Origin of the sequence: Pseudoalteromonas sp. XI10 (assembly GCF_001469895.1) — a bacterium.
GTDB lineage: Bacteria > Pseudomonadota > Gammaproteobacteria > Enterobacterales > Alteromonadaceae > Pseudoalteromonas.
Genome location: NZ_LOPY01000021.1, coordinates 115343 through 214608, shown reverse-complemented (window position 1 = coordinate 214608; position 99266 = coordinate 115343). Strand labels below are relative to the sequence as shown.

General features: G+C 40.6%; 97 protein-coding genes and 2 pseudogenes (1 of these 99 cut by a window edge). 44 read left to right on the top strand and 55 right to left on the bottom strand.

What is annotated here, in order from left to right; all coding sequences use genetic code 11:
• The 4 genes from AUR67_RS06060 to AUR67_RS06045 all read right to left on the bottom strand — a co-directional run.
• A partial coding sequence (locus tag AUR67_RS06060) for a hypothetical protein (RefSeq protein ID WP_058584563.1) occupies positions 1 to 868 on the bottom strand: 868 nt, incomplete at its 3' end.
• A gap of 1 nt (position 869) precedes the next feature.
• Positions 870 to 1640 carry an LEM-3-like GIY-YIG domain-containing protein gene (locus AUR67_RS06055; protein ID WP_058584562.1) on the bottom strand — a complete coding sequence of 257 codons (771 nt, stop codon included), beginning with the start codon at positions 1638 to 1640 and terminating at the stop codon, positions 870 to 872.
• A 146-nt stretch (positions 1641 to 1786) separates the two neighbouring features.
• Positions 1787 to 3721 carry a DUF262 domain-containing protein gene (locus tag AUR67_RS06050; RefSeq protein WP_058584561.1) on the bottom strand — a complete coding sequence of 645 codons (1935 nt, stop codon included), beginning with the start codon at positions 3719 to 3721 and terminating at the stop codon, positions 1787 to 1789.
• The gene (locus AUR67_RS06045) at positions 3714 to 5060 is read right to left on the bottom strand and encodes a DUF262 domain-containing protein (RefSeq protein ID WP_058584560.1); all 1347 of its coding nucleotides are present in this window, start codon (positions 5058 to 5060) and stop codon (positions 3714 to 3716) included. Before AUR67_RS06045 ends, AUR67_RS06050 begins: the two co-directional genes overlap by 8 nt.
• 140 nt (positions 5061 to 5200) lie before the next feature.
• Between AUR67_RS06045 and AUR67_RS21145 the strand changes: the two genes are divergently transcribed.
• The gene (locus tag AUR67_RS21145) at positions 5201 to 5392 is read left to right on the top strand and encodes a hypothetical protein (protein ID WP_161936932.1); all 192 of its coding nucleotides are present in this window, start codon (positions 5201 to 5203) and stop codon (positions 5390 to 5392) included.
• Between the two features lie 283 nt (positions 5393 to 5675).
• Here the strand turns inward: AUR67_RS21145 and AUR67_RS06040 are convergent.
• From AUR67_RS06040 to AUR67_RS06005, 8 genes and pseudogenes are all read right to left on the bottom strand, one after another.
• A pseudogene (locus tag AUR67_RS06040) lies at positions 5676 to 6091 on the bottom strand (type I restriction endonuclease); the annotation flags it as partial.
• A gap of 199 nt (positions 6092 to 6290) precedes the next feature.
• Complete coding sequence (locus tag AUR67_RS06035; RefSeq protein ID WP_058584558.1) at positions 6291 to 7598, bottom strand: DUF4145 domain-containing protein; 1308 nt, start codon at positions 7596 to 7598, stop codon at positions 6291 to 6293.
• A 2-nt stretch (positions 7599 to 7600) separates the two neighbouring features.
• Positions 7601 to 8563: a viperin family antiviral radical SAM protein gene (locus tag AUR67_RS06030; protein ID WP_082665579.1), complete on the bottom strand. Its 963-nt coding sequence runs from the start codon at positions 8561 to 8563 to the stop codon at positions 7601 to 7603.
• A gap of 605 nt (positions 8564 to 9168) precedes the next feature.
• Entirely contained in the window at positions 9169 to 9774 is a 606-nt protein-coding gene (locus tag AUR67_RS06025) for a deoxynucleoside kinase (protein ID WP_058584557.1), read from the bottom strand.
• A 90-nt stretch (positions 9775 to 9864) separates the two neighbouring features.
• On the bottom strand, positions 9865 to 10536 hold the full coding sequence (locus AUR67_RS06020) for a hypothetical protein (protein WP_058584556.1): 672 nt from the start codon (positions 10534 to 10536) through the stop codon (positions 9865 to 9867).
• On the bottom strand, positions 10526 to 10954 hold the full coding sequence (locus AUR67_RS06015) for a hypothetical protein (RefSeq protein ID WP_058584555.1): 429 nt from the start codon (positions 10952 to 10954) through the stop codon (positions 10526 to 10528). The genes AUR67_RS06020 and AUR67_RS06015 overlap by 11 nt, the downstream gene beginning before the upstream one ends.
• The gene (locus AUR67_RS06010; RefSeq protein ID WP_058584554.1) at positions 10947 to 11801 is read right to left on the bottom strand and encodes a hypothetical protein; all 855 of its coding nucleotides are present in this window, start codon (positions 11799 to 11801) and stop codon (positions 10947 to 10949) included. The genes AUR67_RS06015 and AUR67_RS06010 overlap by 8 nt, the downstream gene beginning before the upstream one ends.
• Positions 11802 to 12177: 376 nt before the next feature.
• Positions 12178 to 12624, bottom strand: coding sequence for a hypothetical protein (locus AUR67_RS06005; protein WP_058584553.1), 447 nt, complete (start codon positions 12622 to 12624; stop codon positions 12178 to 12180).
• Positions 12625 to 13038: 414 nt separating this feature from the next.
• On the opposite strand from AUR67_RS06005, the gene AUR67_RS21500 reads away from it, so the two are divergent.
• Positions 13039 to 14523, top strand: a complete 1485-nt coding sequence (locus AUR67_RS21500) for a flagellin (protein WP_058584552.1) — start codon at positions 13039 to 13041, stop codon at positions 14521 to 14523.
• A gap of 323 nt (positions 14524 to 14846) precedes the next feature.
• Here AUR67_RS21500 and AUR67_RS05995 read toward each other — a convergent pair whose 3' ends face one another.
• The 3 genes from AUR67_RS05995 to AUR67_RS05985 form a co-directional block, all read right to left on the bottom strand.
• Positions 14847 to 15050, bottom strand: a complete 204-nt coding sequence (locus AUR67_RS05995) for a hypothetical protein (protein ID WP_058584551.1) — start codon at positions 15048 to 15050, stop codon at positions 14847 to 14849.
• A gap of 739 nt (positions 15051 to 15789) precedes the next feature.
• Entirely contained in the window at positions 15790 to 17088 is a 1299-nt protein-coding gene (locus AUR67_RS05990) for a PAS domain-containing methyl-accepting chemotaxis protein (RefSeq protein ID WP_058584550.1), read from the bottom strand.
• A gap of 462 nt (positions 17089 to 17550) precedes the next feature.
• Positions 17551 to 18102 (bottom strand): cytochrome b, encoded by a 552-nt coding sequence (locus tag AUR67_RS05985; RefSeq protein ID WP_058584549.1) that lies wholly within the window; start codon positions 18100 to 18102, stop codon positions 17551 to 17553.
• 471 nt (positions 18103 to 18573) lie between these two features.
• Between AUR67_RS05985 and AUR67_RS05980 the strand changes: the two genes are divergently transcribed.
• The 3 genes from AUR67_RS05980 to AUR67_RS05970 all read left to right on the top strand — a co-directional run bounded on the left by AUR67_RS05980 (position 18574) and on the right by AUR67_RS05970 (position 21300).
• A complete protein-coding gene (locus AUR67_RS05980) occupies positions 18574 to 18786 on the top strand; it encodes a DUF2061 domain-containing protein (RefSeq protein ID WP_058584548.1) in 213 nt (70 codons plus the stop codon).
• A gap of 412 nt (positions 18787 to 19198) precedes the next feature.
• Positions 19199 to 20242, top strand: a complete 1044-nt coding sequence (locus tag AUR67_RS05975) for a flavin reductase family protein (RefSeq protein WP_082665578.1) — start codon at positions 19199 to 19201, stop codon at positions 20240 to 20242.
• Positions 20239 to 21300, top strand: a complete 1062-nt coding sequence (locus tag AUR67_RS05970; protein WP_414858325.1) for a fatty acid desaturase family protein — start codon at positions 20239 to 20241, stop codon at positions 21298 to 21300. Before AUR67_RS05975 ends, AUR67_RS05970 begins: the two co-directional genes overlap by 4 nt.
• 44 nt (positions 21301 to 21344) lie before the next feature.
• On the opposite strand, the gene AUR67_RS05965 is transcribed toward AUR67_RS05970, so the two are convergent.
• A complete protein-coding gene (locus AUR67_RS05965) occupies positions 21345 to 21797 on the bottom strand; it encodes a hypothetical protein (protein ID WP_058584547.1) in 453 nt (150 codons plus the stop codon).
• A gap of 21 nt (positions 21798 to 21818) precedes the next feature.
• Positions 21819 to 22175, bottom strand: coding sequence for a winged helix-turn-helix transcriptional regulator (locus AUR67_RS05960; RefSeq protein WP_058584546.1), 357 nt, complete (start codon positions 22173 to 22175; stop codon positions 21819 to 21821).
• Positions 22176 to 22302: 127 nt separating this feature from the next.
• On the opposite strand from AUR67_RS05960, the gene AUR67_RS05955 reads away from it, so the two are divergent.
• The 6 genes and pseudogenes from AUR67_RS05955 (at position 22303) to AUR67_RS05930 (ending at position 27057) form a co-directional block, all read left to right on the top strand.
• Positions 22303 to 22884 (top strand): NAD(P)H-dependent oxidoreductase, encoded by a 582-nt coding sequence (locus AUR67_RS05955; RefSeq protein WP_058584545.1) that lies wholly within the window; start codon positions 22303 to 22305, stop codon positions 22882 to 22884.
• 9 nt (positions 22885 to 22893) lie between these two features.
• Positions 22894 to 23442 carry a redoxin domain-containing protein gene (locus AUR67_RS05950; RefSeq protein ID WP_058584544.1) on the top strand — a complete coding sequence of 183 codons (549 nt, stop codon included), beginning with the start codon at positions 22894 to 22896 and terminating at the stop codon, positions 23440 to 23442.
• A 9-nt stretch (positions 23443 to 23451) separates the two neighbouring features.
• Positions 23452 to 23817, top strand: coding sequence for a hypothetical protein (locus AUR67_RS05945; protein WP_058584543.1), 366 nt, complete (start codon positions 23452 to 23454; stop codon positions 23815 to 23817).
• A 12-nt stretch (positions 23818 to 23829) separates the two neighbouring features.
• On the top strand, positions 23830 to 25032 hold the full coding sequence (locus AUR67_RS05940) for a low temperature requirement protein A (RefSeq protein WP_058584542.1): 1203 nt from the start codon (positions 23830 to 23832) through the stop codon (positions 25030 to 25032).
• Positions 25033 to 25302: 270 nt separating this feature from the next.
• Positions 25303 to 26112: pseudogene (gene dkgB / locus AUR67_RS21330) on the top strand (2,5-didehydrogluconate reductase DkgB); the annotation flags it as partial.
• Positions 26113 to 26172: 60 nt separating this feature from the next.
• Positions 26173 to 27057 carry an alcohol dehydrogenase catalytic domain-containing protein gene (locus tag AUR67_RS05930; protein WP_058584572.1) on the top strand — a complete coding sequence of 295 codons (885 nt, stop codon included), beginning with the start codon at positions 26173 to 26175 and terminating at the stop codon, positions 27055 to 27057.
• 37 nt (positions 27058 to 27094) lie between these two features.
• On the opposite strand, the gene AUR67_RS05925 is transcribed toward AUR67_RS05930, so the two are convergent.
• The gene (locus tag AUR67_RS05925) at positions 27095 to 27949 is read right to left on the bottom strand and encodes a DUF417 family protein (RefSeq protein WP_058584541.1); all 855 of its coding nucleotides are present in this window, start codon (positions 27947 to 27949) and stop codon (positions 27095 to 27097) included.
• A 264-nt stretch (positions 27950 to 28213) separates the two neighbouring features.
• On the opposite strand from AUR67_RS05925, the gene AUR67_RS05920 reads away from it, so the two are divergent.
• The 5 genes from AUR67_RS05920 to AUR67_RS05900 all read left to right on the top strand — a co-directional run bounded on the left by AUR67_RS05920 (position 28214) and on the right by AUR67_RS05900 (position 31877).
• Positions 28214 to 29044 carry a helix-turn-helix transcriptional regulator gene (locus tag AUR67_RS05920; protein WP_058584540.1) on the top strand — a complete coding sequence of 277 codons (831 nt, stop codon included), beginning with the start codon at positions 28214 to 28216 and terminating at the stop codon, positions 29042 to 29044.
• Between the two features lie 26 nt (positions 29045 to 29070).
• Complete coding sequence (locus tag AUR67_RS05915) at positions 29071 to 29673, top strand: LysE family translocator (protein WP_058584539.1); 603 nt, start codon at positions 29071 to 29073, stop codon at positions 29671 to 29673.
• 62 nt (positions 29674 to 29735) lie between these two features.
• Positions 29736 to 30443: a helix-turn-helix domain-containing protein gene (locus AUR67_RS05910; RefSeq protein ID WP_058584538.1), complete on the top strand. Its 708-nt coding sequence runs from the start codon at positions 29736 to 29738 to the stop codon at positions 30441 to 30443.
• Between the two features lie 98 nt (positions 30444 to 30541).
• Positions 30542 to 31462 (top strand): DMT family transporter, encoded by a 921-nt coding sequence (locus tag AUR67_RS05905; RefSeq protein WP_058584537.1) that lies wholly within the window; start codon positions 30542 to 30544, stop codon positions 31460 to 31462.
• Position 31463: 1 nt separating this feature from the next.
• Complete coding sequence (locus AUR67_RS05900; RefSeq protein WP_054562624.1) at positions 31464 to 31877, top strand: Rrf2 family transcriptional regulator; 414 nt, start codon at positions 31464 to 31466, stop codon at positions 31875 to 31877.
• 2 nt (positions 31878 to 31879) lie between these two features.
• Here the strand turns inward: AUR67_RS05900 and AUR67_RS05895 are convergent, their stop codons facing one another.
• The 8 genes from AUR67_RS05895 to AUR67_RS05860 all read right to left on the bottom strand — a co-directional run bounded on the left by AUR67_RS05895 (position 31880) and on the right by AUR67_RS05860 (position 44331).
• The gene (locus AUR67_RS05895; RefSeq protein ID WP_058584536.1) at positions 31880 to 35188 is read right to left on the bottom strand and encodes an EAL domain-containing protein; all 3309 of its coding nucleotides are present in this window, start codon (positions 35186 to 35188) and stop codon (positions 31880 to 31882) included.
• Between the two features lie 126 nt (positions 35189 to 35314).
• Entirely contained in the window at positions 35315 to 36700 is a 1386-nt protein-coding gene (gene yegQ / locus AUR67_RS05890) for a tRNA 5-hydroxyuridine modification protein YegQ (protein ID WP_054562626.1), read from the bottom strand.
• A gap of 196 nt (positions 36701 to 36896) precedes the next feature.
• A complete protein-coding gene (locus tag AUR67_RS05885; RefSeq protein WP_058584535.1) occupies positions 36897 to 38444 on the bottom strand; it encodes a S8 family serine peptidase in 1548 nt (515 codons plus the stop codon).
• Between the two features lie 12 nt (positions 38445 to 38456).
• Complete coding sequence (locus tag AUR67_RS05880; RefSeq protein ID WP_058584534.1) at positions 38457 to 39038, bottom strand: hypothetical protein; 582 nt, start codon at positions 39036 to 39038, stop codon at positions 38457 to 38459.
• Between the two features lie 454 nt (positions 39039 to 39492).
• The gene (locus tag AUR67_RS05875) at positions 39493 to 39981 is read right to left on the bottom strand and encodes a hypothetical protein (protein WP_058584533.1); all 489 of its coding nucleotides are present in this window, start codon (positions 39979 to 39981) and stop codon (positions 39493 to 39495) included.
• A gap of 81 nt (positions 39982 to 40062) precedes the next feature.
• Complete coding sequence (locus AUR67_RS05870) at positions 40063 to 42684, bottom strand: hypothetical protein (protein ID WP_058584532.1); 2622 nt, start codon at positions 42682 to 42684, stop codon at positions 40063 to 40065.
• Positions 42684 to 43295, bottom strand: a complete 612-nt coding sequence (locus AUR67_RS05865) for a hypothetical protein (protein ID WP_058584531.1) — start codon at positions 43293 to 43295, stop codon at positions 42684 to 42686. The genes AUR67_RS05870 and AUR67_RS05865 overlap by 1 nt, the downstream gene beginning before the upstream one ends.
• A 445-nt stretch (positions 43296 to 43740) precedes the next feature.
• On the bottom strand, positions 43741 to 44331 hold the full coding sequence (locus tag AUR67_RS05860) for a hypothetical protein (RefSeq protein WP_058584530.1): 591 nt from the start codon (positions 44329 to 44331) through the stop codon (positions 43741 to 43743).
• Positions 44332 to 44572: 241 nt separating this feature from the next.
• On the opposite strand from AUR67_RS05860, the gene ndk reads away from it, so the two are divergent.
• From ndk to AUR67_RS05810, 10 genes are all read left to right on the top strand, one after another.
• Positions 44573 to 45004 (top strand): nucleoside-diphosphate kinase, encoded by a 432-nt coding sequence (ndk, locus tag AUR67_RS05855; RefSeq protein WP_036972405.1) that lies wholly within the window; start codon positions 44573 to 44575, stop codon positions 45002 to 45004.
• Between the two features lie 170 nt (positions 45005 to 45174).
• Entirely contained in the window at positions 45175 to 46305 is a 1131-nt protein-coding gene (locus tag AUR67_RS05850; protein ID WP_058584529.1) for a bifunctional tRNA (adenosine(37)-C2)-methyltransferase TrmG/ribosomal RNA large subunit methyltransferase RlmN, read from the top strand.
• A 114-nt stretch (positions 46306 to 46419) separates the two neighbouring features.
• Positions 46420 to 48243, top strand: coding sequence for a type IV pilus biogenesis/stability protein PilW (gene pilW, locus AUR67_RS05845; RefSeq protein WP_058584528.1), 1824 nt, complete (start codon positions 46420 to 46422; stop codon positions 48241 to 48243).
• Positions 48240 to 49127 (top strand): RodZ domain-containing protein, encoded by an 888-nt coding sequence (locus AUR67_RS05840; protein WP_058584527.1) that lies wholly within the window; start codon positions 48240 to 48242, stop codon positions 49125 to 49127. The genes pilW and AUR67_RS05840 overlap by 4 nt, the downstream gene beginning before the upstream one ends.
• 5 nt (positions 49128 to 49132) lie before the next feature.
• Complete coding sequence (gene ispG, locus AUR67_RS05835; protein ID WP_054553525.1) at positions 49133 to 50251, top strand: flavodoxin-dependent (E)-4-hydroxy-3-methylbut-2-enyl-diphosphate synthase; 1119 nt, start codon at positions 49133 to 49135, stop codon at positions 50249 to 50251.
• A 134-nt stretch (positions 50252 to 50385) separates the two neighbouring features.
• Positions 50386 to 51660 (top strand): histidine--tRNA ligase, encoded by a 1275-nt coding sequence (gene hisS, locus AUR67_RS05830; protein ID WP_058584526.1) that lies wholly within the window; start codon positions 50386 to 50388, stop codon positions 51658 to 51660.
• Positions 51661 to 51684: 24 nt separating this feature from the next.
• Positions 51685 to 52305: a YfgM family protein gene (locus tag AUR67_RS05825; protein WP_055022059.1), complete on the top strand. Its 621-nt coding sequence runs from the start codon at positions 51685 to 51687 to the stop codon at positions 52303 to 52305.
• Positions 52306 to 52314: 9 nt separating this feature from the next.
• A complete protein-coding gene (gene bamB / locus AUR67_RS05820) occupies positions 52315 to 53493 on the top strand; it encodes an outer membrane protein assembly factor BamB (RefSeq protein WP_055022060.1) in 1179 nt (392 codons plus the stop codon).
• A 75-nt stretch (positions 53494 to 53568) separates the two neighbouring features.
• Entirely contained in the window at positions 53569 to 55038 is a 1470-nt protein-coding gene (gene der / locus AUR67_RS05815; protein WP_058584525.1) for a ribosome biogenesis GTPase Der, read from the top strand.
• Between the two features lie 113 nt (positions 55039 to 55151).
• A complete protein-coding gene (locus AUR67_RS05810) occupies positions 55152 to 55532 on the top strand; it encodes a VOC family protein (protein WP_058584524.1) in 381 nt (126 codons plus the stop codon).
• Here the strand turns inward: AUR67_RS05810 and AUR67_RS05805 are convergent.
• Complete coding sequence (locus AUR67_RS05805; protein WP_058584523.1) at positions 55529 to 55969, bottom strand: MarR family winged helix-turn-helix transcriptional regulator; 441 nt, start codon at positions 55967 to 55969, stop codon at positions 55529 to 55531. The genes AUR67_RS05810 and AUR67_RS05805 overlap by 4 nt on opposite strands.
• A gap of 181 nt (positions 55970 to 56150) precedes the next feature.
• Here AUR67_RS05805 and AUR67_RS05800 point away from each other — a divergent pair, with 181 nt between their 5' ends.
• Positions 56151 to 57149, top strand: coding sequence for an NADP-dependent oxidoreductase (locus tag AUR67_RS05800; RefSeq protein ID WP_058584522.1), 999 nt, complete (start codon positions 56151 to 56153; stop codon positions 57147 to 57149).
• A 51-nt stretch (positions 57150 to 57200) separates the two neighbouring features.
• Here the strand turns inward: AUR67_RS05800 and AUR67_RS05795 are convergent, their stop codons facing one another.
• Together AUR67_RS05795 and AUR67_RS05790 are read right to left on the bottom strand one after the other, a co-directional pair.
• A complete protein-coding gene (locus tag AUR67_RS05795) occupies positions 57201 to 57716 on the bottom strand; it encodes a zf-TFIIB domain-containing protein (RefSeq protein WP_058584521.1) in 516 nt (171 codons plus the stop codon).
• 20 nt (positions 57717 to 57736) lie between these two features.
• On the bottom strand, positions 57737 to 58324 hold the full coding sequence (locus tag AUR67_RS05790; RefSeq protein ID WP_058584520.1) for a DUF4202 domain-containing protein: 588 nt from the start codon (positions 58322 to 58324) through the stop codon (positions 57737 to 57739).
• Between the two features lie 255 nt (positions 58325 to 58579).
• On the opposite strand from AUR67_RS05790, the gene AUR67_RS05785 reads away from it, so the two are divergent.
• The gene (locus AUR67_RS05785; protein WP_152996494.1) at positions 58580 to 61009 is read left to right on the top strand and encodes an EAL domain-containing protein; all 2430 of its coding nucleotides are present in this window, start codon (positions 58580 to 58582) and stop codon (positions 61007 to 61009) included.
• On the opposite strand, the gene AUR67_RS05780 is transcribed toward AUR67_RS05785, so the two are convergent.
• Complete coding sequence (locus tag AUR67_RS05780) at positions 60984 to 61448, bottom strand: TlpA family protein disulfide reductase (protein WP_058584518.1); 465 nt, start codon at positions 61446 to 61448, stop codon at positions 60984 to 60986. The two genes, AUR67_RS05785 and AUR67_RS05780, sit on opposite strands and share 26 nt — an antisense overlap.
• Positions 61449 to 61587: 139 nt before the next feature.
• Between AUR67_RS05780 and AUR67_RS05775 the strand changes: the two genes are divergently transcribed.
• The 3 genes from AUR67_RS05775 (at position 61588) to AUR67_RS05765 (ending at position 64648) form a co-directional block, all read left to right on the top strand.
• Positions 61588 to 62154 carry a DUF3365 domain-containing protein gene (locus AUR67_RS05775; RefSeq protein ID WP_058584517.1) on the top strand — a complete coding sequence of 189 codons (567 nt, stop codon included), beginning with the start codon at positions 61588 to 61590 and terminating at the stop codon, positions 62152 to 62154.
• A gap of 44 nt (positions 62155 to 62198) precedes the next feature.
• Entirely contained in the window at positions 62199 to 64220 is a 2022-nt protein-coding gene (locus AUR67_RS05770; RefSeq protein WP_058584516.1) for a diguanylate cyclase domain-containing protein, read from the top strand.
• A gap of 92 nt (positions 64221 to 64312) precedes the next feature.
• Complete coding sequence (locus tag AUR67_RS05765; RefSeq protein ID WP_058584515.1) at positions 64313 to 64648, top strand: zinc ribbon domain-containing protein YjdM; 336 nt, start codon at positions 64313 to 64315, stop codon at positions 64646 to 64648.
• A 66-nt stretch (positions 64649 to 64714) separates the two neighbouring features.
• On the opposite strand, the gene AUR67_RS05760 is transcribed toward AUR67_RS05765, so the two are convergent.
• From AUR67_RS05760 to AUR67_RS05750, 3 genes are all read right to left on the bottom strand, one after another.
• A complete protein-coding gene (locus AUR67_RS05760; protein WP_152996493.1) occupies positions 64715 to 65122 on the bottom strand; it encodes a hypothetical protein in 408 nt (135 codons plus the stop codon).
• Between the two features lie 21 nt (positions 65123 to 65143).
• Positions 65144 to 66046 (bottom strand): hypothetical protein, encoded by a 903-nt coding sequence (locus tag AUR67_RS05755; RefSeq protein ID WP_058584513.1) that lies wholly within the window; start codon positions 66044 to 66046, stop codon positions 65144 to 65146.
• A gap of 135 nt (positions 66047 to 66181) precedes the next feature.
• On the bottom strand, positions 66182 to 67081 hold the full coding sequence (locus AUR67_RS05750; RefSeq protein ID WP_058584512.1) for a hypothetical protein: 900 nt from the start codon (positions 67079 to 67081) through the stop codon (positions 66182 to 66184).
• 101 nt (positions 67082 to 67182) lie between these two features.
• Between AUR67_RS05750 and AUR67_RS05745 the strand changes: the two genes are divergently transcribed.
• Both AUR67_RS05745 and AUR67_RS05740 read left to right on the top strand, forming a co-directional pair.
• A complete protein-coding gene (locus AUR67_RS05745) occupies positions 67183 to 68082 on the top strand; it encodes a LysR family transcriptional regulator (RefSeq protein ID WP_058584511.1) in 900 nt (299 codons plus the stop codon).
• A 145-nt stretch (positions 68083 to 68227) separates the two neighbouring features.
• Positions 68228 to 68986: an AAA family ATPase gene (locus tag AUR67_RS05740; protein WP_058584510.1), complete on the top strand. Its 759-nt coding sequence runs from the start codon at positions 68228 to 68230 to the stop codon at positions 68984 to 68986.
• A 94-nt stretch (positions 68987 to 69080) separates the two neighbouring features.
• Here the strand turns inward: AUR67_RS05740 and AUR67_RS05735 are convergent, their stop codons facing one another.
• Positions 69081 to 69443: a MerR family transcriptional regulator gene (locus AUR67_RS05735; RefSeq protein WP_058584509.1), complete on the bottom strand. Its 363-nt coding sequence runs from the start codon at positions 69441 to 69443 to the stop codon at positions 69081 to 69083.
• 74 nt (positions 69444 to 69517) lie between these two features.
• Here AUR67_RS05735 and AUR67_RS05730 point away from each other — a divergent pair, with 74 nt between their 5' ends.
• Both AUR67_RS05730 and AUR67_RS05725 read left to right on the top strand, forming a co-directional pair.
• Positions 69518 to 70402, top strand: a complete 885-nt coding sequence (locus AUR67_RS05730) for an alpha/beta fold hydrolase (RefSeq protein WP_058584508.1) — start codon at positions 69518 to 69520, stop codon at positions 70400 to 70402.
• Positions 70377 to 70778 (top strand): hypothetical protein, encoded by a 402-nt coding sequence (locus tag AUR67_RS05725; RefSeq protein WP_058584507.1) that lies wholly within the window; start codon positions 70377 to 70379, stop codon positions 70776 to 70778. Before AUR67_RS05730 ends, AUR67_RS05725 begins: the two co-directional genes overlap by 26 nt.
• A 3-nt stretch (positions 70779 to 70781) precedes the next feature.
• Here AUR67_RS05725 and rsgA read toward each other — a convergent pair whose 3' ends face one another.
• The 14 genes from rsgA to AUR67_RS05660 form a co-directional block, all read right to left on the bottom strand.
• The gene (gene rsgA, locus AUR67_RS05720) at positions 70782 to 71792 is read right to left on the bottom strand and encodes a ribosome small subunit-dependent GTPase A (protein WP_235591796.1); all 1011 of its coding nucleotides are present in this window, start codon (positions 71790 to 71792) and stop codon (positions 70782 to 70784) included.
• 35 nt (positions 71793 to 71827) lie between these two features.
• Positions 71828 to 72133 carry a GNAT family N-acetyltransferase gene (locus AUR67_RS21265; protein WP_201024576.1) on the bottom strand — a complete coding sequence of 102 codons (306 nt, stop codon included), beginning with the start codon at positions 72131 to 72133 and terminating at the stop codon, positions 71828 to 71830.
• Positions 72134 to 72136: 3 nt separating this feature from the next.
• Positions 72137 to 72367: a hypothetical protein gene (locus AUR67_RS21260; protein ID WP_201024575.1), complete on the bottom strand. Its 231-nt coding sequence runs from the start codon at positions 72365 to 72367 to the stop codon at positions 72137 to 72139.
• Positions 72364 to 73545 carry a MerR family transcriptional regulator gene (locus AUR67_RS05710; protein WP_058584505.1) on the bottom strand — a complete coding sequence of 394 codons (1182 nt, stop codon included), beginning with the start codon at positions 73543 to 73545 and terminating at the stop codon, positions 72364 to 72366. Before AUR67_RS05710 ends, AUR67_RS21260 begins: the two co-directional genes overlap by 4 nt.
• A gap of 144 nt (positions 73546 to 73689) precedes the next feature.
• The gene (gene arsJ / locus AUR67_RS05705) at positions 73690 to 74898 is read right to left on the bottom strand and encodes an organoarsenical effux MFS transporter ArsJ (protein WP_058584504.1); all 1209 of its coding nucleotides are present in this window, start codon (positions 74896 to 74898) and stop codon (positions 73690 to 73692) included.
• Between the two features lie 5 nt (positions 74899 to 74903).
• Positions 74904 to 75914: an ArsJ-associated glyceraldehyde-3-phosphate dehydrogenase gene (locus tag AUR67_RS05700; RefSeq protein WP_058584503.1), complete on the bottom strand. Its 1011-nt coding sequence runs from the start codon at positions 75912 to 75914 to the stop codon at positions 74904 to 74906.
• A 2-nt stretch (positions 75915 to 75916) separates the two neighbouring features.
• On the bottom strand, positions 75917 to 76417 hold the full coding sequence (locus AUR67_RS05695; RefSeq protein WP_058584502.1) for a dual specificity protein phosphatase family protein: 501 nt from the start codon (positions 76415 to 76417) through the stop codon (positions 75917 to 75919).
• 13 nt (positions 76418 to 76430) lie between these two features.
• On the bottom strand, positions 76431 to 77453 hold the full coding sequence (arsB, locus tag AUR67_RS05690) for an ACR3 family arsenite efflux transporter (protein ID WP_058584501.1): 1023 nt from the start codon (positions 77451 to 77453) through the stop codon (positions 76431 to 76433).
• A 9-nt stretch (positions 77454 to 77462) separates the two neighbouring features.
• Entirely contained in the window at positions 77463 to 78182 is a 720-nt protein-coding gene (locus AUR67_RS05685) for a metalloregulator ArsR/SmtB family transcription factor (protein ID WP_235591797.1), read from the bottom strand.
• A 187-nt stretch (positions 78183 to 78369) separates the two neighbouring features.
• Positions 78370 to 79515: a serine hydrolase domain-containing protein gene (locus AUR67_RS05680; protein ID WP_058584499.1), complete on the bottom strand. Its 1146-nt coding sequence runs from the start codon at positions 79513 to 79515 to the stop codon at positions 78370 to 78372.
• A 185-nt stretch (positions 79516 to 79700) separates the two neighbouring features.
• Positions 79701 to 79946: a hypothetical protein gene (locus AUR67_RS05675; protein ID WP_058584498.1), complete on the bottom strand. Its 246-nt coding sequence runs from the start codon at positions 79944 to 79946 to the stop codon at positions 79701 to 79703.
• A complete protein-coding gene (locus AUR67_RS05670; RefSeq protein ID WP_152996492.1) occupies positions 79943 to 80890 on the bottom strand; it encodes a polysaccharide deacetylase family protein in 948 nt (315 codons plus the stop codon). Before AUR67_RS05670 ends, AUR67_RS05675 begins: the two co-directional genes overlap by 4 nt.
• Positions 80887 to 81990: an alkene reductase gene (locus AUR67_RS05665; protein ID WP_058584497.1), complete on the bottom strand. Its 1104-nt coding sequence runs from the start codon at positions 81988 to 81990 to the stop codon at positions 80887 to 80889. Before AUR67_RS05665 ends, AUR67_RS05670 begins: the two co-directional genes overlap by 4 nt.
• An 11-nt stretch (positions 81991 to 82001) precedes the next feature.
• On the bottom strand, positions 82002 to 82418 hold the full coding sequence (locus AUR67_RS05660) for a hypothetical protein (protein ID WP_058584496.1): 417 nt from the start codon (positions 82416 to 82418) through the stop codon (positions 82002 to 82004).
• A gap of 97 nt (positions 82419 to 82515) precedes the next feature.
• Here AUR67_RS05660 and AUR67_RS05655 point away from each other — a divergent pair, with 97 nt between their 5' ends.
• Positions 82516 to 83430, top strand: a complete 915-nt coding sequence (locus AUR67_RS05655) for a LysR family transcriptional regulator (RefSeq protein ID WP_201024574.1) — start codon at positions 82516 to 82518, stop codon at positions 83428 to 83430.
• 41 nt (positions 83431 to 83471) lie between these two features.
• Here AUR67_RS05655 and AUR67_RS05650 read toward each other — a convergent pair whose 3' ends face one another.
• Positions 83472 to 84281 carry a sulfite exporter TauE/SafE family protein gene (locus tag AUR67_RS05650; RefSeq protein WP_058584494.1) on the bottom strand — a complete coding sequence of 270 codons (810 nt, stop codon included), beginning with the start codon at positions 84279 to 84281 and terminating at the stop codon, positions 83472 to 83474.
• A gap of 379 nt (positions 84282 to 84660) precedes the next feature.
• Here AUR67_RS05650 and AUR67_RS05645 point away from each other — a divergent pair, with 379 nt between their 5' ends.
• Entirely contained in the window at positions 84661 to 85638 is a 978-nt protein-coding gene (locus AUR67_RS05645; RefSeq protein ID WP_058584493.1) for a DUF1852 domain-containing protein, read from the top strand.
• A gap of 11 nt (positions 85639 to 85649) precedes the next feature.
• Complete coding sequence (locus tag AUR67_RS05640) at positions 85650 to 86678, top strand: methionine synthase (RefSeq protein WP_058584492.1); 1029 nt, start codon at positions 85650 to 85652, stop codon at positions 86676 to 86678.
• 353 nt (positions 86679 to 87031) lie between these two features.
• Here AUR67_RS05640 and AUR67_RS05635 read toward each other — a convergent pair whose 3' ends face one another.
• From AUR67_RS05635 to AUR67_RS05625, 3 genes are read right to left on the bottom strand one after another with little or no spacing between them, the layout of a single operon-like run.
• Positions 87032 to 87265 (bottom strand): hypothetical protein, encoded by a 234-nt coding sequence (locus tag AUR67_RS05635; RefSeq protein WP_058584491.1) that lies wholly within the window; start codon positions 87263 to 87265, stop codon positions 87032 to 87034.
• A 7-nt stretch (positions 87266 to 87272) separates the two neighbouring features.
• On the bottom strand, positions 87273 to 87788 hold the full coding sequence (locus AUR67_RS05630) for a hypothetical protein (RefSeq protein WP_058584490.1): 516 nt from the start codon (positions 87786 to 87788) through the stop codon (positions 87273 to 87275).
• 29 nt (positions 87789 to 87817) lie between these two features.
• Positions 87818 to 88231 carry a VOC family protein gene (locus tag AUR67_RS05625; protein ID WP_058584570.1) on the bottom strand — a complete coding sequence of 138 codons (414 nt, stop codon included), beginning with the start codon at positions 88229 to 88231 and terminating at the stop codon, positions 87818 to 87820.
• A 577-nt stretch (positions 88232 to 88808) separates the two neighbouring features.
• On the opposite strand from AUR67_RS05625, the gene AUR67_RS05620 reads away from it, so the two are divergent.
• Positions 88809 to 89144: a hypothetical protein gene (locus AUR67_RS05620; protein ID WP_058584489.1), complete on the top strand. Its 336-nt coding sequence runs from the start codon at positions 88809 to 88811 to the stop codon at positions 89142 to 89144.
• 34 nt (positions 89145 to 89178) lie between these two features.
• Here AUR67_RS05620 and AUR67_RS21140 read toward each other — a convergent pair whose 3' ends face one another.
• Positions 89179 to 89319, bottom strand: a complete 141-nt coding sequence (locus AUR67_RS21140; protein ID WP_161936931.1) for a hypothetical protein — start codon at positions 89317 to 89319, stop codon at positions 89179 to 89181.
• Positions 89320 to 89891: 572 nt separating this feature from the next.
• Between AUR67_RS21140 and AUR67_RS05615 the strand changes: the two genes are divergently transcribed.
• From AUR67_RS05615 to AUR67_RS05605, 3 genes are read left to right on the top strand one after another with little or no spacing between them, the layout of a single operon-like run.
• Positions 89892 to 91724, top strand: coding sequence for a DUF3604 domain-containing protein (locus AUR67_RS05615; RefSeq protein ID WP_058584488.1), 1833 nt, complete (start codon positions 89892 to 89894; stop codon positions 91722 to 91724).
• Between the two features lie 3 nt (positions 91725 to 91727).
• Entirely contained in the window at positions 91728 to 92606 is an 879-nt protein-coding gene (locus tag AUR67_RS05610; RefSeq protein ID WP_058584487.1) for a peptidyl-prolyl cis-trans isomerase, read from the top strand.
• Complete coding sequence (locus AUR67_RS05605; RefSeq protein WP_082665577.1) at positions 92603 to 93592, top strand: HupE/UreJ family protein; 990 nt, start codon at positions 92603 to 92605, stop codon at positions 93590 to 93592. Before AUR67_RS05610 ends, AUR67_RS05605 begins: the two co-directional genes overlap by 4 nt.
• 410 nt (positions 93593 to 94002) lie before the next feature.
• On the opposite strand, the gene AUR67_RS05600 is transcribed toward AUR67_RS05605, so the two are convergent.
• Positions 94003 to 94377, bottom strand: a complete 375-nt coding sequence (locus AUR67_RS05600) for a hypothetical protein (RefSeq protein ID WP_058584486.1) — start codon at positions 94375 to 94377, stop codon at positions 94003 to 94005.
• Between the two features lie 654 nt (positions 94378 to 95031).
• Between AUR67_RS05600 and AUR67_RS05595 the strand changes: the two genes are divergently transcribed.
• Complete coding sequence (locus AUR67_RS05595; RefSeq protein WP_058584485.1) at positions 95032 to 95508, top strand: hypothetical protein; 477 nt, start codon at positions 95032 to 95034, stop codon at positions 95506 to 95508.
• On the opposite strand, the gene AUR67_RS05590 is transcribed toward AUR67_RS05595, so the two are convergent.
• A complete protein-coding gene (locus AUR67_RS05590) occupies positions 95505 to 96710 on the bottom strand; it encodes an anhydro-N-acetylmuramic acid kinase (protein WP_058584484.1) in 1206 nt (401 codons plus the stop codon). The genes AUR67_RS05595 and AUR67_RS05590 overlap by 4 nt on opposite strands.
• A gap of 259 nt (positions 96711 to 96969) precedes the next feature.
• Here AUR67_RS05590 and AUR67_RS05585 point away from each other — a divergent pair, with 259 nt between their 5' ends.
• Positions 96970 to 99266 carry the 5' portion of a TonB-dependent receptor domain-containing protein gene (locus AUR67_RS05585; protein WP_058584483.1) on the top strand. It continues 439 nt past the right edge of the window, so only the first 2297 of its 2736 coding nucleotides appear in the window; it begins with the start codon at positions 96970 to 96972; its stop codon lies beyond the right edge, outside the window.

Genomic DNA, 99266 nt, shown 5'->3' with positions numbered 1-99266 from the left:
TTGTTAATTGCTCTGTGTCCTTCACATTGAATGTAAGCAGTGATGTTTGAGCATCTAACTTTTTCTGCTCTATTAACTCACCAAATTGCACAAACCCTTGATTCAATGAAGACTGACACGGCACTTTGATAATCAAGTTAATACTGTCCTGACGCTTTCCTTTATTAATTGCAGATCTTAATGAGCTTAACTGCTCTAAATTTGGTTCACGCCGTGTCTTTTGTAATACTTTCACATTACGAATACGATAAACTGGCATCCGGTAGCACTTGTCATGCAACGCCCCTACCATAAACTGCGCCATAAGAATTCCGTTGGCTTCTTCAAGACCATAGAAGCTAAGTTCAGGAAAAGCTAACCAGTGTGCCTGATCATATAAAACACGATAAATCTCAGCACTAACTGAACGATTATGTTTTATTGCATGCTCGATTTGTTCAACAACCTTGCTGTCGAGATTCACCTTAATCGAGCTATTACTTTTTAGGTTTAACCATTCAGGTTTGATGCCATTTAGTCGCTGTAATGCAATATCAGCTTTAGAATGAATTGCTTGTTTAATATCTACAGGAATATTCTGTGGCATAAGCTGCTCAAGCAGTAAGTAATGCTGAGCAATCTCAATACTGAGTAACGGTGAGCTACCCCGCCAGCCCTTACTAATAGACCATGCATAAGGTTTTGTTCGCGTATCTTTTTCAAGGCCAAAACAGCCTTGATCGTATAAAGATTGAAGATCACGTTGCAGCATGCGTGTAGAAAGGTTCAAGCCACTATTAAAAAGTTTTTGTTTCAGTTGGATAATAGTGATAGAGCTTGGCTTTGAAGGCACAAGCTCTAGAATTGCTAAATGGCGCTGAGAAACCATATCATTTAGTTGGTAAATAACTATAACCTTTCTGCATGGACATTATTGGCTGATTGTTTGAATCAACTAAACGGCGTCCGTATAATTCATGTTTATTCAGACCTTGACCAACAAATTCCCATTTATCTGGTTTTCCACCAAAGTTTCTAGATGAAAGAGTAGATCCTGCTGGGAACCAAGCTTCTATTGAGTAAACCCTAACAACTACGCCATCAACGATAGCTAATGCAGTTTTATACTCCCCTGATTTCCTAGTTTCTTTAGAGACCATATGCCAAAATTGTCTGGTCATGTCATAAAGCTCAGTTTCACTTAAAGTTGGTGAGTAAGTTTTATGTATATAAAAAAGAATACATTTTTCTTCAATATCACCTATGTAAAGCGGCTCAGATGAAAATAACCTTTCTATCTCTTCAATAGTAGAACGCCCTTTTTTAATGCCGTGCCCTCTGACTTCATTTGTCAGATTTTCCAAACCAATAGTATCAATGATCGCTGCTTCCACCTCAAATGCTGTGCTTTCATCTAAGCCATATCTTAAAATTTCAACTCTAGGCTCTTCACCTGCAGCTCTTATATCTGAAATACGACCTGCTTTGGCTGTTTCCTTTCCTATTTCTTTTAAGTGATCAAATGCCCTATTATTTTTGGATGCCTTACCTATATAGAAAATTTCATCATCAATAGGGTCTATTAAGCAATATACATAACAACCTAAGCTTTCTTTTGCTAATTTTGAAAATCTCATCCTTAAATCCATTATATTTTTCATTAAATTCTTTATTAGTTATAAATAAGCTGGGTTTAACTTAAAATCAAATCGACTAATTACTGCTTTATCATGCTTTAAACTAAGTTAATTACAGCTAAGCCCACTCTATGGTTAACTTCCAATAAAAATAGATACAGCACCATGACTTATACTTTTATTACGGATAAAACCTTTAACATAGCCGATTCGTGTTTTTCTATATTTTTTCGCCCCAGTCCCTCCGGACCCCAGTCATCGTAATTCATCATAATCGCTTGCTTTAGGCTCTCGGCACGATTGTTTTCTTGATAGAACGTCTTCTTATCCTGCGGAGAGTAGTTACTAAGCCTTGAGTTACTGCTGGGCGAAATCAGGCACAGATTACCAAATCGGTCAACATCCTTCATTTTGCTTGCACCAGATGGATCCGTTTGTGGGAAGTAATGCTCAACTGAGGTTCTAAACGCAAATTGAAAACTTGTAAAGTGCTCCTTCAGAGTCTCTTTAGTGATATCGCAAATAGCCTTTCCATCGTACAAATTTCTCCAAAGTAGGTAATCCAAGCGGTTAAACACAAAGTTCTGAACACCTGTTCCTTGATGAAGTATTCCAGGATTCTCTTCACTAAACTTTAAACATTGATCGCCGGTGATTTGTTCAAAATAGCGATCGCTTAAGCGTTCAAGCTCAGTTAAGTAAACCTCTCCATCAATGCTTAAATCCGCATCATGTGTAACATTCCTATTCAAAATACTTAGTGCATCATTTAACCAGCGCTTATAAACTAAGGCTGGGTTTGATACATGAAACATTGCTAATATCATGCGCAACTTTTCATTTAGTGAGTCTTGGTTTTTACCAAAAGAGGTATTATAGCTAGAGCTTGTGCGAGTACCGCTCGAATTAGCTACTAGAGTTTGTAGGCTCCACTTACGCTTTTCATTATGTTGGTCTGGCTTGATGATGTAGCTATCAAATAGAACTCTGTACTTAAGCAACTCATATACAAAGGTTTTGGTCTCAACTCTCAAGCCATTATCTTTACTGATAAACGCATCAAGTAATTTTTTATCATCAAGCGATACCCCCTTAATCTCAGGCATCAACTTGAGTACATGAAGTAAGAAATTTGAAAAGTCGATAACCGTGCCAAAGCGCTCTTCTTTCTCGCGCTCTTCATCATCGGTATTTTCACTGGGTGTTTTGTTGTCGATAATTTCGCGTAGTGTCATTGCATCTTGTTTTTGCTGTTTACTCGTATGCTTTGCTTGAATCGCATCAAAGCTTTTTGGCATAGTTTGCCAATTGTCACCAAATACTTCTTTACGCAAATCAGATTGAAAACCCATCTGGGTATAGCGCGACATATTCGAGCAAGCATCCCAGATGGTTGAAAAACAATTTCTTTCATCATCATTGCTCAGTGTAGCCATGAATTTCGCTTTCAATACTTCGTGTTTTTCTAGTTGCTCACCACGGTTATTCATGATCTCAAAGTAGTGATTAAGATCGGTTTGCGGTGGCACAACGACTCTCAATATAGTGACGTTATCTAACAGGTATTCGCAAAACTGTTTAATTTTAGCCTCTGTATCTAGCCCTTTGGTTTTGAAGTAACGCTGAATAATGTTCAACGCAGCATGAATGTTAGGCTCTTCAGGCTCGCCACTTGACTTACCTATATAAATATCTTTTAACGCTCTAGAAGATTTTGGTCGACTATCAAAAGTTAGATTAATGTCTACCCCTGCTAGATCACTCTCACCCAATACTTTTCGATGTTTTAGATACGCCAATAAAATAGAGAGCGTGGTATGCCTTTGCTGTCCATCAATGGTTTCGTATATCACATTTGATTGCTGTGAGTGAGTTGTGCGCTGATAGACAACAAGGCTACCTAGGTAATAATTTGCTTGTTTTAAGCTAACAGTTTCACCTGGCTGAGTATTAAACCCTGCGGCATCACTAATATCTTGAATAAGCTGCTCGATCTCAGGCGCACCCCAAGCGTAATTCCGCTGATAAATAGGGATAATATATTCAGTTTTCTTATCGAAAAGCTCCCTAACGGATAACTCTTCTACTTGGTTCACATCACTCATTGATACTTCCCGATTTCATTGCTTTAATAGATGCCTGCACGTCCTTAGCATTATTAAACTTAGACTCTTTGATAAAAGGTGGTTGAAAGTTCAACACCTGTTGAGGGTGGACGGCTTTGCGAATTGCTCTAAATAACCCACTACGGCTTTTAGCGTGGTTATCAACTGATTCCATATCGATGCGTTGCAACTCAAGGCGTAAATAATATGCCCAGCGATAACAAATCTGCGCCGCTTTTTCTAACTCCACATCACCAAATTTGTCGAAGTAATACATCACGGTACACAAAAATAAATTACGCACATAGCTATCCCCTTTACGGTGACTGCCACTGTATCTAGTGTAATTTTTAACGAATGAAGCAAGTCTTGCCTCGTTGCCAACAAATAAGCTTGTGTGAATGGCCATATAATGCTGAATATACTCAAAAAATCGCTTACCGTTGATCATCACCTGTTCTACTTGAAATGGATAACTCTTGGTTTGCTTGTCCCATTTTCGCGCAGGATCGCCATTAAAGGTTTCAACCGCGTAATCGAGCGCCAGCATTGCATCCACATAAGCGTACTGGGTGTTATCTAGGTTGATCCCCTTGAATACATCAATGTTATGACGACTAAACGTAATGCCATAATCACCGTCAATCCATCGACGCATACGGAACAAGAACTCCCCCATGATGGTGTGCAAATTGGCTGAATCATCATCAGGGTTAACGCCTTGCTCCCAAAGGCTTACATGGTGCAAGCGTTCTGTTTGTGTCGTGGCGTCCATCATTTCACGCAGATGATACGCTTTGAGTAAATCGTGCGGCGCAAGGGCTTTACCACGGGCATTCTGAGAATCAAAAAACTGAAACGCTTCACTCAAATCATCTAATGTCACTTGAATAAGCTCGCACTTGTTAAGCACAAAATTAAGCAATTCCTGCTTTTCCGGGGCCGTAAAACTTGCTACTCGTTCAGAAATGATCTGAGCATTATTTTTGAGGTTATCGATACTGACTGATGATTCAAACTTATGTTCTAGCAAAGTGGATGAAATAGCTTTCTCAGCCCCATCAAGAATGGTGCAAAGCAGCGTTAAAGTAAGCAGTCGCTGCTGCCCATCAACGATGTTCAGTGTCTCTTTTTTATTCTCATTCACTGATTCTTTATCTTGATGCAATACCACAGTACCAAGGCGATAACACGGCTTAGTGCGGTGATTAAAAATATCATCAATTAACTGGTTAACGTGCTTAGGCTGCCATTTGTAAGGCCGTTGGTACTCAGGAATCGCGAGTTGTTGCGCTAACAACTGCGCAATAGTTTGTGGTTTGTTGAAGACAATTGCCATGATTATAAAGCTCCAATAACTATTTCAAGCTGTTGCTCACTGTCCAGCTGAATTTGTACTGGCGATCGTAGCTCAGCGTAAATCGTCCATATTCCTTGTTTAATAGTCATATTAATTCCTCTAGTACCACATATTTATCCATGAAAAACACCATTTATGCGCAGGCAATCTTGATTGCCATTATATCTCCCAACTTGCATAAAGACTCTTTGGCTACTGATGAAAATTCTGAACAAGGTGCTAATAACTCCTTTAATTTTTTAAGCTCTTCCTCTGCTTTGGTTCTTGCGGCCACACTGCCATTTTCATTAGCCGTTTTAAGTGCTCTTTGATAACTATAAAATAACGCCAGACTGGTTTCCCAAGTGTCTCTTTTTCTCGAGTTTAGAACCCTCTCATCAAGAAAATACTTGTCAATAGTAAAGTTAACTCGTTTAAATCTACTTCCCCAATGTCATCTTGAGCTAATGGAACACCATCATCATTAAAACTCAATAGCAATACAGCTGAATCTTAAAGAGGCTCAATAAATAAAAGTGTTTCACCTTGCCAAGCTTAGCTGGTTACAGGTAATTGCGATTCGATATAACCTTTGTAAGCACAAAACTAAGTCTAAAACCCTTGTGGTAATGGGAACTCAGCTAAGCATATTTCGGTTTCAAGGTTATATGCATCAGGCGTACCTAGTCTGGTTTTATCATGAAATACGAAGCCGTCACATTACTCGCAAAGATAAATGGCACATCTAATAGGTGGGGGTAATCTAAACCTTGCTGCATTCCTTTGCCAATCTCGTGTTTATTGGCTTTGGCTTCAATTATAGCTAAGGGGATAGAAGGTTTGTGATAAAGAACAATATCAGCACTTTTTACTGTTTTACGTGCAGCAGCCATACCACGAACGATGACTTTACCGTCTCGCAGTTTCACTTCTTGGCGTATTTGGGTAATATCGTCCCATCCTGCGGTTTTAACTGTTGGCAGAGTAAACTTACTGATTATATCTGTTTCGCTGAGCTTTCTTTTATCCATAACTTAACGCATCCCTAAATACTACGCTATTAGCCAACAAAGCTATACGTACAACTCATTGATTTAAAGTGTTTCATACTATTTAGTGATGCTATATAAAATATGGTGAATTAGCAAAAGTAAAAGGTAAAACTAAAAACGAGAGACACTGTCTCTCGCTTTAATTTAAGCTAAACCTTTTGAGGCATACCTCGATTATTTATTTTCCACAGCAATTTTTAAACTTTGCATTAGAGCCGCACGAACAAAGTTCATTTCGTCCTAATTTAGTAGTTTTAGTCCAACATTTTTGTGGCCCTATTTTTACTTTGGTACCTTTGATTTCATCTAGTAAACCAGAAAATAGCTCTCTTATTTTTAAGTACTTTTCATCAAGGTACAAAGCTGCATCAAAGTTTCCAGTAGCGATTGCTTGGCATAAATATTGTTGAGCTAGTTTGTCATCTTTTGGAACTAACTCTCCTTTGTAATAGATTTTACCTAATTCAAACATTGATTTATTACAGCCTCGCATTGCTGCTGTTTGAAAACTCTCAACAGCTTTATCACCGTTAACAAGGCAAGCTTTGCCTGAAGAATATAAAACACCTAACTTTTGAAAAAGAAAGACTGTGTCTTCAGCTTTTTTATGGGTAAGGTATTTATGTGCTTTTTTATAGTCTTCACTCAGGTAATGACACCACCCCAAATAAGCGTAAGCAGCGTAAAACCCCCTTTTTGCTAATGCGCTTAGTAATATTGTTATCTCAGTAATTTGAAGGTTATCTACTTTATGATTGAGACATAAAAGAGCATATTTAAATAGAATTTGATGGCTTTGCTGAGTAATACTGACTTGTTTATCATCAGAGCTAATAACATCGGTTATCGTTTTTTTTGAGCAAAGTTGAAAAGCACTTTTATAAGACTCAGCTGCAAAAGCATACATACTCTGTGCTCGCGCAGTGAAAGATTTATCATCAAAGTCTTCGCTTTCAAAAACTTCGCCCATTTTTTCGTAAAAATCACCTAAGCTTAAATACTCTTTATAGTCACAAGACATTAAACAGTTAAACCATAAATCTTTATGTTCTTGGCCTCCCACATTTATTAACTCGTATTTTGGTATACATTTACCAAGCCCAAAGCTCAAGTAAGCACTCTCCAGCAAGTTTAAAACTTGTCTTCTTGAAACTAACGCGTTACTAACCAATATCTCTTTACTTAACTCCTTATTATGTACTCCATCATTTGTTAACTCTCTAACACCATGAAATAGCTCTCTATCAGCTCCGTGAATTGCGTTGATATCTTTTAGCTCATTTATTTGCTCCCATAAGTTTTTACTAGTAAATTCATAGCTATGGCGTTGAGCATAAAGTAAGCATAAGGTCTCAAGTATCCTGCGAAATTTAAACAAACTAACATCAGGGCTTACATTCATCAGTAATAGTGCATTTTTGTAATCTGACGCAATGGACTCTTTGAACAATGCTGCGAATTGTTCATCTGTATTTATGAAGCTCATGTTTATACTCCCTGATTTAATGCAATTTTGTTTTGTTTATTCTTGAGCTGATACTCACTATTACTAATGAGGCTAATTGTATTATCCTTTTTATATCGGCTAGCAAACGTCTCCCAGTTTATCTGGCAAACCTCTAATGCTTTCTCTACCCCTACATCTAAAATTAAATCACCATAAATATATCCATTTTGAGTTGAACTATTTTGATAAAAACGCCCTTGAGGGTTAATCATCAAATAAGAAGTCGTCATCGCTTCATTATCTTCTGCCACCATGACTTCTTTTAATGAAGCGTGACGGTTTACAAAAACAGTAAACTGCTCATCAGAAATTAATAAGTTGTCATTTAATACAGGTAGTACTTGGAAAACTTTCCATTTTTCAGGTTTTATTTCTGCTATTAGCTGCTCGAATGACTCTTGGTAATTAAGGCTATTAACAACGGTGTTTATTTTTATTGTGATGGATGGGTTAACTTTACGAAGCTGTTTAACAGCTTTAATTAAATCGTGAGTACCAAAAGACTTATCTTTGCGATCTATTCGACCAATATCTTCACGTGTAGTCATATATTGGCTGTCAAAACTTATCCCGATCATTGAAAACATAGCGCCATAATTGTTTATGAAAGAGTTTGTTAGGTAATGGCCATTAGTAATTAAAGATAAATTAAAACCAAGTGACTTTGCCTTCATAATCAATTGTGCAAATCGCTTTTTGAGTATTAAAGGCTCCCCACCTGCAAAGTTAATACGCACTGTTTTATAAGGGAAAACCGCTTTTACTTGATTGCTATTAACATCAAAAAAGTAACTGGCTAACTTTTCAAGCATTAACTCTGCGCTATTTTCATTTGCATGTAATTCGTTGGGGCGGTCCCACTTTGCATAGCAAAATTTGCATGAATAATTACATACTTCTGTAACGTGATAATTAATTACCAACTCATCAATCGTCTTATTCATATGAACCTCCTAATACAAGGTTCAATAACGCTGTTTTCACAGCCGCATCTGCTGATGAAAGTTCATTGGTTTCACTGAATAATGAAAAAAGAATTAAATGATACATAATGTACTCCTAATATCACCGCGGACTGCGGTGACTTCAGGAGGAAGTATCGAACTGTGAAATTCACAAAAAAGGGAAACAACAAATTATTTAAAATTAAACCTGCAAAACCATTTCAATCATTAATATGATTGATTGTCACGCGACCATTTAGCTAGATAAGTTGTTAATACAATACACCCATCGAGCATTGAGAAACGATATCAGTTTTACTTATTGCCGAGTGGGATGAGGATACATTTAGTGGATGATTAACTTGAAAGAGGGCGGTCTAACTTCAATCACGATTAAAGGTCACGATAAAAGTGATAAGTGTTTAATCAAGTCTGGGCTGGTAAGCTTCACGAGTCATTTACAGCCGTTCAAAAGAACTTAATCGCTGTATAGTTGATTGAGAATACAATTTCTATTCTACTTGTTTGCTGCCGAAAATATGGCATTGCTGTCTAAAAGGGAATTGACTCAAGTGCTCACTTCCCTCTTAATTGATAAACTATTTTTAGATGCGGCTACTAGATAGGGCACGCTCAACTTGAGCTTTCATTAGTTGGTAGTTTTCTTCAATCGAGCGACTATTCTTTTCGGATGTATCAATCTCGACTACTGGAATATTAAACCATTGAAAGATCTTTTTATAGGCTGTTTCTACACAACTATTTTGTGTAATAGCATCTCCATACCACTGAATACTGCCACATCTAGCCCCTATCCTACTATTTATTGTTTCCGCATCAGCCTTAACAAATATAATGACTTCTGGAAGAAGAATGTTTTGAGAGATATTAAGTGTATCAAAGATATTCTTAACGAGTTTTTCTCCAAGCATGATCGTCTGATACGCTAAAGTTGAAAAAATATACCTGTCGACTACGACATCCTGTGACTTTATTGCTCCGGAGACAGTATGACTTCTCAGAAAGTTATTAAGTAAAAAAAACAAAAAAGCACTCTCTTTCGACTCAAAAGAATCAATGATCTTTCTCAACTCCAGCGCTTCTTCCACTATAGCTGAATGAACAACAACATTTTTTTCTTTTGCATATAAAGAACTTAGTGTAGTTTTTCCGCAGGCATCAAGCCCTTCAAAAACTATAAATCTATTCATTAGAATCTCCTAATGTCACCGCATTGTGTGGTGACTTCAAGAGCAAGTATCAAACTGTGAAAGTCACAAAAAAGAAAAAGATTAAATATTTTAATATTTATTGAGCAACATACTATATTCTTCGTACTCTGCTTTTTTAGTGTTGTATAAATTTACTAGCCACTGACCGTGTTCGCTGATAAAAGCACCAGGATTATTAGAAATCAATTTACCTAAAGCCCCAAACTCTCCGTCAATAACAGCTTTTAGCGCTAAATCATATGGGCTCGATTGGTTATCAAGTTCTATAGAATTAGCAATCAACTCCATTGAACTATATTTACCATCACTAAATGGGTATGGGATTTCATCTTGTGACCAATCTATATTTTTATTTATTAAAAAAAGCCTTAAATCTCCGATTCGCCTATCTAGTGCTTGAAAGAGTAATTTTTTAGCCTTCCATTCCTTAGCAAATTGCTCAAAATTTTCAGAATTGACTTTTTCACCGTTTAACCACTTTACGACTAACTTTTTATCTTCAAAAAGCGTGTCTAAAATTACAAGGTTTCGTATAAATATGTGATTACCTGCTTTAATAGGCTTAGGTACATAGTCGACTGACTCAGATTTTATATCGGCCTCATCCAGCAGTTTGGCATTGAGATTTTTATCTTTAACGTAATAATTTAAACGACTTCTTAACCGCTCTGGTAACAAATTACGGTCAATTCCTAATGCCTGACAAGCAACAGCCGCAATACTTGTATTTTTACCAGCCATAAGTATTTCCGTAGCAACCGAGGCGCTGCTCAACAATTTCTACTGTAATGCTTCCTCTAGCGATATCAGTGTAATTAATGTTGTAAGTATCTGCTTTACACTCTTTGGCTAATTTATAAATAGCGCCAACACACATACCTGCCAGATTAGCTTCTTTTAAAGAGGTACTTAAAGAGCTTAATAGCGATGCTTTTTGCTCTAAAAACTCAGAGCAAGCTTCTTTCAAATTAATCCTATATACAGATTTAAAACCAGTACATTGTCCAGCTAAATGAGCTTCAGTAAGAGAAGTTGATAGTCTTTCTAGTAGAGAATGTTGCTGTTCTTTCTTTTCTTTGCAGGCGAGGTCAATATCTATTTTTGCTAAGCATATAGTGCTAAAAGCCATAAGGGCAATAAAGATACTCCACTTAAACATTTGCACTCTCAACTCTTGTAATTTCCTGTTTATTTAACTCTTCAGTCGGCTCATCATCGAGTTTAAAGTTAATAACACAAGACAGAAATAAACCAATAATTATAAAATCATCAATCCAATATTTGTTGTAACTTACGATAAAAACAAAAGGTATAACCCATAAGGTAATTACTTTTAGTAAAATATTTACAGAGTGAATGCCTAACAAGCTAACGCTAAAGCGAAAGGGAGTACTAGCGACTTGTTTGTATTTACTTACTAAGTGTGCGGAGCTTTTAATACTTTCAATCCAAAACCACCCCAGCAATAATTTTACAAACAAATTACCCTGGGTCTGTTGTAAAATCAAAAGACTAACTCCTCCCAAAGTCAAAATAATAATTAACAACATTAAAAGGTGAAAAAGTGAATGTATCCAGCTACTTATTTTTAGCCGTTGCTCAAGTTGCTTAGTTCTTGAGAAAAAGTAGAATTTTGCAGATGATTTATTAGGATTAAATTTTTCTAGTCCAGACAAGTACTCAAAAGCAACATGATACCTGGCTTTATAAGCCTCAAATCCATCGTCTGTAAACTGAAAATCTTCATTTTCGTCTAGTAGAGTATTTTTCTTATCTAAATACTCTAACGCTTCAAGAGCAGCTAATAAACTTTCATTCGTATTATCAGGCTCTGAGGGGAGCTCAAAGCTAATATCATTCTTAATAGATTCCAGATTTAATCGCCATTGCTTAACTAGCTCATGATTAGATGAAAGCTTATCTTGGCCATTACTTTCTGCTTGGTGATCTTTTTCATCGAGGTGTGTAGGGTCATTGCTACTTTCCATATTACTTACAATATCCATATTCAAACAACTGAAATAGATTACTTTTTAAATGTAAAAACTGCAATGTAAATATGCGTAAGATATTGAATTTATAAATGCTCGAGCATTAGTCTGAAAAACCGAACTCCAAGTTTTCTTTCGTAATAAATTAAAAAAGGAGTAGCACGCTACTCCTTCATTGCCCTTAAGCCTCGCCTTACATTATCGTTGGCAATACGCTTTTGTATTACCACAATGGAAAAGTATATTTGCGTACAATTCCCTCACTAGTATTATCAGATGAACTCTGACTACCCAGACATTGAGTAGTGAGCCGGCAAATAACGGCTCGTGGCGTATTTCGTGAGTTATGGTTAGGCTGCTATTTTTAAATGCAAAAATAGCTTTATTTATCCTATGAATGCGTTTGTTTGATTTGCGATATGGCCTCTTTTATAGAATTTTGAGTACGCTCATTATTAAGCTCTGGCTCGAACTCACGCTCAATTTTTTCCTTAAAGTCATCATAGAAGTCATTCTCTAATTCCGTATCAAATAACTCATCGAAGCGCTCAGGATTTTCGTTGCAAGGTTCCTCATTGTAATCGGAATAATCAAAAGTGCCCTCCTGAATATCTTCGAGCAGAAAAACCATCATTTTATAAAACAACACTTTTACACCACGATAGTTCAGTTGCTTATTGGCATAAACATCTGGCTCGACAATTGACCAAAGCCCCTCAAAATCAGGGTTTTCTTTGTTTAACATTAAATGATTAATTTTATGGTCGTTTTTGAGAATGATACTGCGGATTGAGTCAACTAAAGTTAGAAGATCCTGCGTTGATATATATCTGAACATGATATGCTCCTTTATTTTTATATGAGTTTTAAACCGCTGTTACGGCTTTTAACTAAAAAGGAACGAGGAAGGGGAAATATTAAGAAAGCGAACCCGAAGGTTAGCCAGTTTTAACTTTTTTCGATGATTTCTAACCAGCTCTCTTCAGCGTGACTAAAGAAGATTGTTGGTTTAATTAAAAATATCGCTTCGAACTCCGCTGAAAATAAATGACAGAATTCTTTTATTTGCTCAATGTACAGATGGATAAATTTCTACACGGAAATATCTTAATTTGTGAAACTATTTTTTCTTTTGACCAAAGCTTTTAATAAATATTATAAAATTACCAATTTGGCTTACTTATTGCTTTGTACCTTTCCATTACAAAGGAGTGGCAAAAAATTGTCACAAGGACATATTTAAAGGGACTTTATGCTTTCAGTAGCTAATACTGCTGTGCTTTCTGCGCAAAATACTCTCTCAAAAGTTCAGAATAACGAAAGTACAAGCTTGGAGCGACTCGCTTCAGGCCTTCGTATCAATAGTGCAAAAGACGATGCTGCCGGCTTACAAATATCGTCAAGGTTGACGTCTAAGATTAATGGAAGCCAGCAAGCTATCAGAAATACGTTAGACGGTATATCGGTAACCCAATCGGTTGATGGCGCCCTTGAGAGTGTGATTGATAATCTTCAACGTATGCGAACATTAACAATCGCGGCAGGCAATGGGGCCAATACTGCTATTGATATTGAGGCAATATCGGAAGAGTTTTCGGCGTTACGCGATGAAATTGATAGGGTTGCTAACGACACGACCTTTGGAGGCTCAAATTTACTTAACGGTACCTATGTTGCGGATTTTCAGGTAGGCCAAGACGCGCTTGAAACAATCAGAGTTACTGACTTAAACACCAAAACAGAAAACTTAGGTTCGTATCAATGGGAGCCAAGAGGTATGGAGGTGATCAGTACTTACCCAAGTGGTTTGATCCGCTCTTCTGTTAGGGGTGTAAATTTAGAAACGGCTTTTAACAGTGGGCCACTTGAAGTGAATGGGCAATCGTTTAATGGCCCGTATACTGATATTGATGACTTGATTGATGACATCAACTCAGCCCCGCGTCTTCCTAATCAGTCGCCGTTGGTTGCGCAAAAGTCTGGCACTATCGGTGTTATGGGTCACTTTAACTATAATATGCTTCCCCATGTCTTCCAAGTAAACGGCATAGACGTGCGGTGTGATGATATTCCTGCTTATGATCCGACAATTACTTATCCACCAAACAGCTTAAGAAATAGTGAAAATGGGTATTATTATGCTGAAATAAGAGATCGTATTTCAACGGCTTTAGCCGGGCAAGGTGTAAGGCTCAGTGGCGTAATACCGACTACACAAGGTGATGGCAGTATTAGATTTTCTACAAGTGCAGATACATTGGAACTGCGCAATATGAGCCCGCTGTTCTCTGAAACGGAAGACGGGTTATATACACCGTTAATCGAGTTTAATTCCTTTGGTGACAAGTTCACAACGATGGAATCTGAGCTAGAAGATAACGCCGCATTTCATTTGTACTCAGAAGACAGGATCAAAGCAACGGTTGATACGCTATCACTCGATACAGAAGAGGATAGAGAGCGGTCTTTGGAGATAATCGATATTGCCATCCAGCAAGTCTCTAATCAGCGTAATACCATGGGTGCCACTCAGAATCGATTTGAATCGACTATTCGTAGACAGCAAACAGCAAATACGAATTTGTCTGCCGCAAAACAACGAATTCAAGACGCAGATTTTGCTAAAGAGACGGCAACTTTGACGCAAACTCAAATTATAAAACAAGCGTCTACTTCTATTTTGTCTCAAGCTAATTTAAGGGCTGAAAGTGTGCTTAGTCTGTTAGATAGTATGTAAAGATTTTACCAGTGAAGTATTAAAGGTCTAAAAATTATCGTCCAACATTCTAACGTTGTTGTCAATTGGGCTAGGCCTTGAATTTGTATCTATTTAAATAGTTTTACTATCATTATAAAATGTGAGTTAATTTTTGATCTCACTACCTATCTTTGGGAACAAACGAGCAAATAAAGCTCCTCAAAAAATGTGAGTTAGAGAAAATTACTTTATGCTATATAACATCTAACAGCTTAGCCTTCTTATTGTATTACCATGAAAAAACGTTCAGGAACTAGCTGTACTTATCTCAAAACGCAAACAGCAATATATTTGCTTTATTGTTAATTTCCCACATATTTCTTTCTTGACCAATACCAGCAAAAGACCCAACTTGCAGGAAAGAAAATAAAACTCAAGAGAAAAGTATAAAAACCCACTAAAGCCAAATTATCTGCTTTTCCTTTAGCAAATTTTAATGTTAGAAAAATCATAACTAAAAAATTGATAAAAATTATCTGACCTATACTTGTTAAATTAAAATCCATATTTATATCCTTAATTATCATTCTGTTACTTCGTAATCTAATCTAAATTTTGCTATAAGTTAGTTAGTTTAAAACACTAAACTTTTTACACCTTGTTCGGAATTATATATAGATGCCCACATTTTTTGTTACGTAAGATAGCGAGTTTTGTATACATGCACATTAACCAACGGCTCACGATTGTTGTTCAATTTTGACATCCCGGTATTTATAACACGGAATAATCTTCGGCTCTTTTAACCTAAGTAACTTTAAAATTAAGTGTTGTGATCTCTCTTTCTGCAGACGATATAGAAAACAATTCCTCAGTACCGACAAGCAGAGTAGCAGTGAAAATGATGAAAAACACAATAATAATTCATTTGACCGACAAACACCCAGTTCGTTTTTCATACAAAATTAATGTTGCATTTTTATGTTTTAATATCAGAGAAATAATATATAGATTTACCATGCATCAAAGTAGCTTCACCCTATGAACTCGATTCTTCGACTATTGTGGAGCTCCATTTCTACTCAGCATAGATTAATCGTGCTTTTTTGAAGCTGCTAAGGCAAAGAAGATCATAAAGTTAACTCTCCATTTGCCATAAGTAGCTTAAACCTCCTGTCAGATGCTTTTATCTCATTGATTTATAAGAAAATTAAAATTTTACTTTCAATAAAACCTAGCAAGGCTTTAATCACGCCAAATTCAATAAAGGAGTAGTACACTACTCCTTTATTCGATAACCCTTTACTAAAGATTCGTTTTAAATTGACTGACGGCCTCAACCACCTCTTTAGCACCTTTTTGAATATCATCGATTACACTACCTGCGCTATTAGATAACTCTAATGCATCTTTTGCTTCTACTAGGCTAGATTCAATTTGAGTTACCGCATCTTGTGTTAGTACTTTATTTTCAGTCACGACACCTATTATCTGCTCAGTAGCGGCACTCGTTCTTGAAGCAAGCTGCCTCACTTCATCAGCCACAACAGAGAACCCACGTCCTTGCTCTCCAGCTCTTGCAGCTTCTATTGCAGCATTGAGAGCAAGAAGATTAGTTTGGTCTGCAATACCTTTAATACTATCGACCAAGTCAGCTACTTTAGCTGACTGTACATCTAATTTATTGATACCTTCACTGGCTGTTTCGAGTTTCTTAGACAGGGCGTTCATCGTTATTATTGTTTGCTTTACAACTTCTAATCCGCTTTCTGCATCTGCGTCTGTTTGCTTTGAAATATCGTAAGCAATCTCTGCAGTCTGTGAGATTGCTTGCTCTCTTTTCATTTGTTCTGTAATAACAGTCGCGAACTTAGCAACTTTATATAAATCTCCATTGTCGTCATGAATTGGGTTATATGAGGCTTCAAGCCATACCTCATTACCGTGACTATCAATCCTTTTAAAACGGTCTGAAATAAAGCGCCCTTGCTTCAGCTCAGACCAAAACTGTTTATAAGCACTCGATTCAACTTCATGTGGGTCACAAAACATGCTGTGGTGCTTTCCTAGTATTTGATTTTGAGAGTACCCCATGGCTTTCAAAAAGTTATCGTTAGCATTAAGTATTATGCCATCCAGGCTAAATTCAATCACAGCAGAAGAGCGACTGAGAGCAGTAAGCATATCTTCTTTCTCTCTTGATTGAGATATAGTTCTGGTCAGTTCAGCTGAATACACGGCAAGTTCGCCATTTATTGGTTGTAAAATGCTCCTGAGCCACAGTTCACGACCTGTATTAGTTTGTAATTGTAAGGCGCCGTGCCAATGGTTTAACTTATTTATTGCCGAGAGTAATTTTTGTGTGTGGGGTTTATTAATTGATTTTTTTAGGAGCAAATCATTTAAGTTTTTACCAACTAGATCATTCGCTTGAAGGTCTAGCGCTGCTGCAAATCGCTCATTTACTTCAATGATGGTGCTATTTTTGTTCAGCAGAAAATACAACATCTCTTCTTTGAGATCATGCTTTATATTTTCGTATTCAGCAGCCTGCTCTTTTAAATAAATATTTTCGGATAACAGTTTGCGATTAGTAAACCACATTAGGTATGTTCCTTTGGATTATGAACTCAAGATTTGAGTAATTTTTATCATCATACAAATATAATTGGTTATTAATAGTACATTAAGATGAATGGGTACAAAGAGAGGTTAAAAACCAGGACGTTAACTCAGAACTCCAAACTTTGTTTTAAGCAACACTTTCACACAAGTATAGTTCCGTACCTTATTGACCTAGCGTGATTTACTCGCGCGTTGATAATCTCTGATGAATTGAGGTTTTGATGGATTCATGCGTTGCCAAGTTAGTGTTTGACCCAACACTAACTTGGCTTGCGTGATGGTAACGAATGGTTAGTAACACAGATAAGTTTCATTGCTGTGTTACGAAATACTTAAAGTGAAAATCGAGAAAAAAATGAGTAGCCTCGTTGCGTCATGAGCAAGCCCTGATAAATCCTAGTATGGGATTTCAAGGCTTATCTATGGTGACCTAACTAAACTTTACTTTTTTAAAGGCAACATACGTTTTAAGGTATTATCAGCCAAAATGTAATGATGGAATAATGCAGCTGCGGCGTGCAAGCCTATTAAGTAATAACCTACTTCACCCACAGTCTCGTGTATTTCTTTGATAGTTTTAGCAAGATCTTTATTTTCACTTGCTAATGGAGGTAGCTGTAAGCCAAAAAATGGCACGGGTTTACCAGCCATACTCAATATCAGCCAACCTGCTATTGGCATTGAAATCATGAAGACATAGAGCGCTAGGTGCACAAGTTTGGCTAATGTATTTTGCCACTTTGCAGGCTCAGGTTTTATTGCAGGAGTTGAGCCTGCCAGCACACGCACCACTAACCTTACAACTACTAGAGCTAAAACAGATAAACCCAACATAAAATGCCACATTTTAAAAGCATCGCGTGTTTCCGTGCCTTTATCAAATAACTCTCGCAATTCAATACTGCCAAAAACAGTGACGATTAGAATAAACATAAGCCAGTGCAATAATATCGAGAACGAACTGTAATGAGTCGTTGTATTTTTAATCTTCATAGTGCCCCTTTCGTAAAACGCGTTGAGATAAGTGCTAAATTTATACGTAATATAGACTCACAATTACGCTATCCTTTGAGCGCTCTTGCTATAATGATCTAAAACAAAAAATGAGCTATCTTAAATTATCTTGTTTACTTATTAGCGAAACTTTACTGTACTTGTTTAAACTTAAAATAAACTTAAGTAATTTGATTAAATAAGCTTTCTACTCCTTAATTGCCCTAAAGCCTCGCCATGCATTATCGGTGGCAATACGCAGTTTATTGCCCCAACTGAAATGCATATTTACGAAACTCTCACCATCTACTTCTATTTGAATTCGTAGACTTTGAAATAAAACTTTCTGAACATTACTGTGAAAACAACAATCCAGTTTTTCGATTACAAAAATCTTTTTACTCCATTTTAAAGATTGAAAATAATGAGCAATACTAAACTCATTAAATTTTAAGAGTTAGGGTATTCAAAATGATTAAGACAGTTACTTTTGCAATGATGCACTTCGCAATCGCTTTTACAGTGACTTACTTTTTAACAGGTAGTTTTTTAATTGGTGGCTTGGTTGCTATTGTTGAGCCAGCTGTGAACACTGTTGCGTTTTACTTCCACGAAAAAGTATGGCGTAAAGTTGAGAGTCAGAATCGCTTTAAACAAGACTCAGATGGGATAATGTTTGCTTAAATAACTCGATTGAATTGGCTCACAAACCAACGAATATCCCCATATTACATCTCGAACTTGTAAATTAAGCTTTGCCACTAGAGCCGGTGGCAGAGCTTCAGAGCAAAAAGGCTAAAGCTGTTTTTAATTACTAGCCGAAATTAACGAGCCCTTTTAATACTTCTTGTAAAAGAGCTCAAAATTCCCTTCCCTAGATGCATGGCAATTAAAACTAAACAAAATAAACATATAACCTTGAATTAAATAAAAAAAAGAAAATTAATCCCTTCTTTTTTCATTAAATATAACCCCCTAATAGCAAGGTTAAGCCCTTTCAATTTAGAGCTAATACTCAAATTAGGCTTGCAATTACCATCTTTCAACTTACACTTGTGCGCCAAGTGAGCGTACACTTGTAAGCTAAAGGCGAAAAATGAGAGCGTTATTAAATTCATTATCAAAACATTTATTGCATCATCAGTCATGGGCAGGATACTGGGAGCCGGTGGTTCAGTGCTTTAAACCAGGCTGGCGCGAAGGCTACTTTCGTGCACAAGTAAAACATGTACAGGTGTTTGCTGAACAAAGCATTGAGTTGATTATTGAGCCAGAAAAAGCATGGCCCATTCATCAAGCAGGCCAGCACATTGCGTTAACCATAGAAACGAAAGGACGACTGCTAACGCGCGTGTTTACCATCGCAAGCGAACCACAACTGGCAAGGCAGCAGCGACAAATTCGTTTGTTGATCCGCAGCCAAGAGATCGGCGCATTTACATCAAAGCTAATAAATTTGAGGCCAGGGCAATGGCTTAATATTTCTGAGCCTAAAGGCCAGTTTATTATGCCAAATACCGCGCGCTCTTTAATCATGCTTGCCGGTGGCTCAGGCATTACGCCATTTATAGCCATGCTTAAATCTTTACCTGCAGATAGCAAACACACTATAACCCTGCTTTATTATGCAAAGCCGAACAGCCACTGGCTTAAAGATGAACTTGAGCAACTAAAGCAATCGCTGTGCAATTTTGATTATCACTTACTTGAGCGCAACAAAGATGGTGATGCGACGACATGGCTGACAACAAATGCGCATAAACACTGGTTAGTGTGCGGCCCTGCAGCTTTGTATAAGCAAGCAGCCGCTTTAGCTAAGCAATTAAATACGCCTATAGACAGTGAGCATTTCAGTGCAGCCCCTGCTGTTTTAGCAACCTCTGATAAGCACGAACTAACACTCACTCATCAGGGCAAAACATTCACTATTGATAACCAACAAACCTTACTGTCCCACTTACAAGCGAATAAGCAACCTGTGTCAGTTGGCTGTGGTATGGGGATTTGCCATCAATGCCAATGCGTTAAAAAGCAAGGCATCGTGCGTGATATTCGTACTGGTGAGCTCTCTGATAGCTCAGAGCAGTTAATTCAACTTTGCATATCGCAACCTGTCAGTGACGTGGAGTTATCAGCATGAACACAATAAAAACAGTCAATTTTGAAAAATTAGCAGCTCAACTCGATAGCGTTAAAGCAGATGTAAAATCAAAACTCGGTGAGCAAGATGCAAAATACATTCGCCGCGTTATTGTTTGCCAGCGAGTGTTTGAATGGGGTGGCCGAGTTTTATTAATGCTAGGCTTTATTCAGCCTGTTTTATGGCTCGTGGGCGTGCTTAGTTTAGCCACAGCAAAAATCCTCGATAACATGGAAATTGGCCACAATGTGATGCATGGCCAATACGACTGGATGAATGATAAATATATAAATTCAAAGTCTTACGAGTGGGATATAGCGTGCGATGGGGCTAGCTGGAACCGTGTTCACAACTACGAGCACCACACCTATACCAATATTATTGGTAAAGATCGCGACTTCGGCTATGGATTACTACGCTTATCGAATGACTTTCGTTGGCGGGTGAAAAACCTGTGGCAATTTGTTACTTACCTATTACTCAGTGTGCTGTTCCAATGGGGAGTGTCGTACCATGAAATGGCAGCCGAGCGGGTGTTTTTTGGCAAGAAAAAAGATGACCGCGATTACACGGTGTCTCACAGCGAACTGAAAAAGCGCTTTTTTAGTAAGGGTGCACGCCAGCTAGTGAAAGACTACCTGCTCTTTCCACTGATTGCTGGGCCTTTATTCTTGTTGGTTTTAACGGGTAACCTTGCGGCTAATTTATTACGTAACCTATGGACCTCAACCATTATCTTTTGTGGGCACTTTACCGGTGAAGTTGAAACCTTTAACCAACAAGACTGCGAAAATGAATCACAAGGTCAGTGGTATTACCGCCAAGCGTTAGGCTCATCAAATATCAAAGGGGGTAACCTGTTTCATGTAATGACTGGGCACTTGAGCTATCAAATAGAACATCACTTATTCCCCGATTTACCCGCAAAACGCTACCGCGAAATTGCCCCTAAGGTGCAAGCTATCTTTAAAGAGCACGGTATCCACTACAATACCGGCGGCTTCTTTCGCCAGTACTTCTCTGTTGTAAAACGGATTGTGCGCTACTCTTTTCCGTAATTGATAAACGCCAGTGCATAGCGCTGGCTTTTTTATAAATAATTTTATGGCAAGGAGTTAGCTTCGAGAATCAGTTCGTTAATTTCTAACTGTAATTCATCATCTGCGGCTTGTTCCGCGAAAGTTAAAGCTGTATTGGCAAAGTTTAGCGCTTGGGCCTTATCAGCTTTCTCTAGGTAATTCTCTGCAATCGCAAAATTAATCGACGCTAAATAATCCTCTAGTTCGAGTAACATTGCTAGCTTTAGCGCTTTGAAATAATAGCTAAGTGCAACTTCTGGCTTTTGATAGGTAAAGTCAGCGAGCGTTTCCCATTGAAACGGATGATCAAGCGGTGTGCCTGCAAACTTGTCGCATATTTCTTTTATTTTATTGTACGCCGCCCACTCTTGTTGTTTATTTGGAGCATTAACAATATCAAGCGCAAGTTGATGAATCGCCTCATAATGAGGTGGCTTTTTAATTGATTCAACCTCTCCAAATTGTGCCTTATGCATTCCCTGCCCTCTCTAAGCTAATTAAACCTCATTCGATTCAGACCAAACCCGTAACTCATCGAGTATATGCAGTGCTGAGCGGCCAAAATCAGTAAGCTCATAGGTCACTGCTATCGGGCGCGTGCTAATAACATGACGGGTGATCATCGCTCTACTTTCTAGCTCTTTCAGACGTTGGTCTATCATCTTTTTGCTTGCACCACCCAGCATGCGCGTTAAATCATTAAAGCGCACAGGGCCATCTTTTAAATGATAGATAATAGAGCCCGTCCATTTACCGCCAATCAAACGCATGCCTTTTTCAATAGCACACGGTTCCATGCAAGCATTTAAAACTTTTTTTCTTCCCTTACTGTCTGTTTCTACTGAACTTTCCAAAACAACCTCGCATTTTTCAGCCTAGTTACAAAAAGGTGACTGGTTGATTAAATAACCTAGGTTACTATTATATACCACAGAATATATTTTGAACACGATAAAGTAATTAGCAAACGGATACTCAACTATGAAAAACGTATTAATTCTTAACGCGCATCACTATTACCCTTTTTCTGAAGGTAAGTTAAATGCTGCTTTAATCGAAAAAGCCGACGCTTTTTTTCAAGCAAAAGGCTATCAAACTCGTGTGGTTAACACACAAGACGAATTTGATGTAGAAACTGAACTTGAAAACCATCAATGGGCAGATATCGTCTTTTTACAATCACCAATTAATTGGATGGGCATGACTTGGTCATTCAAAAAATACATGGATGAAGTGTACACCGCGGGCATGGGTGGAGCGCTTTGCCATGGTGATGGTCGCCATCAAGACAATCCAAAAGCCAATTACGGTAAAGGCGGCACCTTAAATAACACTCAATACATGATGTCGCTGACCTTAAATGCACCTGCAGAATCATTTACAGATGCCACTGACTTTTTTGAAGGTAAAAGTGTTGATGACCTTGTTTTCCCAATGCATATGAACTTTAAGTTTTTCGGTATGCAAGGGTTACCTACTTTCGCCTGTTATGACGTGATGAAAAATGCAGACATCGACAGCGACTTTGCGCGCTTTGAAAAACACTTAAACGACAACTTTTAAGGAACACTCATGAGTAACGAATCTGTTTATAGCAATAAACTCCATCCGGGCAGTGCATTTCCTAGTATTAGTGCTGCACTTTTGAATGGTGAAGAGGCTGTTCTTGGTCAACCTCAACACGGTGCAAGCTGGCAGCTTGTGGTTGTTTATCGTGGTAAGCATTGCCCTTTATGTACTCGCTATTTAAACAGCCTCGAGCAGTACAAAGCTGCGCTATTAGAAACGGGTGTTGATGTAATTGCTGTTTCAGGCGATAGCAAAGAGCAGTTAGAAGCGCATTTAGAGCAGTTATCTGTGTCATTTCCACTTGCTTACGGTTTGACTACAGAGCAAATGCAAGCATTAGGTACTTACATATCTGATCCCCGTTCACCGCAAGAAACAGATCACCCTTTCGCAGAGCCTGCACTGTTTGTGGTTAACGAGCAGGGTAATGTACATGTGGTTGATTATTCCAATAACCCATTTGTAAGACCTGATTTAGCAACCTTGGTAAGTGGGCTTAACTGGATACGCGATCCAAAAAATAACTACCCAATTCGCGGTATGCATAAGTAGAGAGTAGCCATGAGCAAATTTACAACTTTGCTGATTGGCTTGGTGAGCATAATGATGTGCTCACCACATGCTTTTTCAGCACAACTCCCCCATGCACATATTGCTTCACCTAATCACTATGAAGTATTGCTAGATAACAGTGAAGTACTTGTTTTGCGTATGACTTTAGCACCAGGTGAGCAAGATAATTGGCACACGCATAATGCCGAAACTGTCTACTTTGAGACAGGTGGTAAGGCAACCATCAGTACAAAAGAGTCACAAACAACACTTGAGATCCCCAATGGCTATGTGATGTGGCATGACGCATGGACTCATCAAGTCAAAAATGAAGGTGAAACCACCATCACTGCAATTATTGTTGAGAGCAAATAGGTAGGAGCAATTATGGCATTAGAAAACCACCCAATGTGGCGCTTACCTAAGCATCACCTAGATTTAAAAAGTTCACATGACCATGTTCATTGGGTTGAATTATTTTATGACCTTATTCATGTGGTAATCATTTTTCTGCTAGGTAATTTTTTAAGCGACCACTTACATTTAAGTGGTTTTCTTACTTTTGCAGGTTTATTCATCACCGTATGGTTCGCCTGGGCTGACTCCAGCGTTTTTAACTCACTCTATGTCAGTACAGATGTAAAACATCGGCTGATCATGGCCTGCCAAATTGTCACCGCCATGATTATGGCAGCCTCTATTCCCCATGTACTTGACAAAGGCTGGACATATTTTGCATTGGCCTATGCAGCTAACCGACTTATTACAGCGTATTTATTTCATCGCACCAATCAATTGGGGGTCGAATCAACTAAATTAGCACGCAGTGTGAGCCGTAACTACTTTGCTCTTGCCATTATCTTTGCTACGACAGCTTTTATGCCTGCACCCTATAGTTATTGGGTATTTGGCACTGCGATTGCCGCTATCCAAGTTTTATATATGGCTCCAAAAATTGGTGTACTTGAAAATAAACGTTTTTTACCACGCCTTGGGCATATGTCTGAGCGCTTTGCCCTTTTACTGCTCATTGTCGTAGGCGAAGGTTTCTTTAAATTGGTGATTACTTTATCAGAAAAAGGAATTTATAAAGTCGACCCCTCTGTACTGGCTAACTTTATGTTTGGCGGTATTGCAGTATTTGTGCAATGCTGGATTTACTTTGACTTTGTTGGCAATGGTAAACCTAAAAACCAACACAAATGGACACTCGTAAGTTGGTGGTTAGCTCACCTATTTTTAATGTTATGTGCAGTTATGGTTGGCGTTGCGCTCGCCGGCGAAGTGAAAGCTGGGTTCTGGCAACCCTACCCTCTTAAATATGGTGTCATTGGCTGCGTAGGGTTAGCAGGCTACTTATTGAGTTTATTGTGGATCCAGCTAATGATCGAGCATCGTGTAGCGCACCGTTTTGCAACAGCCAAAGTAAGAATGTTTGGCGTTATACTCGCTTTAGTTACTATTCCTATTTTACCCCATGTACCTTCGCTCATTGGCAACATACTTTGGGGCACTGCACTGATTTCACAAATTGCCTACCCAGTCACTCGCGCATACTTTACCCTTTCAAAAGAAGAAGCTAATTCATAACAATTAAAACACCTTTGCAAAAACGACAAAGGTGTTTTGTTACCCCTGCTGTTTTTCGCAAAAACTTTCCTAGCAATAATATCGCTGTTCAATCGCCCCTCTTTAGGGGTTGAAACAAGCGTTAACGGACTCATCTCAGAACTAAAGGCAATGAAAAATGCCGGTGTGAATCACATTGGCCTGCACTTTAGACGTAACGAATTACCCATCGAATGGGCATTAAAGCACATCGGCGAACATGTTTTGCCCAAGTTCCATAATTAAGGAGTTATGATGCCACGATCAATTATGCCAAAACTGGGTTTTGGTACATTTAGATTACAAGACGAAGTTGCATATCAAAGTGTGCTAACAGCTATTGAAGAGGGCTTTAGACACATCGACACCGCGCAAATTTACGCTAACGAAGAAGCTGTTGGCCGAGCGATTAAAGACAGTGGTGTTGCACGTGGTGAGTTATTTATCACCACCAAAGTATGGAATGATAAGTTAAATAAAACGGACTTTATTAACAGCGTAAAAGAGAGCCTGACTAAACTACAACTAGATCACGTCGACCTACTGCTTATTCATTGGCCAAGCCCAGCCAATGGCGAAAGCATGGATGAGTATTTAACCGAGTTACAATCAGCAAAAGAGCTTGGTTTAACGAAAGAAATTGGTGTTTCAAACTTTACCATTGCACAAATGGAAGAAGCCTTAAGTATTTTGCCAAAAGGCGCGTTATTTACCAATCAAGTTGAAGTTCACCCCTACCTAACCAACCAAAAAATACGTGATTTTTGTGCGCAAAACGACATTCTCGTTACCGGCTATATGCCATTTGCGGTAGGTAAAGTACTTAAAGATCCAACCATTAAAGCAATTGCAGACAAACACCAAGTGAGCACCGCTGAAGTAGTCATTGCTTGGGAATTAGCTCATGACATGGTGACGATACCGTCATCGACCAAACGCAAAAATATGGCTACCAACTTAAAAGCCCTTTCGCTTAGCTTAAGCCAAGACGAGATTAATCAAATTGATGCCCTTAGTTGCGGCGACAGGCAAGCAAACCCGGATTTTGCTCCTGAATGGGATCATGATGAAGTAAAAACAACTCACGCTTGGCAATTTCAAGGTGCTGATAAAGCACTCGCTTTGGGATTAAAAGCTGTACCAGCACTTAAAGCAGGGCAAATTTTAGTCCGAAATCTAGCGGTTGGCATCAATCCAGTTGATTGGAAGTTTATTCAAGCTGATCCTATTAATTGGGCAGATACACACACACCTGGCGTAGACGGTGCTGGGGTTGTTGAGCAGGTAGGCGATGGTGTCGATAGCAAACTAATCGGTAAAACAGTCGCTTATCATCATAGCTTGACCGAAAACGGCAGTTTTGCTAAACACACGGTGCTTTATGCAGAACGTGTTATGCAGGTACCAAAAGAGTTAGCTGCTAATGTTGCTGCTGCATTGCCTTGCCCACTGCTTACTGCATGGCAAGCTTTTAGTAAAATACCATTACGCAAAGACGAAAAAGTATTAGTAACCGGCATGGGAGCTGTTAATAAACTGCTGACGCAAATGCTGAATCACAGTGGTTTTGAAGTACATGCTTTATCAAAAAGCCTAACGACAGAGCAAGCCGAAAAGCTTGGTGTTAAGTTAGTTTTGCGCGACGCACCATCTGAAGGTGGCTACTTTGCACTCTTTGATGCTAATGGTCCTGAAGAAGCTAAAAAGTTAGTGCCACTCCTACAAGCAAATGGCCATGTGATAAGTATTTTAGGACGTATTGAAACACCAGTCGATGAGCCATTCACGCGCACTATTTCTTATCACGAAATTGCCCTTGGTGCATTACACGATTATGGTGATACACAGCAATGGCAACGTCTTGTAAATGATGGCGAAAAGCTCCTTAATGACATTGCTTCGGGTACTTTAAATGTTGAAGAACCCACTGACTTTGAATTTAACAATCTCAATGATGCCCTTGAGTTTTCTAAAGTGCAAAAGCAAAAAGCCGTTGTAGTTGTTTAGTTATCATATAAAAGGCCTCTTTTGAGGCCTTTTTATTTTATTCTGCTGTTTCTTTAGGTGTATTGTTGAATACAGCTAGATGATAAATAATCACTAAATTCGCTATAAACCATAGATCTTTAATTACAAACTGACCTAATCGCTCAAACACTGTAACGCTGCTAAGCGCATTAGGTGCGGTAATTAAAAAAGTTTGGGTCATGATAAATACCGAGCAACAGGCTAGCCCTGCAAGTAAAATAAGTTTCGCATTTCTGATATACAAGCCAACACCTAACAGCGCCACACTCAAAATATCAAATACGCCAATCGCATTTGATGCCCCCTGCACACTAAAAACCTGATACAACCACGACATAAACGGCGATGTTTCTACAAGGCTAACAATCGCATTTGCTTCAAAAGCAAAAAACTTCATGGCGCCAATCCAAACCAACACTAATGCCACCGATGCATAATTTAAAGCAATATGCGCTTTATCACTTAAAGCCTCTTTGTAAAACACAAATAAAAACAGTGGAATAACAGCAAAATACTTAATGATCCCCTGCCCTGAACCAATCACAGGAAAGCCTCCTTCACTTGCAAGCCAACGATTAGCGCCAAACAGCGTAATCAAACAAAGCATTGATATAGCAAATGCAGTGATGGTCGGAAGCGCCCTATTAATAAACCCCAAATGTGAATGAAGGCTGGTAATGCCAACAAAGCAAAATGCAAAGCCTGCAATCATACTCATGATGTGAGCTGGCACCTGAGCGTCTAATTTATAGAACGAAAAAATACTGCCAATGGCATTGGGGTTTGCTCCTAAGATAAAAGACAAACCTAATAACGAAAAACTGATGGTGATAAGTGCAATCACTAAATTATTTGATGTACGTAAATTCATTTAAACCCCTCTCTACTGCTTGTTTAAAAGACCTTAGTTAGGGTTAAAAACATTCATAATTAAATAAAATATAAGAAAAGTCTGAGTATTACTTTATCTAGGCAACTGAAAAACAACTAAAATAATCGCTGCTATTTACCGTTAACTAGGCAAAAATAAATCTCTTTTATTCAATATCAGCAATTTTGTTCAAGTTTTTAGGTTGCCTGCTTCGCTATATTGGCGTAGGAATAATAACGAAGCGCACAACCTTCAGGAGCATCTGTGAGCAAAGACAATCACTTTAAGTACATTAACAACGAACAGCATCAGAGCATCTCAATGTTGACTGCGACTATGAGTGATTTTACCTATGCAAAGCATGCTCACGAAGAGTATTCAATTGGCATTACTCTACAGGGGCGGCAAGATTTCTTTTGTCGTAATGCGTTTTATAAAAGCGTACCTGGCAATGTTATTTTGTTTAACCCTGAAGATATTCACGATGGTCACTCTGGCACTGAGCAAAACCTAGAGTATCTAATGCTGTATATTCATCCCGATGAATTTCAGCCTTTGTTCAAAGCGCTAGGATATCAGCAAGATTGCACATTACGCATGGCAAACACCTTATATGCTGATCCATTACTGCGTAATCAAGTGATTCACTTATCAAGGCTTTTACAAACCAATAGCACGAGCAAAATAGAGCGAGATGCTGCACTACTGCAAATGGCGCAATCTTTAGTAAGGCTCAACGGTAGCCTTGATTTGCCGGCTTTAAGCACCCGAGTTGATAGCTTACTACTGCGCGCAAAAGACTACATTTTGGCAAATATCGACAATGACATTTCTATTGATGACATTGCCCATGCTGCCACTATGTCGAAGTATCATTTTATCCGCCGCTTTCGAGAGCACTTCGGTATTACTCCACATCAATATGTTTTGAACTGTCGTATTAATTATGCCCGTAGAGCGTTACAAGTTGGCCGCGATGCCACCAGCGTGGCGGTTGAATCTGGCTTTGCAGATGCCAGCCACCTCAATCGTAACTTCAAACGGGTATTCGGAATGACACCAAAACAATTTCAACTGCAATGGGCTCGAAGATAGAGCTAAGTTACTGATTTGGAGCTGTTATGGCAGATATTTTTGCATATGCTATTGGCATTATGTACACCCCTGGGCCAATCAATTTACTCGGCTTAAGTAGTGGCTTAAATAAACAAACTCGTTCACACCTTGGATTTTTTATTGGCGTGGGTAGCGCGATGTTTATCTTATTTGTACTGCTTGGCTACCTTGGCTTACAAGTGATCAACCCGCAGTTTTTACCTTATGTGAGCTTAATTGGTTGCGGCTATATTCTGTATATTGCTTGGAAGGTCGCCAAAGCAAAAGTACAGGTAAATGATGCATCAGCTGATGCATCATTAAGCTTTTTCGATGGCCTCTTTATGCAGCTATTAAATCCAAAAGCCTTGGTGGCCACTTTACCTATTGCTACGATTCAGTTCCCAAGCGTGAATATTACCGGCGCTGCAATCGTATTTTGGTCTCTTATTTTAGCAATCCTTGCCTTTGGTGCTCCTACAAGTTACTCGTTTGCGGGCTTAATGCTTGGCAAACAAGTATCACGGCCGGGTGTTTTTAATGTGTTTAATAAACTGATGGCTATTTTGTTGGTTTATGTCGCGCTAATGATTGCCTACGAACATGTGCTAACACCGTTATTGGCCTAAAATTGATCATCCCTCGCAAACAGGCATAATAGCCTTATTCAGCAAACGGTTATCGCAAAATTATGCAAGGCAATCTATCTATTCGTTCTTACAGTACTAAGCCTGTTAGTCATAGCCATGACTATCATCAACTTGTACTGCCCTTAAAAGGTGTGATAGCCATTAGTGTCGGTGATTTTCAAGGTAAAGTTGCCCCGGGTGAATGCGTGGTTGTTAAAACCTCGCAAACGCACCTTTTTACCGCAATGCCAGAGGCGCGATTTGTGGTGGCCGATATGCCAAAGCTACCTGATAATCTGGCCACTGCTGAGCGCTGCGTGTTTGCAATTAATCAATCACTTTGGGCATTTTTGCAGTTTGTGGCAAAGCAACTTGAACAAGCGGTTAATAATGAGTTAGAACTTGCCATGTTTAACACCTTCGATTTGCTGCTAGCTGAGCAAATTATGCAGCCTAAGGTCGACAGCCGAATTAGCGAGGCACTGCTTTATATTGACAGTCACTTAGGTACTCCTCTTCACATCAAACACCTTGCCAGCATTGCCTGTTTAAGCCCAACGCAATTTAAGCTGCTGTTTAAGCAACAAACCGGATTGACTGTCATGAACTATGTAACCAAACAGCGAATGGAAAAAGCCCAAGCCTTACTCAGTCATACCGACTATCCGTTACAACGTATTAGTGAGTTAGTTGGTTACAATGAGCTTTCATCTTTTAGCCGCAGTTTTTCAAAGTACTTTGGTTTATCACCAAGTAAATTCAAAAAATAACTTTAGTTTTTAACGCCAACAAAACCGTCCTTTTTGTCAAAAATTGCACATCAATTTTGATTATGCTTTTGATATCTTAAATTTAAAGCGAATCATCAATGAACCATACCATCGCGACCATTGCCGTTTTAGTTGCCAGTGTGTTTTGGGGCACAACTGGTACAGCCGCAAGTTTTGCACCAGACATTAGCCCTTTTGCAATAGGTGCGTTTGCGATCGGATTTGGCGGGGTATTACTTTGCCTAACCTCACTAACTCAGCTAATAAACAATGCCAGTACACTGCGTAAGCACTACCGCCTAACCCTACTAGGCTCAGCCTGTGTGGCTATTTATCCGCTGGCATTTTATACCTCTATGAATAGTGCTGGTGTGGCAATTGGCACTGTTGTTTCGATTGCCAGCGCCCCTTTATTTACCGTCTTATTGGAATACTTAATTGAGAAAAGGCCTGTTGCAACTCGCTGGCTAGTCAGCTTTTGCTTTGGTGCAGTAGGCATTGGCTTAATCGCGTTAGGCAAAGACTCACACTCTGCTGCTAAGGGGCTGTTTAGCCAAAACATCGGCATTTTACTTGGCTTAATTGCAGGGCTTACCTATGCGGGCTATTCATGGGTTGCCAAACGTTTAATTAGCAACGGCGTTCATTCAAGAGCGACTATGGCGAGCCTATTTGGCGGCGCTGCATGTGTACTCTTGCCTTCGTTATTGATCACTGGAGATACGCTTTTTGCCACAGTTACCAATACCAGCGTGGCGCTTTACATGGCCATAGTACCGATGTTTTTAGGTTATTGGCTATTTAGTATTGGCTTAAAAACCATAGCGGCTAGCCAAGCCGTGCTCATCACTTTACTTGAGCCTATTATCGCCACCGTACTGGCTATTGTGATTTTAAATGAGCAATTTCAGCAAATTGGCTGGCTTGGAATTGGTTTAGTGAGCGTTAGTTTGGCAATTCAAACGGTCAATATTAAGCAGTTCGTGATACACTGCAAAAAACGCATATTGACGATTTGAGATGAGAAAAGACAGCCGACTATCACGGGTTTTACATGTGCTGATCCATTTAAACAGTTACAGCCACCCTGTTACATCAGAGACATTAGCAAACATGTTAATGACCAACCCTGTGGTTGTGCGCCGTACTATGGCGTTACTGCGCCAAGCAGGTTATGTATCGGCAATCAAAGGTCACAATGGCGGCTGGCTACTGGCCACTCCCTTAACAGACATCACTTTATTTGATATTCACCAAGCGCTTGGCGAAAAGAACCTGTTTGTAATTGGTCTAACCGATGAGCACAGCAACTGCCCTATCGAGCATGCAGTGAACAGCGCCCTGCAAAATGCGATGGATGACGCAGAAGCACTGTTATTAAAACGTTTTGCTGAAGTGTCGCTTGCAGAGCTTGCCAGTCAATTTAAAAAGTAGGCTTACCTTGAAAAACTTGGTGACTCCACAAACTCATACAACACTGTAATTGGTAGTGGTTTACTGAAGTAATAGCCTTGTACTTGAGAACACTCAAGCTCTTTCAGTATGTTCAGCTGCTGCTCGCTTTCAACGCCTTCAGCAATTGACTCCATATTTAACGCGCTGGCTAAATCAATCATGGCTTTAACAATTGCCTTATCAGCCTCGCTGGGGTTTTCTAAGTCATCAATAAATGACTTGTCGATTTTTAGCTTATCAAGAGCAAAGTCTTTTAAGTAATTCATTGATGAGTAGCCTGTGCCAAAGTCATCAATCGACATTTTAAAACCGGCTTCGCGTAGTTTTGTAATCGTACTTAAAGCAAACTGAGGGTTACCAATGGCAATAGTTTCCGTTAATTCAAGTTCAATACATTCAGGCTCTATGGAGTAAGTTTGCAATACCGATATTAAATCGCCAAGCAGCTGCTTTTTAACAAACTTCGTGGCAGATAAATTTATTGCAAAGGTCATTGCTGGCATGTTGTCATCTTGCCACTGGCGAATTGTTTTAACGGTATTTTCGAATACCCAGTCATCAATTTCGCTAATGCGGCCACTGCTTTCAGCAATGGGAATAAACTCAGCAGGTGATACATTGCCTAATGTTTCGCTGTGCCAACGTATTAATACTTCAACAGCCACCACAGCGCCTGATGCAATATCTATTTGTGGTTGAAAGACTAAATAAAGCTCATTATTTTCAAGGGCATAATTAAGGGCATTGATGATTTGTAATTGCCTAAGCCCAGATTTATTCATTTCTTCGGCGTAGAATAACGCATTGTTTCTACCCTGCCGTTTAACCTCAAACATCGCTGACTCAGCCATCTGCAATAGCGGCTCAAACCCTTTACCATCAATTGGAAACAGAGAAACCCCGACCGATGCTGTAACAACAATGAGTTCATCATTAATCGTCAGCGGCTCACTGATCACTTTTAATAAATCGTGAGTACTTTTATTTATAGCACCGGTGGAAGTATAAGGTGTGATAAATGCAAAGCGGTCACCTTGTAGCCGTGCGACCATAATCTGCTCACCCATAAAGTTACAAATTCGAGCACTCAAGCTTTGTAATACAAGGTTGCAACTTGCCATACCCAATGCTTTATTGAGAATTTTAAAGTTGTCTAAACCAATTAAAATAAAGGCTGCCTTTGCATCAGCTTGAAGCTTAATGGTTTGTTCAAATTCCATCTGTAACTTGTCTTGGTTTGCAAGCCCCGTTAGCTGATCAAAATAAGAAAGTTGATGTATAAGGGTTTCACTTTCGACTTCTTTGGTCACATCATGCTGAAACGAAATGTAGTTACTCACCTTCCCTTGCCGATCCTTTAATGGGTAAATGGTAGTTTGCTCGACAATCACTTTACCGTGCTTGGTCATGTTAACCAAAGCACCCACCCAGGCTTTTCGATTTTTTAAGTGCTCCCACATTGTTTGATAAACAGCTGGTTCAGTTTGACCTGCACTGATTTTATGCGGGCTCTGACCTATTAGTTCATCATACTCGTACTGACACATATCGAGGTAAGCACGATTCATATACTCAATTCTTGCATCTGTATTGGTAAACATAATGGGGTGTGGATTTTGCTCAACCGCTTGAGACAATATGTGCATGCGTTTGTTTAGAGTAATTTTATGAAACCATTGCCACACTGACTCGGCCCAAACTGTTAGCATGTTTTTATCTTGCACACTAAACACCTTGATTTGATGCTGCAAAATAATGGCCATGTGGCACTGACTATGGCGTATCACGGGCACCACTAACAATGAGTTAGAGTCGCTAGGTAACCCGTATTCTTTTGCATGTTTCCGGTTAATAATGACAGCTTGCCCACCCGCAATTTTGCCTTGTAACTTTTCAGTACACACATCAAAAACATTACCTTTCTGGGCTCGATAATCATGTTGCTTTTGTTCGTTACAAATAAACAAAGCTGCGCCATCGCAATTGGTAATTTCGAGGGCTTGATTAACAGCATAATTCAACAACACATCTTGATCGTCTTGAAACGAAATTTCGGTTAGCTGTAATAACCCCCGATTAAATTTACTTTGCTGAGCAAGTGCCGCCATACGCCCAACTTTATCTGACACATCGCGGGCGTTCACTAAATACGTTGGCCCATCATTATCGTGCTCGAACAAGGTAACCGAAAATTCAAAATGAATAACCCAACCATTTACGCTAATGGGTAAGGTATTGACCAAACAAACACCTGATTTTTTTGCCTCCATTAGCGTACGCATAAAATCTTGCGCATCAGGTTTTTCAAACATACTACTAATATTTTGCCCAACCATCGCTTTAGTAAAGACATGGCTATCGGAGTTATCACTGAAGACTTCGCGAAAAGTACCGTCTTTTTCTAGCTCAAACACAGAGTCTGGCAGTGCAGTAAGTGTTGCTTTTAACTGATTAGAGGAGTTATCTAGTGCTGCATACGGTTTAGTGACGGTTTCAACAAAGAGGATTTTATACAGTAAAAAGTAGGTGAGCCCTTTATATACATGCCCAAAAAAATTAAAGGTGTTAGTGGTGTGCGACGCATCATTAAACACCACAAAACAGGCCTCACTTAAAATAGCTAACAGGCAAACTAATGTTTTACCTGCAATATTTAAATTTGTTCTGGGCTTACGAAGTTGTGTCGCAAACATCAAAACAGCGGCACTGTAAAGCGCTAAAACAAGTAGATCAATTAAAAACTTAATATGGCTATCACCGACTCCTTCTATGTATATGTCTGGCAGTAAACCTGGAAAATAAAAAAGAGAGCTTGCAATAAACAAACTAAAAAGCAGTAAAGAGGTAAGTAAGGCACGCGCATTTAACGGTTTATATTTAACCCAAATCCCTGCTGCAATAATTAAAAAAGCAGCTCCATTAAATAACCGAGCAATGAGCCAAAAACTTAACACCAAGTTCATGTCTGCATTGCCTTCATGCATGCTGTCATAAGCTAAAAAGTGCAATGAATCAAAAATGGCAACGCACAACATGGTGCAAGAAAGTAATAAAAGTTTGTAGTTATTCGAGAAGTGCCAGGTATTCCAACCAATTGCAAAAATTAAAAACGAGATCACAACTGAGAACAATTCGACGCTCGTATGCATTGCTACATAAAAAGGAATAGCAGCAATAAGCCCTAATCGCTCAAGTAATAAGACAACAGCCAGCAGCAATACCCCTACCGCAACATAAGGTACTGTGTGTAAAAGCTCTTTATGATGTGATGGATGAACAACGTATTTCACTATAGTTTTTGACTATGTTTAATTATTACCCTTAGAAAAAAGGATAGTAAAAATAACTAGTAACGACAGTGAAATACCAAAAAAAGATGAGTTCAATGCGCTAAGTATGACTTAGCGCACCTTTTATTAAGCTTTTTTGAATGGATTACGGGTATCTTGGTCGGCATCTAGATTACGCATTAAGATTGCGTGATCTAAATCGATATCTTCTGGCAGAGGAATTTTAACAATATGACCTGAGCCTTTAGCATCGCTAATGGCTTCGCCTTTTTTGTTTTCCATAAAATCCAACTTAAAGTTGATATTCCCTTTTGGTGTCATAAGCTCAAGTGAATGACCAGTACAGAACTTATTTTTCACATCAATTTCAACTAAACCATTATCGTTGCGACCTAATACTTCACCCACAAACTGCTGTTTATCAGACACCGAATGACCGTATTCATAGTTTTGATAGTCTTGATGCGCATGACGCTTTAAGAACCCTTCGGTATAGCCACGGTGCGCTAAGTTTTCAAGAGTTTTAAATAAGTTTGCGTCAAATGGACGACCAGCAACGGCATCATCAATAGCTTTACGATACACTTGTGCAGTACGAGCAACATAGTAGAAAGACTTGGTACGGCCTTCAATTTTTAAACTGTGCACGCCCATTTTCGTTAATTGATCAACATATTGAACTGCACGAAGGTCTTTTGAGTTCATAATGTAAGTACCATGCTCGTCTTCAAAAGCAGGCATGTACTCACCAGGACGACCCTGCTCTTCAAGCATAAACACTTCATTACTTGGTGCACCATCACCTAGGGTTGGGATCACCGCTTTAGGGTCGATTTTATGCACCATTTCGCCGGTTTCATTCTCGGTGCCCGGTTTCACATCGTAGTTCCAGCGACATGCATTAGTGCACGTTCCTTGGTTTGGATCGCGTTTATTAATGTAACCCGATAGCAAACAACGGCCAGAGTAAGCCATACAAAGTGCACCGTGAACAAACACTTCAAGTTCTGTATTTGGGCATAGTTCACGAATTTCAGCGATTTCTTCAAGCGATAATTCGCGCGATAAAATGACTCGTTCAATGCCCTGCTGAGCCCAAAAGTTCACTGTGGCATAGTTCACAGCATTGGCCTGCACAGATAAGTGAATAGGCATATCTGGCCACTTTTCACGCACTAACATAATAAGCCCAGGATCTGACATGATCAGCGCATCTGGCTGCATCTCAATGACAGGCTCAATATCGCGTAAATACGATTTTACCTTGGCATTGTGAGGAGCAATGTTTGACACCACATACAACTTTTTATTTTGCGCATGGGCTTCGTTGATACCAACTTGCAGATTATCTAGGTCAAACTCATTGTTACGAACACGAAGGCTATAACGAGGCTGGCCAGCGTATACGGCATCTGCACCATAGGCAAAGGCATAACGCATATTCTTTAAACTACCCGCAGGTGATAACAACTCAGGCGTAAAAGGACGAGGGGTCAAAATAGGTGACGACATGAAAGCTCCACACATCGAACCGAGTACAAGTCGGTTGCATGAATTAATACGATAATGAAGCGCGGCAGTATAATAACCTGCCCAGTAATTTTATTGATCTAGATCATGATTGATTCATAGAGCTTATTGTTGAGTAGGTGACAAACGAAAAAAGCGCCATAAGCGCTTTGGTCATAACAACAATATAGGGGAGTAGTTAATGGGCTGAGCCATCTCCGCCACGTAATACGTTATTAGATGCTTTACATCCATTTTCAGCGATATAATCAACAGCCTCTTTGGCTTGCACTATACCCCAGCCGTAAGCATGATCATAACCCATATCCCCCTGATCATCGGCAGATGCCCTCAGTGCTAAACGAATGCCATTTGCAGAACACTCAGGATAATTACTCCATACCAATGCAGCTACGCCGGAAACATGGGGAGTTGCCATCGAAGTACCTGATTTAAAGTCATGATCTGAAAACTCAGCGACTGTTATTGTGGTTTTCTTACCGAGGTTGTCCATTAAATTAAGACCCTCATTTCTTGTCACAGAGCCAGCAATCATAGAAGTAGGGTTAATAGTGCCGATTAGCTGGCTTTGGTTATTATTACGAATAATAACTCCCACACCGCCATCCGCTTCACACTGCTCTACTTTTTTATAAAACGGAATTTCCCCTCGTTCGATTAGACAGATTTTTCCTGTTACATCTCCACAGCTCTGAGTACCTAAACCACAATCAACGAGCTCCCCTGTCACAGTACCAAAACGCGAGCCATCCATACCATAATATTGGAAATTAACATTATCTTGCGTGACATTAAATTTTGAAAAGCGCGCGCGGTCAACAGGCACAGTTGAGAAAACATTAACGCCTGGCGCTGCTAGTTCAATTTGACTGCTTCGCTGAGAAAAGCTTGCATGATTTTTAGTGCTATCAACCGCTGCGACTGAAATCACACTATCATAAGACGCAGGGTAGCTATGTGAAGCTTCACCAGCATTTCCTGCTGCCGCAACCATTAATATATTTGCACGAGCAACTTTATCTAACGCTTTTTCTTCAATCGGGCTTGAGTATTTTCCCCCAAGGCTCATTGAAATAACCGTTGAACCAGCTTGCTGGCATTCATCAATCGCACCGGCTAAATCCGAAGCGTAAGCCCAGCTACCATTACCTGCAAAAACACGCACAATATGCATATCAAGGGAATGATCACCGACAATCCCTGTCGTACCAAATTCATTGTCGATTGCGACAATCGTGCCCGCAACATGAGTACCATGACCAAATGGATCTTGATACCACACACCAGCACCGCCATCGTCTGAGCCTGTAACACCAGCACTCGGCAAATCTGGGTGCTCTAAGGCATAACCGCTATCGATTACACACACTTTTTGTCCGCCTTGATATTGAACTTGATCAGCTTGAACCATCTCTAAACCATACGGAATATATTGCGAAGCGCCTTCAGACATTAACTTTCTTGGTACGTCAGGGTAAAAAGTCTTTACGTTTGTAAGCCCTGTAACATTGGCTAACTGAGTTTTATCAATCGAAATTGCAAAACTTTCTAGTGAACTAAGCTCTTTTTCTATTTTAATATTATTTGATAACAACTCCGATTTAAGCGCTGAGGCTTTATTACTATTTGCTTCTAGAACAATTCGCATTGATTGATCAGCTAAAGAAGGAAAACTATAAGCAAGAGCAATGCTTGCCGCTAAAACTGTTTTTTTATTTATCATCATTAAACTCCTTCTCTACTCTGCGTTGTCGTCATTTTTGCTACTTGGGCAATCTTTCACTTGTACATTGCCACTTATTGTTCCGGCATTGTTATAGCCTTGGTATGGACCAGACTCGAGTAACATCACATTCAATAACCCATTTGCACCAAATCCAGATTTAATACCTTCAGAAATATCCATCATGCATGCAAAGCCAACCCCCTCTCCAGGCAGGCTAGGATTGGTTGAGTTATAATTAAACTCAACTTGATACATCCCCTCAGTGCAAATATCTTGTTTGCAAAATAATCGCTCATCACCAGACTCAGCCCCATCAGGTGATACAGGATCTTCACTACATAAGCCTGCACCATAAACCTGTGCGTTAAATGATACTCCTCCAGATTGTTGCCAATCTAATGCAGTTACATCTTTGTAATTTACTTTTCCGCTTACTTCTCCATCACAACGAGCTGCATGTGCTGTAAACACAGCTTTTCCAGCCCCACCCTTTGAATTAAGAGTGCCGCCAGCGTTAACTTGAGCGTCTAACTTTGCACATCCGCCCATAATAGCGAATGATGTGATTAACAAACCTAACTGCGCTTTTTTCATATTAATTCCTTGTTGTTTGTTTTATTAAAAACAGCTAAAACCACTCAATAATAAAATATATTTAATTTATACAATTAGTTATGAGTGACAAAACAAGTAATAGTGGAAGTAAAATGAGAATTCAACACACTAAAAAGGGTAAAAACTATGGCAAGAAAAAGCATTAAATTGACGGTAAAAAAAACCTTAATTAACAACTTGTTAAAAATTCTTTTACATAAAATAAAAGTGTATCAATCTGTACCAAAATGTAATCAAGCACTTAACTATTAAAAACACAGACACAAACCAGCACTTTAATACTATAAAATTTAGACTGAGTAAGGACTTATAGAGAAAAGAAAAAGGTGACCAATCCTATGGCCACCTTTTTAGATCAAACTCAATTAACTATCCAGGGTAATTGGTTTGGATTTGCTAATGTTAACAGCAAAGCCCTTAACATTGATATTTTTTATACGCCAGTTAAGCGTTCTCGGCGTTTTTTCCACAATAAGAACTGATAACCAAGTAGGCCATCGGCCTGTATATTGATCCGCCCACCTGCGGCTTTTATCACTTGCAATTGCTTTGGCTTATCGTCGAATTCAAATTTGAATTTATATGACGTCAGTGTTTGCTTAAGCAAACTAATGGCAAGCTGGTGCTCTTTTGCAGCTTGAATAGTGACCATTTCATCCTGATTAAAGCGGTATTTAATTTGTTTATTTGTTGCGATTAGTTTCGGCATCAAATTAGCGATATGTTCATTCCAGTGCGCAGACTTTTTTGCGTATTCCATTGAAGCCGCTTCATCTAGCTCCCATGTGGTCAACAGCTCTTCAGGAACATTAAACCCTTTGTTGCTTGAGCTTGCAGCTTGATGGGTTTGCGCACTAACTTGATCAGGAATAAAGCTTAGAAGACATAACCATATTATTGTTATTAATGAACTTTTATACATTAGCAGGCCTTTGTTACAAAGATATTGAAATAAAGGTCCAGCCAACGAGCCGGACCTTTAAGCGCTTAACACAACATAGTATTAGTCATTAATATGCGCACAGCGGCCAAATTCAGCACCTGCTGACACCGCATCAACCACTTGCTTAGGGAAGCTAAGTTCACGGTCGCGGCCGTTATCACATACAAATGCCTTATTCGCATCGATTTCAATTGATAACACTGCACCAGCAATGCCTGCCATGATCTCAGAGCCATCAGCACTTAGACCAAACATATTATCAGTAAGTAAGCCTTTAGCTTCAGTAACACCTTGCTTAGCAAAGAACTCTTCTGATGACATCCAGCCAATACTTTTTAAATAAATAGCGCCAACAAAACCGCCAGATAGAGGGCTACCAGCACGTCCGGTGATCATCGATAAGTCCTCATTTGCATCAAGAACCATCACTGAAGGTAAGCCAAATCCTAGTTCAACTAATTCTTCATGGCTGTAGCCTAGGTCGCAATAGTTGGTCCAGAAACTTATCGCAGGAATGTTGTCACACCAACGTAAGCTACCAATTTTTTGAGTTGTATTGGTTACTGTATCCCATACTTTTACGCCAGCAGGGCGACGATTTTCGATGGCGCCAAAGGCGACATAACGACCATTTTCAGAGATAACTGAATTGTCGATTGCACCAAACTCCGTGTAGGTATCAACAAGCTCGCCATTCACCCAAGCAATTTGCGTAAAGCCATTCGTTGAACCTGTAATGGTTTCGCCATTACCAGAGATACGATCTGCTCGCGCCCATGCCGTACGACGAATTTGCTCATCGCCATTCATAATAGCGATTTCTTTACCGCTACCATAAGAACGGTCAACCATTTGTGTGCCAGGTAAAACGCTTGCTTTACCCGTGTTTGCATCCCAAACAGTAGGCATACCAACTGAACGCGCAGCTTCGCCATCAGCACAGCGATTTGAACCATCGTATGGGAAGCGTGTTGTACCAACAATCATCTTACCATCATCATCCATATCCCAGATGCTATGTGAGCTTTGCCCCTGCTGACTTGAAAGCGAGCAACTATTCCCCGTTAAATCTTCAAGCATTGATACTTTGCCTGAGTTTATATCCCAGACGCCGCCTTGCATCACGCCATTATCATTAAAGTGTGCGGTAATGGCAGCTTTAGTGGCTGTTTTGTTCATTGCTGTGCTTGTAGAGCTTAATAAAGCGTAGCCATCAGGGCTTACTAAAGTATCAAACGAATTAGTCGCACTGTCGTATAAGAAAGGAATACCCGAAGAGGTTGTTCCAAGTGCCTTTTTACCATTTTTAGCGTGATCCATTACAAACGCTGAAATCAGTGGCGTATATTGAATACCGTCTTGATAACCGTTGAAGAACATCTCAACCTGTTTAGTTTCACCCGCTGAAACAACTATCTCTGTCATCGCACAGGCATTATCTATTCCCGGGTTCGCACTTTCGTTGTCATTCCAATATTCAGCTTCAGAAAGAATATTCGTTTGCTGAGTTGGGTAGCCACCTGCATTAATCTCTTGGGTATAAAGAGCATAACGTGCACCTGGTGTTAAACCATTAATGGTAAATGAGCCATCTGGGCCGATACGGCCTTGTGTCATGTTACCTGACTGTTGACTGATCACATCTTCATAGGGGTTATCAAGATTTCGTGCTATTAAATTAATACCAGAATACTCAACGCCTTCTTTTGTAAAAAGCTTTCCTTGAATACTACCGAACTTTGCTTTGTATTCCTCGGTAGGATAGAGGTCAGAAATATTAACAATATCGTCTTTTACATTAATCGTATGCTGATTAGAGCCTGCTGTTGAACGAACATTAATAAACGGGAACATTGTTTCAATGGCAGAAAAGTCAAGCATACTTGAACTAGTAAACTCTGTAACCCCAGCACAGCCCGGTACACCGTCGTATTGTGGGCTGTAGCTAGCCGACATATACACTAAATGGCCATTTGCTTGCGAGTGAGACATATTGATCGCATGGCCAAACTCATGGGTGAATACCCCACCAACTTGCGTGCCATCGGTATCATTAATATCAACATACCAGCCGTTCATTAAAGCTGTCGCTTCAATAATCTCACCGGTTTCTTCATCAGCCCATTCAGGGAAAGCAATACCCAATACCGAGTTGCGAGGCACACCAAAATAGTTTTCTAAAATGCCACCATCAGTGTCGTAATTGACCCAAAAGCCATAACCGTTCTCAACACCATAAATTTGATCAACATTTTCTGCAGTCACATCCGCAATGCCTGTTTTCTCAAAAATCGTACCCTGCACTGACATCTCGAAGGTCGACGTTTCTACTTCAGACCACTCTTTCACAGCATTCGCCGTTACTTTGTTGGCTTGCTCAATAGTTAAAAATGTATAATCTCGGTCAAGTTCAGTGTATGCAGGGATCACTGTGCCATCAGCTAAGGTAACATCAACGTTAAATACAGTGCCTTTTTCAAGTACAGTAAAGGTTTCAACATCGTTACCGTCTTTATCTTTGATAAGTTGGCCGCCATCTGTCCACACTGGAATACTGCCTTTTGAGGTGTCCCATTTGTATGGTTGCATTGTCGGTTCATGAATATAAAGTGGGCCACCGGCTAACGCACCTGTTGAAATAGTTGCAAGGGTTAATGCTGCTGCGATTTTAGAAAATTTCATTATTGTTGTACTCCAGACAGTTCACCTACTAAATCCATAAAAACTCTCACATCGACTGCACCTGGTGTGGTTAAGAGATTTTGTTGCTCTGCTGATAAGCTGCTGGTATCTAACCCTTCAAAAACGCCTTTGTTAGCAAAAATGTTTTCTACTTTGCCATTGCGCACTACAAATTTACCTTGAGCTAAACCAACGGTCGTTTGAAACCCTGTGATTGATGCTGGCTTATACATAAAGGCAATCACTTGTTCGCCTTCACGCCATTTAGAAAAGCCTTCAGGCGTTGCACCTAAATACACTTTGCCATTGCCCATAGAGCGGGGCTTGGTCAAGCCAAACTGACGAAAAGTGTAATTTGAATCCTCTTTTAATTTGCCTTTAGCATCTGACGAAACCTGAATAGTCACTTCGGTATAGGGACGATTGTTATCAAAACCATCTGTTACGCTTACCACCTGACCGGCAATAATGCTCTGTGACTCAACGGCCATCTCTTGTAAGTTTTGTTGCTTTAGTTTCATTGCATTGGCTGCGGGGCTCAAAGTCAGCATTGTGCCAAGTGCAAAAGCTGACGCGCATGACAACTTAGAAAGTGCACTGCGTAGTTTCATTGTTCTCTCCTTTGATTATTCAAATTAAAATGAAAGTGAGATTTTTTGTTTAGAAAAAATCAATTCACTAATATTTTATGATTGAATAAGTTCAGGAATTCACGAAAAACCATGTAGCGTTTTGTACACTTAAATTTAACATCTCAGTTACAATTTTATTGTTGATATTTTTCTCTAAAAAGATAGGTTAAAGAGCCAAATAAAAACAACATACTATTTACTTTCAACCACTTAATGAAAGCCCATTTTATCATCAACAATTAGCTTACCCGCGCAAAAGTGAACGAAAGGTTAACAATTCAGATTGTTTTTTACAATTTTTAGGTGCATTATGGGAATGGTAAATTAATACCAATTAGCTTAGCTAAGTGAGTACGTTCTAAGCGAGTAGAGATTGGGTATGTCAGCAGAGAAGCCCCGCTGACAATAGCTGATTAATAGCAATTTAAAACAGCTGCACTTCTTCAGTTTCAAGCGCAAAGGTTTTGCCGTTTGCAAAACTAATATCGATATAAAAAATATGACTACTTTCAACTTCAGGTGCTTGGTTAGGCTTTAGTTCAATAAATATAGGTGCAGTCGTGGGGAATACGCTTGCGAAGTCTTCAACACTGGCATAGTTGCCATCACTGTAATAATCAAAATCACTATTATACATTTCTTTGATATCAAACAGGCTATTTAAACTCGTACCAGCTGTGAGCTCACTGTTGTAATCAGCGCTTGAGTAAATATTAATAACTGTAATGGTATTCGCGCTCCCTAATACCACTGCTGGGATAGGACAGTCTGCATATTCTTTATTAGGGTCAGGCTCATCTCCTTCACTATAAACACCTTTGCCAGCACCGCCTAATTTTATGATATAGGCATCATAAGCGAGTGCTGTGTTAGCCTCGTTTTGCCCTGGGGTGACAACATATTTATCAATATCGATTGCCATGGGGAAAGGAGAGCATGTTAGCTCATCATTTGAGTCTGAATTACAACCCGCTAAACAGCTTGCGAGTAAACTGACCAGTAAAAGTTTTTTCATAATTGTCCTTATTAGTTTTATCATTTCCTGAGTTAATAATTGCCTATAAAATAGCCCACAACAAGTACTTAACTGCTAAAATTCGCTCACACTTTATACCCGTGTTGCTATACATGGTTAGGGTTCATGAAAATGCCATCAAATGACTATTTAATTAAATTAGGAATTTTCACGTAAAGCGCGTATAATTCGCGCCCGTTAATATTTAACCTTTTAAATTTAAAATTATTGGAGCATAAAGATGGCTTTAGAGCGTACTTTTTCAATCGTAAAACCTGATGCAGTTGCTAAAAACCACATCGGTGCTATCTACAACCGTTTCGAAACTGCTGGTCTTAAAATCGTTGCAGCTAAAATGGTTCACCTTTCAAAAGAAAAAGCTGAAGGTTTCTACGCTGAGCACAGCGAGCGTCCTTTCTTCGGTGCTTTAGTTGAGTTCATGACATCTGGTCCAGTAATGGTTACTGTTCTTGAAGGTGAGAACGCAGTACTTAAAAACCGTGAAATCATGGGTGCTACTAACCCTGCTGAAGCACTAGCTGGTACTTTACGTGCTGACTACGCAGACAGCATCGACGAAAATGCTGTTCACGGTTCTGACGCTGTTGAATCAGCTGCACGTGAAATCGCATACTTCTTCGCTGACGAAGAAATCTGCCCACGTACTCGTTAATTTCGAGTTCACAGCTAAGTCTGTGATGCAGAAGAAAAAGGGCTTTCGGGCCCTTTTTTAGTCATTAGCTAAGCCTATTGTAAATCTGTTTAGCTAATGACTAAGTCGATTAAATAATGTACAATCGCGCACCCAAACTACTTACCACCGTCACTGATTGAGGTTGTTTCATGACCACTGAAAAAAAGATTAACTTATTAGATTTAAACCGAGATGCAATGCGTGAGCTTTTTGTATCATTCGGTGAAAAGCCATTCCGTGGCGATCAGGTGATGAAATGGATTTATCATTTTGGCGTAGACAATTTTGACGACATGACAAACGTCAACAAAAAGCTAAAAGAGAAACTAAAAGCTGAATGTGAAATTGTTGCTCCTGAAATCTCAGTTAGACAACAGGCGAGTGATGGCACCATCAAATACGCCCTGATGCTACAAGGTGGCCAAGAAGTAGAAGCTGTTTGGATCCCAGAAAAAGACCGTGCAACTTTATGTGTTTCATCACAAGTAGGTTGTGCCCTTGAATGTACTTTCTGCTCAACAGCACAACAAGGCTTTAACCGTAACTTATCAGTATCTGAGATCATCGGTCAGGTATGGCGTGTTGCAAAAGACATTGGTTTAGATGGCGATAGCACTAAGCGACCAGTTACTAACGTGGTAATGATGGGTATGGGTGAGCCATTACTAAACCTTAAAAATGTAGTACCAGCAATGGAACTTATGATGGACGACTGGGGTTTTGGTTTATCAAAGCGTCGCGTTACATTAAGTACCTCTGGTGTGGTACCTGCTCTTGATTTATTAAAAGAGAAAATTGACGTAGCGCTGGCTATTTCACTTCACGCGCCAAACAATGAACTACGTGATGTACTGGTACCAATTAATAAAAAGTACCCTATCGAAGAGTTCTTAGCGGCGTGTCGTCGTTATATTGATGGCTCTAAAGCAAACAAAGATGTGACTATCGAATACGTTATGCTACAAGGTGTAAACGACAGCACAGATCAAGCACACGAATTGGTTAAAACTCTTAAAGGTACACCTTCAAAAGTGAACCTAATTCCGTTTAACCCATTCCCGGGCAACGAATATGGCCGTTCGAGCAACAGCCGCATCGACCGCTTCTCTAAAGTATTACAAGCAGCGGGAATTACCTGTATTGTTCGCCGTACCCGTGGTGATGATATTGACGCAGCTTGTGGTCAATTAGTGGGTGATGTTGTAGACCGTACTAAACGTTTAGCGAAAAAGAAAATGCGCGAAGATAACGCTATTGCGGTAAATGTTCACCAAGCATAAGCGTAACTTTTAAAGATAAGCCTTTGTGACAAACTCGTTATTTTTAAAATAATAGATGCAACACAAAGGCTTTTCGGTAAGATAGGCATACGGAATCAAAGAAGAGATTAGGTAATGCGTTCTATACTTGCCATTACTGTTGGTGCATTCGCATTAACAGGGTGTGTTACAGAAAACAGCTACGAAGGTAGCGACAGACCCGTTGTTGAAAAACAGGTTAATAATACCGGTGCTGCCCGTACTCGTATCGCCCTTGCGTTACAGTACTTAAAAACAGGCAACAACTCGCAAGCAAAATATAACCTAGAACGCGCTGCAGATTTTGCTCCTGACCTTCCTGAAGTACACTATTCTTTAGCTTATTACTATCAACAGGTTGATGAACCTGAGCTAGCCGATAAAGCCTATCAACGCGCACTAAAAATCGCCCCTAATGATCCGAACACCTTAAATAACTATGGTGTCTTTTTGTGTGGCATTGGCGAATATGACCGCGCAGCAGAAGAGCTTCTTAAAGCGATTGCAGTTCCTAGCTATATCCGTGTAGCTGAAAGTTACGAAAACTTAGCCTTATGTGCAATAGAATTTGATGACTTTGAAAACGCAGAAAAATATCTAAAATCTGCGCTAAACCACAGCTCACAGCGTCCATCATCAATGATTAGTCTTGCTGGTTTGTATTACGCAAAAAGCGATCTTCACAAAGCTGAAGATATCATTGAAAGATACGAATCGTTAGGCCGCGTAACCCCCCGCGCACTCATGCTCAGCTACTTAATTCAGCAACGGATGGGCCATATTGAAAAAGCCGAAACAACGGCAGGTATAATTTTACAAACCTACCCAGGTTCGAGCGAAGCAAAAGCAATTACAGCAGGGCAAACTAAACGCTCAGAATTTGAAATTCTACGTGAAAAATACCGTCAAGCGCAGCTTGAAGAACTGAAAATCTCAAGCGATAACAGCACGGTTAGCAAAGATCAGCCAAAAATTCGCATCGTGAAAAGAAAAGCGCCAGCTAAACAAGCTGTTGTTGCACAGGCGTCAGTGGCTGCTACCGGGCAAAGCCTTGTAAAGACCACAAATGTTCCAACAACTAATGAACAAACTCCTCCAGTTGAGCAGCCAACTGTAAACAAAACTCAACCCGAGCCACAAACTGTAGCGCAAAGTAATAAGCAGGTGCCTACTGAGGTAAACTCAGACAGCGAAGAAAAGCCCGTAACAGAGACACTCGCCTCTTCTCAAACGAGCGATACAACGCCAGAGACGCTCACAAAGCAAACTGACGAAGGTTTCCAAACAGTTTCCTCTCGTAAAGTTGAACAAACTCCAGTTATTGCAAAGCAGCAAACAGACGCGCAAACACCAGCGCAAAGTAATGATGAAGTGACCATAGTGTCATTTGGTGCACCGCAAACGCCAAGCGTTCAACAACAAACGCCAGCAAACTCGCAAAATACCAAAAATGATGCCAGCACTGTGGTGTTTTACGAAGCTGAAAAAGACGAAAACGTATTTAGTGGCAGTCAAACAACGGCGTCAACCGCCAATAGCACTGACTTTAGCGTGACAAACGAGCCGCTTAACTTACCCATGCTGAACGCAAATGTACCGGCGCTGAATATCCCGTATCATATTATTGAAAATGGTGAAAACCTCTTTAGCATTTCGGTGCGATACAATGTTAAACTACAGAAGATTTTGCTGTGGAATGGCTTAAAAGAATCGGATCGTGTACAAAACGGTACTCGCATTTATTTGAACGATCCGAACATTTATCACGACATCAATGAAGGCGACACACTCTTTAGCATAGCCACACAGCATAGCGTATTGATCGATCAGTTAATGCGCTGGAACAAATTGAGCCCAGATGTCGCCCTAGAACCTGGGCATAGACTCTTATTGGTAGATCCAGACTCATACGCATTATGAATGAAGAAAACAATTTAGAACAACCACAAGAAACGCTCGGCCAAGCGCTAAAAAAGCGCCGCGAAGACGCAGGAATGAGCCTTGAGCAACTTGCTGGTGCATTAAAGTTATCAGTTTTACAGTTACAACGACTAGAAAACGACGAGCACGAACTACTAGGCCCTGCGACCTTCGTAAAAGGTTATATCAGAAGCTATTGCCGTGAGCTTAAAATCGATAGCCAAGCCATGCTTGAATTACTGCCTGAGCACGTTGAGCCTGAGAAAAAGTCAAAAATGCAGAGCTTTTCTCGCCGCACAGAAAAAGAAGCACATGACAGCCGTTTAATGCTGTTTAGCTACTTTATCTTAGCGGTGATCATTGGTTCGTCAGTGTTTTGGTGGTGGCAAAATAGCAACCAGAATATCGAAGAGCCGGTCACGACTGCGATGCCAAATCAGCTCGAAAGCAGTGATATTTCACCTGACTTAGCTGTAGAAGCACCAGCTGAAGAAACCATTCAACCACTCGCTGAAGGCGAGCAAGAAATCGTTCAGCCTGAAGCTGATGCGCCAACGACCAGCAACGAAGCACAAAATCAAGCTGCATCACAAAACCAACCTGCTGCTCAGCCACAAACTGAAAAGGCAGATCCTGAGCACAGCGAAGTGGTGATGCACTTCAATGAAGATAGCTGGGTAGAAATTCACGATGGCAACGGCGATCGTATTGCTTTTGGTGTTAAAAAAGCAGGTTACGTTATGACAGTAACCGGCCCACAGCCGTTTAGTGTGGTACTAGGCAAACACCAAGTAGTCGATATTACTTTTCAAGGTCAAGCTGTCGATACCTCACATTTTGCCAAAAATCGCTTAGCTAAATTTACTTTACCGTTATCAGAGTAACCGCAATGTTTTCAGAATCTCCTATTAAACGCAGAAAATCGACCCGTATTAACGTAGGTAACGTGCCAATTGGTGATGGTGCGCCAATTGCCGTTCAGTCGATGACTAACACCAACACCCTAGATATCGATGCAACGGTTGCACAAATTCAAGCCATTCAAGATGCCGGCGCCGATATTGTGCGTGTGTCTGTACCAACTATGGAAGCAGCTGAAGCATTTAAAAGCATTAAAGAACAAGTCACTATCCCGCTGGTAACAGATATTCACTTTGATTACCGTATTGCATTAAAAGTGGCTCAGTATGGTGCAGATTGTTTACGTATTAACCCGGGTAATATTGGTAGCGAAGAGCGTATTCGTGCCGTTGTAGACTCTGCACGTGAGCATAACATTCCGATTCGTATTGGTGTTAATGGCGGTTCATTAGAGCGCGATTTACAAGAAAAATACGGCGAACCAACACCAGAAGCACTGCTTGAATCAGCTATGCGCCACGTTGAGATCTTACAACGTTTAGACTTTGACCAGTTCAAAGTATCCGTTAAAGCGTCAGATGTATTTTTAGCGGTTGGTGCATATCGTTTACTTGCCAAAGAAATCGACCAGCCACTGCATTTAGGTATTACCGAAGCAGGCGGTATGCGCTCAGGTTCGGTTAAATCAGCTGTTGGCTTAGGTATGTTACTTGCTGAAGGCATTGGTGATACATTACGCGTATCACTTGCTGCCGATCCGGTACAAGAGATCAAAGTGGGTTTTGATATTTTAAAATCATTACGCATTCGCTCACGCGGCATTAACTTTATTGCTTGCCCGAGCTGCTCACGCCAAGAGTTTGATGTGGTAAGCACCATGAACCAACTTGAAGAGCGCCTTGAAGACGTGGTTGAGCCTATGTCAGTGTCGGTAATTGGTTGTGTGGTAAATGGTCCTGGCGAAGCGCTGGTTAGTGATATCGGCCTTGCTGGTGCCAACCGTCGCTCTGGCTTATACATCAATGGTGAGCGCCAAAAAGCACGTATCGATAACGATAACATTGTCGACCAACTTGAGGGCTATGTGCGTGACTTTATCGCTAAAAAAGAGAAAGAAACGCCAATCGACATCAAAATCGTTGAATAATTCGCATATACTCGGCAAACCCTTGGGTTTGCCGTTTACCTTTACCGCTTAGACGGTATAATGACGGGTCAATTTTTTAGTTTTTCTTGAGGCGCGATTTTTTTCAGCGCAAGTACAGTATTTAGGATTTATCAGTGGCAAAACAAATTCAGGCAGTTCGTGGTATGAACGATTGTCTGCCAGGCGATACGCAAATTTGGCAGAAAGTAGAAGACATTTTACGTGAAACAGTTTCATCGTTTGGTTATCAAGAAATTCGTTTTCCAATTGTTGAATCAACCGACCTATTCAAGCGCTCTATCGGTGAAGTAACCGATATCGTAGAAAAAGAAATGTACACCTTTGCAGACCGTAATGGCGATAACTTAACTCTTCGCCCTGAAGGTACGGCAGTGTGTGTGCGTGCAGGTAATCAAAACGGTTTACTGTATAACCAAGAACAACGTTTATGGTACATGGGCCCGATGTTCCGTCACGAGCGTCCGCAAAAAGGCCGTTACCGTCAATTCCACCAATTTGGTTTAGAAACATTCGGCATTGCCACTGCCGATATTGATGCTGAAGTTATTTTGCTGACAGCCCAATTATGGAAAGAGTTTGGTATCAGTGAACACGTTCGTCTTGAGCTTAACTCATTAGGTTCAAATGAAGCACGTGCAGATTACCGTGATGCACTTGTTGCTTACTTAGAGCAACACGTCGATGTACTTGATGAAGACTCTAAGCGTCGTATGCACACTAATCCTTTACGTGTGTTAGATAGCAAAAACCCTGATGTACAAGCTATTTTAACTGATGCGCCTAAACTATCTGAGCACTTAGACGCTGAATCAAAAGAACATTTTGAAAATTTATGTGAACGTTTAGACGCTGCAGGCGTCGAATACACGGTAAATGAAAAGCTTGTACGTGGCCTTGACTATTATAACCGCACCGTTTTTGAGTGGGTAACCGATAGCCTAGGCGCACAAGGAACCGTTTGTGCCGGTGGTCGTTACGATGGTCTAGTTGAACAACTAGGCGGTAAAGCAACACCAGCGGTAGGTTTTGCAATGGGTCTTGAGCGTTTAGTGTTATTACTTCAAGCACTAGAAAGTGTAGGTGACATCCGCCGTAGTGCTGATGTATATTTGGCAGCCATGGGCGATAAAGCCAGCATTCAAGCGCCTATCATTGCCGCTCAATTACGTAAAGATGTTGCAGGTCTACGTGTTATGGTGCACGCAGGCGGTGGCAACTTTAAAAAGCAATTAAAACGCGCAGATAAAAGCGATGCTCTAGTCGCGGTTATTATCGGCGAAGATGAATTAGAACAAGGCGTTGTGACTATTAAGTACTTACGTGAGCGTAAAGAACAAGTCACCTTAAAATTAGAAGAAGCGAAAACGCTATTAGCTGAGCTTATTTAAGCCCAGTTAGCAACAGAGGTAAGCATGGAAATTTATTCAACAGAAGAACAACAAGAAGAAGCGATCAAACGCTTTTTCCGTGAAAATGGTTTAGCACTTGCAATTGGTATTGTTGCAGGTTTAGGTGGTTTATATGGTTGGAAAGCTTATAACCAAAACCAAATCACCACAGCTGAGAAAGCATCTGACTCTTTCACACAACTTGTTGAAAGCGGTGCCGTGCTAGAAAAAGCGGATACGTTTATTAAAGACAATGGCGAGTCAAGCTACAGCACGCTAACAGCATTTGTAGCAGCGAAAGAAGCCGTTGAAAAGAATGACCTTGATGCAGCAAGCGAAAAGCTTAACTGGATCATCACCAACGAGCAAAACCCTGAGCTTAAAGCAACGGCAACAACGCGCCTTGCTCGTGTTCACCTTGCACAAAAGCAATATGAGCAAGCGTTAACAACGCTAAACGCCCAGCTTCCAGCATCATTTGCTGCTGCAGTCGCTGAATTAAAAGGCGATGTTTATGCTGCACAAGGCGACAAAGACCAAGCTCGCAGCCAATACCAAGCTGCTGCTGATAATGGCGGCCTTGAAAACAATCCGTTATTACAAATTAAACTTGATGACTTAGCACAAACTAGCCCAGCGGCGTAAGGGGTTAAGATGAAGAAGTTAACAGCGGCAACACTTGCTCTGTGTATCGCAACCCTGACTGGGTGTTCGTCAAGTGATGACGAAGAAGAACTGGTATTGCCTGAAATTGTTAATCAATTTGAGACAGAAGTGGTTTGGCAAGAATCAATCGGTGATGGTGTTCAGCACTATTTCTCGCGCTTAACACCGGCTATTCATAACGATGTTGTGTATGTAGCAAACCGCGAAGGTGAAGTTGAAGCCCTATCGCTTGAAAATGGCGATACGCTATGGCAAACCGATGTGCGTGAAAACCCAGCCTTCTGGCCTTGGGAAACCACAGAAAGTGCCAAGCTATCAGGCGGTATTTTACAAGCTTACGGCAAAATTTTCGTTGGTTCTGAGCATGGTTACTTAACTGCTCTTGACCGTGAAACAGGTGAAATCGTTTGGCGTAAAACGATGCCAGGCGAAGTACTTTCTAAACCAGCTGCAGGCGACGGCCTAATTTTTGTAAACCTAGGCTCAGGTAAATTATTAGCTGTACACCCAGATACAGGTGAAGAGCGTTGGAGCTTTGAACAAGAAGTGCCACCACTAACGTTACGTGGTCAAAGTTCACCTACTGTAGCCAACGGTGGTGTATTACTAGGTCTTGAAACAGGTAAATTAAGCGTATTAATTTCTGAAAATGGTTACTCTGCGTGGAGTGCTGAAATTGCTTCTCCAAAAGGTGCGTCTGAGTTTGAACGTTTGGTTGATGTAGATACACAAGCATTAATTAGCGGTCCATATGCTTATGCAATCGCCTATAATGGTAACTTAGCAGCCGTTGATATTCGTTCTGGTAATGTTGTTTGGAAACGTGAGTACAGCAGCTACCGTGATTTATCAATGGATAGCCAATCTATCTATGTTGTTGATAGCGATGGTGTTGTTTACGGTCTAGATAAAACATCAGGTATTGAGCGTTGGAGCCAACCGGCACTACGCGGCTGGTACTTAACAGGCCCAACTGTGGCTGGTAAATATTTAGCACTAGGTGACCAAGAAGGTAACCTACACTGGTTAGACAAAGAAACGGGCGAGCTTGTATCGCGCGAAGACTTTGACAGCTCAGGTTTCTTTATTGAGCCAGTTGTTGCCGGTGACAAGTTAATTTTATACACCCGAGATGGTGAAGTTAGCGCGGTTAAAATTCCAAACTAACTTACTAATAGTAAACGTTATTTTTCTAAGGCTTCGCTTGGCGAAGCCTTTTGTTGTTTTTTTAAGAGGTAGTTTATGCTTCCCGTGATCGCTCTTGTTGGGCGACCCAATGTGGGCAAATCCACATTATTTAACCGTTTAACACGTACTCGTGACGCCCTCGTAGCCGACTTTCCAGGCTTAACACGAGATAGAAAATATGGCCAAGCTGATTACGATGGCTATGAATTTATCGTGGTAGACACGGGTGGTATTGACGGTTCTGAGCATGGTATCGAAACCGAAATGGCTGAGCAATCGCTACTAGCGATTGAAGAAGCCGATATCGTGCTATTTTTAGTTGATGCCCGCGCAGGTATGACTGCCGCTGACCAAGCGATTGCTAACCACCTTCGTAAACAACAAAAGAAATGTTTTGTTGTGGCAAACAAAGTCGATGGTATTGATGCAGACTCATACTGTGCTGAGTTCTACCAGTTAAGCTTAGGCGACGTACATCACATTGCTGCGGCTCACGGCCGTGGTATCACGCAGCTACTTGAAACAACCTTACAGCCAGTTATTGCAGAAATTGCAGGCGAAGTTGAAGAGCTTGAAGAAAGTGATGACGAATTGATTGATCTTTACAGCGAAGATGAAGAAGGCGAAGACAACCAGCAAGCCTTTGCAGATAAGCCTGTAAAACTTGCTATTATCGGTCGCCCTAACGTTGGTAAGTCAACACTTACCAACCGTATCTTAGGTGAAGAACGTGTAATCGTTTACGATATGCCGGGTACAACCCGTGATTCTATCTATATTCCAATGACACGTAACGACAAAGAGTACATTCTTATTGATACCGCAGGTGTTCGTAAGCGTAAGAAAGTAAGCGATGTTGTAGAAAAATTCTCAGTGATCAAAACCCTTAAAGCAATTGAAGACGCTAACGTTGTATTGCTAGTAGTTGATGCTCGCGAAGGTATTTCTGATCAAGACTTAAGCTTACTTGGTTTTGCCTTAAACGCAGGTCGTTCATTGGTTGTTGCTGTTAACAAATGGGACGGCCTTGATGATTACGTTAAAGAACGTATTAAGTCAGAGCTTGACCGTCGTTTAGGTTTCATTGATTTCGCACGTTTACACTTTATCTCTGCTTTACATGGCACAGGTGTGGGTCACTTATTTGAGTCGGTAGACGAAGCATACGAGTCAGCAACTAAGCGTATTAGCACAGCGATGCTGCGTCGTATTATGGATATGGCACAAGCTGACCACCAACCGCCACTTGTTCGTGGTCGTCGTGTGAAACTTAAATATGCTCACGCAGGTGGTTATAACCCACCACGTATCGTGATCCACGGTAACCAAGTTCACGACTTACCAGATAGCTACAAACGCTACCTAATGAACTACTACCGTAAAGCATTAGGTATTATGGGTACGCCAATCAAAATTGAATTTAGAGAAGGCGATAACCCATACGCAGGTCGCACCAATAAGGTGACTTTATCGCAAAAACGTAAAATTCGTGCATTTGCGAAAGAGAACCGCAACAAGTCGTAATTTCTACGTAAGCATTAAGTATTAAAAAAACCTTGTAAGTATAACTTACAAGGTTTTTTTATTGCTAAAACTATGCTTTATTTAATAAATGAACAATAAATAGAGCAGCATAAATGGCATTTTTAAGTCAGGTTATTTACGTCGATAACGTAGAAGAAGTACTCGACTTTTACTATCAAGCATTTGGTTTAAATACCAACCATATCAGTGACGATGCCGAGTACGGTGAACTTGTTACTGGGTCTGTTAAGCTTGCTTTTGCAACCCACCCGCATGCGCAATCATACTTCAAGCAAGGCTATATTCGTGCCCATCCTAAGCAGCCTGCACTTGGTTTTGAGCTAAGATTCAGTTGCCATAATTTAGTCGAAAGTTACGATAAAGCTGTACTTGCTGGTGCTGAGCCATTGTGCCCGCCAACTAAAAAAGACGCCCAGCATTATGCGTATGTTCGCGCTATTGAAGGCACTTTAGTGTGTTTATTAGAAGATTAGCCTTTTGTAAGGTCCGTTTTTGTTAGGTCAGTATGCAGCTCAAGGGTTAACTCGCGTAATAACTCAATTCGCTCCGAACTCATATTTGAGCGCGCCATTAACTTAGCCGTTAATTCTTCAGCATCAATTTTAAGTTGCATGCCCTGCTCTGTTAACGAAATTACTTTTTTACGCTCATCTTCATTTGATACCTGACGAGTCAATAAACCTTTTGTTTCTAGGCGTTTAACTATCGGTGTTAAGGTGCCAGAGTCGAGATGCGTGTCATGAGAAAGCGCTTTTAAACTCACTTGGTTATTATACCAAAGCGAATGCATCACAATATATTGCGGATAGGTTAAGTCATAAGCTTCGAGGATTGGTCGAAACGCTCTGATCAACGCATTTGTTGCACTGTATAAAGTGAAACATACATTGTCTGATAAGTTGTTGCTCATGCTGCTACCCTAAACTGAGATACAGCCGTATTATTGCCTTAATTTAGTTTGCGCGCAAATTATTTTCCGACGATCTATTGCCTTTTATAGTAAAGATCATTAAATTGATCGCAAATAGTTTGCGCACAAATGTTTTGTGCAACTCATTAATTGATTCTAATCTAGCAGATCCGAGGTTTATATGGCGACAAGTCAACAAATTCATTTAGTTTCACGCCCAACGGGTGTACCAACACAGGCTAATTTTGCGCAGGTTGACGTAACACTTCCTGATTTGAACGACGGCGAAGTGTTAATTAAAAATACCTGGATGTCAGTTGACCCTTACATGCGCCCGCGCATGATTGATCGTAAATCATATATCGCGCCATTTAACTTAAACGAAGTGATGGAAGCCGGTGCTATCGGCGAAGTGATTGAATCACGCAATGATGATTTTCCTGTAGGGAGCAAAGTAAGCCATATTAGCGGCTGGCGTACCATGCACATTAGTGATGGCAGCGACTTAACGTTACTACCTAACGTGCCACTACCAGACCAACTATTTTTAAGTACTATGGGCATGACTGGGCTAACTGCATGGGCAGGTTTAACAAAGGTAATTAGCCTAAAAGAAACCGATACCGTGTTTGTTTCAGCTGCATCAGGCGCTGTAGGTAGCGTTGTTTGCCAAATTGCTAAGCTAAAAGGCTGTAAAGTGATTGCTTCGGTTGGCTCTGACGAAAAAGCACAAATGGTTAAAGAGTTGGGTGTTGATGCCGTAATTAACTACAAAACGGTAGCAAACCTAACAGAAGCTCTTGAACAAGCTGCACCACAAGGCATTGATGTGTACTTTGAAAACGTAGGTGGCGATCACCTTGAAGCAGCGCTCAATGTAATGAACGATTACGGCCGTATTCCTGTATGTGGCATGATCTCAGGTTACAATAACGACACTGCACAGCCAGGGCCAAGCAACCTCTTTTATATCAACTCGAAAAAGCTCACCATGCAAGGCTTTATCGTGATTGATTACTTTGATCAGTTCCCTAAGTTTATTGAACAAATGGGCGCGTGGATCGGCGAAGGTAAAATTAAATCTGAAGAAACGGTATACCATGGCATCGAAAATGCCGTAGATGCATTTCTTGGCCTGTTCGAAGGTAAAAATAAAGGAAAAATGCTGGTTAAGCTTTAACGCTTAATAACTAATAAAGCCTGTATCTTACTTGGTACAGGCTTCTTATTTTCAGTCATTCAAAATCGATAAATACGCAAGTTCTGCTAGTTTTTCTAATGATGACGTTGCATTAGACTCAGGCTTTTCAGCATGAACTGAGTAGCGCTTTTTTGGGATTTTAACTTGAATAAAACCATGATTATTGGCCATATCAATACGCAGCATTTCACGTTCTTTTGGCGTTAAATGATTTTCATGGATCTTTTCAAGCTCACCATGATCAAGCCAAATAGCAGCACAGTTTGGACATTCGTCTATTTCAACCACTTTTAGTGGCGTGAAAAAGCGTCGCATCATCACTACATCAGGGCAATTCGGGCAATTAATCCGCTTTGCTAAATCAACACATTCTGTTGGCAGAGTTTGTAAATGAGCCACCAGCACTTGTGCGGGTTTTAAATTCGGATCGCTAAAGTGAAAAATTTGTCGATTATCAAAAAATACGCCACCGCTTTTTGATAAATACACGTTAACGTCGCCAATGCTCACTGCTTCAAGGGCTGTTTTAGTACGCGGGCAAAACATAGACCATCCTTGTTTTATAATTAATTTAGCGCTTTTGTTATTAACGGTTTAAGCGGCTCAGGTAAGCTGATGTTACCAGCTAATACAAAGTCATGTGCTTCATTTGACATTTTTTGCCAGGTTTTACGAATAATACCCAACCATTTTTGTTCATCATAATCAGGCTTACTACTTGCAAAATCAAGCATGTAATGTTCAATAAAAACAAGGCTTGCAATGTCTTCAATCAATTGGCTATCGGGGTTTCGTTTTATGTTCTTTTTAGCAACGGCTGCGTATACACGCTCACATTCTTCCGGCGCGTAACCCGCCGTTTTCATAAGGGCTGTTACACGCTCGGCATGAAAATCATATAAAGCCGTACGCCATTGATAATAACCTTGTTTACCCATAGGAAAATCACTGCGAGGAGAGCGCCAACGCTCAATATGTTGGCCTCGCGCAGCAATGCGCATCAACTCATCGGCTTGTGGATTAAAGCGGTTTAGCATGTCGGTCATACGCATTGCGTATAGTGACTCTTTTGCTAGCTCTTGATCATCTTGTTTTACACGATTTGGATCGACAGCATTCGCTGCATCTATCGCTTTTATAACGGCTTGGTACATAGTGTTTAATCTTACTTGTGCTTGCAATTCATTGTATTTAGGTACAATTATTTTTTTAACTTGCTAAAAATTCAACTAAAATTCTAGCTCTTCGCTAGACAATCAGTTAACCCTAAACTAGTATTTTTAAAAACGAGCTTAGTACTTAAATACCCACTCAATTCAGGGACGCCATTGCGTAATATTACATATTTTTCGTTGTTATTTACTTCTTTTTTTCTCAGTTTCTGCTTGTTTTCGGCGATCGCACTAAAAGTGTTTTACGATAGACAAGAAATGCATGAGATTGAGCTAAGTGCAGCACTTAACAGTTACAGCAATAAACTTGAAAAAGCTCTCGATAACGCACTCCTTGGCCCCTACCTTGTTCGCGCCGCAATGCGTGACTTTGCATATACGCAAACTGAATTCGAAACCCTCGCCACTGAGATATTAACTCATAGTGATGGTAGCCAAACTATTCAACTCGCACCAAAAGGGGTAATTCAATACAGCTACCCGCTAACCAGTCACGAGAGTGTGATTGGTGTCGATTTATTCAAGATGCAAAGTATTCAAGAGTCTTTACAAACAGCCATTGATACTCAAAAAATGCGAATCGATGGACCTAAAGAGTTGGCTCAAGGTGGTCAAGGATTAGTCGCTCGATTACCAATTTTTGATCAAAATGAGTTTTGGGGGTTTGCAATCGCGGTGCTGCGCTTTCCAGAATTTATTGCAAATTTGAGCCCTGAGAGCACCTCCTCCTCTCACCTCTATGAGGTTTGGCAAAAAACAACGAATAACTACGTGCCGCTTTTAAATAACCACAGTTTTGAGCCAAGCCACTGGTCGACCTACAATCTCGATGTTGAAAATCAGCAATGGGTTGTGGGTATTAAAGACGAGTTTGCTTATCGGACGCATGTTGAATTTTTAGTATTACTACTCATAGCTCTGTTACTTTCATCGGTTAGCTGCTATTTGATTACGATTACTTGTCGGTTACGTGAGCATGAGCAAAACCTCGAAAAGCTTGTGCAAAAGCAAACCTTAGAGCTGTCTGAACAGGCACTTGAATTAAAACAAGCTCAGTCACTCAGTGGCGTAGGTAGTTGGCATCTGTCGCCTGATAAAAGCATTAGGCAATTATCATCACAAGCTAAATCGCTATTCAAAGAACAAAGCAAAGCGCAATCAATTACTGATGTCTGTAAAAAAATCGATAGCTTTTATAAAAATTCGTTTTTAAATTTTATTCATACTAAGCCTAGTAGCCCAACTGAAATTGAGTACACGATTAAACTCAACGGAGAAAAACGCTGGTTTCATGAGCACGCTGAATGGAACCCTAAAACCAACACCTTGGTTGGTACGATTAAAGACATAAGTGCTGAAAAACAACGCCAACATGAGCTTTACCAGCAAGCACATTTTGACTCGGTCACTGGCCTTGCCAATCGCCATTACAGCGAAAAATATATCGCTAGTTTATGCCCTGAAGACCAGTACAGTAGCGGCCTTACTTTGTTGTGTGCCGAGATCAAAGGCTATCGCCAATTAGAAGATATTTACGGTCAAGATTACTTAAATGAACTACAAACAACGATAGCTAACCGGCTAATTGAGTTTTCTGACTTACATCAAGCGTTTTGCGCTCATATAAAACCTGGCTGTTTTTTAATATTACTAAAAGAAGCCATTTTTGATGAAAAGCTTGCCGCTCTATTAGACAAATTACAGCATCAGGTCGGGGGTATTATTGAAACCGCTGGTAGCGCTCATTTTTACCATTTATACATTGGCGCGGGCTATCCACACTTACAAAACATCGATGCGGCTGAGCAAATCAACACAGCCCTCATTGCGATGAATGAATGCCCTCGCACACAAAAACCGTTCACAGTTTATAGCCAATCTTTAAAAGATAAGCTTATCGCACAAAGTAACCTCGAAAGTGATCTACGCCATGCGCTTGCCGCCAACGAGCAGCTAAGTATGGTGTATCAGCCAATTGTAAACACTCTAGATGGCACACTGATTGGCTGTGAAGCGCTTGTACGTTGGCAGCACCCTGTTCGAGGCTTTGTGTCACCTGTTGAGTTTATTGCCATCGCTGAGCAATCAGAGCTCATTAATTTATTATCTCGTTGGATTGTTGCTAAGGTTGCTGAAGATTGCCACCGCATGGTCGATAACAGCATTCGTATCAAAGTGTCGATAAACCTATCGCGTAAGCAGTTCTCTGATGTGCATTTAGTTAAACGACTTAGTAAAGAAAAAGCTAAGCTGTTTCCGGCTAATCAAAAAATTAATCTTGAGATCACCGAATCCGCCCTATTTCAAAATACCCAGTACGCCATAAACCTAATGCATGAACTTAAATTAGCAGGTTTTAATTTATCACTTGATGACTTTGGAACGGGGTATTCATCACTGTCGTCGATTCAGCAGTTTCCGCTAGATAACGTTAAGATTGACCGTGCCTTTATTTGTAACTGCGTTGATAACCCACGAGATGGTTTATTTTTACAAACGATGAGCGATTTAGCTCACCAACTAGATTTAACGATTACCGCAGAAGGGGTCGAAAGCTCAGAGCAATGGCAGTTGGTGAGTGATAAAGGCATTGATTATATTCAAGGTTACTTAATATCAATGCCCTTATCTATTGATGATTTTATAGCGTTTGACCCGGTTGCGTAAGATCCACTGCCAAGCTTTGTTTTGGCTTTTCGATCATACGGGAAAGCTCTTTTTCGCCATCAAGGACAATAATGGTTGGCGTATACATTAAGTCGTGCTGTTTTGCTAACCCTGCAGGGTCTAGCTTGTCGTAGCCAACGGCCACTAGTTTAAGTGAACCTAACTGCACCTTTGCAGTATCGAGAAGCTTTAAAAATCGAGGCACTTCACGTTTTGAGTCATGACACCAAGTGCCCAAGAACACCAAAACCTGCTTACCTTGCAGTGCTTTTATAGTGCTTAACTCTTCTTCGCTCGGTGAGTATTCATCGTATTCTTCATTAAACGCAGAGTAGTCTTTAAGTAAATCATCACGACTTATCTCTCCACTGTATGGAGCGGTGCCTGCAAATGTCAGGGCAGAGAATAACAAAGCGGCGATATAAATTAGTTTTTTCATTTTTTTGTTCTCAAGATATTTTCTTCACCTTAACCAATTTAGCAACAACACTCCAGCAGGCTTTGTGCAAAGAATCTAAATTGGCATGTAAAGTAAAAACAAACTACTATATTAGATATATCTAATGTAAGGTTTTACTATGCTTTCCTTCAGAACAATTTTGATTTTTACTGTGTTACTTTCACCTAGTATTTATGCTGAAACAAAATCAGCGACTCTAGAAACTCAAGCAGCGGAGCGAGCAACTGAATTTGCCACGACCCTCAAATCAGCTTTGGGCGCCGCAATAAAACAAGGCGGTTTAGTTGAAGGAATTAACGTGTGTAAAATGCAAGCTCCGGCCATTGCCGAGAGCTTATCAACTGATGGTTGGACGGTAGCGCGTAAAAGTACTAAAAACCGTAATCCAAATAATCAACCTGATGACTGGGAAGCTGAAAAAATCGCCCAGCTACTCGATATGATCAGAAATACAGAGAGCATCGACAATGTGACTTTTTCAACCAATAAAGATGGTCAATTTCGCTTTGCTAAAGCGATAAAAGTCGCGCCAGTTTGCCTCAATTGTCATGGCCAAACAATTGCGCCAGAAGTAAAGCAAGCGCTTAGCGAACATTACCCAAATGATTTAGCCACAGGCTATCGGCTTGGTGATCTAAGAGGAATATTCTCTATTACCAAAACGCTCGAAACCACTGAAAAGTAAAATAGTACTTCAAAACAATAAAAGACTAACAAAGCAATAAGCCAATGAAGTTAACCTTTAAAAGCAAAGTGTTTTTAGCATTAAGTGTTGCGATTTTAATCATCGATATTTGCTACATTTTGCTTAACTACACGCTAGAAAAAGAAACGCTCAACAAAAATCTAATAAACCAAGGCGAAAACCTCGAATCAAGTTATCAATTATTAATGTCGCAAGAACAAGAAACCATGCTTGCCATTGCGACCTTTGTAGCAAACGATCCTGAAGTCGCAGAACTCTTTTATCAAGGTAAGCAAGCTATTGAACAAGAGGGTGGAGGCAAAGGAAGAGAGCGTGCCGCCGCAATTCGCAAACAGCTATTCAATAAAGTCGCACCTGCTTGGCAAGAAGTACAAAATAGCTTTTCAGCCCGCCAGCTGCATTTTCATCTAGGGCCTGGCTCTACCAGCTTTTTACGAGTGCACAATGATAAAAAATATGGCGACACCATGCATGATATTCGACATATTATTGTTGATGCTAACCGCGATAAACACGCTCTTTCAGGATTAGAAACGGGTCGTATTTACTCCGGTATCCGCGGTGTAGTACCCGTCTACTTCACCGATAAAATTAATCAACAGCGTATTCATGTAGGCTCATTAGAAGTCGGCACCTCATTTGATTCACTGCTCGATACGCTCGACAATGAGTTTGATTTAGGTATTGCGGTATTATTTACAGCTGAACATATCGATAACTTACTTTGGGAAGATGCCAAAGCAAAACGTTTTGGCAGCAAACTGAATCAATGTAACTGCTATTTAGAAGCTATTTCCAGAGATAATGCAACCGACTTTATTACCTCAATAACCAACGAAACTGTATATAACCAAACAACTGTAAAGCAAAGTGAAATAGCCGGTAAGCATTATGCGATTACCTATATTCCTGTACGCGATTATCTTGGGCACAAAGATCCAAGTCAGCCTGATATTGGTAACATCGTGCTTTGGCGCAATATTGATGAGCAAATAAATGCCTTCAACGAATCCATGACGTACAACATTGCTTACGGAATTATTGGTTTTCTCTTGCTAGAAATACTTATTTATTTTGCTGTAAAACTCGCCGTGCGCTCACTAGAAGATGAAGTAAAGCATCAAGCAACCAAACTTTTAAAAAACAGCTGGGAGTTAAACCTTGCTGACAAGATAATCGAAAACCTGCGCGAAGGTATTATTATTACTGATGAAGATGCTGCCATCGTTCGAATTAACCAAGCCGTTGCTGATATCACAGGCTATAAAAAAGATGAGTTACTAGGTCAAAACCCAAATATATTAAGTTCTAACACCCAGCCAAATGAGTTTTATGAGTCTATGTGGCAACAACTAGATGATAAAGGCTATTGGCAAGGAGAAATTTGGAACCGCAGAAAAGACGGCGAGTTCTTCGCTGAGTCACTCACAATCACAGCCGTAAAAGACGAAAGTGCACAAGTTCGTAACTATGTTTCGGTATTTTCTGATGTAACACAGCAAGCCAAACAGCGCCAACATTTAGAAAAAGCAGCATTTTTCGATACCTTGACTGGGTTACCCAATCGTATGTTACTTGCCGATAGATTAGCCCAGGCAATTGAATTGGCAAAACGCAACAACAACTTAGTTGCTTGCGTATTCATAGACCTAGATAAATTTAAACCGGTTAACGACACTTATGGTCATCAAGCTGGCGATCACCTTTTAGTGACCTTAGCCGCTCGCATGAGCACAATACTTCGTAAACAAGACACCCTAGCACGAATTGGCGGTGATGAGTTTGTTGCTGTGATTGGCAATCTCACAGAGCAAGAAGCTTGTTTAACCTTAATTGAACGATTAAACACTGAAATTTTAAATCCAGTAAAATACCAAGACGACATGCTTTGCGTATCAGCAAGTATTGGTATTTCATTTTATGACCCGATGCATGATATATCAGCTGAAACTTTGCAAAAACAAGCCGACAAAGCGATGTATAAAGCAAAAGAGCTGGGTCGTAATGGCTATCAAATTTTTACTGATAGCATGATGGATAACTAAATAAACGATGCGATCTCTTGTTCAACTTGGGGCTCGCATAGTTTACTCTTAGCCATTAAAATACCCTTTTAAAATCAACCATGGTGCCATTTATGTCTTTTCCTCCTTGCCCACAATGTAACTCTGAATACGTGTATGAAGATCAACACAATTTAGTATGCCCAGAATGCGCTCATGAGTGGGATCCTAATGCGGTTGATACCGATGATGTGATCAATGTGAAAGATGCTAACGGCACTTTACTGGCTGATGGCGACAAAGTGACTGTTGCGAAAGATTTAAAAATTAAAGGCAGCTCACAAGTAATTAAAATTGGCACCAAAGCTGTGATCCGCCGCGTGTTAGATAAGAAAGACCACGAATTAGACTGTAAAGTTGATGGCGTTGGTGAAATGATGGTAACCGCTAAGTTTGTTAAAAAAGCCTGATAGCATTATAAAATTGTTATATATTGCTGTGAATAATTACGCAGCAATTTCAATAAGCTAACTTTTTTAATAGCCAAACTTTTCAACAACAATCCCTGTTACTTCACAATGTTCGCAGCTCAACTGCCAGCCAGCAGCCCATGTGGTTGCGCTAAGATTACCTTTGCAAAGTGGGCAAACTTCGCCAGCAAACGTACTGGGGGTAATATCTTTAGCTTGCTTAGAAAACGGTCTTAAAAACCAAAGAATATTATCGTCGATACTGATGGTTAGGTCGTCGCGTAACGTCTCACAATATGCATTAAAAACTGCTTGTTTGTACTGTTTTGCGTGCTCAGCAGATTGGCTGGCATAAACACTCAACGCATTTTCGATGTCTTTTAAGCGGTCAGGCCATGCTTGTGCGTCTATATTCGCTTTGCAATCTAACAACTCTTCAAGAGTGTAACTTGTATAGTTTGGTTCAAACATCATTGCCATCCTTGCTTTGGGTTATTAATTCTTTGGGTATAGCGTTCCATTTTGCTTTATTTGCAACAGCCATTGCTCAAATAAATTGTTCGCGATACTCAGCTCTTCATCTGAAAGTGTCGGGTATTGTCTTTGCTCAAACCACGCATAACGATTATACACATCGTTATTTTGCGTGATTTCCATAATGAGTCGATTTAAAGCGTAGGCTTTTGCTGCACTATGCTCACCAACTTGTTCGCTATAATACATGCTCGCTAAACTCATCAGCGCTTGTTCACTGCCCTGCTTCGCTGCTTGCTCTAAAAATGCGGTTTTACGCTCTTTAAAATTATCGCGACTTTTGATGAACTCTGCACGTGACAACTTATCAGGAAATTGTGACTTCATATAAAATTCGGGAGTTAGCCCAGCAAACGTTTGCTGCGCATAAGCCGAGCCATTTTCTGCAGCCTCTGCCAAATAGCTGTAAAAAGAACGCCGCGTTGCTAAATCTAATCCTTGGCAATACTCATGTTTATCTAAAACACGGCTTTGTATATCGCCAGCATCACTAAACTCATAGATTTCAGCCAATTTTTCTTCAAGGGCCTGTTCATCTAAAGGCGCATTAAAACAATACTTAAGGTTTTGCGCGATGAGGTAGTTAGCCTCAGCATCACCTTGCTCAGCGCGTTGCTTTAGCTCTGTAAAATGATCAATAAACACACCATCAAAATGCCAATTTGGCGTGTTTTTGATAATAAGTTCACGGCTGTCATTAACTTCACTCCCTTGCTCAGCTGATGCATCAGCAAACAAACTCGTGTCAGGCTTTGTGGCAGGTATGCTTACTTGTGCCACAACTTGCTGCGTAGTTTTTATATCATTTGAAGATTCTGAATTGGTTGCAAAGATCGCAGCTTCTCGTGGAGAAAATATATACATAACGAACAGCAAAACCAAAACCACAATTAGAAATGGCTTTATTCTTTGCCTAATAAAAGCATACCCAGACATAACAACCTACTTATCATTTTTGTTGCTAAGTAAGTTACAAGAAAACAAAGATGAAAGCGAAACTTAACTGCGGTTTCGCTTCGTTTGCATTAAGCAAGCAATAACAATAAAACTAATCCCTAACAATTGTTGCCCATTAACAGGGTTATCTAGAATGGTTAACTGTAGAAGGTATGAAAACACCACTGACGTATAAATGAGCGGCGCTAGTTCAGAGCCGGTAGCAACTAGTTTATATGCTGAGCTTCTAAAGTATTGCGTAGCACTACTAAATACCGCTAATAGCACTAATAAACCTAATAATAACCAAGCACTCTCAACCACCCAGCTGCCTGCTGCGAACTCAGCATTTAGCCCACCAAAGAACAGCGGCAGAATGAAAAATAGCGTACTGAATAGTGCTGCAATTAAAAAGCAAAAACCATTGGCAACCAGAACCGGGGTTTTCTCTTTACTAATTTGAAATAAACACAATTGCGAACAAGCATTAAAAAAGCCAGCCGCCAGACCAATTAATAGCTCCCAACGTAACGTAATCCCTTGGTCGGTCATACTTTGAATGATCAGCCCTATCATCATTAACAACAAAGTCGGTACGACAAACAAGTCGATTTCTCGCTTATACACCACACTTTCAAGCAATGGGATAAACAAAGGCCCAGTGCTAAACAATACAATCGCCTCAATTAACGTTAGTTTGTACAGCGCCAAAATAAAAAAACCTTGGCACAAGGTGATAAAAACAGCGCGTAGCATCACATTTTTTAATGCAGAAAAACTAACATAATGCCAAAACCGTGCTCGCGCTGTTGCTAACATTAAACAACCAGGTAAGAGCAACCTTAAAAATAACAGTAAAATAATTGGCAGCATGGGGGTTAACAGCTGGGTAACCAGTCCATTCAGTGCTAGAGTGAGGGTAGATAACAGCATTAAGGCACTAGAGCGGTGACTAATATTCATTTACATTGTTTATAAAGCGAGTAGATGACGCTCACGATACGCTCTGCTGAAATTATAAAAAAGCGAATAAAATCGCATTAATATGTAAGAAAAACTAACATATGAAACACAATATCCCGCTCAAATCCCTATACAGTTTCATTGCCGTTGCAGAGAATGGCAGCATGGTTAAAGCCGCAGATGCAATTCACGTTAGTCACTCTGCTATCAGCCAAGCTATCAAGTCTCTTGAACAACAGCTTGAGATAAAACTGTTCGATAGGGTTGGCAGACAAGTGTATTTAAATGATGCTGGGAAACTTTATTATCAGCGCGTTTCGCCCGCAGTTCAGGCCATCATTTCGGCAAGCGAAGAAGTTAAAAATAAAGACAAAGATCATCATTCAATTTCACTCAACATGGTGAATTCTTTGGCATTACATTGGTGGATACCACGGGTTGATAAGCTACAAAACTGCTATGCTGAGTTAGATATCCGCTTATCAAACTTTGTTGGTGATGTTGACCTCGAAAGGCGCAACATCGACATGGCTATTTTTCAGGGCAATCCGCAAAACTGGCAAAAGTACCACTGTGAGAAATTAGCAGATGATGAACTTGTTTTAGTTTGCAGCCCGTCATTATTAAATTCAGAATCTACATATAACATCAATGAACTATTAAACCGCTTTCCCGCCATCCAGGTACTCAATGCCCGCAGAAACAATAACTGGCAGATTTGGGCAGAGCATAACCACATTGCCTGCCCTAAAGCACAAAAAAACCGCTCTTTTGAAACCACAGCTCAAGCATTGCAAGCTGTCACAAGAGAGCTAGGCTTACTGGTTACCCATAAGCAATTTGTTTTAGAAAAGCTCCAACATGGCGAATTAGTGCAGCTAGGCAGTGCAGTAATCCATCCGCAGCAGTCATTTTTCTATGCCTGCAAAGCTGACAAATTAAAACATACCAGCATTCAACAATTGATCGCATGGCTAAAAAATGAGTTTGTAGCAAGTTAGTAAAGTTTACTAATATTGCTTTTAAAGTTTGGTTTTCATAGAGTTTTGATTGTATTTACCTAACTCCTATAAGTTAGGTTTTAAAATAAGCAGAGCATTTCTGTCAGTTTTTTACTAATTTTGGTCTTTATTAGGAATATTGTGTATGGAAGCATTACCGTATCTACAAAAGGTGACACTCAAACGAGAGCACGTTTTCTCTTTTGATACATATCCATTCTCTATTCCTGCTGTTAATCAGCTCTTTGAAATAGACTTTTCAAAACATGTCACAATATTTGTAGGTGAAAATGGTTCTGGGAAATCGACTCTTTTAGAAGCAATTGCCATCGCCTTAGGTTTTAACGCCGAAGGTGGTTCTAAAAACTTTAACTTTCAAACTCAGCACTCGCATTCAGAGCTTCATAAATTCTTGCTACTCTCAAAATCGTTTAAGAGATACAAAGATGGTTTTTTCTTGCGAGCTGAAAGCTTTTATAACGTTGCATCAAATATTGATGACTTAGATTCAGGATTTTCTGGAGAACCTAAGCTGATAGATGCCTATGGTGGTACATCCCTTCATCACCAATCACATGGCGAATCTTTTTTAGCGCTTATGGTAAACCGCTTTTCCGGTAATGGGCTTTACATTTTAGATGAGCCTGAGGCCGCACTCTCTCCTTCTAGGCAGTTGGCTGTTTTAAGTCGCATGTTTCAACTAATTGAACAGAACTCTCAGTTTATTATTGCCACACACTCACCGATTTTAATGGCATACCCAGGTGCGAGGATCTACCAAGTGGGAGTACAAGGTATTGAACAAATAAATTATGAGGATACTGAGCATTATCAAATTACAAAGGCGTTTCTAAACAACCCACAGCCAATGCTCGAAGAGCTTTTCAAGCCTGAAGATGACTGATTTTCTAGGCATACAAAAAAGAAACAACCTGATGAGCTGACATTGTCAGCCACAAGTTGCTCCTCTTAGCGTAAAACTTAAAGCCAAAACGTGTTTAGCTTAACTTATCTTTATACTCACACATGCCTTTTAAAGCATGGTCGATTAAGGCTTTTATGTTCGTCAGCTCAGTGATTTTGGCGTCTATTTCTTTACTTTTTTCAATCAATTTGGCGGCCATAGCTTGCTGAGTTAAGTTGTTTTTGCCAAGTAACTGCGTGAGATCTTTAATCTCTTTTAAAGTGAAACCTAGGTTTTTAGCCATTGTGATCATGTTGAGCTGCTCAACTGTTTTCTCACTATAAATACGATAGCCATTCACATCTCTTGAAGGTGGCGGGATCAACTGCTCTTTTTCATAAAAACGAATGGTGTCTTTGGTGAGGCCGGTTAATTGCGTGACTTGCTTGGTTTTCATAAAAATACGCTTGACTGTAGAGTAAGCTCCACAGTTTATGCTCAACGCATTCTTCTATCAATACTGATAAAAAAATGAATACATCGATTAGTGTTAAAACAGCCGATAACGTCACTTTAAATGGCACTCACTTTGCGGCCAACAACCCTAAAGCAACTGTGCTATTAAACCCAGGTACAGCAACAAAAACCACCTACTATTTACCGTTTGCAGAGTTTTTAGTCAGTCAAGGTTTCGATGTGGTTGTTTGGAATTACCGGGGCTTTTGCGAATCGAAAACAAGCCATTTAAAAGGTTGTAGTTATCAATATTCAGATATTGGCCGCTTTGATATGCCTGCCATGATTGATAAAGCTAAAAGCATCAATCCGACTCTGCCACTTTATTGCGTTGGTCATAGTGCTGGCGGTCAGCAAATAGGTTTAGCTGCCAATTACCAAAAGCTTGATGCCCTTGTTGCTGTTGCTGTTTCTGCCGGATACTTTGGTTATATGCCAACCGGTTACCGTATTAAAGCTAACTTCTTCTTTCGTTTATTTTCACCGATTACGGGGGCATTATTTAAATACGTGCCCGCTAAAAAAATGAATTTTATGGAAGACTTACCCGTTGGCTTTACGCGTGAATGGTCGGCGTGGTGTAGAGAAAAGCAGTTGTTTTTCTCGAATAAGTTTTACGGTAAATCGATTGCCGAAGGTACCTATAAAAACTTTGATATTCCTACCTATGTCTTTACCGCTGACGACGATGAAATCTGTACCGAGCAAAACGTGCATAACTTTTGGCGCAATGTAACCAGCAAACACCCAATTGCTTTTAAGCGTTATCAATCTGCACAATTACCCGCTAAAAAAGTAGGCCACTTTGGCTATTTCAGAAAACATAATCAAGCAATTTGGCATGACATATTAACCGCGTTAAATGAGACTCATAATGCAAAACAAAGCAGTGCTATTTAAACAACACGCTCGTTTACTCTTTATTGTACTCGCGAACTTTATCGCCAGTATTTTGCATTATGTGCACAATATTATGTATTTTGAGCACTATCCTGAACCTGATTGGCTTGCAGCAAACGTGGTCGACTACTTTTGGTTTATCATGACTTTTGTTGGCTTATATGCGCTACTCTGTTTAGCTAAGCAACGCATTAAACACGCCATGTGGCTGCTCTATCTTTATGCTGCGATGAACATGTTATCGGTACTGCATTATGCGGTTGATAGCGATAACGTTATGACAACCGCAATGCATGTATTAATTTGGCTAGAAACCGTTGTTGCTATTTGGCTCATTATTTTCGTTGCAAAAACACGCTTAGCAACAACCAACTAGCGGTCACTCTTGAGTCTTTTTAATTGTTCTATTTTGCTTTTGAACAGTATTAACCATTATTGAAAACGCGCGCTGTTTGGCGCGCTTTTCAGCCATGGTGGCATTGTTGTGCTCATTTTCAGCTAACAACTTACGGTAATTTTCTAAGCGTCTTGTTGATAATGAGCCCATTTCAATTGCTTTAATAACAGCGCAGCCCGGCTCTGTTTGGTGTTGGCAATCTTTAAATCGACAGCTACTTGCGAGTAGCTCAACATCTTCAAATGCACGTTCAATACCTTGCTTTGAATCACTTAATTGCAATTCTCGCATACCCGGTGTGTCCATCAGTAACGCACCACTAGGCAACCTTTTAATCGATCTAAAAGTTGTTGTATGGCGGCCTTTGCTATCTTGTTCACGAATACCCGCTGTTTTTAATTCATCAGAGCCAAGTAGTGCATTAACAATGGTCGATTTACCCACTCCGGATGACCCCATAAATGCGAGCGTTTGTCCCTTTCGACAATAAGGTGTAAGTAAGTCACAGCCCTCTTCTTTTAACGCATTAATAGCAATAACACTCAAAAGAGAGTCGAGGTTTTGCACTTGCTTGCAGTACTTTTCAACGTCTGGGCAAGTATCAGCTTTGGTTAACACCACTACAGGCTCAATATGGGCATTTTTAACCAAGGCTAAATATCGCTCTATCCGATTTAAACTAAAGTCATCATTAAGCGATGTTACAATAAACACGGTATCAATATTCGCCGCGATTAATTGAAACTCATGTTTAGAGCCTGCAGCCTTGCGCTTAATGATTGAAGCCCTTTCTAGTACCCGTAAAATACGCGAATCATCAAATACCACCCAATCACCTACGCAAATTTGTTCAAGACTCGGTGTTAAAGCAAATCGCACCGTGCCCTGCTCGCCAAGCAATACGACCTCTGTTTTGTGATGCTCAACAACACGCCCTAAATGGCCGTTTTCCAGCTCATTTAAACTCAACTGTTGTTGAAAAAAAGGTCGCATGCCTAATTCTATCAGTGATGGTGTTTGCATAGTGTTTACCAAAGCTGTGGATTATCGAGTGGTTTTAGGCAACTTGGCTTACCAGTAATTGGCAAAATTTCATCATCTAAAACCGGTTTAGCAAGCCAACCTTTTGGGTAAGATAAGTTATGAGGTGCTTGAATAATTTCTTCACTCACAACGGAAAACCCGACTTTTCCATAAAAGTTGATATCACCATAGGTCATCACTAGGCTGACATTTTGTTCAGCTAACTTATCGCAGCCAAATTGGATCAGCTTTTGTCCTATACCTTGCCTCTGACAATCCGTTGCCACTGCAACAGGCGAGAGTAAAAACACCTCTTAAGCGTGCGCAAACTGTAAACGCGACAGCACAATAGCGCCCACGATACGTTGCTCATCTGTCGCGACAAACACATATAAATCAGTTGATGGATATGGCTCAGCTAAAAAGTCAGTGACTAAACGGGCAACTTGCTCGCCTTCTTGTTTTGACTCTGATGCACTAAATGTTGCCAAGTAAAGCGCAATAATCTCGTTTTTTTGGCTCTGTTCGTAAATTGAAAAATTCACTTAGACTCCTTAAGTTTTAAAATAAAATAGTGATAAGTAAAGTTTTGCCCAGTCTCATTTTCGTAAAGGGCAATCTCTGTTTGTATGTCTTTTACTGCTTGAGACTCACTTATCGATGGCGCTAACTCAGCAAGGCGCGCCTTAAGTGGCTGCCAATAATTTTGCCAAGCTTGCTGATCCAGCGAAAACTGCTCTATAAGCTCATAACCAAGCTCATCAAATAAAGCAACGCGGCTTTCGATTGATTGCATATCAGGGTAATTTGCTTGCCAGTACTCTTTAGCCGCCATTTCAGGCTGACTGTTAAGCCAAACTAAATCACTGACCACAATTACCCCATCACGGCGAAGAAACGGTTTCCAGCTTGATAGTGCGCTTTGCATCCCCATGACATACACGCACCCTTCAGCCCAAATAACATCGAATGAATTTGCTTTAAAAGGCAGTGCTGTCATCGATGCGCAAGTCAAAGACACACGCTCAGCCAATTGCTCTTTGTGCAGTCGCTCCTGTAAATAAGCAAGTGCCGATGACTCATTATCTAAAGCCGTGATATTGGCATCAGTTTGCTTGGCTATTAATAATGTAGATGAGCCTTTACCACAGCCAATTTCTAAAATTTGTTTGGCATTGTTAGGAACAGCAGCAATGGCTTTTAATGTGGCTTCTTCACTACCAGGCCCCCATCGTTCTAATGGCTCAAACACAGTCATGAAATCGTGCATGTAGCTTTTATGGTCACTCATATCTTTTGATAACCAACGAAGCCGCAATGCCTCTTTTTCAGTGTACCCTTGCTTTAACAACCAATTTAAATGCGCACTTGGCGCACGCTTATTCAGCTCATCATGTAAGTGTTTTTGAGAGCGTTCACCAAGCAAACTCAGTAACAAATCTTTGGCTTGTAACTTAGCGGTAATTTCATCTTCAAGTTGTGCTAAGCGCTGTTGCAAAATAGCTTTATCTAGCTCTACATCTAAACAGCTCTGACATTCTTTTAAGGTTAACCCCGCGCTTTGTAACTGCTGGATCAAAACCAAGCGTTGTAAATCAGCCTCGCTGTAATACCGATAACCATTTGCAAGCCGGCGCCCTTGAATGATTTTAAGCTTCTCGTAATACAACACAGCCGTGCGCGACAAACCCAGTTTTGCTGCTAACTCTGAAATTAAATACATGATGAAATAGGCCTATGAGGCTTTTGAATACAATAAGTATGAAGTGTAAAGCTGTAGACAGGTCAAATATTTTTGCAAAATAATTTAAGAAAATAAGGTAAGCAAGAAAGCATGCTTACCTTTATAGGGCGTGTTTAGATTTAACTAAATTTGTTTTGGCAATTTAGTCGAAATAAGGGCGGTAATAACAATAAATAACAGTGATATAGCCAAACAAGCTGCTAAGCCATAAAGCTGAAACACTAAGCCCGATAACACAGTACCAATTAAGCGACCCATGGCATTGGCCATATAATAAAACCCGACATCAAGTGACACGCCATCGGCATCAGCCATACTAACAATTAAGTAGCTGTGCAAAGATGAGTTAATCGCGAAGACCACGCCGAACAACATCAACCCGCCTATCAGCATTGGTTTTACTGCCCAGTCAAAACCAATAGCAAGGGCAATGGCTAAGGTGACTAAAGCAAGCAGTGATGCCCACTTAACTGTTTCTGCACTTGGTGATGTTTGCTTATTAAGCTTAATGATTTTAGGAGCAAAAGATTGCACAGCCCCATAACCAATGACCCAACTAGCTAAGAAGGCCCCCACGGTCCAGTGGTTCCAATCAAAGGCTTGCGATAAAAACACCGGAAGTGCAACTACAAACCAAACATCACGGGCACCAAACAAAAACAACCTCGCGGCCGACAAGATATTGATTGAACTGCTTTTTGAAAATATCTCGTTAAACTTAGGTTTGTTTTTGGCTTTGCCTAAATCATTTTTAAGTGCATATATACTAAAACACCACACCACCAGCAAAGTGGCTGCCATCGCGAGCATTGCGCCTTTAAACGACATTAATGTCAGTAGTAAGCCACCTAAAAAGAAGCCCACACCTTTTAATGCGTTTTTAGAGCCCGTAAGTATCGCCACCCATTTAAACAAGGTGCCTTCTTGGCCACTAGCAACCAGCATTTTAATTGAGCTTTTAGCACTCATTTTATTGAGATCTTTTGCAATGCCCGACAGCGCTTGCGCCAGCATCACATAGGCAACACTCAGCCATTCAGGGGGGACTGCCAACATGAACAAGGCTGCAACCTGTATGGCAAGGCCAATGTTCATGGTCTTGTTTAAACCAAGCCTTGCGCCTAAATAGCCGCCCACTAAGTTAGTGACAACACCAAAAATCTCATAAAACAAAAACAGCATGGCAATACTCAAAGGCGAGTAGCCAAGCGCATGAAAATGCAGTACCACCAACATTCTCAATGCGCCATCTGTTAGCGTAAATGCCCAGTAATTCCCCGTGACAATTAAGTACTGCTTTATATCAGCGGGAAGATTAGCCAAACGCGTCATTGCTTTTAACCTTGTAGTGATCGCGCAACTTTACGGGCAAGTTCGGCGGTGCGGTTTGCGTAACCCCATTCGTTATCGTACCAAACATACAGCTTAACTTGTGTCTCGTTCACAACCATGGTTGATAGCGCATCAACAATGCTTGAGCGTGGATCTGTTTTGTAATCAATAGAAACAAGTGGCTTTTCTTCATAACCCAAAATGCCTTTTAACTGGCCTTCTGCGGCTTCTTGCATCCATTGGTTAATTTGCTCAGCGGTGGTTGGCTTTTCAACTTCAAACACACAGTCAGTGATTGATGCATTTGCTAAAGGCACACGAACCGCGTGGCCGTTTAATTTGCCTTTAAGTTCAGGGAAAATATGCGTAATCGCTGTTGCAGAGCCCGTTGTAGTTGGAATTAAGCTCATGCCGCATGCGCGAGCACGGCGTAAATCTTTATGGGGCGCATCTAAGATAGTTTGCGTATTAGTGATATCGTGAATAGTGGTCATTGAACCATGTTTGATACCAATTTTTTCTTGCAGAACTTTAACCACAGGCGCTAAACAGTTGGTAGTGCATGATGCAGCTGTAACAATATCGTGCTGCTGTACATCGTATAAGTCATCATTTACACCCATTACAACGTTCAGCACACCGTCTTCTTTTACAGGGGCAGTGACAACAACTTTCTTAACACCTTGATCAAGATAGGCTTGCAGTAATTCTGTTTTTTTCATTACGCCAGAGGCTTCAATAACAATATCGCAACCAGACCAATCAGTGTCTGCAATTGCTTTATTTTGCGTAACGTTAATTTCGTGGCCATCGATGATCACAGCGTTATCGCTACTTTCAACCTTATGAGGCCAAATACCGTGTACCGAATCATACTTTAGTAAGTGAGCGAGTGTTGCTGCATCACCCGCAGGGTCATTAATTTGCACAAACTCAACGTCGTCCCATGCAAACGCTGCTCTTAGTGATAAACGGCCCATACGGCCAAAACCATTAATGCCTACTTTAATTGCCATTGTTAAGCTCCTACTTTTTGAAAATTGTCGAAATATGAACGTTGTACTGGGTTATGCAACGATTTAGGGCGAATAGCCTGCACTTGATTAACTATGTCGTTTTTAGCATAGCCAAGCTCATGCATTAATAAACCAATAACTAAGCCTGTACGGCCTGAACCGCCTTTACAATGCACAGCCACGCTACCACCGCTTTTTATGATGGCAAGAATCTCGTTAAGGTGTTTGTTGAAAGCTAGACTAAACGCTTCGCTTGGCGCGTCATCATCAACAATAGGTAATTGAAACCAGCTAAGACCAGCTTGCTCACATTCGATTGCAAGCTGCTGCGCGCCATTTTTAATAAGCTCTTCATCGTACATTAGAGTAATAATGGCTTTTGCACCTGCCGCTTTTAAATCAGCAACAGACTGTGATAAGCCAACGCCTTTTGTGCCTGGGCAAGGGGTAAAAATAAATGCCCCAGTTTCTAGCTGTAAAATATCAAATGGATGTGATTGCATTATGACTCCCCAATTACTCTTTAAACCAATGTGTTGTTTTATTAACTATTGCAACCAACGACAGCATGACAGGTACTTCGACCAAAACCCCAACAACGGTTGCTAATGCTGCACCCGAGTGCAAACCAAATAATGAAATAGCCACTGCGACCGCTAACTCAAAAAAGTTAGAAGTACCGATTAAACAGGCTGGTCCTGCAATGTTGTGCTTAAGCCTGAGCTTTAACGCAATGAAATAGGTGATTGCAAAAATACCGTAGGTTTGCAAAACAAGTGGAATGGCAATCAGTACAATGTTAAGCGGTTGGGCTAAAATCGTGTTCGCTTGAAACCCAAATAGCAAGACCACTGTGGCCAGTAAACCAACAACTGAGTACGGTTTAATTTTCTCTAAAAATGACTGCACAGCAGCCTCATTTTGTGCTGAATTATTAAGAGCTTTTCGTGTTAATACCCCGGCAATGAGTGGCAGCAATACATACAGCACAACCGAAATCATCAGTGTAAGCCAAGGTACATGAATATCAGACACCCCTAGCAATAACCCCGCAATAGGTGCAAAAGCAAAAATCATAATGATGTCGTTCACAGACACTTGCACTAAGGTATAATTTGCATCACCTTTGGTCAGTTGTGACCACACGAACACCATTGCTGTACAAGGTGCAACACCAAGCAAAATCATGCCAGCAATATATTCTTGCGCCGTTTCAGGGCTAACAAAATCAGCAAATAACCCTTCAAAAAATAACCAACCTAATGCGGCCATTGAAAACGGTTTGATAAGCCAATTAATGATTAAAGTAAGCATCAGTCCTTTAGGATTCTTACCGACTTCTTTAATCGTGGAAAAATCAACTTGCACCATCATCGGATAGATCATTACCCAAATAAACAGTGCAACAACAATGTTTACATGGGCCACTTCGGCTTTTGCTATTAACTCAAATAAAGGCGGAAACATCACCCCAAGCGCCACACCGATGGCGATAGCAGCAGCAACCCATACAGATAAATATCGTTCAAAAACACCCATTTTTAGTCCTTAATTGCAGCAACGAGCAACACGGGTTGGGCGATCATCGCCCATCGCATTTAGTCTTGCTAACTCGTTTTCTATGAAATTTGGTTCGTTTACCACGGTCGAGGTAATTGTTTGTTTCATCCACATTGGTAAGGTCGGGTTTAAAGAGTAAAACACCCACTGCTGGTGTTTTCTATCCGACAAAATGCCCTGTTTTTTAAGTTGCGCTAAATGCCTTGAAACCTTTGGTTGACTCTGCTCGTTAAGTGCCGTCATTAGTTCGCATACGCAAACCTCTTGCTCAACGGCGATAAGCAGTAAGCTTTTTAAACGAATATCATCTGCAAGGGCTTTATAAAATGTGGTTGGCGAAATCGATACTGGTTTTTCTTTGTTATGGGATTGCACAAACTGTTTAATTCGCTCATTGATTTCTTGCAAGGTTTTTTCAAAGGCGTGTGGTTCAGGACGCGTTTTAGGATCAACAAAGTCCCAGCCTAAACAATGTGTGCCATCAACACGATTTGCACATTCTTTTGCTGCCTTGTCGCACAATGTAATTACATAATCAAAATGCAGGTTAGTTACATCATTTAAGTGCTTTGAGTGTAAGTCATCGGTTTTTAAGCCAAAATGCTCAATAGCCGCAAGCGTACGAGTGTCTACCGCATAAGGTTCTGTGCCCGCACTAAATACTTCAAACTCACCTTTACCATGATGTTTAAGCAACGCCTCAGCCATAATTGATCGGGCTGAATTTTCTGTACATAAAAAGAGAACTTTCACGATTCACTCCATAACAATTTGGTTATATAATATTTTTGTTATATTGGATGTGCAAGTTATTTTTCTTATATAATGACTTAGCTTAAATTGAACTGAAGAAAGAACTTGGCGCACCTGTGCGCCAGCTTAGATTTTAGTGTGTTTAGAGTGCTGATTTTACTTGTAAAGTCAAATAGTCACTCATTACTTTTTCAAGCTTGGCGTAGTCTTTTTGCTGAGTAACAGCCCCTGCGACCACCACCTGCGTTGTTGGTTCATACATCACCAAAGTGCCCCAAAAGCCACCATGTTGATAAACTAAAGTGCCGTTATATTCTTTTGCAAATACACCCAAACGATAAGGACTATCTGCTGGTAAGCCTTTATCCGATAGCATGAGTTTGAGCGTTTCAGGATGTTTGAAGACCTTGCCTGAAAATAAAGCATGATAAAATTTAGCCATACCGATTGGGCTGGCAACAAGCCCACCGCCACCATATAAATCAACTGTTGGGCTCCAATTAAAGGTGTCGGTGCCGTGCAAGTATTGATGTACGCGACGAGACTCATCCACAGCAACCGAATCACCACGTTCCCAGATCACATTTTCAATACGATTTTTGTCGAAACTTAAGTTTTGACGAACCGCTTCAGGTAGCGGTAAATCTGTCACTCTTTCAATAATATGGCCGAGTAACACATAACCGGTATCTGAGTATGAAAAACGCTCACCAGGTTTACCAACTGGGTCGCCCCACTCTACACACCCTTTAATTTGCTCGCGCATCGTAATATCTTGCTGCGGATTTGCCATTATGCCAGCTAAGTACTGGTCGCTTTGAGCGTGATCATATAACCCTGCCGTATGACTCAGCACTTGCTTTATCGTTATTTTATCAAGGGCATAGCCATCGCCTTCAAGAAGCGCAAAAAAGTCGTCAGAAATTAACTTATCAAGCGTTGTATCAAGGTTTAATTTTCCTTCCTCGTGCAAACGTAGCACCGTTGCCGCAGTGAAAGTTTTAGTCACACTGGCAATTCTAAATAAACTATTTGGGTTAATAACTTGCGGCGCATTTTCTTTACTTTGCTTGGCCGTTGAAAAAGCATGTCCATCATCAACAATCACATGAAGTGCAAAACCTGTAAGGGGAGCTTGTTGGTTTGCATTGAGAACTTGGCTCATGTAAGCATGGTGAGTTTCAAGAGGTTTTGCAGGCTCTGCAGTCACTGGTAAAGCCATTAGTGATAGAGCGACAAATAAAGAGCTTAGCGTTTTTTTACTCGCTTGAGAGTACCGACGATCCATAGAGTTTTCCTTAAAAAATAGTCCTTAATTAGCGCCTACAGCTTTCGAAAAAGTCAGTTAAGCAGCCTAAAAACGGCTTAACTGACACTAACAAACGACTTTCGTGTTGTCGAATTAATACGTTAATACTATTTAACAAGCATAATTGCAGCCTTAGCAAATATATTTTGAGGAGTTTAAAGAAGTTACTGATGCTCCCTTAAGTCTCTTTCAAATTCAGTTTCTGTTTTAACTGGAGTGCAATGTGTAGTGACTTCAGTTTTGCCAATTTTTTCAGGTTCGTCTGAGCTATAAATCGTGGTGTTATAGCTTCGATCTATTTCCCCTGGGCAGTGATGATCTGCGATTACTACATCCTCAAACTCACCCATTTGCTGCTGTGAGGCACAGCCAGATAAAAGTAATGCAATAAAGGTTAGTGTGTATTTCATAACAAATCCTCTTCAAAAGTTCGGGGTGAGTTTTTTGGCACATTGTCTTGGCGTAGAATCCATTTTGCTATGTCATCTTTACGCATAAACTTAACCCCCTTGTGCTGCTTTGCATAGGTTATAAAGTCATCCAACGCTTTCACTCTAGCGGGAGTGCCCGCTAATCTATCGTGAGCACTGATAGACATCATTCGTCTGCGTTGTTTGCCTTCTTTGTAGAGCACATCAAACTCGTCTTTAAGCTCTTGTAAATACGCCTTACCAGTCATGGCTGTGCTGCCAGTGTATCGAACTATATCGTTGTTTCGAAAAGTGTATGGAACAACAACAATGTCGTCATTTCCAACAGGTGTTAGCGATGGCTCATCACGGGATAAGTCGTCTATATGATAAATAAAACCTAATTCTTTAAGGATTTTGAGTGTATTTTTTGAATGCCTCATCCAAAATGCATTAAACCCCACAGGCCGCTGCCCTGTTACTTTTTCAATGATATTTGCACTTTTTATGTATGACTGTCGCTCTTGCTCTTCACTCATAGAGTATTGAGGGGTCCAAGTTTGTCCGTGCCCTGATGCTTCATGCCCGCGCTGCACGACCTCTTTTGCTAACTCAGGGTTTAACTCAACAGCTCGGCCAACCATGTGTGAGGTTACTTTAATATGATGCTTGTCCCATAAATCTAGCAGTCTCGGTATGCCTTCATTCATGCCGTACTGGTACCAAGAAGGTGAAATAGTGTCTGGATAACCCTCCTCTTGGGGTGGAAACGGGCCTGGATCTGATTGGTCTTGCGCTGTTGCCTCAAACTGCATCGAAATAGAGATCACAAGTTGAGCATCATCAGGCCAAAATACAGATGTTGCCTCCTTCGCTTGAGCGACACCTAAGCAACTTAAAACAAGCCCAGAAGCAACTAAAATTGGCTTTAAAAATTTCATCATTTATTCCCCTGATATACTGGGTAGTCTGTGTAACCTCGCTCATCACCACCAAATAAAGTAGTAGGATCTGATATTTCATTCAGAGGTAAATTGTGCTCTAAACGATAAGGTAAATCAGGGTTTGCAATAAACTTTCTGCCGAATGCAACATAGTCAACTAAGCCTTCACCAATGAGTTTATCGGCCTTTGTTAATGTGTAATTACCTGCCACCACTATTTTGCCACCAAAGCTTTCACGCAATTTAACTCTAAACTCATCGGTTACGAGGGGAGCATCATCCCAATCAGCTTCCGCTAAATGCAGATAAGCAATGCCAAGTTCATCAAACTTTTTAGCTAAATATAAAATGGCATCGATTGCTTGCGGATCATCCATGCCTCTTTGCGTTATAAAAGGAGCTAATCGAATAGCCGTTTTTTCTGGGCCGATAGCTTGGCTAATTGCGGTAATGATTTGCAGCGCGAACTTTGCTCTATTTTCAATATTACCGCCGTATTCATCGGTACGTTTGTTTGATGTTTGCCTTAGAAATTGATCGATTAAATAGCCATTGCCTGCATGTACCTCAACGCCATCAAACCCTGCTGCAATCGCATTTAAAGCAGCTTGTTTATAGTCTTCAACAATGCCCTTAATTTCATTGGTCGATAATTCCCGGGGTGTAGGACAATCAAGCATTTGGCCTTCGCCATTTTCATCAACCACCCATACTTGCGCATTTGGGGCAATAGCACTTGGCGCAACCGGCAAGCCGTCTGGATGAAAGACGCTATGCGACATTCTGCCAACATGCCATAACTGAGAAAAAATGAGTCCATTTTGCTGATGAACAGCCTGCGTTACTTTGCGCCATCCATTGATTTGCTCTTCAGTATAAATCCCGGGGGTAAATGAGTAGCCCTTTCCTTGTGCAGAAATTTGCGTCGCCTCTGATACTATAAAACCCGCACTGGCTCGTTGCGCATAATATTCTGCCATTAGACTTGTCGGAATATCGCCTGGTTGAGCCGTACGTGAACGGGTCATAGGAGCCATCACTATTTTATTTGCGGTTTTATGATGACCAATTTGGTCTATATTAAATACTCTATTTTTCATGTGTATACCTTTTAAATAAGCTCGCTGCGTGTAAATAAAATTTCTATTTTTAAGCCATCAGGCCCTTGAATAAACACTTGATGCTCATTCGCTGCCGGCACTTCCCGCTCAACGAATGGTATTGAAGTTGCTTCTAGCCGTGCTTTAACTTCTTGATAATCAGTTGCAAAGAAAGCAAGGTGGTCAACCGTTGATAAGCCAACTGCTTCTGTTGATACCGAAGCTTGGGTTAAGTAATTAGATTGCGATTCATTTATGCCAAACTTAGCTGCTATATGAATGCATGGCGTATCCAAGTCGTCATATAACCAAACACCATCAAAACCAAATGCTGGCCTTGGCCCCTTTTTAAGGCCTAACGACGACTCTAAAAACTGAGCCATGTGCTGGATATTCGTTGCTAAAAGCAGAGCGTGATTAAGCTGCATTTCTATCTCCTTCAAGTGATGAAATGAGTTTAACTATTTTGACTAAATTGATAATTAGCCTTAGAGTTAAATCAGTATTCACTAAAACTGAAGAATAATGTCAAAAATTGATGATATGGCGCTTTTTGTTCACGTTGTAAAAGCGGGAGGTTTAGCCGCTGCGGGAAGAAAATTGGGGCTTTCGCCTGCAAGTATGACAGCACGAATTAATAAAATTGAGCAAAATTACGATACGCGATTGTTAACGCGTAATACGCGCAGTATTGCCTTAACAGATGCAGGCGAACGTTTTTATAGTGGCTGTTTAAGAGTATTAGCAGAAGTCGAAAATACTGAAAACATACTTCAAGAGTCGCAACAAAGCCTAAGAGGCCAGCTAAAACTATCTGCCACATCAGACTTTGGTCGCCAGTTTGTTGCACCCGCATTAGCAGAATTCATCAATAATCACCCAGGCGTTAAACCGCATTTAGTACTGACAGATGGGGTTACCAATATTGTTGAGGAAGGCATTGATCTGGCATTTAGATTCGGCAATTTGCCTGATAGTAACTTGATTAGCCGCCCGCTATGTAATAACCGCCGTGTTCTATGCGCCTCACCTAGCTATATAGAATCGTTTGGCTTGCCAAGACATCCCGAAGATTTAAAAAATCATCGTTGCCTTGTACTTGAGCGGCTTGGGCAACCACTAAATGACTGGCATTTTGAGGTAGATAACACGCACTTTTCTATTAAAGTAGCTCCCTACCTTTCATGCTCAGACGGTGAAGTGATAAGACGCTGGGCAAATCAAGGCCATGGCATAGCCTTAAAATCATACATTGATATCAAAAATGATCTCAAAACAGGCGACCTCATTTTGATACTAGATGAGTATGTTCGAGGCTTTAGCCACAGCGATAAAAAAAGTGTCGGCCTACAGGTGATATATCCAAGCAGGCAATTTCAACCTAGGCAAGTGAAATCGTTTATAGAGTTTTTTGAGTGTTGGTTTAAAAAGCACTGCTAACTTTAAATAAATCGCAAAGTAGATTTAGTGGTTAAAACTAACTACTTTGTAAGCATATTCACAGCCATAATTACCAAAAGCCCCGCAAAGATTTTCTTGATGGTAGGCACAGGCAAATGATGCGTTGCTTTTGCACCTAATGGTGCGGTAAACCACGAAGTACAAACAATACCAAACAAGGCCGGTAAATAAACAAAGCCTGCAAAGCCCTCTTTTAATGTAAAGTACTGACTGCCCGAGCTGATATAGCCCACAGATCCAAATAGCGCAATGACAATACCGCACGCCGAGGCACAGCCAATGGCTTTTTTCATATCAACCGAGAAAAACGTTAGTAACGGCACAAGCACCGCACCACCGCCAATACCTATCATGGCTGATAGAGCACCCGTGATAGTTGTATAAAATGTCAAAAGGCCTTTATTAGGTAGCGTTCGTGTTGATTGGCTGTCTCTTTTACTGCTGAAAATCATTTTTAATGCAATAAGCACCACACTCAAAGCGAATACAATGCGCACCACATTTGCGGGTAATAGCGAAGCCAAAAAGCCACTGATAAGCGCGCCTAGTGCAACCCCAGTCATAACCCACGGAGCCAATTGCCAAGGCACATTACCATTTTTATGGTGAGCGATAGCTGATGACGTTGAAGTAAAAAGAATTGAGGCAAGCGATGTAGCAATCGCCACCAGCACAACTTGCTCAGCAGGTAACACCTGAAAGTGCAGCAAGATCATGCTTAATATGGGCACAATCACTAGGCCTCCACCAATCCCTAAGAGCCCCGCTAAAAAGCCCACCCCGCTACCAAGTATGGCGCAGGCAATAATAAGCACGATTAATTCATTCATTGTATTTGTCTGTGTTGTTGGTTTAGGAAACCGAGTATAACAACAATAAAGTACGGGGTTGTTCTCAAAAGTAGGGTTAAGTAGTGAATATTACTCACGTTTTATATGAAATTACTGCAACTCCAATAAATCACTTTAGAAATCTAGATGTCCAAGTTAACTTTGAAACATTTTTTCATTCTCAGTTGCTGTTTTAGAACTAAAACAACAAAGCAGCATGAATCTGCCTCATGTTTTACCTGAAATAAAAACGTTTTTCTTCATGGTGCTGACCACGTATAAATTCATTACCGCTGCAGAGCAACCTAAGGTTAATGACCTAGCGATTTAAGGAAGGTGAGCAGCAATCATTTATCTCAGGACTTTTGGATACATTGCCATGAACAACGATTTCAGATTTACAATTAAAAGCATTTGCCTCGACGAAAATTATCATCCGTCAAATAGCACACGACTTACCACAAACTTTGCAAACCTAGCTCGCGGTGAAAGTCGCCAACAGAATTTGCGTAATGCATTAAAAATGATTGATAGCCGCTTTAATGCGCTAGCAAACTGGGATAACCCGCAAGGCGACCGCTACTCTGTAGAGCTTGAGATCATCTCTGTTGATTTAGAAATTGCACAAAGCACAGAGGCATTCCCGTCAATTGAAGTACTAAAAACTAATATCATTGATCACCAAACTAATGAACGTATCGAAGGTATTGTTGGTAATAACTTTTCATCTTACGTGCGTGATTATGATTTTAGCGTACTGCTGCTTGATCATAATAAAGCGAAAAACGAGTTTAGCATTCCCGAAAACTTTGGTGACTTACACGGTAAACTATTTAAATACTTTATTGACTCAGAGACTTACAAGCAGCACTTTAAAAAACCACCGGTTATTTGTTTAAGCGTGTCTGATAACAAAACCTACCATCGTACAGAAAACCAACACCCAATTTTAGGTGCAGAGTACCTACCAAATGAGTCGTCATTAACCGAGCAATACTTTAAAAAAATGGGCTTGCAGGTGCGCTATTTTATGCCACCAAACACAGTCGCTCCGCTGGCGTTTTATTTCTTTGGTGACTTGCTGAACGATTACACCAACTTAGAGTTGATCAGCACAATTAGCACCATGGAAACATTCCAGAAAATCTACCGTCCAGAAATTTATAACGCCAATGCCGTGGCGGGTAGTTGCTATCAACCCAATTTAAGAAACGCCGATCACTCTATCACGCAAATTGTTTACGACCGTGAAGAGCGCAGCCAACTGGCGATTGAACAAGGTAAATTTACTGAGCAACACTTTATTAAGCCTTATCAATCAGTACTTGAAAAATGGTCTGCCAACTACGCAATTTAATGAGAGTAAAAATGAAAAAGTTATTACCAACATCGACAGCAGGCAGTTTACCAAAACCAGCTTGGCTTGCTGAGCCTGAAACCTTATGGTCACCTTGGAAGTTGCAAGGTGCAGAACTTATCGACGGCAAACAAGACGCGCTGCGTGTTGCCTTACAAGAGCAACAACAAGCTGGCGTTGATATAGTGAGCGACGGCGAGCAAACCCGCCAACACTTTGTAACGACCTTTATCGAACACTTAAATGGCGTTGATTTTGAGAACCGTAAAACAGTGACCATTCGTAATCGCTACGAAGCCAGTGTACCAAGTGTGATTGGCCCGGTATCACGCAGCAAACCAGTGTTTGTTGAAGACGCCAAGTTTTTGCGTTCGCAAACCAAGCAACCTATAAAATGGGCATTACCAGGGCCTATGACCATGATCGACACCTTGTATGACGCCCACTATCAAAGCCGTGAAAAACTAGCGTGGGAATTTGCCAAAATCCTCAATCAAGAAGCGAAAGAGCTCGAAGCTGCGGGTGTTGATATTATTCAATTTGATGAGCCTGCGTTTAATGTGTTCTTCGATGATGTTAATGATTGGGGTATTAAGTGCCTAGAAAGAGCAATCGAAGGCTTAAAGTGCGAAACCGCCGTGCACATTTGCTACGGCTATGGCATTAAAGCCAACACTGATTGGAAACAAACACTGGGCAATGAATGGCGTCAATACGAAGAAGTATTCCCGAAACTTCAAAAATCGAATATCGATATTATTTCGCTTGAGTGCCACAACTCTCGCGTGCCCATTGAGCTATTAGCACTTATACGCGGCAAAAAAGTGATGGTTGGTGCCATTGATGTAGCGAGCAATGATATTGAAACTCCTGATGAGGTAGCACATACATTACGCGAAGCCCTGAAGTATGTTGATGCCGACAAGCTTTACCCATGCACAAATTGTGGTATGGCGCCCCTCCCTCGCCACATAGCAAGCGCCAAACTCAGTGCGCTAAGTAAAGGCGCAGAGATAGTGAGGGGTGAGGTTAGTAATTGAGTTAGCAAGTTTCAAGGGGCAAAGGGGAAAGTTGCGAGGTTCGAATTACGAGGATCGAGATGCGAGATGCGCGTCTACCTCCCCCCTTGTCGCCATAAATGACGACCTATATTGTAAGTCGGGCTTCAGCCAGTCAGATTTTATATTTGGAATGGACCTGATTGTGTAGCAGCGATTTTACATCGTGTTTTATCTCGCCTCTCGTATTTCGTTTCTCATCCCTCGTTTCTCGTTTCTCGTTTCTCGTTTCTCGTTTCTCGTAAAAATTTATCAATGACGCGGCATAAAGCCGCTGCTACAACGTAGGCGTGAAACTTGTTTCGCGCGCCGTTTTCCTTAAAGGAGTTAGAGGTTTAATCAGGCACTGAACTCACAAATGCATGAAGCCTTTCAATGGACTCTTTAGAATTAATTACACCATCGGCAAGATCTTCAAATATTCGTATCACTTCATTTCTCAATCCGAACGGGACGGCCTCTAAAGCGCTGACGTCACCACCAATATGGCTAAATGCATCATTGATATCATCGAAGGATTGCTCATCAAGCGAGTTTAAGATTAGCTCTTTTCTTTCTTTATTATTCATCATTACTCTATTGTGAATTTGCAGATGTGTAATTAGTTACAACATTTAACCCAAAAATATTTTCTTGAACTGTAATAGCTAATTGATCACCAACGGCTTGTGACTGCCAAAGTTTTTCGCTCACATTTAAATTAAATGGTCCAAACTCAATTGGAGAAATGACCAAAATATTTTTCGAAACTCTCCCTGTGCTAATTCTTTTGTCTACTATTTCCGTAATGACAGTCTTAGGCTCACCTATAAGAGTATGTAAATTTAAGAAGCCGACCACGGTAAGCAAAATAAACATATAGGTCGTTCTTCGCTGACTTCTGAAAAAACTCCTTTTATCTACATAACTATCCCAAAGCTCAGATGGGTTTACTTTCTTATGTAGTAACAACCCTACGATAAAACCTATCAATGCACTCGCACAAACAAGTTCAACACCGTAGAACATTTTATCAATCACAGCTATTGAGAACCAAATAGCTGGAATAATAAAAACAAACCATAAAAATTGAGAAGCGGTATTTGTTTTCATTGAGCGACTCCTAATCCCTCCAGCCATTTTTAACCTTTAGGGTGTTTAAGTTCAAGTAAGTCCCATTTATTGCCGTATAAATCTTGAAACACCACTACGGTGCCGTAAGGCTCTTCTCTTGGCGATTCATTAAATACAACACCTTTACTCTTCATACTGTTGTAATCACGCCAAAAATCATTGCTGTGTAAGAACAAAAATACTCGACCACCGGTTTGATTACCAACAGCGTGCATTTGCTGCTGATTACTGGCTTTTGCAAGCAAGAGGTGTGTGCCATTAGAACCCGGTGGCGAGACTAGAACCCACCGTTTACCCTCTCCTAAATCGGTATCTTCGAGCAATGTGAATTGTAATTTTTCGGTGTAGAAGGCTATAGCTTCATCGTAATCATTTACCACTAATGCAACACTACCGATGTGTTGCTTTATCTCATTTTTCATTACAAAACCTTGCTTCACATATCCTGTTTTTGACTTATCAGTGTGCCTATTAACGAAATACAAAACAACTGGTTAGTTGTCTGGGGTAAGTTAGCGAGTAACTAGGGGAAAGGGGAAAGTTACGAGGATCGAGTTGCGAGATGCGCGTCTACCTCACCCCTAGTCGCCATAAATGAAGACCTACATTGTAGGTCGGGCTTTAGCCCGTCAGATTTTATATTTATAATGGACCTAATTGTGTAGCAGCGATTTTACATCGCGTTTTATCTCGTATCTCGTATCTCTTATCTCGTATCTCTTATCTCGTTTCTCGTTTCTCGTTTCTCGTTTCTCGTAAAAATTTATCAATGACGCGGCATAAAGCCGCTGCTACAACGTAGGCGTGAAACTTGTTTCGCGCATCCTATCCTCTAACGACTATTCTCTATTAACTAACTCCTACGTCCCTCTAATGCTTTTAAACCAACCCATTCAGAAAGAGTTAATCCAAAAGCTGCAAAATTGAGTTGGCTAGATTAATTATTTTTTGCTAGATTTCAGTTGTACCCAATGGATGGGCAAAAATTGAGGGATTAATATGAACGAATTTGATATTTTCATCAGAAATATTGTTTTAGATTGTATTCGTGAGCAAGGCAGCTGTAGCGACATTTGCGAAGAAGACGAGCAATTAACTTTTTATGTTGAAATTGAAAACCACGACAACGTGATATCACGTAAGCAGTTTAAAGTTACTTACCCAATTAGCTATTCTATTCAGTCTGCACTCAAACATGAAATTGATTTACTTAGATATTTAGACTCTGGTGAAATCAGAACGCCCTTTACAAACGACATCGTCGAAGTACTTAAATCTGAGTTACAAGCCTTTATGTTCAGCAACAAACCACATGGTGAATATCATATTTGCTGATTCTTGATTTATAGCCTGAAGCAAAACAATCAGGCTATAACTTAACTAAATCACTCTTATAAATACGGTAGCGTAAAGTTGTTTTCTTGCTGGGGCAGCAACGAGGATCACTTTCATCATCAGAGACTAACTCTGGGAAGTAAGTGGTCTTTATATTGGTTTTGAATAAACTCATCTACCAGCTGCTTTGTTTGCAGCTCGGTGACATTTCCTGTTAGAGATATAAAAATTGTTATTAGGCTAAACTTTTTCAATATACCTAGTTGCTGTTGGCGGCGGCAGTGCTGGATACAGTTTATATATTGATGACAGTAAACCTGTTTACGTAATGAACTTCTTTAACGAGCACCACTATATTGTTAAATCTGATCAAGCTTACCTTCAGGCGAGGTCACGCTTACCCTTGAATATACCCAACAAGGAAAAGCGCCTAACGGTGGCCAAGATCTTGGCTCAACTGTTACACGAAGCTACTACGATAAAGCGCCATTCGCTTTTACTGGTCAATTACATAAGATTGAATATGAACTGAAATAACAGTTTACTCTGCCCCCCTGTTAACAGGGGGTCAGAGTATTAACTATTTTTAGATTTCTGCTAAATAGTTAGAGACTATCATTTGGGTATATGGTTACTACTAACTCTCTCATTTTATTTTTCTGTCGATATGTTGCGTTAACCCCTTACTGATATTAACTTTAATAAGTATTGGATGTATTTTGCTCACTCGTCAAAAGGATTCTCGTTATGACTACCTCTTTACGCTCATTAATATGCCTGCTTATGTTGCCTGCAATTTATTGTATTAGCAGTGCGGCAGCAGCTAATTCTTGGGAAGAAGCTGAAGCCAAAGTAAAGAAAAATCCATTAAAAGACGCTTACTTTGGCGAAACACATGTTCATACCGGCGTCTCAATGGATGCATTTATTGCAGGGAACAGGTTAACACCTGAGGACGCATACCGATTTGCCAAAGGCGAAAAAATGATGGTCAACGGCAGTATGCACAAAATTAAACGACCACTAGATTTTGTTGCTGTAACTGACCATTCTGAATTCATGGGTGAAGCATACAGTTTAATGAATGAAGGTGCGCCGGGTTATGACCATGAAATTGCCAAAGCATTTAGGGAAGCAAAGGATTTAACCACAGCTCTCAAACTTTACAATCAATATGTACTTACTCCTCTAGCTGGAGGCGGGAGTCCCCACCCTGACTTTTATCAAGGTACAGAGGCGGTTAAGTCAACATGGCAAAAAAATATTGAGGCCACAGAAGCGCATTACGAGCCAGGTAAATTCACCACCATTCATGCTTATGAATGGACATCTGCTCCAGGCGGGGCAAACCAACATCGCAACATTTTATTCCGAGACACTAACCTTCCCGATGTGCCATTTTCTTCTAACGAGGGCAGTAGACCTGAGCAACTGTGGGCGTGGATGAAATCACAACGTGAGGAAGGTCGAAAGGTGTTTGCGATTCCGCATAACTCGAATGAGAGTAAAGGCTTATTGTTCGCTGAAGCATCTTTATCAGGCAAGCCCGTTGATAAAGACTATGCACAAACAAGAGCCAGTATGGAACCGCTCATTGAAATGATGCAAGTAAAAGGTAACTCTGAAGTTATTCCTAACTTTTGGCCTAACGATGAATTTGCTGATTTTGAAAATGCAGTCACCATTCAGAAATTTAATGGTCGTGCTTTCATCAAAGAAAACTACGTTCGTTATGGCTTGGGCCGAGGTATTAAATACCAAGAGCAATTAGGCGTAAACCCGTTTAAATATGGCTTTGTCGGTGGCACAGATAGCCACAACGGTACACCAAGTAATGTTGAAGAAGATAACTACAGAGTAGGTAGTCATGGTCTTGCAGACCAAAAGGCTGAAGGCCGTTCCAAGAATGAACTTGATGGTGAAATGCTGATTGCAGATGCAAACCCTGGCGCACTCGCTGCGGTGTGGGCTGAGTCCAACACTCGCTCTGCCATTTGGGATTCAATGCTTGCCAAAGAAACTTACGCCACCAGTGGCCCACGTATGAAAGTTCGTTTCTTTGCCGGTCAGGGGTTCGATAAAAGCTACTCTAGTTATGAAAAGTTAGTAGAAGACGGGTACGCAAAGGGCGTTCCAATGGGTGGGAATTATAAAGGTACAAAAGCGCCACAGTTTCTGGTTTGGGCTGTAAAAGACCCTATAGGTCCTAACTTAGACCGTATTCAGATTATTAAAGGTTGGTATGAAAACGGTGAAATGAAAGACACTATCTATAACGTTGTAGCCTCCGGCAATCGTCTTAAAGATGACGGTACTGTTGAGCCTGTTAATGCACCAATTAACCTCAAAACGGGTGAGTTCAACAAGCAAAAGGGTAGCCCTGAACTAAAGGCTGTTTGGACAGATCCTGATTTTGACCCCACGCTGCAAGCTTTTTATTACGTTCGCGTGCTGCAATTACCCACAGCTCGCTGGACTTTGTATGATGAATTAAATGCAGGTGTTACTTACCCGAAAGATGTTAAGCGACAAATTGTTGAGCGGGCATGGGCATCGCCTATCTGGTATGAGGTGCAATAATAGATGTTAAAGCAAGTTGTGAAGGATCCACTGATTCACTTTATTGCCATTGGTGCTGTTTTGTTTTGGGCTTATTTTAGCTATGTAGAACAAAGCAGTACCGCAATAGATGATGATAACCACATAGTGATTGACCAACAAGAATTGGACCACCTCACGAATTTGTGGACGCTACAATGGAAAAAAGAGCCGCAAACGAAAGATTTACAGGCCATAATAGACCACTATTTGCGCCAAGAGGTGTTTTATCGAGAGGCAATGAAGCTCAATTTAGATCATAATGATGCCATCATTCGCAAGCGTTTGGCGCAGAAAATGGAGGCGGTTGCCAACGATTTAAGCACGCTAATGTCTCCTCCCACCGATAAGGCTTTGAAGGACTATTTTCATTCTAATCACAGTCTGTTTATGCTGCCGCCAGCATTGCAGTTTGAGCAGGTATTATTTTTAGAAAGTGAATCAAACCTAGAGACAAAAATAGCACAAGTTCTAAACACGCTTAAGCAGGATAAGTCTATTCCTGCAACCCGCTCCCAAAAGCTTTCGGTTGCCAATAATTGGGAGCTTACCCCAAATAACATCGTCGATAATTCTTTTGGTAAGAGTTTCACCGACGCGCTAAATACCGCACCACTAAACACTTGGTTTGGCCCAGTCGATTCTGGCTATGGTAAGCACCTTGTAAAAGTAACTCATCGTCAAGATGCTACGCTCCCAGATTTTGAGGCAGTCAAGGAATACGTCGCCCGTGAATACGAATACCAATCTGTTTTAAAAGCGCAAGAAAAAATCTATAAAGACTTGCTGAAAAACTATACCGTGACGATAACCGCAGATATACCAGATTTAACTCCGATTGAAGGGTTAGCATATAAACGATGAAGTGGCTAATTAACCTAATTGTGTTGGTGCTACTCGCTTCTAGCGGATATGCCACTGCTCATGAAATACGTCCTGCGTATTTACAAATCCATGAAACTCAACCCACTGTTTACAACATTATGTGGAAGGTCCCGAGTAACGGTAATCGTGTTGTTGATATACAACCACAGTTTGATGAGCAATTTTCCCTCACTTCCCTAGGCCACTACACCGCAATAGAGGGCTTTATTGTATATCGTTACACCCTGTCCGGAGAGCGATCACTATCTGGCTCAGGCTTATCAATCACTAACTTAAGCAGTACAACTATCGACACACTTGTGACCGTCAAGTTATTGGATGGCAGTTCACATACATTACTGATACAACCGAAACAGAATTTTGTTCAAATCCCTGTCGCTTATTCATCATGGCAAGTAGCTGGCACTTACACCGTGTTAGGCGTCGAACATATTTTATTGGGCATTGACCATCTGTTATTCGTGTTAGCACTATTGCTGATTGTCAGAGGTTTTAAAACTCTTATCAAAACAATCACTGCGTTCACCGCTGCACATTCAATTACTTTAGCAGGCGTTGCGCTAGGTTACTTCAGTTTGCCTTCAGCTCCTGTGGAAGTGCTAATAGCGCTAAGTATTATGCTTGTCTGCGTAGAGGCTATCCGCCAGCGGCGCGGCGTCACCAGTATTGCCACTCAATGGCCTTGGTTAATCGCTTTTGCATTTGGTTTGCTACATGGGTTTGGCTTTGCTGGAGCAATTCTCGATATCGGCTTGCCACAAAGCGATGCCCCAATAGCACTACTCTTTTTTAATGTCGGCGTAGAACTTGGGCAAATTGCTTTTGTTGTTGCTTTACTGCTTGTTGGCAAATTGATACATAAAGTAAGACCGCTACCAAAACATGCTGCAACAACGGCATCATACTTCGTTGGCTCAATTGCGTCTTTTTGGGTGTTTGAGAGGCTGTTTATTACATTTCAATAAATGAGATCTATTAATAATTTCAAATAAAGCGGTAAACTTGCACAAAGCTGCTCGTAATGAATATTAAGGATGAATAGCACGTTACGTTGTTTACTCTTTGAAAGAAATATAGACAGTATTTAAAATGTAAGCTCTGAGTATTCGCACACAACAAACACACAACCTGAACAATCATTTACTATGAATGAACTGGTTCGAAAGGCTAAACTTCGCTCAAAGCCGCCCTCAGAACACCGATTTTAACTCATTATTGGACAAAAACACGTCAGAGTATTTAATCAGTAACGCCCGCATAACGGGCAAATATACGTAGGCTAAACTACCGAGCAACGCGAGGGGAGCCTACGTGTATTTGTCCCTAGCGAGCAAAGCGAGTGTTAATGCGTTTGTTATGTGACGGCCTAACAAAACTACGGAACATATACCATGCCAAACTCATATTTGTAGCCTGAAACTATGGGATAAATTCGACCTTTCAGAACGAGATCACTAACGCCTTCTTCTACAGTACATAAATCGATGATTAAATCCCAATAATCACCTTGCCATTGATAGCATGAACGTTCCCAACATTCAGTAGATAACGCCTTTAGACAACAACCATATTCAAGAACATTTTCTCTATTAAACTCGGCCAAATCGCTAGATTGAAGAGTGATGTATTCCGAGACATTGTGGAGTTCGAAATTATCTTTGGTTAATTGAATAACCACTTTGCAAATGGAGTCTTTCCATACTTCCGGTATTGAATGTTCCTTTTCCAAATCTTTTAAAGGCAAATGCATTCTTCGTCATCCTTGAGTCACATAACTTGTTTATAGCGAGCGAGTCGCGCATTTTTCAACTACTGCGTCGCTAGTTTTTCTGAATGACTCATTTGTAGCAAACTTCTTAACTAATTGCCATTACAACTAAAATGCAGTAGTTCTAGCTTTTGTCACAGGACAAAAATGAGCAATTGGGTCGCTTTCCTGACTATGCAAGCAATATACTTTGACAAAATAGAAATACAATTTTGAATGGCCGAAGTTCGCTCAAAGCCGCCCTTAGATCATTTACGTTAACTCGTCTTGGGGCATTTTCGAGTTACATGACGGCAGAGAGATGGCTGGTTTCAGATTAATCCTAACTGTGCTTTGTATTAACTCTAGGGCTTTATATTTTCATTATGGTTTTTCTGTAGCTTTGAGGTAAATATACAGGTATCACGCCTTATCAGAAAACCCCAAATATCGATATTTCCCCTCACCCCAAACCCCTTGCCAGACAAGACTTTCTATTCCAATCTTGTCAGAAACCATTCCAGTTTTGGAACAGAAAGAACAAACTTTGTTCTGTTTTAGATATAAATAATCCGCAATATGACAATAGTCATAATTCTGTCATCTAACTGATCAATAATTGACGCTAATTTAATCACCCAACGTAATGAAGAAGTAATGGACAGTGCCTTGGTGCAACTTTCGTTTGCACTCCCATCTAGTGAAGACCCTTTATGTGCTGCGCTTGCGCATACTATGGAATATGAACAATTGCATTTTGCGGCTAATGAGCAAAAGCGTGTTGTATTTTGTTGTGTGCTGCCAGATGATGCCCATGAAGGTGATGTGATTTCTATCAGTGCAACGCGCCCTGATGCTCGTGAATCGGCCTATTTTACTGCGCACACATTAACGCAGCACGATCTAGATCAGCACGTTATTATGCTTACGTTAGAGGATGTTACTCACAGTGGTGAATTTGTTTTACAATTAATGCTACACGGCATGCATGCAACACTTAAAGACAGCGCCCAGTTTGATGTCAGCATTGCAGCAAGCACATCACCAGAGCTGCTAACTGGCGATCAATCTAAAAACAATGGCTTACGCCATTACTTCAGTAATCTTGGCGCAAGCTTTTTAGCTTTTTTTTAGTCAGCAAAGCTAATTTTACCCATGGTAATATCGGGGATCCCTTGCTCGGTATTACCAAAGCGTTGCTGCCCACCCGACAAACATTCGTTCGCTAAAATAGCAAATAACACGGCTTCTTTTGCATCTGGGTTTATACCCAAAGAATCGGTGTTTTTTATCACAGAAAGCGCTGGGCAATTAGCCAAAATAGTTTTCATTAATAATGGGTTATGAACCCCGCCACCACTGGCGTATACAGCCACATCGGTCAAACCTTCACTGCATTGGTTAATTGCTTTAGCAATCATTACCCCTGAAAACTGCACTAAGGTTGCCATCACATCAAAGCGCGATAAGTTTTGCGTATTCGAGCGTGCTTGTGCTGCAGCTAAATAGTCTAGATTAAACACTTCTGGCCCTGTAGTTTTTGGAAACCCTAAAGCAAAAAATGCATCATCACACAGCGCAGCTAGTAAAGTTTCATTTACCGTGCCTTTTGCTGCAATAGCAGCATCTTTATCATATTGAAGTGGAGCAAAATAACGCTGTATGTAGGCATCCATAATGGTATTACCTGGGCCTATATCAGAGCTAAAAACCGCTCGCGCATCTGCAGATTTAGGTAAGTAGGTTAAGTTTGCAATGCCACCCATATTTAGCAAAATGCGGTTTTCACTGGTGCTTGTGAAATACAAGTAGTCACCATATACCGCAAGCGGTGCGCCTTCGCCACCCGCTGCAATATGCTTTTGTCTAAAATCACCTATGGTAGTAATACCTGCAGTCACGGCTAGATGATCGCTGTCACCTATTTGTAGTGTTGCATTGCCATATTCTGCACGCTTGTGTTGATTTTTAGGGCAGTGATAAATGGTTTGCCCGTGGCTGGCAATCACATCAACAAGTTCTTTTGCTACTCCCCAGCTGGCTAACGTATTGGCAACCATTTCACCATGTAATTGGCCAATCCAAGGATTGAGTAAAGTCACTTCTTCAAGGTCACATTCGCGTTTTGCGAATACTCGTTTTACACGCGTTTTATAATCATCGTCGTAATCAACGGTAGTAAACTTTAATACTTCTACATGAGTGTTCATGCCCTGCCCTGATACTTCGCATAGCGCGATATCAAGGCCATCTAACGAGGTACCACTCATTAGACCAATTATTAATTTTCTTTCTTTTTTTGCGCTTAAATACAGTTTTTCAATATGTTGATGCATAAATAAATCACTTAAAATCAGCTTATTAGATGTAAATAAGCGGGTTAACGAGTTGGAATAGTTTATATTTTAAAATAATAGATTTAAAGAATAATTATTGCAAAGACTTTTAAATTGCTTTAAAACTGTACCGGTGAGCTCCCCAAAAGGAGAACACACAAGCATCATAACAAAAAGTATGACTCATTAAATTAACTAAATGGTCTAGGTCATTCACCAACCTGCGTTGATTTAAATGATAAAACGCAAGGGAATCATCATGAAAGCAAATACATCAACAGGGCATCGCTCGCTATTGCTGCTATCACCTTTAGCTCTCGCTGTAAGTTCAGTAATTAGTTATGCCCACGCAGAAGAAACTACTGAAGTAAAAAAGCCTGAAGTGATCACCGTAACGGGTTCACGTATTCAACGTACCGAGCTGGTTTCAAGTAGCCCAGTGGTAAGCGTTGATGAAGCACAAATTCACCTAGACCGTGCAGTGAACGTTGAAGATATTACTGCAAAACTGCCACAAGCTGCGGCGGGTGCAAATAGCACCGGTGCCACAGTCGGTGACTCATTTGGCTCATCAACCATAGATTTACGCGGCCTTGGCCAAAACCGTACATTGGTACTTATTGACGGTACTCGCGCAGTACCATTTAGTTTTCGTAACTCGGTTGACGTGAACACCATTCCAGCGGGATTAATTAAACGCGTTGATGTATTAACCGGTGGTGCAGCAGCGGTTTATGGTGCCGATGCGGTAGCTGGTGTTGTTAACTTTGTTTTAGACGATGACTTTACTGGCGCTGAGTTCTCAACTAGCTATGAAAGTGCCGACGGCGGTAACGAAAAGCTTAACTTTGAGGCTATTTTTGGCGGTGACATCGCCGATGGCCGTGGCCATGTAACAGGCTACATAGGTTATACCGAACGAAAAGAGCTATTAGCCGGCGAGCGTGACTATGCGCTTGAAAACTCAACGGCAATGATAAACAGCGGTGGTTATTATACTGATGTTGCATCTGGCAATAGCATAGGTATTGCTGATTCAGGTGCTGTAACGAGTGATCGTCAAACAACTGATTTCACAGCTGATCGTTATTTAACTCAACCGATGGACCGTTTTTCTACGGGCTTATTATTTGACGTTGATGTAAGCGACAGTGCCATTGCCTATGGCCGCGCAATGTATTCTAAAGTGACCGTAAATGGTGCGGGTGCCAGTGGTCAAACACCGATTTTTGTAAACGAGCAAGTGACCCTCACGCAAGACAATGCGTATATTCCAGATGAACTACGCGACCAACTCACGTTTGATAGCGAAGGCAATGCCCTTGTTAATGTTGAACGTAACCTAGGTTTAGGCGTGCAACACACCGAAGCGGTGCGTGATTCAATGCAATTTCAACTGGGCTTAAAAGGTGATTTAACTGACTACTTACGTTATGACGTATATGGCCAGTATGGCAAAACGGATGAAGTAGCCACCATTTACAACAACGCATACCGTAATGATAACAGCGGTAATAGTCGTTTTGCTGCCCTTGCAAATTCAGTGGATATTTTTGATCCAAACCATGATTTCAGCGACTTTAGCGATCCGCTGCTTTATACCACTCGCGACCGTACACAAAGTGTGATCTCAGCAACACTATCAGGTGACTCTGGATTCTTATTTGAATTACCAGCCGGTGCTATCGATTTTGCAATCGGTTATGAATACCGTAAAGAAACCGGAAAACAAACTCCAGGTGATGCATTTAGAAACGGCACCAGCTTTGCGTCTATCAGCGCATTTGATATGGATGCAAGCTTTAGCTCTGAAGAGTTCTATGCTGAAATTTTAGTGCCTATCTTAGTTGATAAACCTTTTGCTGAAGAGCTTAGCTTTGAAGGTGCCTACCGTATTTCTGATTACTCAAATACCGAAGCAGAAGACACTTACAAACTAGGTATCAACTGGGCAATAAATAGCGATATTCGTATTCGTGCCAACCGCTTAACCGCGTTTAGAGCACCTAACTTAGGTGAGTTTGCCAGCCCAATCACAGCACTATCGTTATCGTTATTTGACCAAAATAGCGACCAGTTTGTGCCACGCCTAGCAGGGCGTTATAACGGCGATCCATGTTTACTGGGAACAGGTGATGCATCGCAGTGTGCTGCGTTTGGCGCGCCGCCAGTTGGCACTGAGTTCGATTCAAGTACCGCAGAGTACACCTATGGTGGTAACCCGAACATAAAGCCTGAGCAAGCCGAATCAGATACATTAGGCATTGTTTATACACCTAGCTATTTAGAAGGCTTTGATTTATCACTTGATTACTACAGTATTCGTGTAACAGATGCAGTAAGCCAAATTCAACCTGGTGCAGCACTGCAAAGCTGCTATGTTGATGACCCGAATCCAAACAACCCACTGTGTGGTGCGGTACTTCGCGATCCAAACACTGGTTTTATTAGCACAGCCATCGTTAATGACTTTAACTTAGCCGCAATTGAACAAGAAGGTATCGACGTTGCAGCAAATTATGTGATTGATGCACCAGATCAAATGGGTGGTCGTTT

What these genes read in the sequence shown, in the direction of transcription:
- AUR67_RS05685 (WP_235591797.1), bottom strand. Translation starts at nt 78,182, where the DNA reads ATGGCTGAGGCGTTGCTTAAACATCATGGTAAAGGTGAGTTTGAAGTA.
- AUR67_RS05780 (WP_058584518.1), bottom strand. Translation starts at nt 61,448, where the DNA reads ATGAAAAAACTAATTTATATCGCCGCTTTGTTATTCTCTGCCCTGACA.
- AUR67_RS05645 (WP_058584493.1), top strand. Translation starts at nt 84,661, where the DNA reads ATGAACAACGATTTCAGATTTACAATTAAAAGCATTTGCCTCGACGAA.
- AUR67_RS05665 (WP_058584497.1), bottom strand. Translation starts at nt 81,990, where the DNA reads ATGAAAAATAGAGTATTTAATATAGACCAAATTGGTCATCATAAAACC.
- AUR67_RS06025 (WP_058584557.1), bottom strand. Translation starts at nt 9,774, where the DNA reads ATGAATAGATTTATAGTTTTTGAAGGGCTTGATGCCTGCGGAAAAACT.
- AUR67_RS05880 (WP_058584534.1), bottom strand. Translation starts at nt 39,038, where the DNA reads ATGAAAAAAGCGCAGTTAGGTTTGTTAATCACATCATTCGCTATTATG.
- AUR67_RS06055 (WP_058584562.1), bottom strand. Translation starts at nt 1,640, where the DNA reads ATGAAAAATATAATGGATTTAAGGATGAGATTTTCAAAATTAGCAAAA.
- arsB (WP_058584501.1), bottom strand. Translation starts at nt 77,453, where the DNA reads ATGGGTGTTTTTGAACGATATTTATCTGTATGGGTTGCTGCTGCTATC.
- AUR67_RS05740 (WP_058584510.1), top strand. Translation starts at nt 68,228, where the DNA reads ATGGAAGCATTACCGTATCTACAAAAGGTGACACTCAAACGAGAGCAC.
- AUR67_RS05985 (WP_058584549.1), bottom strand. Translation starts at nt 18,102, where the DNA reads ATGAAGATTAAAAATACAACGACTCATTACAGTTCGTTCTCGATATTA.
- pilW (WP_058584528.1), top strand. Translation starts at nt 46,420, where the DNA reads ATGCGTTCTATACTTGCCATTACTGTTGGTGCATTCGCATTAACAGGG.
- AUR67_RS05750 (WP_058584512.1), bottom strand. Translation starts at nt 67,081, where the DNA reads ATGAATATTAGTCACCGCTCTAGTGCCTTAATGCTGTTATCTACCCTC.
- AUR67_RS05730 (WP_058584508.1), top strand. Translation starts at nt 69,518, where the DNA reads ATGAATACATCGATTAGTGTTAAAACAGCCGATAACGTCACTTTAAAT.
- yegQ (WP_054562626.1), bottom strand. Translation starts at nt 36,700, where the DNA reads ATGTCGTCACCTATTTTGACCCCTCGTCCTTTTACGCCTGAGTTGTTA.
- AUR67_RS05775 (WP_058584517.1), top strand. Translation starts at nt 61,588, where the DNA reads ATGCTTTCCTTCAGAACAATTTTGATTTTTACTGTGTTACTTTCACCT.
- AUR67_RS05885 (WP_058584535.1), bottom strand. Translation starts at nt 38,444, where the DNA reads ATGATGATAAATAAAAAAACAGTTTTAGCGGCAAGCATTGCTCTTGCT.
- AUR67_RS05695 (WP_058584502.1), bottom strand. Translation starts at nt 76,417, where the DNA reads ATGCAATCACATCCATTTGATATTTTACAGCTAGAAACTGGGGCATTT.
- AUR67_RS06035 (WP_058584558.1), bottom strand. Translation starts at nt 7,598, where the DNA reads ATGAGCTTCATAAATACAGATGAACAATTCGCAGCATTGTTCAAAGAG.
- AUR67_RS05625 (WP_058584570.1), bottom strand. Translation starts at nt 88,231, where the DNA reads ATGAAAAATGAGATAAAGCAACACATCGGTAGTGTTGCATTAGTGGTA.
- AUR67_RS05840 (WP_058584527.1), top strand. Translation starts at nt 48,240, where the DNA reads ATGAATGAAGAAAACAATTTAGAACAACCACAAGAAACGCTCGGCCAA.
- AUR67_RS05980 (WP_058584548.1), top strand. Translation starts at nt 18,574, where the DNA reads ATGATTAAGACAGTTACTTTTGCAATGATGCACTTCGCAATCGCTTTT.
- AUR67_RS05870 (WP_058584532.1), bottom strand. Translation starts at nt 42,684, where the DNA reads ATGAAATTTTCTAAAATCGCAGCAGCATTAACCCTTGCAACTATTTCA.
- AUR67_RS05650 (WP_058584494.1), bottom strand. Translation starts at nt 84,281, where the DNA reads ATGAATGAATTAATCGTGCTTATTATTGCCTGCGCCATACTTGGTAGC.
- AUR67_RS05950 (WP_058584544.1), top strand. Translation starts at nt 22,894, where the DNA reads ATGAGTAACGAATCTGTTTATAGCAATAAACTCCATCCGGGCAGTGCA.
- AUR67_RS06015 (WP_058584555.1), bottom strand. Translation starts at nt 10,954, where the DNA reads ATGTTTAAGTGGAGTATCTTTATTGCCCTTATGGCTTTTAGCACTATA.
- AUR67_RS05945 (WP_058584543.1), top strand. Translation starts at nt 23,452, where the DNA reads ATGAGCAAATTTACAACTTTGCTGATTGGCTTGGTGAGCATAATGATG.
- AUR67_RS05620 (WP_058584489.1), top strand. Translation starts at nt 88,809, where the DNA reads ATGAACGAATTTGATATTTTCATCAGAAATATTGTTTTAGATTGTATT.
- AUR67_RS05770 (WP_058584516.1), top strand. Translation starts at nt 62,199, where the DNA reads ATGAAGTTAACCTTTAAAAGCAAAGTGTTTTTAGCATTAAGTGTTGCG.
- AUR67_RS05610 (WP_058584487.1), top strand. Translation starts at nt 91,728, where the DNA reads ATGTTAAAGCAAGTTGTGAAGGATCCACTGATTCACTTTATTGCCATT.
- AUR67_RS05600 (WP_058584486.1), bottom strand. Translation starts at nt 94,377, where the DNA reads ATGCATTTGCCTTTAAAAGATTTGGAAAAGGAACATTCAATACCGGAA.
- arsJ (WP_058584504.1), bottom strand. Translation starts at nt 74,898, where the DNA reads ATGACGCGTTTGGCTAATCTTCCCGCTGATATAAAGCAGTACTTAATT.
- AUR67_RS05725 (WP_058584507.1), top strand. Translation starts at nt 70,377, where the DNA reads ATGCAAAACAAAGCAGTGCTATTTAAACAACACGCTCGTTTACTCTTT.
- AUR67_RS21500 (WP_058584552.1), top strand. Translation starts at nt 13,039, where the DNA reads ATGCTTTCAGTAGCTAATACTGCTGTGCTTTCTGCGCAAAATACTCTC.
- AUR67_RS05940 (WP_058584542.1), top strand. Translation starts at nt 23,830, where the DNA reads ATGGCATTAGAAAACCACCCAATGTGGCGCTTACCTAAGCATCACCTA.
- AUR67_RS05800 (WP_058584522.1), top strand. Translation starts at nt 56,151, where the DNA reads ATGGCGACAAGTCAACAAATTCATTTAGTTTCACGCCCAACGGGTGTA.
- AUR67_RS05670 (WP_152996492.1), bottom strand. Translation starts at nt 80,890, where the DNA reads ATGATGAAATTTTTAAAGCCAATTTTAGTTGCTTCTGGGCTTGTTTTA.
- AUR67_RS05865 (WP_058584531.1), bottom strand. Translation starts at nt 43,295, where the DNA reads ATGAAACTACGCAGTGCACTTTCTAAGTTGTCATGCGCGTCAGCTTTT.
- AUR67_RS21140 (WP_161936931.1), bottom strand. Translation starts at nt 89,319, where the DNA reads ATGAGTTTATTCAAAACCAATATAAAGACCACTTACTTCCCAGAGTTA.
- AUR67_RS05805 (WP_058584523.1), bottom strand. Translation starts at nt 55,969, where the DNA reads ATGAGCAACAACTTATCAGACAATGTATGTTTCACTTTATACAGTGCA.
- AUR67_RS05710 (WP_058584505.1), bottom strand. Translation starts at nt 73,545, where the DNA reads ATGTATTTAATTTCAGAGTTAGCAGCAAAACTGGGTTTGTCGCGCACG.
- AUR67_RS05790 (WP_058584520.1), bottom strand. Translation starts at nt 58,324, where the DNA reads ATGTACCAAGCCGTTATAAAAGCGATAGATGCAGCGAATGCTGTCGAT.
- AUR67_RS05925 (WP_058584541.1), bottom strand. Translation starts at nt 27,949, where the DNA reads ATGAATTTACGTACATCAAATAATTTAGTGATTGCACTTATCACCATC.
- AUR67_RS05970 (WP_414858325.1), top strand. Translation starts at nt 20,239, where the DNA reads ATGAACACAATAAAAACAGTCAATTTTGAAAAATTAGCAGCTCAACTC.
- AUR67_RS05825 (WP_055022059.1), top strand. Translation starts at nt 51,685, where the DNA reads ATGGAAATTTATTCAACAGAAGAACAACAAGAAGAAGCGATCAAACGC.
- bamB (WP_055022060.1), top strand. Translation starts at nt 52,315, where the DNA reads ATGAAGAAGTTAACAGCGGCAACACTTGCTCTGTGTATCGCAACCCTG.
- AUR67_RS05915 (WP_058584539.1), top strand. Translation starts at nt 29,071, where the DNA reads ATGGCAGATATTTTTGCATATGCTATTGGCATTATGTACACCCCTGGG.
- AUR67_RS06005 (WP_058584553.1), bottom strand. Translation starts at nt 12,624, where the DNA reads ATGTTCAGATATATATCAACGCAGGATCTTCTAACTTTAGTTGACTCA.
- AUR67_RS05860 (WP_058584530.1), bottom strand. Translation starts at nt 44,331, where the DNA reads ATGAAAAAACTTTTACTGGTCAGTTTACTCGCAAGCTGTTTAGCGGGT.
- AUR67_RS05905 (WP_058584537.1), top strand. Translation starts at nt 30,542, where the DNA reads ATGAACCATACCATCGCGACCATTGCCGTTTTAGTTGCCAGTGTGTTT.
- AUR67_RS05735 (WP_058584509.1), bottom strand. Translation starts at nt 69,443, where the DNA reads ATGAAAACCAAGCAAGTCACGCAATTAACCGGCCTCACCAAAGACACC.
- AUR67_RS05910 (WP_058584538.1), top strand. Translation starts at nt 29,736, where the DNA reads ATGCAAGGCAATCTATCTATTCGTTCTTACAGTACTAAGCCTGTTAGT.
- AUR67_RS05755 (WP_058584513.1), bottom strand. Translation starts at nt 66,046, where the DNA reads ATGTATATATTTTCTCCACGAGAAGCTGCGATCTTTGCAACCAATTCA.
- AUR67_RS05655 (WP_201024574.1), top strand. Translation starts at nt 82,516, where the DNA reads ATGTCAAAAATTGATGATATGGCGCTTTTTGTTCACGTTGTAAAAGCG.
- AUR67_RS05630 (WP_058584490.1), bottom strand. Translation starts at nt 87,788, where the DNA reads ATGAAAACAAATACCGCTTCTCAATTTTTATGGTTTGTTTTTATTATT.
- AUR67_RS05660 (WP_058584496.1), bottom strand. Translation starts at nt 82,418, where the DNA reads ATGCAGCTTAATCACGCTCTGCTTTTAGCAACGAATATCCAGCACATG.
- ispG (WP_054553525.1), top strand. Translation starts at nt 49,133, where the DNA reads ATGTTTTCAGAATCTCCTATTAAACGCAGAAAATCGACCCGTATTAAC.
- AUR67_RS05635 (WP_058584491.1), bottom strand. Translation starts at nt 87,265, where the DNA reads ATGAATAATAAAGAAAGAAAAGAGCTAATCTTAAACTCGCTTGATGAG.
- AUR67_RS05795 (WP_058584521.1), bottom strand. Translation starts at nt 57,716, where the DNA reads ATGTTTTGCCCGCGTACTAAAACAGCCCTTGAAGCAGTGAGCATTGGC.
- AUR67_RS05850 (WP_058584529.1), top strand. Translation starts at nt 45,175, where the DNA reads ATGACCACTGAAAAAAAGATTAACTTATTAGATTTAAACCGAGATGCA.
- AUR67_RS05615 (WP_058584488.1), top strand. Translation starts at nt 89,892, where the DNA reads ATGACTACCTCTTTACGCTCATTAATATGCCTGCTTATGTTGCCTGCA.
- AUR67_RS05900 (WP_054562624.1), top strand. Translation starts at nt 31,464, where the DNA reads ATGAGAAAAGACAGCCGACTATCACGGGTTTTACATGTGCTGATCCAT.
- AUR67_RS05745 (WP_058584511.1), top strand. Translation starts at nt 67,183, where the DNA reads ATGAAACACAATATCCCGCTCAAATCCCTATACAGTTTCATTGCCGTT.
- AUR67_RS05700 (WP_058584503.1), bottom strand. Translation starts at nt 75,914, where the DNA reads ATGGCAATTAAAGTAGGCATTAATGGTTTTGGCCGTATGGGCCGTTTA.
- AUR67_RS06045 (WP_058584560.1), bottom strand. Translation starts at nt 5,060, where the DNA reads ATGGCAATTGTCTTCAACAAACCACAAACTATTGCGCAGTTGTTAGCG.
- AUR67_RS05995 (WP_058584551.1), bottom strand. Translation starts at nt 15,050, where the DNA reads ATGGATTTTAATTTAACAAGTATAGGTCAGATAATTTTTATCAATTTT.
- AUR67_RS06010 (WP_058584554.1), bottom strand. Translation starts at nt 11,801, where the DNA reads ATGGATATTGTAAGTAATATGGAAAGTAGCAATGACCCTACACACCTC.
- AUR67_RS05605 (WP_082665577.1), top strand. Translation starts at nt 92,603, where the DNA reads ATGAAGTGGCTAATTAACCTAATTGTGTTGGTGCTACTCGCTTCTAGC.
- der (WP_058584525.1), top strand. Translation starts at nt 53,569, where the DNA reads ATGCTTCCCGTGATCGCTCTTGTTGGGCGACCCAATGTGGGCAAATCC.
- AUR67_RS06020 (WP_058584556.1), bottom strand. Translation starts at nt 10,536, where the DNA reads ATGGCTGGTAAAAATACAAGTATTGCGGCTGTTGCTTGTCAGGCATTA.
- AUR67_RS05680 (WP_058584499.1), bottom strand. Translation starts at nt 79,515, where the DNA reads ATGGATCGTCGGTACTCTCAAGCGAGTAAAAAAACGCTAAGCTCTTTA.
- AUR67_RS05965 (WP_058584547.1), bottom strand. Translation starts at nt 21,797, where the DNA reads ATGCATAAGGCACAATTTGGAGAGGTTGAATCAATTAAAAAGCCACCT.
- AUR67_RS05675 (WP_058584498.1), bottom strand. Translation starts at nt 79,946, where the DNA reads ATGAAATACACACTAACCTTTATTGCATTACTTTTATCTGGCTGTGCC.
- AUR67_RS05765 (WP_058584515.1), top strand. Translation starts at nt 64,313, where the DNA reads ATGTCTTTTCCTCCTTGCCCACAATGTAACTCTGAATACGTGTATGAA.
- AUR67_RS05975 (WP_082665578.1), top strand. Translation starts at nt 19,199, where the DNA reads ATGAGAGCGTTATTAAATTCATTATCAAAACATTTATTGCATCATCAG.
- AUR67_RS05595 (WP_058584485.1), top strand. Translation starts at nt 95,032, where the DNA reads ATGGACAGTGCCTTGGTGCAACTTTCGTTTGCACTCCCATCTAGTGAA.
- AUR67_RS05640 (WP_058584492.1), top strand. Translation starts at nt 85,650, where the DNA reads ATGAAAAAGTTATTACCAACATCGACAGCAGGCAGTTTACCAAAACCA.
- AUR67_RS05590 (WP_058584484.1), bottom strand. Translation starts at nt 96,710, where the DNA reads ATGCATCAACATATTGAAAAACTGTATTTAAGCGCAAAAAAAGAAAGA.
- AUR67_RS06030 (WP_082665579.1), bottom strand. Translation starts at nt 8,563, where the DNA reads ATGAATAAGACGATTGATGAGTTGGTAATTAATTATCACGTTACAGAA.
- rsgA (WP_235591796.1), bottom strand. Translation starts at nt 71,792, where the DNA reads ATGCGACCTTTTTTTCAACAACAGTTGAGTTTAAATGAGCTGGAAAAC.
- ndk (WP_036972405.1), top strand. Translation starts at nt 44,573, where the DNA reads ATGGCTTTAGAGCGTACTTTTTCAATCGTAAAACCTGATGCAGTTGCT.
- AUR67_RS05955 (WP_058584545.1), top strand. Translation starts at nt 22,303, where the DNA reads ATGAAAAACGTATTAATTCTTAACGCGCATCACTATTACCCTTTTTCT.
- AUR67_RS05875 (WP_058584533.1), bottom strand. Translation starts at nt 39,981, where the DNA reads ATGTATAAAAGTTCATTAATAACAATAATATGGTTATGTCTTCTAAGC.
- AUR67_RS05810 (WP_058584524.1), top strand. Translation starts at nt 55,152, where the DNA reads ATGGCATTTTTAAGTCAGGTTATTTACGTCGATAACGTAGAAGAAGTA.
- AUR67_RS06050 (WP_058584561.1), bottom strand. Translation starts at nt 3,721, where the DNA reads ATGAGTGATGTGAACCAAGTAGAAGAGTTATCCGTTAGGGAGCTTTTC.
- AUR67_RS21145 (WP_161936932.1), top strand. Translation starts at nt 5,201, where the DNA reads ATGAAAAACACCATTTATGCGCAGGCAATCTTGATTGCCATTATATCT.
- AUR67_RS05760 (WP_152996493.1), bottom strand. Translation starts at nt 65,122, where the DNA reads ATGATGTTTGAACCAAACTATACAAGTTACACTCTTGAAGAGTTGTTA.
- AUR67_RS05990 (WP_058584550.1), bottom strand. Translation starts at nt 17,088, where the DNA reads ATGTGGTTTACTAATCGCAAACTGTTATCCGAAAATATTTATTTAAAA.